The following is a 111,131-nucleotide window of genomic DNA, read 5'->3' on the forward strand; positions in this document are numbered from 1 at the left end:
TTGCCCGGGTAGCTACGGCCTGACCCAGGCCCTGCTGCAACTGCCGCTGGGCATGCTGTCCGACAAGGTTGGCCGAAAAAAAGTGATCTACGCCGGTTTGGTGCTGTTTGCCATCGGTAGTTTCGTCGCCGGTGCCGCCCACGACATCACCATTCTGACCATTGGCCGCACCATTCAGGGCGCTGGCGCCATCTCCGCCGCCATTACCGCCCTGCTGGCCGACCTCACCCGTGAAGAAAACCGCACCAAAGCCATGGCCATGATCGGCATGAGCATCGGTACCACCTTTGCCGTCAGCCTGGTGCTCGGCCCGCTGCTGGCGCAATACATCGGCGTCAACGGCATCTTTGATCTCACCGGCGTGCTGTCGCTGATGGCGCTGGTTGGCGTCTGGCTGCTGATTCCCAATCCAGCCGTCTCGCGTTTTCACTCCGACACGGAAGCCAACACCGCGCGCCTGCTTACCGTGCTGAAAAACCGCGAACTTTCACGGCTCAACTACGGCATCTTTGCCCTGCACGCCTCGCAAATGGCCATGTTCGTCACCATCCCGTTTGCCCTGATCAAAACCGCCGGGCTCGACAAATCCCATCACTGGGAAGTGTATCTGCCCGTCGTCACCATCGGCTTCCTGCTGATGGTGCCCGCCATTATCTATGGCGAGAAAAAGGCCAAACTCAAGCAGGTATTCGTCGGCGCCGTCGCCCTCATGGCCGCCGCCCAGCTAGGCATGGCACTGGCGCTCGACAGCTTCTGGCTCATCGTAATCTGGCTGGCGCTGTACTTCATCGCCTTCAATATTCTGGAAGCCACGCTCCCTTCGCTGATTTCCAAGATCGCCCCGCCAGATGCCAAAGGCACCGCCATTGGCGTGTATAATACCGCGCAATCATTTGGCCTCTTCCTCGGCGCCGCCGCCGGAGGCTGGTTATATACCCACTACGGCCCCACTGGCGTGTTCGGATTTACCAGTCTGCTGATGCTATCCTGGCTGCTGATGTCCCTGACCATGGCACCGCCGAGCGCCGTGCGTTCCGTCATGTACCAGATCGGCGAAAGCTGGCAAGGTAATGCCCAAACCCTGTCACAGGATTTGACTACCATCCGTGGCGTCACCGAAGCCATCGTGGTACTGGAAGACCGGGTGGCATATCTCAAGGTAGCCCAGCGAGGCTGGGACGAAGAGGCCGTAAAACAACTTATCCAGGAGACCTTCTGAATGGCATCCGTCAACAAAGTGATTCTTGTCGGCAATCTGGGCCGTGACCCGGAAGTGCGTTACATGCCGTCCGGCGACGCCATTGCCACCCTGTCCGTGGCCACCACCGACACGTACAACAACAAGCAAACCGGCCAGCGTGAAGAGCTGACCGAATGGCACCGTGTCGTGTTCTTTGGCAAAACAGCCGAAGTTGCAGCCCAATACCTGAAAAAAGGCTCGCAAGTGTACGTGGAAGGTTCGATCCGTACGCGCAAATGGCAGGACAAAGAAACCGGCCGAGGACCGTTACAGCACGGAGATTCGTGGAGATCGCATGCAAATGCTGGGTGGTCGTAACAGCGGCGGCAGCTCCGCTCCGATGGAAGGTGGCGACGACTACGGCTATAGCGCCCCGGCACCACGCCAGTCGGCACCAAGCAATCCGCCCGCCGCCCCGCGCCGCCAAGAGCCGAAACAGGCGCCGAAGCTGGACGACATGGATGATGACATCCCGTTTTAATTTACACCTGCGATCTAAACTGTAAAGTTTCACCCTAGAGCCCTGCAGCAGCAGGGCTCTTTTCATTTTTACACTGTTCAGAAGAATTTGATTGCCACGAACAAGTGGGGACTGAAAAAGTTATCAACGCACGTCATCTAAGCTCACATCATCCACTCAATAACGCGGACCCACTGCGAATATCCGCTGCTACCAAGTATCTGGGCTCGTGTTACCGCCCAGACAGCCGAATTGAGTCAGATCAACAATGCGGAGGAGAAACAATAGCGGTGATTCACCTTTTCTGCCGGATGATGCTATCTTCCCACTCATGAAAGCCTTGTATCGCATCCTGTTCATGATCCTTCTTGCTCTCCCGGCACTGAATGTGCTGGCGGCAAGTATTGACCTGAACATGATGGACACAATGACCATGCCTGCGACTTGTATGGCGCATGAAAGCCATGTTTCTTGCCATCCGATACTGGCAAGCAAAAGTGTGGCACACCCTGCCAACGTAAAATCACAGCATGAAACGCTGTGTTGTCATGGCAGCTGCCAGTTTTGCATTCCTTCGCTTCCCGCCGCCGCAGGCTTGGATTGTCACCCCCGTTGTGCCAGTTGGCATTTTTGTCCCCACGCTACCCGGCAAGCTTGCCGGTATCACAATTTCTCCGCCCCATCGTCCTCCTTCATTGGCCTGATAGGCCGTTCCAACACACCGGTGTAGCGCCGGTTATTCGAATTAATGTCATCCATCGAAGGAGAGCCGTTATGGCTACTATCCGTACGCATATTCTCGCCACAATGCTGGCCGCCGTCAGCACATCCGTCTTCGCTTCCGTACCTGCCACGGTATACAAGAGCCCGACTTGCGGCTGCTGTGAAGCTTATATCCGTTATCTCAAGCAGAATGGTTTCGATGTCACCGCCATCAATCGCGACGATATGCAGCCGATCAAACAGCAAATGAATGTCACACCGGGTTTGGGCAGTTGCCACACCGCGAAGATCGGGCGTTACACCATAGAGGGCCATGTTCCCGTTGCCGCGATCAAGAAACTTATTGCCAGCAAAGCTGATGTGGTAGGGCTGGCTGCGCCCGGAATGCCGTTGAATAGCCCCGGCATGGGAGAAGAGAAACCCGGTACGCTGGCCATCTATACCATGACCAAAGACCATCGTACCGGCGTGCTGTTTGGTCGCTTCTAAACGATAGACTCAGCCGGGGTGCCGCTGCAACAGCGGCATCCCGGACGTAACAGGGAGTTATCCGTGATAGCTATCCCAAAAAACATAGCTTCCCAGCAGAACCAGAAACAGACCAAACATGCTTTTCAGGGTTTTTGAATCCAGCTGGCTGACCCAACGCGCACCAAACCAGCTGCCAATCAGCAACGACACGGCAATCAGCAAGGCCGCCTTGAAATTGACTTCGCCCTGCCGGTAATACTCGAGTACCGCCAGAATGCCAACCGGCGGCAACAGAATCGCCAAACTGGTTCCTGTTGCCATTTTCTGGGTGAAACCGGCACCATAAATCAGGGCCGGAACAATCAGAACGCCACCGCCGATACCAAATAGACCAGACAAGATCCCGGCACTCAGACCAATCAATACAAACACCATACTATCCATAAAAGCGACTCCGCACGTTTATCGGCTGCATGAGTCGGAACGCATCGCTTCGGCCAACGTTGACAGAGTTGGCCGAAGCGCAAGCGGAGCAAATCGGGAATAGCTCCGGATTGGCGAATAACGGTTGGTGATCTTCCGGTTTTTCCTCAAAATGGGCTTGTCCTGCTGGCGTTGCGACACCGTTGTGGCGCTAGCCCGGTACCTCCAATTTTTCAGGACCCACCATGCTCTATCTTTACACTGCCCAAGATACCGAACAGTTAGCGTCACTCTTGCGTGATGCCCTACCCGGAGTTGATGTGGCCGTGTGGCCGACACAAGTGGATCGCGCCAAGGTTCGCTATGTTGCAGTCTGGAACCCGCCCGACGATTTTTTTGCCGGGTTTCCGCAGCTTGAAGCGGTCTTTGCCTTGGGAGCCGGTGTTGATCGTCTGGTTAGCCGCACGGATCTTCCGCCACATGTTCCGATCATCCGCCTTGTTGACGGCCGGCATGGCGCAGCAAATGTCAGAATACGTGTTGTACGGGGTGTTGCGCCACCAGCGCCATTTTGATCTTTACCAACAGCAACAGGAGCACGGTAACTGGCAGCCACTACCGCCAAAGTCAGCGCATGAAGTGCGCGTAAGCGTGCTGGGGCTAGGGGCGCTGGGGGCTGAGGTAGCCAAAACGCTAGCCGGGTTCGGCTATGCCGTGTCCGGCTGGAGCCGCCGACCCAAGAACTTACCGGGGATTGATTGCTACCATGGTCCGGAAGGATTGGCCTTGCTGCTGACCAGAACCGACGTATTGGTAGGTATGTTGCCCTCAACCCCGGCAACACGTGGGCTGCTCGACCAGCAGCGATTATCGCAACTGCCGCGCGGGGCGACGTTGATCAATGTGGGACGGGGCGACCAGCTGGACGAACAGGCATTGCTCCAGCTACTGGAAAGCGGACATTTGCGTTTTGCCCAACTCGATGTCTTTGCCAACGAACCTCTGCCAGCGGAAAGTCGTTTGTGGCGCCGCAATGACGTTGCCATTACCCCTCACATCGCAGCCGCCACGCTGTATCAACCGGCGGTGACGCAAATTGCCAACAACCTGCAGGCGCTGTCGCGCGGTGAAGTACCGGCAGGACTGGTTGATCGCACACTCGCCTACTAACCCCACGATAACAAGCTGACAACAGGCAGCACTGTTGTTATTTGATGCCGGTAAGGCGCGGCCAGACTGGCTGCCGTGTGCACTTACCACCGATCAGTTCTTACGGAAGGCTGGCAGGGTGTTGAATACCATGCTGCTAGCAACAGGCCAGCTGCGCCCGGTGCCGGGCGGCGATATCGACAAACGCCTGCGCAGCCGGTGATAGCCGGTCAAACTTCAAGGCGGCCAAGGCAATCTCCCTCGGTCTGGGCGGTTGCAGACGGCGGTAGACAACTCCCGCCGGAGGCTCAGGCAAGGCCATGCGGGCGGCAATCGTCACGGCCTCGCCTTGTGCCACAAAGCCCATCATCGAGGTCAATTGCTCAAAGCGGAACAGTGTTTTGGGAACAGCACCCTGAGCGGACAGGAACTGGTCGATATGTGGACCGGAACCAGCAGAGGTACGGATAAATGGCAGGCCATGAAAATCCCCAGCTGAAATGGCCGAGCGGGAAGCCAGCGGGTGGACCGCAGGCAACACCGCAACCAGCTCATCCGTTACCAATGGCAAGGTGTCAAAGCGCTCATCGGGCAACACCACGAAGCCAAGCTCAACGCGTCGTTCCAGTAACCATTGCACCACCACGTCATCCACCACCTCATCAATCTGCACTTCCACTAAAGGATGAGCTTGCTGAAAGTGGGCCAGTAGCACAGGCAATAACCGCAGTGAGGACGTCGCCCCAAACGAGGCAATGCGCAGCGTACCGCGGGCAATGCCTCGCTCCAGATGAGCTTCCTGCTGCAGGGCCTCTTTTTGTTGCAAGATGTCATTGGCACGAATCACGGTAAGCTTCCCTCATCGGTCAATGCCACCACGCCGCCATCGCGACTCAGCAGGCTGACGCCCAGTTCGGTTTCCAGTTGCTTGATGGCATGGCTGACCGCGCTTTGTGTGATGCCCAAAGCAATCGCCGTGCGGGAGAAGCTCCCCACTTTGGCCAGAGCCGAGAAGATTTCCAGTTGCGTGAAAGTCATGAGCTTTTACTCATTCGACGATTAATCAGAACAAGCGGATAGTACCGCGCTTATGAACGCTTCTCGCTATTCCACACATTTGGCGCTGGTAGGTATGGCCGCCTTGTGGGGCGCCTCCGGCCCTGGGGCGTATCGTTGCACAGGCCATGCCGCCGCTAGCCGCTGCCTGCCTGCGTTTTCTGCTCGCGAGCATCGTCCTTGTTCTGTGGCTGCAGCGGAGTGGACGCATGGGAACACTGCGTGCGCTCAACGCCCGCCAGTGGGCCGGATTGGGGTGTGCATCCGCCGTGGGGGTGCTGGGTTATTCCATCTTTTTTTTACTGGCACTGAAAAGCGTCCCAGCTAATACAAGGCAGCCATGGTGGTTGCCCTTAATCCTGTACTGACCTTGCTCTTTGCCGTACTGCTGTTCCATGAGGCCGTGAATGGGGTGATGTGCCCGGGTGTGGTACTGGCGGTGACAGGAGCGCTGTATGCCCTCAGTGGTGGCTCGATGACAGCCTTGCAGCCGAGGCCAATCAGGGACCGGGGAAATGTTGCTGCTGGGATGTGCGGCATGTTGGGTGGGCTACACCCTGATTGGCTGCATGGTACTGATCACGGTTGATGCGCTCACCACCACCGCCGTCACGGCCACCATCGGTGCCGGGCTATTGTTCATCGCCAGCATGGTACTGGAAGGTCCGGCCAAATGGCTGGCATTAGCGGCGGCGCTTACTACGGCCTGGTACAGCATCTTTGCACTGGCCTTTGGCGCAACGGCGTTGGCCTACGCGTGGTATTTGCAGGGGGTAAAGGTATTAGGCGCTGGCGCTGCCGCCGCCTATATGTCACTGGTACCGTTGTTTGGCCTGCTGTTTTCCGGGTTCTGGCTGGGTGAACCGTTTACCGCCTCATTATTACGCGGCGGTGCATTAGCCATCGTTGGCATGTTGTTGATGAATCTTGGCCGTGCAGGGCTGACGAAACGTCCTACCAGAACGAGTCACTGAGCACGGCAACCGCGATTCGGCCCGGGACTGCGCAAGCGAATACCACCACCAGAGAAGCCAAGTGATTCTTATGACCGGCTTTTTTCTTGCTCATCTACCGCTCCCCGCACTGCAAACGCTCAACCAGCAGCTGTCAGCTGACAGGCAAATGGCTCTGCTTTGCTGATGCCCCCCCTCCTCCATGCATGCGGCAAAAGATGTATTGGACCGTACAATTAACGAGCCAATGACATTCTTACCGAGGATTAGTAATTAATTCATTTAAATGACATCTTTAGCTTGCCATCTGCATCATACTGACAATAGAATTTTCTCAATATTCATTCATCAACTAATGCCAAATGAATTATTCGTGTGACTTTAAATTGATAACACAATCCATTTAAAGACATAAACCCATATGGAGAATAAACACCGTAGCAGGAGTTTTTAATACTCCCAATTCAAAAATTTAATATATCCGTGTAGACAGCCTGTAGATATTCTTTTCCTTGCGCCCAATTCTTTAGAAGGCTCAACTTATGAGCACACCGCTTCCGTATCGCAATGGCAATGAAGTAAAACTGCTCCCTGACGAATTAATCGTCACCAAGACCGATCCAACCGGACATATTAGCTATGCAAACAGGGTTTTTATGCGCATTGCGGAATATCCGGAGGATGCATTACTTGGCAAACCTCACAATATTATTCGTCACCCGGATATGCCACGCGGTGTTTATCGGCTGATGTGGAAAACATTACAGGCTGAACAAGAATTCTTTGGTATAGTCAAAAACTACACGGCCACAGGTAACTATTATTGGGTATTGGCAAATGTCACGCCCGATTATGGACAGAATCATAAATTGGAAGGTTATTACTCGGTCAGACGCCCACCTTCCCGTAGCGCCATCGATGCCATCATCCCGATTTATGAGCAAATGCGACAAATCGAGGCGAAAGAAAGCAAAGCCAGTGCCCCGGATGTTTCCATGCAGTGGCTGCTGGATGAGATGAAAAGGCGCGAGATCAGCTACGAGCAATTCGTGCTGCAACTGAATGGACTGACCCCGGCGTCCCAAGGGAGGACAAAATGAGCGGCTCCCGTAAATATCCTCCGTTCCTGCGAACGCAAATACTCTACTGGCTGGTGGCGTTTAACGCGCTCATGGTGATTTCTACGCTGACAGACTGGTTGTTGCCTGATAGCTGGCATGTGCCACTCGGACTGGTTTTGACCGGGCTGGGAATCGGCATTTCCAGTTATCTGTGGATCAACATGCGCCGGATTTTCAAACTGCTGATTTCGCTGAACGAGCAATTGAGCATTGCTTGTACCGGTGAGTTTCATCACCGTGCGGTCAACACCCGCGCCATGGGTGAAGTGGGGATGGTGGCCCGGCAACTGAATGATTTTCTTGATCTTGTTGAAACCTATTTCAAGGAAATCAATACCTGCTTTAATCGTGTCAGCCATGGCGATTATAGCTTAGCGCCCGCTGAATCAGGGCTTGCCGGGGCGGATGTCCGAATCGCTGGGGCATATGGGACAGGCCATTCAATCGATGGAAGACAACAACGCATTTGTCCGCCGCAACAGCCTGTCTTCCCGTTTGACTGCACTCAACAACCCGCACTTGCGCAGCAACCTGTCGGGCAGCCGGGCCGATTTGTCGGAAATCAGCCGGGCCATGGACAAGGTGGCGGAGATTACTCAAGCCACGGCCAGTGGTGCGCGTGAAAGCCCTGGACAGTGCCGTACAACTTTCCGGCCAGCTGGATACGATCGTGCATAGCGTGAGCAGCATGAATGAGGCCAGCGAGGCTCTGGCCAGCGAATGGCAAGGGATTGAAAGTTCGCTGGCTGATATTTCGTCCATTGCCGATCAAACCAATCTGCTGGCGCTGAATGCGGCGATTGAAGCGGCACGCGCAGGGGAAAGCGGGCGTGGCTTTGCCGTGGTGGCGGATGAAGTGCGCAAGTTGGCCGAACGCAGCAAAGACACCGCCAATCGCGTGCAAAACGTGTTGGGCACGTTGTCGAGCCGTATCGACGCGATGCAGCAAAAGGCGGGTGATGCTTAGGCGGCGTGGCACATAGCGTGAAAGATTCGGTGGAATCGTTCCGTCATCGCTTCGAAAGCCCTGGCGACTCATTCGGATCAGGTACTCAGCCGGGTCGTGCGTGTGCGCGATAAATCGCAGACCTCATTGCAGAAAATCGGCCATGTCATGCGCAAGCAGCTGACCTACAACGCGCTGGAAGAGGGCAAGCTGCTGCCGATGAGCCATGATCTGGCCACTTGGCGGCAAGGCGAAGGCGCGGCCGATTTTGGCATGACCCGCACCTTTGCCGAATTGGTCAAACCGGAAGAGCAGATCAAGCGTCATGTGGACGTGGCGCTGACGGCCGCCACGCAAGACGAGCTGAACGAGGAGCTGATCCTCGCCGAAATGACCGCGCTGGAAGAACAGAGCGATAAACTGCTGGCGCTGTTTGACCAGATCGTCGAGGAAAAGCACGCGCGCTGATCATGCCGCGCACCGGCTTCTAGCACGCACCGCCAGCACCATTCACACCAATGGGGTGCTGGCGCGCCCTAGCCGGTCACGTACATGCCGCCGAGGCCGCTTCGTCTGGCGGCATTTCAATTACGATCCAGTCGCTACCGCTCAATTCAGCCTGATGCAGCGTGGCGTAAATCTGGCTGGCATAGCCGTTGGGATCCGCTTAAGCACTCGTTGCCAGAACGTGGTGCATGGCGGTGGCTGCAAACCGATATAGGCACATCGCCCAGCAGGCGCCTGCGTGATCCAGTGCTGGCGTTCGGCCAACTCAAAGCGATAACACGGTAGACGCGGAGCATAGTGTGAACTGAGCGCCCCCGGCACTCTGGGGGTCGCCGCCACCGCGGACGGAGCCTCAACCAGTGGCAGAAAATCTGCCAGTTGCCGGGCGGTAATGCAGCCGGGGCGCAGGATACGGGCCTCGGGTCCGGACAAATCCAGAATGGTGGATTCCACCCCAAAACGGCACTCGCCGCCATCCAGCACCGCATCAATCCGCCCTTCCATGTGACGTTGCACGTGCTCGGCGCAGGTGGGGCTGATATGGCCAAAAGGGTTGGCCGAAGGCGCAACCACCGCGCACCCCAGCCTATCCAGCACGGCCTGAAACTGCGGATGCACGGACCAGCGGATGGCAATGGTGTCCTGACCACCGGTAATCAGGCGCGAGACATCAGGCGCGGCGGGCAATACCAGCGTCAGCGGGCCGGGCCAGAACGCTTCGGCCAACTGGTAAGCCACTGCTGGAATCCGGCACGCCCAACGCGTCAGATGCGCCAGTGCCGGGATATGCACGATCAGAGGGTGATCCGCCGGGCGCCCCTTGGCAGTGAAAACACTGGCGATGGCACGAGGGTTTTCTGCACAGGCAGCCAGCCCGTACACGGTTTCGGTAGGTAACGCGACCAGCCCGCCCTGTTGCAGTAACTGCGCGGCGCGATCGATACCTTGCTGATTGGAGATCAGGTAGTCCATCAGAATTTTTCAAGAAAGGCAGACAGCCACATGGCAAGACGCCATCGACTGTCTGCACAGGTCATCAGACAAGCCGTTGCCGACAAAACGGCGGAACAGGCAAAACCGGGCGACCGGGCTTACAACGCGGCAACATGCCATTCCCCGTCATGCCACTGCTCTACCCCACCTTCGGCGATGCGGTACAGGTGTAACCAGCCGTTGCCGATCAGGCGGGCCACTTCCGGCTGCTGCGAAAGCGCCAAGGCAATCAGCGCGGCGGGCGCATCCAGACACACCGCCAGACGCAATGGTTGATGCCGCCAGTGCTGGCCGTCATGCACGGACTGCCGGGAAAGGCCAATGCGCAGGTCGCCGCTATTGCCCTCGAACACTCCGATACGTCCGCCCACCACGTTATGCAGCAATTTGTTGCCGCTGCCAAAACGCTTGGTATCCACCACCGAGCCGAAGTACTGCATGTTGATCCAGTGCGCCACCATCAGCGGCCCGGCCAGAATGCCGGTCAGCCGCCGGGCATCCGGGTCTTGCCGCCAGACGTATTCGTGCAGGAAGGCACGGCCGTGTAAATCCAGCGCGGCGGTACGCGCGCGCGGGGCGGCGATAAAGAACGCATTATTGGCCAGCCCCCATTCCGGCCGGGTTTCCGCCCAGTGGTGGCCTTTTTGCCGCAACCGGGCCAGCAGTTCGGCATCGTTCATGCCTGCCGGTACGCCATCTTTCCCGGCCCGGCGCGCCCGCGCCGCCGCTTCCACCTGATCCAGTAACGGTCTCAGTTCTTGTGCCCGTTGACGTTGCGGTGCAGTCAGCACCGGGCTTTGCAAAACGTGCAGTTCATCGCTATGTGTCAAATGCAGGCTAGGCAAGAACACCGTGTCGGGCGGAATGGGTAAACCCGCTGCCGCCAGCCCGCTGCGGACATTTGCCTGTTGCAGCCACTCGCTGAGCAACAACACATGCAAGTGGCCGCCATGACCGCCACAGGCACCACATTGCAATGCCGAAGCCTGCGGATTATTGCTGCTGTGACTGGCGTGGCCGACCAGCAACACGGTGCGGGGAAACGTTTTCCCCAACCCCATCGCAGGCAAAATCGTACTCAGCGCGGCAACGATGGCCGGGGTATCCAGTTGTCGTCCGGCAGAAATCACCGCATGGTCGTTATCGTTCAGCCACGGATCGACTTCGGCCAACGAGGCGCGCGCCTTGCTGGGGAAAACCTTACGCAACAGTTTGCCCGCCTTGACCAGACCGGTACTTTCCACCAGCGTAAAGGACGAGAGCGGCGCCCGCTGGAACTGTCCCCATTCGGCCAACCCCTTGCCTTCCGATGGCACCACGGCTTCCCAGCGTGGCGCCAGCAGCCCCGGCAGCCGCGCTTGCGCCCGGCTTCACCGGCAAAGCGGATGGCGACGGGTAAACCAAAGAAACCGGCAAATCCCGCCGTACTGCTGTCCGGCACTACCTGCTCCAGCGCGCGCCGCATCGGCTCGGAACGCACATCAATACAAAACACCGCATGCAGCGCATGGCCCACTGTGCCCGGCTCGGCGGACTGACGCGGCAGCTGTGCCAGCACTGGCGCATGGGTGGCCAACTCGGCCGCGCGTTGCCAGATCAGGCCGCGGCGGCACGAAATGGCCGCCTGCGGTGTGGCAGACCAGCCAGTCTGCCAGCGCTGCCAGAGGCTGCCAACACCACGCTCGCCATCATCCAGCAGATATTCCCGTGCCAGCTGTATGGCCAGCAGTTCTGGCAATACCGGGCTGGATTTGTCGTTTAGTTCGGCCTGCCATTGCAGGTAACGACACCACGCTGCCCAGCCGCTGTTACGCAGCAACAAACTGTAGAACCAGTCGATCAGCCATGGCCCGGCGGGTTGCAAGCAGTCAATCGCCAGCGGGAACAGCGCCTCATGGCTTTGCGGCAAGCTTAAGCAATCTTCTGCTGCAACTGGCGCTGCAGCCCGACATCCTGACTGGGTACCGGTTGCACCGACATTTCGGCCAACCATGCCTGATACATGCTGCGATCACGCTCCGGTTGCCAGTCAGCCTGATCTCGGTCAAACCAGGCCGCACAAAACTGGCTGATTTGCTGCTGCACCACCTGACGCCAGTTCTGCATCCCGGCGTGCCCGGCCGGATCGGTACGGTAATCGCTCATCAATAACGGCGACTCGCCCGTTGCCCCATCGGGGGTCTGTGCCAGCCATTGCTCCACGGCAATGGATTGGTAAACCTCCCGCAACGCCGAGCTCACATGGTGATCAGTGATTCCGCCTGTTGCGTATTGACGGCGATATTCCGCCTCATCCAGATGCAGATGGCTATGGGCCAGATGGCTCAGGCAGGCTTCAGCCTGTGGGAACGTCATGTCCCGCAGCCCCCAGTACGGTGAACTGGCCAGCAGGCTGTCCAATGGCCAACTCGGTGCAATCCGGCCAGCCGCTGTCGTCACCGCCCCTTTCCAGTTCAGATCAGGCTTTCTCATGGGCCACTCCCTTCATCATGCCGGGCACGCCAAAGCGGGGATTTTGCGGAACACGGCCAGAGGTGGTAAGACGCACCCACCATTCATCCAGATACAAACCGCCAAACGCCATGGCATACAGGCGCTGGCTGAGCGGGCTGTCAGGATGGCGCACCAACCATGCCTGCATCAGGTACAGCGCGGCAAAAAACACCACCACCAGCAGCTGACACGACAACGGCACGCTGAAGCGCCATCCAGCTGGATGGCTGCAAACAGGGTATGCAGTAGCAGATAGGCCTGACACAGCAGCAAAGCCAGCACACCGCCGCGCCAGTGCAAACACAATGGCGCCAAGCCCAGCCCGATCACCACCACCAGCAGCATGGGCGGACGCACCGGATGCGCCAAACCCCAAGACCACAGTTGCAGACTGCCTACCAGCAGCGCCGAGGCCAATGACACCGCTGGCAAGATAACGCCAGCCATCATGCGGTAACGCCGCAACCGGCTGCCGGATCGTGACGCGCACCTGGCTGCCGGACGTCAAAAAGGCATGCGCCTTGTAAAGGGAGTGAGCAATCAGGTGCAACAGTGCCAGCGAATATTGGCCCGTGCCGCATTCCATCAACATGAAGCCCATCTGCGCGCAGGTGGACCATGCCGAGCGCAACTTGATACTGATCCGCGTCAGCATCACCCAGCAGGACAACGCCGCCGTCACCCCGCCCCAGATCGTCAGTAACCACGAGGCAGCCGGAGCAGCCGTCCACAGTTCGGCCAACTTGATCAACACCATCCCGCCCAGATTCACCACCCCGGCGTGCAGCAGTGCCGACACCGGCGTGGGCGCCTCCATCACCTGCGTCACCCAGCCATGGAACGGCAACTGGGCGGTTTTGATCAACACGCTCACCACCACCAGCACGGCGCCAACGACACGGCCCGCCTGTTGCACCGGCTCCGCCAGCGCCACGCCCGCCTCGGCAAAACGCAGCGATCCTACCGACCAGATAATCGCCAACGCCCCCAGCAGCAAACACAGTTCGGCCAACCTGCTGGCCACCGCCTCACGCCGGGCGGCAATACACGCCTGCGGGCGAGCAGGATAAAAGGTCAACAAGCTATGCAAGGCACGGCTGGTCACAGCCCAGCCCAACAGCAAAGTTGCCCAATCGCCACTGGCCACCACCAGAGTTGAACCAAACAGCAACCAGCCCACCGCCTTGAGAAAACGCGCCTGCCCGCCCTCGCCATTCAGGTAACGCACGGAAAAACGCAGGATGACCCACACCAATAACTGGATCAGTAATTGAAACAGCAAGGCAGGCTGGATACCTTCAACAGCCATCAGCCCAAGTGCCACAACCGCACCGGCTGCCGCACTGGCCATGGCCATCCACCAGTGACGTGCCAACGACGGCGTGCCTAGCGCAGGCAACAGCCACAGCAACGCAATCAGTGCATGTGCAGGGAGAAAAAACATAAGACACCATGCCAAAGTGGAAACACTGGCACTATGCCCCGCCAATCATGTTCGGTAAAATACATTAATAGTGACAAATCGATCTATTTTATAGAATGATCAACCGCCTCAACTATCATCACCTGTATTACTTCTGGCGCGTAGCGGCAGAAGGCCACCTCACCCGGACGGCCGAACGCCTGCATATTTCGCAATCCGCCCTGTCAGCGCAAATCCGCCAGCTGGAAGAACAACTGGGCACGCCGTTGTTCTTGCGCGAAGGGAAAAAACTTCTGCTGACCGAAACCGGAGCCTCCGTGCTGCGCTACGCCGAAGCCATTTTTGCGCTGGGTAATGAACTGCTATCCGCCACCACCGGGCGTGATGCCGCACACGGCGGCCAGTTGCGCATCGGCAGCGTTTCCACGCTATCGCGCAACTTTCTGGAGAACTTTGTTCATCCGGTACTCAGCAAGCCGGAAGTCAAACTGATCCCCGGAGGCCGGTGGGCTGGAGGAACTGCTCAACAGGCTCAGCGGCTACGAACTGGATGTGGTACTGAGTAACCGCCCGGTCATTGCCGATGACAAGCACCCGTGGCGCTGCCGCACGCTGGCAAAACAAGAGGTCTGCCTGATCGGGCCACCCGGACTGATCGAAGGCCACTTCGATCTGGACACGGCCCTCACCCGTTATCCGCTGGTGGTGCCCAGCGCCAAGAGCGAAATCCGCGTGCGTTTTGACTTGCTGTGTGAACAGCACGGCATCGAACCGCAAATCCGTGCAGAAGTAGACGACATGGCCACCTTGCGACTGTTGGCCCGCGACTCCAACGCCATGGCGCTGATTCCGGCCATCGTCGTCAAAGATGAGCTAAGCAAGGGCCTACTGGAAAAATACGGCTCGGTAAAAGGCGTGGAAGAAACCTTCTATGCCATCACGGTAAAACGCCGGTTTGAAAGCCCGCATCTGCAAGGGCTGTTCCAGCTGTTTTCCATGCCGGGTTAAGCAGCCCCGTGCAATTCCGGCGACTGAACTGGTCATGGCGCGGGAGGATGATGCGGAGGCAAACCGCTCACAATAAAAAGCCCACCCTGAGAAATCAGGGTGGGCTTAATGCTTTAGCTAAAACTCAAAGGGTTAGAACGAGACGCGCAAGCTGGTCGCACCATACTCATTCTTGCCTTTGGCCAGTTCACTGCTCACGCCGCCATAAATGTAAGCTTGCTTACCTACTTTGGCTGTGGCACTCAACTTGGTCTGAACAAAGTTTCGGCCAACATGCGGAGCTACCGTTGTGAAATCAAGGCCCGTCATCGAGTTCTGGATTTCCGGTCGCGTCAGGCTACCGCTATCGTTACCCACCGCTACCGAATATTGGTAGGTAAAGGCAGCTTTCAACGGATCTTGCTGCAGCGACTTACCTGCCAGACCCACCATGCTGCGCACGCCAGTGGCGTTGTAGCTGTCCAGCGAAAGTGCCGATGGCGACGAGGAACCTTCATTCACAGAATCACGCTTGCTGTTCTGCCAGATGATTTTCGCAAACGGCTGGATCACACCACTACCGATCGCCAAAGGCAGATGCACGCCCAGACTAGCCAGACTGTTCGATCCATTGGTACTGGTCGACAAACCGCCGGTCAGACGCAATGGGTCGGAGCGCCGAGGTCGTCCAGTCTGCCGCACCGTAAGACAGCATGCCGTCCAAATAGACACGACCAAGAGAGTGAGTGCCGTAGAAGAACAACATGTTCTCCTTCAGCTTGCCAGAACCCACCTCTTGCGCCACATCCGTTTCGGCATGTGACATACCAAAACCAAAGCGGCTTTGACTGGTCGTGTAGGCATCCACACCAACCGTAAACTGAGAGCGGTTGGCCTTATAGCCAGAGGAGTAACTATCGGCATCAACTTGCTGGTGATCCACGTTGGTATCAAACCAGATGTTGCGAGCAGGAGCGACATCCGTTCCCAAGGCACCAGCTTGATCCTGCAGCAGATGGCTGTTTACGGCATCTTGCACCGCACGCGATGCAGCCGGAGCCGTAGCGGCCATGGCGGCATGCACCTCACCAGCCATACCGCGACCAGCGGCCTTGAGTTGCTCAGCATTCAACCCCGCCAACACATACAGCGCATCACTTTGCTGCTGCGTGTCCGTGCCATTGATTTGCCCGGCGAGAATGCTATCCAGCGCACCACCAAACTGACTGGCATTCTGGTTGGTACCACCAAAATAACGGGCATAAGACGTCGGTGTCAGGCGCAGATCAATGCTGTTGCTGCCAAACTCATTGTAGAAGGCAACCAATTGCGTGTTAGCCGACAAGCCGGACGATGGCTGCACCAAGCTGGAGAAGCGACCAACAATGCCACCTTGGGCCGATACGATACGGAACGAATTCCCCAGCACCGGCGTAAAGTCGTTATTGGCACTACTACCCGGAATCAACGGATCAAACGTAATGCCCCGCAGAATCGGCATCAGGGTACCGTTTGCAATAAACTGGCTGGAAGCACCGGAGATCAGCAAGCGAGAATAATTACCTGCCCCCGTGCCAGTACCGGTCCCATCAATATCTTCCTGATAGGTACTACCACTGGTCATCGTGACCGTCCCGGTGGAATACAACGTACCCGGCGAGTTACCCGGAGCCAACGTACCACTCACCGTCGTGCCACCGTTGATCAAACCAGTACCACGCAGCATCGCGCCAGCATCAACCGTTACCGTACTGGTCAAATCACCGTTTGCCCGCAAGGTACCTTCCAGAACGCAAGTACCGTTGGCCGTGGTTGCAGAACCGGTCATGTTCAACGTACCGTCACCCGTCTTGTTGAAGCAACCGTTACTACCGCCCACATTGGCGATGGTGCCGCCAAGCGTTGCGGTTGTACCCGCATCAACGTTGACGGTGGAATTACCCATCACCGCCACTTGCTGATTGGTATTCAGAGTAGACAACGTCTCCAGCGTGCCACCATTCAGCACAATCAGACCCGTACCCAGCGATGCGCCATTGTCAATCTGTACAGTACCGTCATTAATAGTGGTGAGGCCATCAAAGGTATTGTGCGCACCACTCACTTCCAACGTACCGCCACCCGACTTGATCAACGCCCCCGAACCGGAAATTTCGCCACCAACCGTGAGGTTCTTGGCCGAGTCGACAATGATCTGGCTGGTCGAACCGGTCAGGAAGGTAATAGACTTATCAGTTGTGAAGCTATCGGTAGTATGCAAAGTCCCGCCATTCAGCGTAACGCCACTGCCAGTCCCCCCAGGTTCTGATCCGGGCCACTTCCAGTGTCCCGCCATTGATGGTAGTGCCACCGGTATAAGTATTTGCCCCGGTCAGCACCGCAGTCCCAGCGTTGACAACCAAGCCACCATCACCAGAAATGGTCCCGGCAAATGTTCCGGCTGCATTGTTCAAGGCCAGAGAATGACCATCCAGCACCAGTGAGCCGGAGCCAGTCAGCCCAGCAACAGAAGAGTTCGACTGAACAGTCAACGTCCCGTTATCCACCACGGCAGAGTTGGCCAAACTACCATTACCAGTCAGGTTCAGCGTTGCACCGGTATTCACGTTGGTTGCGCCGGTGTAGGTGTTGGTGCCCGACAGGGTTTCCGTGCCGCCCGTCAGGGTCAAGCCACCGGTGCCGCTCACGGTCTTAAGCAAAGTTGCCGCCGTTACCAATGGTCAGGATGCGGTTGTTCAGCGCCACGCTACCGGTGTTGGCACCGTTGAATTGGCTGACCGCATCATCGGCCCCCAGCGTCAGCGTGCCGTCAACCGTCAGGTTGGTCGCACTGCTCAGACCACCGTCTGTGTCGTTCAGGGTCGCGCCGCTGGCGATGGTGACGATCTGGCTGGCCAAACTATCACTACCACCGTTCAAATTCAGCGTTGCACCGGTATTCACGTTGGTTGCGCCGGTGTAGGTGTTGGTGCCCGACAGGGTTTCCGTGCCGCCCGTCAGGGTCAGGCCACCGGTGCCGCTCACGGTGCTTAAGCAAAGTTGCCGCCGTTACCAATGGTCAGGATGCGGTTGTTCAGCGCCACGCTACCGGTGTTGGCACCGTTGAATTGGCTGACCGCATCATCGGCCCCCAGCGTCAGCGTGCCGTCAACCGTCAGGTTGGTCGCACTGCTCAGACCACCGTCTGTGTCGTTCAGGGTCGCGCCGCTGGCGATGGTGACGATCTGGCTGGCCAAACTATCACTACCACCGTTCAAATTCAGCGTTGCACCGGTATTCACGTTGGTTGCGCCGGTGTAGGTGTTGGTGCCCGACAGGGTTTCCGTGCCGCCCGTCAGGGTCAGGCCACCGGTGCCGCTTACGGTACCGGCAAAGCTGCCGCCGTTACCAATCGTCAGGGTGTGGTTGTTCAGCGCCACGCTACCGGTGTTGGCACCGTTGAATTGGCTGACCGCGTCATCCGCGCCCAGCGTCAGCGTGCCGTTCGCCGTCAGGTTGGTCGCACTGCTCAGACCACCGTTAGTGTCGTTCAGGGTCGCGCCGCTGGCGACGGTGACGGTCTGGCTGGACAAGGAACCGTCCAGGTTCAGGGTGCCGCCGGTGACGTTGGTTGCGCCAGTGTAGGTGTTGGTGCCCGACAGGGTTTCCGTGCCGCCCGTCAGGGTCAGGCCACCGGTGCCGCTCACGGTGCCAAAGTTGCCGCCGTTACCAATGGTCAGGATGCGGTTGTTCAGCGCCACGCTACCGGTGTTGGCACCGTTGAATTGGCTGACCGCATCATCGGCCCCCAGCGTCAGCGTGCCGTCAACCGTCAGGTTGGTCGCACTGCTCAGACCACCGTCTGTGTCGTTCAGGGTCGCGCCGCTGGCGATGGTGACGATCTGGCTGGCCAAACTATCACTACCACCGTTCAAATTCAGCGTTGCACCGGTATTCACGTTGGTTGCGCCGGTGTAGGTGTTGGTGCCCGACAGGGTTTCCGTGCCGCCCGTCAGGGTCAGGCCACCGGTGCCGCTTACGGTACCGGCAAAGCTGCCGCCGTTACCAATCGTCAGGGTGTGGTTGTTCAGCGCCACGCTACCGGTGTTGGCACCGTTGAATTGGCTGACCGCGTCGTCCGCGCCCAGCGTCAGCGTGCCGTTCGCCGTCAGGTTGGTCGCACTGCTCAGACCACCGTTAGTGTCGTTCAGGGTCGCGCCGCTGGCGACGGTGACGGTCTGGCTGGACAAGGAACCGTCCAGGTTCAGGGTGCCGCCGGTGACGTTGGTTGCGCCAGTGTAGGTGTTGGCACCCGACAGGGTTTCCGTGCCGCCCGTCAGGGTCAGGCCACCGGTGCCGCTAAGAACGCCAGAGAAGGTATCTGCCGCATTGGTAAGCGTTAAGGTGTTACTACCCAGAACAACGCCGCCACTACCGGCAAGAGACTGGATACTGCTACCACCGTTGTTGGCTCCTGAAATATCCAAGACACCATTTGCGGTCACTTTGCTGGAATCAGCGATTGAGCCCGCACCAGCAAGCTTCAACGTTGCATCACTATCAATCGTTGTTGAACCGGTATAGGTATTATCACCAGTGAATGTAACGGAGCCACCAGCGCCACTATTCGAAATGGTGATAGAACCGGTCTGCCCAGATGCATCGGACAACACACCAGAGAAAACCGATGATTGGCCATTCTGATCAATAGTGCTGGACGCCCCATGGGCTGCATCGTTGATCGTGAAATCTTGTGCCACGGTAGGGCTGTTTACAGCCAACGTACCGCCTTCAAATACCGGGTTAACGGTGGAGCCTAGATCGGCTGAGGAGAAACTGGATTGGCTGGTATCAATATTACTGGTAGTCGGCGCTTGCGTAGATGAGCCTGCATTGGCAGGAACCGAATTCAAGGCAACCGTGCCACTATACATGGTACCACCAGCCCACAATACATCACCTTGGGCAGTACCATAAATGCGGACTGTATCAAAGAAATTGGTGTCATTGATTGCACCAATAAAAGTATAAGTGCCACTACCATTTTGTTCAGGCACATCCGATTTTTGTGTCGCAGTGCCGATGAGCTGGGCCGTATCCCATGTGGTCGTTCCGCCAGCAGTAGTACCAAACTGGATATACAACGACGAGTTGTAGCAACACGTTCCCCAATCGCCTAGCTGCAAACCGAACGAGTTAAGCTGGGTTCCGCCAAACGAGAAGGTCAAACCAGTACCGACAGAATCGGTACTGGAGGCTGTCATGTTGATACTCTCCCCTGTAGTACCGCCTGCAGCGATTAGGCTAGGGTCATTCGACAGATAAGTTGTATCAATGCTACGAGAGACCCCGTTGGTTGCCGTAATCGTTACATTACCAACAGTCCGAGGATGTGCCAGCGCTGAGGCCGGAGAGTGCGATGTTAGTAAAGTCAGAGGTCCCACCATTGGCATAACTATTAACAGTATTTTGGAGATACTGCTCTCCCAGCGTGAAACTTTGGAAATACACCACCGGTGTAGCATAAGAAAATGCCGATAAACCCCAGAAACAGCCTGTAGAAATTAATGCTGCAGCAATCTTACTTGCCGCCAATTTTAAACTTTTCGCACCACCAATGGCACCACTCTTTAAAGAGACGGCATCATTCATGGTTTCGCCAGAGCCGGATTTCCCTGCGCTATTAGTGGTTTCCGCAACGGCAACAAGCTTTTCGTGTCGCTTACTCCAGACCAATCGGTAGATATGGTTCATATTTCTATTTCCCCCTTTTAGCGTATCTCTAGCCAGCCAATTTGATAGCAAACACTAAAAAATTTTATGTATAATCAATAATTCAATATCTTCACGTCAATCCAACATTTCTTACAAAATCTAACATTTAACAAAAACTTATCTATAAATGCTTTAATTTAAATAAATATTTATTTATGGTAAACACCAAACATCCCAAAGACATCACATCTATTAAAAATAAATGACAATTTATAAACTTACTAATCCATTAAATTTCAACATAAAAAAAATAATATTTTTTTCAGAAGAAAAATATGCAACTATAAAACAACTAATATTCATCGCATTATCAATTATTCTTTTAAATCAATACTCAATAGCACAAACAATAATAACGAGCAAAGGGAAAATAAACTTAGGTAACAGCTGGGAAATGCTATATGACCCACAAGGATTGATGACATTAGAAGAAATTGAAAAACCAGAAATAAAAAATAAATTTATCGCACAAAAAAGCGCCCCTTCACTTGGCTATCGTACTGGAGCGACATGGCTACGGTTCAATGTCCTCCGTCCCAAGAATACTTCTGCAGAATGGTGGCTAGAATTACAATCTCCAATGCTGGATGAAGCCACACTCTACTTTCCAGAAAACAACGGAACATACATAAAAAAAACCATAGGCGACCAAGCAACTTGGAAGCAAAGAGACTTAGATTATAGAAATCCAGTATTTCGCCTAGTCTTACCTGAAAACACGCCGACAAAATTTTATGTTCGTGTAAGAGGAAAAAACAACCTAGCAATAGGACTTACCCTATGGAGCCCTATTTCATTTGTCTCAGCATTAACAAAGGAACAATTAGGGTTTGGTACTTTTTTTGCAATCAATCTTGTGTTGATTCTCATTAACATATGGTTTTTTCAGGCCACAAAGGATAGGTCTTATGCGCTACTATCCTTATTCACCATTACAAATCTAATAACAACACTTGGATCAGAAGGATATCTCTACCAATATATACTGCGCGACCAGCCGGATAAAAATGAATTTATAATGATGCTTGCGATGTTATTGGGGCCACCAACAGGTGCCATGTTCCAATTTAGCTACATGCGGCTCTCTCAACGCCCCGAAAAAAAATGGACAAAAACGATTATCGGGATGACATGGGCTGTTGCACTACTCTCCTTATTCCTTCTATTTGGAATGGACCAACAATGGGTGCGCCCCTTCTATCAAGGATGGACCTTTCTATGCTTGGTAGGTCTACTGCTATTTGTGTTGAAATTAGCCTACAAAGGAAGTCCTGAAGCGAGAATAATGCTGTATGCAATGCTTACGTTCTGGATTGGAGTAAGTTTACGTATCGGCCGAAACTTGGGAATACTGCCTCCCGGCTACATCACAGACAACGCCTATTACATAGGCATGGCTGTTTATCTTCTGGTTTTGAACTATGCAGTAACACGCCAGATTCAGCGAATACAGAAAGAAAAACAGCTGGCAAAAATTGAGGCACTTGAAAGTGCCAAACGTGTTGAACGAGAATTGGAAGACAGGGTCGTGCAACGCACGAGAGAACTACAGAATGCAATGGAACAAGTTGAAGCGTCATTAAAACTAGAACGCCGGGCAAAAATTGAACAACAAGATTTTTTTGCCACCGTTTCTCATGAGCTAAGAACCCCTCTGGCAGTTATTGACATAACCGCTCAGAACCTTGAATTTGATGCAAATAATGTTGATGAAGAGACTCGAGGACGTTTCAGAAAAATACTAAAATCTACAGAGCGTCTATCTCTGTTACTTGACGACTATCTGAATGAGCACAGATTTGCTTTATTAAGACATGGCACTAATCTGGCGCCTTGCAATTTACGCCATCTATTAAAAGATGCAGCCAGTTCTGCAGAAATATTGACCGATGGCCATGTTTTCGAGATTGAAGCAGAAGATTTACCTGAAAACTTTATTTGTGATCAAGATTTAACAAAATTAGTTCTGCGTAGCTTGGCTGATAATGCAGTCAAATACACACCGCCCGGCAGCACCATTCGATTCAATGGGCAACAAGTAAAAAATGGCATTAAACTTAATGTAATCGATTCAGGGCAAGGTATTGAGAAAGAATTATTAGAAAAAATTTTTGAACCTTACTTCCGTGCATCTAATGACCAGCGACAACCGGGAACAGGTTTAGGACTGGCGTTAGCCAGAAGAATGATTGAAGTGCAAAGAGGTACGCTAACCGTAACCAGCACACCGGGAGAGGGCTGCTGTTTTAGTATCTTTTTACCGAGTATTTCAGAATAAATAAGGGACTCACAATGGTGCAATGGCGGCACCGAAGCTGTAACCATTGCCATACTCGGTTTTTAGTGGAAGATCTTCACCCGAAATATCACGCCAGCGCCGACGTAGTCGGCTGATAAGGGTATCCTTAAGCGCTCATCAAAGTCCAGCCAGTTATGGCCAAGAGCCTCGACTAAAGTACGGCGTGTGATGAGTGCACCTTGGTTTTTACAAAATAGTTCAAATAACACCATTTCTTGAACTGAAAGGCCACAGTTATAACCTTCAGGACTAACGAGCCGACGTTGCCGTGTATCCAGTTGCCACCCCAAGCCAATGCGCCGAGAAAGTGCATCGACAATGGCCGCAACCTCCAATAGACGGAACGGTTTCACTAGATAATGATCAGCGCCGCCATACAGCCCATCTAATTTATCCTGAGTGGCGTTACGTGCTGTCAACATGATGATTCCGGCACGAGCAGAGTACTGCCGCATCTGTTTTGCGGCATCAAATCCGCTGCCATCTGGCAACATGACATCAAGAATAGCGATATTCGCTTGGGGAATAAGAGGCAGAAACTCAGCCAAAGTGCCCGCTTGTAGCACATGGTGACCAAGCTTGCACAGGAACTTTGCCAGTTCTTCTCTTAATGCTGCCTCATCTTCAAGCAATACAATTTGAGTCACGGCCGTATATTAAATTAATAATTATAGATTATAGACAATACCTTTTAATATAAAACAAATATTCATTTTAAAACTAACATTTTCTTACATTAAACAGATCAGAATCTTTTACTAGACGCGCTAACTAAGAGCAGAACAAAGTATCAAACATCTCAAGATCAGGTCAGCCTAGTCAGGCCAATCACAGGGCAGGATTGCCTACAGGGGACGGGACAGTCCATGTCGATGCGACGAGAGCTTGGCTGTTCTCACCTCCGGTCAGGATAAAGCAGGCGTCGTAATCCGTTATGCATTGCTTATCCGATAGCATATATTCATAGTATTCGGTGCTTCGTGTTGATCCGGGATACAACAATGAAAAAGCCAGTTCGAGGCAGTTCTTTGCAACTGTTCCTGACGGGATTGATTACCCTCTTGGTGCTTCTGACGGCTTTTTCGCTAGGGTATTTCTATGATCGCGCCATGCAACGGCAATTGATCAGCGCACAACACCAACTGTTCAATTACGCCAGTAATCAGGTTGCGGCCAATATCCGTGAAAATGGCGCACGGGCTGAAGTCATCACCGACCTGATAGCACACTCCGGGCTGGCATCCGCCCATAGCGATGTACAACGCGCCATCTTCATCCCGCAACTGGTGGCAACACTGCAAGCCAACCCCGCATTGCAAGCCGTGTATATGGGCTATGACAATGGTGATTTCTTTCTTGTACGTCGTTTGGACGCTGCAGCCAAACAAGCCCTGTCCGACGCCCCCCCGCTGTCAATCTGGGTGGTGCAGTACGCACATCAGCAACCAAATGGTCAGACGCTGCAACGTTTCGAGTTCCTGAGTTCTACGCTGGAAAATGTCGGACAGTGGCACACCGATGTGCACTATGACCCGCGGCAGCGGCCCCGGTATCAGGCGGCCAACCACGCTAACGCACCGATTCAGACACCGCCCTATACCTTTGCCACCACGCGGCAGCCGGGCGTCACCTATGCCCGCAAGGGCAAGAGTAACGGAGGCATTGCTGGCGCCGACGTGCTACTGATTACCGCCAGCCGGTACTGACCAGCAACCGCCCCAGCCAACACGCGCAACTAGCGTTGGTGGACGCTACGCATAACACACTCCTGAGCACCATCAGCCAGATTGCTTAAGCAAATCGCCAGCACCACTATCCCGTTTGGACTCGCCACCATTAGCCGCGCTGGGGCAGGCCCGGTTGCCGGGCAGTCAGCCACCCGCCACGGTTACGGTAGCCGGTGAACAGTGGCACGTATCCGCCTCACAACTACGCAAAGCCAGCGATGGCCGGGGACTTTATCTGGCGATGGTGATGCCGGATGCCGAGTTGTTGGCCGAAAGCCGGGCTATCGCCCGACAGGCGGCGTGGGGGTTTAGCCATCATCCTGCTGCTGATGCTGCCATTGGGTTGGCTGCTGGCCCGGTTCCTGATCAAGCCGATCCAGCAACTGGTACTGGCATCCGAACGCATCCGGTCGATGGACTTTACCCACGCCCCCTTGCCACACACGCAGGTGCGAGAGTTGAACGACCTGATCGATGCCTCCGAAAGCATGAAAGTCACCATCCGTGACTTCATCGGGCTGGTAAGCTTAAGATCATTTCGGAAAACGCTCTGGAACCACTCCTCAAGATGGTGCTTGAAACAACGATGCGCGCACTGTCCGCCGAACGTGGCGGCTTATGGCTCCACGATGGCAAACAACTGTCGCCATCAGCCAGCCATGATCAAGATGGTAAAGCCCTGACCTTGGGTCCGCTGGCACTGGATAACAGCCCTGGTTCGAGACTCTCTCGCCAGCGTTGGTGCCCCGCTGCAGTTGACGCTATCTGCCGATCAAACGCCTCCTGCCATCCACGCGTTATTGATACATGAGCACACCGTACTCACCCTGTTGCCACTACAGTTAGAATCCAAAGAACTGCTGGGGCTACTGGTGCTTTCCTCCGAATCGACGAGTGAAACCGCCGCCCAAATCCACCGCCTCAGCTATATGAAGGCTTTGGCAAGTTTTGCGGCAATTGCCATTGATAACCGGCGACTGGTTGCCGCCCAGCAAGCGTTGATGAATGCGTTGGTGGAACTGATCGCAGGTGCCATTGATGCCAAGTCCCCCTACACCGGCGGGCATTGCCAGCGCGTACCGGAAATCGCCCAGGCACTGGCAGAAGCCGCCCACCAGGCGACTGAAGGACCATTCGCAAATTTCACCCTCAGCCCGAGTGACCGCGAAGCGCTCTACATCGCCAGTTGGTTGCATGACTGCGGCAAGGTCACCACGCCGGAGTACGTGGTCGACAAACCAACCAAGCTGCAAACGCTCTACGACCGTCTGCACGAAATCCGCATGCGTTTTGAAGTGCTCAAGCGCGATGCCGACATTGTCTACTGGCGAGGGATGGCGGCAGGTGGCGATGCCAGCGTACTGGCCGTGGAACGCGATGCACTGAAGGCCCAACTGGATGATGATTTCCGCTTTGTTGCCCGCTGTAATCAAGGCGGGGAGTTCATGCGTGATGAGGATCTGGAGCGGCTGCGCCAGATTGCGGAACGGCAATGGACACGTACACTGAATGACCGTATCGGACTTGGGCCAATGGAGCGCATACGCCTGAGTAAGCTACCGGCCCCCACGTTGCCGGTACAGGAACCCCTGCTGGCCGACAAGCCAGAACATTGCATTGCCCGCAGACCCGGCGATCATATCCCCGCCAATAACCGCTGGGGCTTCAACATGAAAGAACCGGAATTACTGCAAAACCTTGGCGAACTATATAACCTGTCGATCCGGCGCGGTACTTTGACCGACGAGGAACGTTACATCATTAACGAACACATTACCGAAACTATCAAGATGCTCACGGCGCTGCCGTTCCCACAACACCGGCACAGGTACCGGAGATTGCCGGTGGTCACCACGAGCGCATGGATGGCAAGGGTTACCCGCGTGGGCTGAAAGGCAGTGACATGAGTATCATGGCTCGCATCATGGCCATCGCCGATGTGTTCGAAGCTCTCACCGCCTCCGATCGCCCTTATAAACCGGCCAAGACCTTGTCGGAGGCACTAGCCATCATGCAATACATGGTGGCTGATCAGCATCTGGATGGTGAACTGTTCCAGCTGTTTCTGCAGTCCGGCTTATGGCATAGCTATAGCGCCTTACACCTGAGTCCGGAACAGCGGGACGTTGACGATATTGCAGGGTTTCTCGACACAAAGCCCGGGCCGACCAAACATTGAGCGCTGAACCAATAGCAACCAACACGAGAAGGATGGATGAGTAGTCATCCCGATACGCGCCAAAACTTTCTGGCAAGCACACACACCCTGCGCAATATCCGCCGCGACTTCTGCGAATGGCATTTGGGACGACCACGTTTTGCCATCTGGGCCATTGACGTCGATGTCCCGGCTGTACGCCAACACGTCGCCGCAGCCGAACAGCATCTTGCTGGCTTGTTGCTGGATGGCTATCGGCGTCAGCCCCATATCACCTTGGGTATTTGTGGCTTTCTCAGTCATCAGCCACGCCGGGAAGACGATTTTGTCCCCGCCACGTTCGGGCAACATATTGAGGCCTTGCAACGCGCCCGGCTGCCGCCTTTCGAAATTGAAATCGGGCAGTTGTGCAGCTTTTCATCGGCTCCGTTTTTTCACATTAGTGACCCAAACGGGCACATCACCACGCTGCACAACTGCCCGGCACCCCACTCAGCGCAGAACCCTCCTTACATCCCGCATGTCACGGTTGGTTTGTATGCGGAGCGTTGGCCTAGCCTCGCCGTGAGCAAAAAACTGGATAGTTTTACTTGCCCTGAGGTTTCCCGCTGCGTGGTCCAGCGCGTCAGCCTGATGTCTTACCAGTCGGCCGACATCGGTGGGCCGTTAACTACCCTTGCCGATTACCATCTGGGCCAGGCTAGCCTCGACTGGCATGAAGCGCCCCTCTTTTGAATCAGACGGCCAGCCAGCTTGGCGCTAAGGGATATGGCACGTCACGGCGGGAAGTAATCGTCGCGATCAGGCTGTAAATTCGTCCGCCAGCATCCACACGGCAGTCAATGCCAGCAAACAGGCCATCACTACGTTAAACGCACGCAACGCCCAAGCTTGCTGTAGCCAATGGCGCAGTCGATCACCACCAAATGCCCAGACCAGAATACACGGGAAATTTACCACCGCAGACATCAAGGCCAGCATGAACACCGAGGTTGTAGAAGGTTGGCCGGGCATGAACAGGATGGCACTGTTGATGACCATCACCCAGACTTTAGGATTGACCCACTGGAACAACGCAGCGGCCAGAAATCCCATCGGCTTGGCTACCTCACGCGACTCCGGCGCCGAGGCTTTCAGCAGCTTCCATGACAACCAGAACAGGTAGCAACAGCCGATCACCGCCAGCCAGACCCGTATTCCCTCCAGCGAAGACACCACCAGCGACATCAGCAAAGCGGAAATAAACAACTGCAACGCACAGCCACTGCTGATCCCCAGCAAGTGCGGCAGTGTGCGGCGCAAACCAAAGTTAACCCCGGAGGTCGCCAGCATGATGTTGTTGGGGCCGGGAGTGATCGACATCACGGCAAAATACGTGGCAAAGGTGACAGGTTCCAACATGGCAGCATTCCGTTTCAAAAGGACAGGCTTCATGCTATCGTGCTGACCATAACGGTTACAGAACCAGAAAACTGTTATTGTCATGGTTGCAATTTAGTTTTTTGGCAAACTGTCACCATTTTTTCTCCCGGAACTGTACCCTCAGGAACGCTAGCCGATGAGCCTGCTTACCCGCTACCAGCTACTGGCCAATGATCTGGCCGAGGCCATTGCCCACGGCAGCCTTGGCGGCAGCCGGTTGCCGTCCATTCGCGCGGCAGCCATGCAACATCAGGTCAGCCTCAATACCGTCACGGCGGCTTATCGCTTGCTGGAAGATCGCGGGCTGGTCGAAGCGCGGCCGCAATCCGGCTATTACGTCAAAAGTGCGCTGCCAACACCGCAAACGCCGCTGCGCGATGCCCCCGGCACGCTTAAGCTACCGCCAGCCGCACCATCCGTGATCTGGTCGCCATCGTTCTCGAAGCTCAGCAACGCAATGACCATATAGATTTGGCACTGGCTATCCCGCATGGGCAGATGTTCTACCACGGCGAAAAACTGGGAAGGCTGACGGCCTCACTACTGCGGCGTACGCCCGACATGCTGTCGCACTATGCACTGCCCCCTGGTTCACTCCTATTGCGCGAGCAGATTGCGCGGCGTGCCTTGCAACTGGGCATGAAACTGGCGCCCGACGACATTCTGCTGACACATGGCGCCATGGAAGCGCTGCAATTGGCGCTACGGGCGGTGACCAAGGCGGGAGATACCGTAGGCGTGGAATCGCCGTCATATTTCAACCTCTATCCGCTGCTGGCAAGCCTGGGGCTGAACGTGCTGGAAATTCCAACCCATCCACAGCATGGGCTGTCGCTGGATGCGCTGGAGTTACTGCTGCAAGAACAGCGACTGGCCGCGGTGATCGCCATGCCGACAGTGCATAACCCACTGGGTTGCACCATGCCGCTGGAAGCCAAAAAACGTCTGGCCAAACTGGTTAATCACTACCGGGTGCCACTGATTGAGGACGCCCTGTATGCCGAGCTACAGTTCACCGATGCGCCCTCCTCTAACCGTCAGGTCGTTCGACACCGACGGCTGGGTCATGGTGTGCGCCAGCTACACCAAAACCTTGGCGCCCGACTACCGCATCGGCTGGCTGGAAGCCGGACGCTTTGGCGAAACGGTACGCCAGTTGAAATTTGCCTCCAGCATTGCCGAGTCGACGCTGCTTTCCGAAGCGGTGGGGCAATTTCTGGCCAATGGCGGTTACGACCACCATCTGCGCACGCTACGCCGCCGCTATGCCCAACAGGTGGACACCGTGCGTGGCCTGATCGCCCGCCACTTTCCTGCCGGAACACGCGCCACGCAGCCGACGGGCGGCTTTCTGTTGTGGCTGGAGTTGCCGCAGGGCGTGGATACACTGGCGCTGTTTCATGCTGCTTTGGCGGAACGCATTGTGATCATGCCGGGTTCGCTGTATTCCAGCAGTGCGCGCTACGCACATTGCCTGCGGATTTCGTGCTGTCACGAGATGAATGCGCGCTTTAGCAACGCGCTGATCCGACTGGGTGAGTTGGCCAAGATTCAGGCTGGAAAGGCGCAGGAGTTATTGCCCACGGCGTGAAGAGCGCCGATGCACCGGCACCCTCGGCATGCCGCCAGCGAGTGAGAGACAGGTTGGCCGAAACCTCTGTCGGCAAGAATACACACCACACTGGCTGACATATCCATACCAGCAATACGTGGCGGCATCAGGCGAGATGGTAGTTGAGCCAGTAGGCTTCGCGGCAGGCATTATCGAAGCTCTTGTGCGCTTGTATCGCAAGCGCAGGCGGCTGCTCCATCACTTCGTAGCTGATCCAGCATTCGGCACAGGCCAGCTCGCTCGGAAACTGGTCCCGCTCGATCTGGCGCCGGATGACCACGCCGTTGCTGAAACGGTAGACAGTATCTTCCTGCACCACCTCGAATCCCTGATCGAGCCAACGCTCGGTCGCCACCGCCTGTTCGGTGATGGTAACGGCAACCGGCCGACCGTGAACGGCCCCGACATAGGTAGCAAGTTTATTCATTTTGCAGTGGTCTTCGGCATCGCAACGCCATCCTCCGGTGGACACGATTCCAAGTCCGGTCAATGACGGGTGACATGCTGGTAAGGGTATGCCTAGAAAAAAACCGGCCGGATGTTCCGGGCCGGTTCACTTGGTTGTCAAACAGCTGGCGGCGAATGTTTAACCACACGCACCTACGTGACCACACGCGGTACAAAATTCGCAACCATCCTTTTTGATCAGGGCATGGTTACCGCATTCCGGGCAGGGTTTGCTTAGCGACCGGCTTCATCGTTACGCTGGTTTCGGCCTCAAACAGATCGGCCTGTTCCGGCACCATCACCCCCATATCCTCCAGCGGCACCCCTTCTTCGGTCAGCACGCCGAGCATGGCATAACGGTGGATCAGCAAACGCGCCATATAGGCCACGGTGGATGGCCAGCTTTGTGATTTGTCGCTGCCCGGCGTACGGGCAAAGAAATCACCTTGCGGTTCGGCATAGGTCAGCAGTTTGCGTAATTTCATGCCGATCCAGGCCGGGTCGATCACGCGCATGTCGAGCGACAGCATTTTGCACAGGCCGTCCAGCTCGCGTGGATAGGCGCTTACCAGCCACAGCGAGTAAGGCCGCCGCTTGCCGTTGGGCAACACCAGCTCTTTGACGAACAGCACGAAATCATCACCGGTTTGCGGATTGAGCACATCCACCGACCAGCTCATGGTGCCATCGGTACCGGACTTGGGTTCCTTGCGGGAAAACAGGGCATCCATCACCGGCGTGGGGGCGCCGGGCAAGCCTTCCAGTGCGCCCAGTTGCTCGACACGATGGTGCACCACCTGCCCCAGCGCGGCGGAAGCCGAGGTGGCATATACCGTTTTTTCGCCCAGTTCAAAACGATAGCGTTTATCACCGTTGGTGTGCGCCAGTGCGTCCAGTTTGGCGGCCAGCCGGGCATGATCGCGGCAACGCATGTCCATGGACAGAGTTTTGGCAATGGCACCCAACCCACGCTGTTCTTCCGTGGCGTTGACCCAGCATTCGAACGGCGTTTTGCGGCCGTTTTCCACGTGCCCGACCACCACGGCAAAGTCGCCGGCATCGCCTTCCACCATGTAAGTCCGGGAAGGATTGCCTTCTTTCAGCTTGGGCCGGTTTGGCCATTTCAGGCTGGCCAGCGCCGGGCTGGGCGCGGTATTGAGGGTAATGCGGCGATCCGGGTCGCCGTCCTGACTGGCAGACAGGTCTTGCGGGGCTTCTTTCGCCGGTTCCACCGACAGCACCGAGCCGATCACATTATTGGGGCGATAGGTGGTGATGCCCTTCAGCCCGTTACGCCAGGCTTCCAGATACAACGATTCAAAATCGGCAAACGGGTAATCGGTGCTAGACGTTGACGGTTTTGGAAATGGCGGTGTCGATAAACGGTGCCACGGCCGCCACCATGCGCATGTGATCGAGCGCACTCATTTCCAGCGCACTGACAAAATACTCTGGCAGGTTAGCGGTATCGCCGCCTTGCAGGCGGTAGAGCCGGTAGGCGTGGTCTTCCACCAGATAGTCTTGCGTGCTGCCATCGGCCATGCGTTTCTTGCGGGTATAGAACCAGCTGAACGGCGGTTCGATGCCATTGGAGGCATTATCGGCAAAGGCCAGCGAGATGGTGCCGGTCGGCGCGATAGACAGCAGGTGCGAGTTGCGGATGCCGTGCTTGCGGATGCGCGCCTTGATGGCTTCCGGCAAGCGGCTGGCACAGTGCGGCTCGGCCAGATACGCCTCGGCATCAAATAACGGGAACGGGCCCTTTTCGATCGCCAGATCCACCGAGGCATCATAGGCGGCGTTGCGCATGGTTTCGGCCAACCTGGCGGCGAAACGACGGCCTTCTTCGCTGTCGTAGCGGATTTTCAGCATGATCAGTGCATCGCCAAGGCCGGTGAAACCCAACCCGACGCGGCGCTTGTTCTGCGCTTCCTGCTCTTGCTCCTTGAGCGGCCACACCGTCAGGTCCAGCACGTTATCCAGCATGCGGATGGAGGTACGCACCACCTGCTCAAACGACTTGAAATCAAAGCTCGGCTTATCGCCAAACGGTTGTTGCACGAAGCGGGCCAGGTTCACCGAGCCCAGATCGCAGCAGCCATAGTCCGGCAGCGGCTGCTCGCCACACGGGTTGGTGGATTCGATCACTTCGCAATACGACAGGTTGTTATCGCGGTTGATCTTGGACATGAACAGCACGCCCGGTTCGGCATGGTCATAGGTGGACTCCATGATCTGCCGCCACAACGCGCGGGCTTAAACCTTGCGATACACCCACAGGCCATCGTCGCGCTGGTAACTTTCCGGAAAGGCGTCGCTGGCGGGGGCAACTTCGTGGGTCAGCTCCCAATCGGCCTCGGCTTCCACCGCCTGCATGAAGGCATCGGACACGCCAACCGAAATGTTGAAGTTGCGTAAATCGCCCTGGTCTTTGGCGTGGATGAACGCCTCGATATCCGGATGGCTGACATCCAGCACGCCCATCTGAGCGCCACGACGGGCGCCGGATTCCACGGTTTCGCAACTGCGATCGAACACGCGCATGTAGGACACCGGGCCAGAGGCGCGGCTATCCGTCCCTTTCACCCGCGCGCCGCGCGGACGAATCCGGCTGAAGTTGTAGCCCACACCACCGCCACGGCGCATGGTTTCAGCTGCTTGCAACAACGCCTGATAGATACCAACCTTGCCGTTCTCGCTCTCGGAAACCGAATCCGCCACCGGCTGGACAAAGCAGTTGATCAACGTCGCCCGCAAGTCAGTCCCGGCGGCGGAATTGATGCGTCCACCGGGAATGAAACCGTGATCCAGTGCGTGGAAAAACTGCTGCTCGAAGCGGGCGGGATCGTTTTCGCGGGCGGCCAGCGCGCGGGCCACCCGCTGACGGACCTGGGTAACAGTCTGCTCGTCTCCTTTGGCGTATTTTTCCAGCAGTACCTCCCGCGAAATGTCCTGCTCGGCCATGGCGGCGACGTTTTCCTGTTTCATCCTGTTACCTTTCCTCCCGGATCACGGCTTGGGCGCTCGGCAACGGGCGGCACGGCCATGACACAATATATAGAAAATCAAGATACCAATAAAACACCATGTAGTGCATTCTGCGCCCAAGCGGCTGCGAGCGGCAAGCACCGGTGGCGGCTTAACGGGTGGCCAGTTTGACCTCCAGAGGCACGCCATCCTGTCCTGCCTTGGCCTTTACCGGCGGCAACACGCTGATGCGTTCGGCCAACGTGTTGTCGGCACGCAACAGTACGCGTTTGGCATTTTCGGCGCGGGCATGGGCCAACGCTTGCAAGGCCGTGTTGTCCACGCCTTCTTTTGCCAGCATCTCGTCATGCAAGGCACGGGCCGTGGCGGCACCCGACGGCGCACGCGGGTTCAGCGTCCAGGTCATCAAGCGCATACGCCCGACACGTTGGCCGAACACGGTTTTCACCGCGGCCTGGATGGCTGGGTCGGCCAGATCAGGTACTGGCAACGGCTCATCGGCAGCGACGCCACGGCTTACCACCTGCAAGATGGCCCGGTCGATACGTGCCCGCGCCAGTTCCTTGCTGTCCACCACCGGGTCAAAACCACCGGCCAATTGCAGCAGCATCTTGGGACGCTTGGCCATGACTCCGGCGACCTTGTCGAGTTTTTCCCGCTCCGGTGGCGATACGGCCGCTTCACCGGCAATGAAGCGGATGTCATCAAAGCCTTCGCCACCAAACAACGCGCCCAGCGCACGGAACGGCGCGGTCACGACCTTGGTGATGATATTGGTGAAAGCGTGCCAGATCACCTTGCCATAGCTGAAGTGCGGATCATCCAGATTGCCGCTCACCGGCAGTTCCAGATCGATACGGCCATCGCTGTCTTCCAGCAGTGCCACCGCCAGCCGTAGCGGCAAGTGCGGCCCTTTGTAATCGGGAATTTCATCGCCCAGCTGGATGGTATCGATGACGACGCGGTTCTGCCCCTTGAGTTGGCGCTGTTGCAACAGATAGCGCAAATCCACGGTCAGACGGCCGTCGTTGATCTTCCAGCCTAAAAAAGTCATCGAGTACGGATTGAGGCTGTTGAGCGGGATATTGCGGAACGCCAGCGTGATGTCGGTGTCGTCGGTGACCGCAAGCGGAGCCAGCGAACCGCGCACGCGGACATCGCCATAGCGGTCGACATCGCCATCCAGCGTGACGGTGCCACGCCTACCGGGCAACGAGGACAGCCCCTGAATCGAGCCGCGCAGCCGATGCATGTGCGTGGCGAAATTGGGGTTCATGCCCAGATCGGCAAATTCCACATTCCCGCCTTGCACGCGCACCGTCCGCACGTTGACCGGCACGGTATGGCCCGGCGTGCTCTGGCGGACTGGCGCCACGGCAGCGGGCGGTGCAGTCACCGGCGTCGTAGCCGTTTTGACGACAGCGGCCGCAGGCTTACTGCTGGCTGCGGACTTACCGGAAAACAGCTTGACCACGTTAAGTTGGCGCTGCGCGTCGAGGATCAGGCGTGCGGACGGGTCGATCAGGCGCACTTCGCGTACCGCCACGTTGAGCGGTTGTCCCTGCACCGCCAGCCCGTTTACTGCCAGTTGGCGCCAGCCCAGCAGCGGCTTGCGCTGGCCGGGTTCCTGCAATTTGAAACGGTTGATACCGGCCTGCCCGTTCACCTGCCAGTTACGGGCCGAAGCAGCCACCGCAAGGTTGGCCGAAAGTGTGCCATCGCTCAATTTGAGCGGCGTTGTGGCCAAGGCATACGGCGCCACCGGTGACAATGGCACCCCGGCGGCCGTCACCCGGCCTTGCACGGCCGCCTTGGCCAGATCGAGCGCCAGTTGGGCCGACAACGTGCCGCTCCCCAGCTTACTGCTCACCGCCAATTGCGCTTACTGATGCTCGGGTACTTCCAGCGTGGCAGACACCGCTTCCAGCGCCAGTTTTACCGGCTGGGCCGGGCTGGCGTCGTTCCATTGCAGGCGACTGTCGGTCAATTCCAGCGGCGGATAATGTAGTTTCCACGCCGGTGCAGCCTTGGCGTTACCCACTGCTTTGGCGACGGCAGGCCGTACCGCACCAGCCGGTTGCAACAACTGTTGCAGATTGATGCGTCCCTGACGGTTGCGTTCGGCCAACACCTCCAGCCCGCTCAGGCTCAGTTTGCCCGGTTGCAACGTGTGCTGTTGCAGGCTGAACTGGCTGGCCGCAAGATGCGCCTGCTGCAAGGTCACCACCGGTTTGGCATGCTGCGCGCCCAGTTGCCAATCGGCCAGCGCCACCGTTACGTCTTTCAGCTGCAAACCGGTTTTCGGCGTCAGGGCCATCTGTGCGGTCAGCAACGGCAAGCGGCCATTGACCTGCAACGGTTGGGCAAAGCCATGGTCGGTATAGTCCAGCGCCCAGTTCTCCAGCCGCAGGCTGGGCAGCTGTACCGACCAGGGCGCGGCCGGGGTTGCCGCAGGACTGGGGGCTGTCGGCTTGCTTGGCGGCAAGGCGGCCTGCCAGTCAATCAGGCCGTTGGACTGCCGTTGCAGCGCAATCTGCGCACCGCTTAACGTTACCTGCCCCAGATTGACTGCATGGCGTTGCAGATCGAAATGGCCATTGTTGAGCGCCAACTGAGGCAGGCGAATCACACTGCCGCTGCTCGGCGCCGTCAGTTGCAAGTGATTGAGCTTGGCGGCAAACGGTGCCACCGTCAGCTGCGCCTGCTTGCCGCTCAGGTCAAACTGGTAGCGCGCCTGTAAGGCCAGCTCGCCCTTGGGCGGTGCCACGGCAAATTGCGGTTTGACATAATCCCAGATGCTGGCCAGCCGAAAACCACGTACCCGCGCTTCGCCACTCGATTGCAGCGGTTGCAGGCGCAGCGAGCCTTTCCAGTCGAACTGTGCGCCATCGGCCAGAACGGCATGCAGCGTGTAGGCACCGTTTTCCGGCAGGGTGGACAGGTCGGTCAGCCGGAAATTGACCGGCGACAGGTTGAAACGCTCATGCGCGCCACCCAATTGGTCCGACAGCTGCACCTGCCCTTGCTGGATGGCAAATTCCTGAACCAGCAGTTTGGGCAGCTCGCTTTTCTTGCTTAAGCTTCCGGCTTGGCCGGGCCACTGGCATCGGCGACAAAACGCGCCCAGTTCCACTGGCCCTGACGGTTGCGCTCCACCCACAGTTGCGGGGCCTCCAGACGGAACTCGGACAACTGCCAGCGCCCCAGCAACAAGGCGGAAGGATCGGCATTGACCAGCACCCGCCGCGCCGCAAACAGCGGCTGGCCATTGCCTTCGCTCAGACGGAGATTGTTGATCTCCAGCTCCATGCTCCATGGTCGGAGATGGATATCGCCCACCACCAGCTGGCGGCCAATGCCCTGCGCCCATTGGCTGGCGGCATTCTTGGCCAGCCCCGGCGCCACACCGGCCAGCAAGCCCCAGCTGATACCCACCAGCAAGGCGCTGCCGCCCAGCCAATAAGGCCAGCGGGCAGCGCGCGACGGCGGAACGGTAGACGGCGGCGGAACGACAGGTTCGGTCATGGCGGGCATCTTTATTATTGGTTAGCTGGCTATTCTAAACCCAAAGCCGGGCGCGTTTATGCTCGTTGTTGCGGCTTTCTCCGCCGAGGTTTCACGCGGGCGTCAAGCTAATAATGGTATGCTGGCCGCGCCTCGTACAACCTCCGTTTCAACATGCATACACCACCACGCTGGCACTGGGATCTGTTCTGTACCGTCATCGACAATTACGGCGATATCGGCGTCGCCCGGCGGCTGGCACGCTTAGCTGACACAGGGGTTCGGCCAACATGTGCGCCTGTGGGTGGATGATCTGGCCAGCTTCGGCCAACTATTGCCACAGCTGGACCCGGCGGCCGAGCAACAACAGCAGGATGACATCACCATCTGCCACTGGCGGCGCGATGCGTTTCCGGCCGACGTGGTGCCGGGCGACGTGGTGATCGAAGCCTTTGGCTGCGAGTTGCCGGACAGTTTCCAAGAAGCCATGGCCACGCAGCCACGCCCGCCGGTGTGGATCAATCTGGAATATCTGTCGGCGGAAGAATGGGTGGAAGGCTGCCACGGCTTGCCCTCGCCGCACCCTCGCCTGCCATTGACCAAATACTTCTTTTTCCCCGGTCTGGGCGCACAAACCGGCGGCCTGCTGTGCGAAGCCGGGCTACCGGCGCAACGCCAGCAGTGGCAACGCGACGCCCTTGCCCAGCGCGCGTACTGGCAAACCTTCAACCTGCCACCGGCGCAACCCGGCGAATGGCGTGTCAGCCTGTTTGCCTATGAAAACCCGGCCGCCACCGAGCTGCTGGCGCTGTGGGCGCTGGGCGATCGGCCGATAACCTGTCTGGTACCGGTGGGCAAGGTGCTGCCGGATGTGGCCAAGGTATTCGGCCAACCTTTGCAGGTCGGCCAGCGGCTGACGCAAGGCAACCTGACCGTGCAGGTACTGCCGATGACCGATCAGGCCAGCTATGACTTGCTGCTGTGGTCCTGTGATATCAATTTCGTGCGGGGCGAGGACAGCTTCGTGCGGGCGCAATGGGCGGCCCGGCCGTTTGTCTGGCATATCTATCCGCAACAGGAAGATGCCCATCTACTCAAGCTTGATGCGTTTCTGTCACACTACACCGCGCCGCTCAGCCCGGACGCCAGCCGAGGCCATCCACGCACTGAGCCATGCCCGGAACCGCGGACAGGGCATGGCCGCCGCCCGGCAAGCCGCGCAGCCACATTTGCCGGAATGGCTGACACACAGCCAACTTTGGATGGATAAACAACTGGCGTCGGGGGACTTGGGGACACGGCTGGTGCAATTCATACAAAACCGGCTACAATAGCCCGTTTTTCGGATACCGTTTTCCGATCTAATTCAAGTGTTTGGGATTTTTACGCAATGAAAACCGCACAGGAACTCCGCGCAGGTAACGTATTCATGGTTGGCAACGACCCGATGGTCGTGCAAAAAGCCGAATTCAGCAAATCCGGCCGTAATGCCTCCGTCGTCAAGATGAAGATGAAAAACCTGTTGACCGGCGCAGCATCGGAAGCCGTGTATCGCGCCGATGACAAATTCGACGTCGTGGTACTGGAAAAGAAAGAGTGCACCTACTCTTACTTTGCCGACCCGATGTACGTCTTCATGGACGAAGAATTCAACCAGTACGAAGTTGAAGCCGAAAACATGGGCGATGCGCTGAACTTCATCGTCGATGGCATGGAAGAAAAATGCGAAGTGACCTTCTATAACGGCAAGGCCATTTCCGTTGAACTGCCGACCACCGTGGTCCGTGAAGTGGAATACACCGAACCGGCCGTCCGTGGCGACACCTCCGGCAAGGTACTGAAACCGGCTCGCCCGGTTGGCACCACGTTCGAAGTACCGGTTCCGGCCTTCGTCGAAATCGGCGAAAAGATCGAAATCGATACCCGTACCGGCGAATTCAAGAAGCGCGTGTAATTCCGCTGCTTGCCGAAAGCCAAAAGCGCCCAACCGGGCGCTTTTTTCATGGTGGCTAGTGCTGGCCAAACCTGACACGCGTGGCGCCGGGGTTCGGCCAACCTGACAATCACCGGCTCAGCTCACCACGCCTTCTGGCGGCTGATCCAGCGTCATGCCTTCGGACTGGTGCGGCAGTTCCAGATAGCTGCGCGACTGCATCTCGGTCAGGCGGCTGGCGGTACGGAAGAACTCGCTGGCTTGCACCCCTTCGGTATACAGCTCCTCGGGCTGAGTCGCCGCCGAGGCCACCAGCTTGACGCGATTGTCGTAGAACACATCCACCAGCCGGGTAAACCGGCGCGCTTCCGCTGCATCCTTGGCCGTCAGTTTGGGAATATCCGACAGAAACACCGTATGGTATTCCTGTGCGATTTCCAGATAATCGGTCTGGGCGCGCGGGCCGCCGCAAATGCCCTTGAAATCGAACCAGATCACTCCCGGCGCCAGCTTTTTCACCGGAATCTGCCGCCCCAGCACTTCCACGTGCGACTCCGGCAGCGTCGTGCCGGAACTGAGCCGGTCAAACATCACCTGCATGCGCGCTTCGCTATCGGCATTGGCTAATACACCATGAACAGCGGTTCACGCGTCAGCTCACGCAGGCGGTAGTCATTGCCACTGTCGACATTCAGCACCTTCAGCTCGCGCTTGAGCAACTCGATGGTCGGCAGAAAATTCTGACGTTGCAAGCCATTGGGATAGAGACCATCGGGCGGATAATTGGAGGTGGTCACCAGCACCACGCCCCGCTCGAATAGCGCCGCCATCAGACGGCCCAGTATCATCGCGTCGGCAATATCGCTGACATGGAACTCGTCAAAACAGAGCAGACGGGTGTTGCGCGCAATCTTGTCCGCCAGTGCCAACATCGGGTCTTTTTCGCGCGCCAGCAGTTTCAGCTCGCGATGCACTTCCGCCATGAAATTATGGAAGTGGATACGCCGTTTGCGCCGATACGGCACGCAGGCATAGAAGGCATCCATCAGGAAACTCTTGCCACGCCCCACGCCACCCCAGAAATACAAGCCGCTGGGTACATCCGGGCTGCGCAGGCTACGCCCCAAGAAACGATTGCGCTTGGCCTTGAAATCCACCAATTGATGCCAGAGTTTATCCAGCTCATCAATCGCGGCGGCTTGGGCCGCATCATGAATGAAACCGGGTTGCTCACTGGCGACCTGATACCAGGCCTTGGGGCTCATGCTGCCATCGGACGGCGGAGAAAAAGTATGTTGGGACATGCGAAATCTTTGTCGGTCTCAAGTCGTGAATTCGGCCAACCTTACACGGCAAACAGGCCACTGGAAAGATAACGGTCGCCGCGGTCGCAGACAATGGAAACAATCACGGCGTTTTCCACTTCCTGCGACAGGCGCAGCGCGGCAGCCGTGGCACCGCCAGATGACGGGCCAGCCAGAATGCCTTCGGTACGGGCCAGCTGGCGCGTGGTATCTTCGGCTTCCTGCTGCGACACGTAGATCATGCGGTCAATGCGGCTGAAATCACAAATTTTGGGCAGGTATTCATCTTCCCACTTGCGAATCCCCGGAATCTGGCTACCCGGCTGCGGCTGCACACCGATGATCTGGATCTCCGGGTTCTGTTCCTTCAGATAGCGGCTGTTGCCCATGATGGTACCGGTGGTGCCCATGCTGGAAACAAAGTGGGTAATGCTGCCACGGGTATCCGCCCAGATTTCCGGGCCGGTGGTTTCGTAATGCGCCAGTGGATTATCCGGATTGGCAAACTGGTCGAGAATCACGCCGACACCCGCGGCCTGCAGCCGACGCGCTTCGTCGATCGAGCCGGGCATGGAGTGTTCTTTCGGCGTCAGTACCACCTGGGCGCCATACGCCTGCATGGTTTGCACCCGCTCGGCGGTGGAGTTTTCCGGCATTACCAGAATCAGCTTGTAGCCCATCATGGCGGCCGCCATGGCCGGGCCAATCCCGGTATTGCCGCTCGTCGGTTCGATCAGGGTGTCACCCGGCTTGATCTGACCACGTGCTTCGGCATGACGAATCATGGAGAGCGCGGGGCGATCCTTGACGGAACCGGCCGGATTATTGCCTTCCAGCTTGAGCAAAATGGTATTGCTAGTCGCCCCGGGCAGGCGTTTGAGTTTGACCAGCGGGGTGTGGCCAACAAAATCTTCCAGCGTGTGAAACGATGGTAAAGTCATGCGTGGCATCTCCTAAGAAGCGGCCATTATACTACCGCCAGACAAGACAACCCGCTTTACCCTTATGCTGGTTTTGCATAATAAAAGGCCCGCGGCGATGCACGCGGGCCCGGTGGCTTAAACCTGAATTCGCTCAGCGCGTCATCAGCCAATCCACATAGCGGTCCACCCCCTGCTCCACCGTCAGCATCGGCTCTTCATAACCATAGGCGCGCAGTTTGCTGATATCGGCCTGGGTGAAACTCTGGTACTTGCCCTTGAGCGCTTCCGGAAACTCGATATATTCCAGAATGCCTTGCTCCACCAGTTCGGCCAACGTCAGCGCCGGTTTGCCTTCGTGCTTAAGCGGCAGGCGTTGACGGTCGCCACCGCAACGTCGTTAAACGGCTGGGCACGACCCGAGCCCAGATTGAAGATGCCGCACTTCTCCGGATGATCGAGGAAATACAGATTGACCTTGACCACATCTTCCACCGAGACAAAGTCACGGCTCTGCATGCCATCGCCGTAACCATCGTTACCGGCAAACAGCTTCACCTTACCGGTCTCGCGGTACTGGTTGAAATTGTGGAACGCCACCGAGGCCATGCGCCCCTTATGCTGCTCTTGCGGTCCATACACGTTGAAATAGCGGAAGCAACCTGCGCGGTCAGGCCGTCCTGCATGCGCCGACGCAGCACCTGGTCGAACAAGAACTTGGAATAACCGTAGACGTTGAGCGGGCCTTCGTACTGCCGCTCCTCCTTGAACACCGTGCCCTTGCCATAGGTGGCCGCACTGGAGGCGTACAGGAACTGGATTTCCTCGTCCTGACAGTATTCAAATAACGACAGCGTGTACTGATAGTTGTTTTCCATCATGTACTTGCCATCATGATTCATGGTGTCGGAGCAGGCACCCTCATGAAAAATGGCCCGAATCTCGCCATCCAGATGGCCTTGCAACAGGCTCGGCAGGAAATCCTGCTTGTCGACATAATCGGCAATCTCACAGCCCACCAGATTGAGGAACTTGTCGCCCTTGGTGAGATTATCCACCGCGATGATGTCGGTCTCGCCACGCGCATTGAGCGCCTTGACGATGTTCGAGCCAATGAAACCGGCCGCGCCGGTAACAACTATGGTCATGTTCTATCCTTTGTGCGAGCGATGCGCCACAGGCCGCCTAACCGGCAGGCACGCCAGCGCTGGCCGCGTTACAACGCAAACAATTCCTGCTGGCTGCACACGGCAGTCCCCAGTTTCGCCACCACGATACCCGCCGCCGCATTGGCCAGCGACATGGCATCCGGCAGAGGCAGGCCAGCGGCCAGCATCAACCCCAGCGTACCGATCACGGTATCACCTGCGCCGGACACATCGTACACTTCACGCGCCAGCGTAGGCTGGTGCAACGCTCCCTGCTCGCGGAACAGGGTCATACCTTCCTCGCTGCGGGTTACCAGCAACGCATCCAGTTGAAGCGAGTGCCGCAGTGCCTGAGCCTTGCTCACCAGTTCATCTTCCGTACGCCAGCTACCGGCCACTTCTTTAAATTCGCTCAAGTTTGGCGTAAGCAAGGTGGCCCCGGCGTATTTGCTGTAATCGTCGCCCTTGGGATCAATCAGCACCGGTTTACCCGCTGCGCGCGCCAGGTGGATCATCTGCGCCACATGCGTCAGGCCACCCTTGCCATAGTCGGACAAAATCACAGCATCGTACTGCGCCACGATCTGGGTAAACTCGCCCAGAATATCCGACAGGATTTCATGGCTGGGCGCATCTTCAAAATCCAGACGAATCAGTTGCTGCTGGCGCGCCACCACGCGCAGCTTGATGGTGGTGGCAATGTGCGCATCGCGTTTGAACGAGGTGACGATGCCATCGGCCTGCATCAAGCGCTCCAGCGCCGTTGCGGCCTCGTCGTCGCCCACCACGGACAAAATGGTCGCCTGACCACCCAGGCTGGCAATGTTGCGGGCCACGTTGGCCGCCCCACCGGCACGCTCTTCCAGCCGGTTGATGCGCGCCACCGGCACCGGTGCCTCCGGAGAGATGCGATTAACATCGCCAAACCAGTAACGGTCCAGCATCACATCGCCCACCACCAGTACCCGTGCCCCGGCCAGTTTTTCGGCCAACCCTGCGGGCGTCAGTCCAATCGTTTGCAACAAGCTCATGCGGCTCCTCAACGGCCAATGGCCTGATAGTCAAAGCCTTGTGCACGCACCCAGGCCGGGTCATACATATTGCGACCGTCGATGATCAGCGGTGACTTCAGCGCCTGCTTGATGGCATCAAAGTCCGGCGCACGGAACATCTTCCATTCGGTCACGATCAGCAGCGCATCGGCGCCTTGCAGCGGGCTCATCATGTCGTCGGCAAACACCAGCTGGTCATTGGCACCCATCACTCGGCGTGCTTCGTCCGTTGCCACCGGGTCGAAGGCCACCACTTGTGCGCCACGCCGGGTCAACTCAGCCACGATCACCCGGCTCGGTGCTTCACGCATGTCATCGGTATTGGGCTTGAACGCCAACCCCCACAAGGCAAAACGGCGGCCGTGCAGATCGTCGCCAAAGCGAGCCACCACCTTGTCGACCAGACGATGCTTCTGCACCTCGTTGGCCTCTTCCACGGCCGTCAGCACTCGCAGGGTATGACCGTTTTCCTTGCCCGCCTGCACCAAGGCCTTCACGTCCTTGGGGAAACAGGAGCCACCGTAACCCGCGCCCGGATACAGGAAGTGATAACCGATGCGCGGATCAGAACCGATGCCGCGGCGCACCAGTTCAATATCCGCCCCCAATGTTTCCGCCAGATTGGCCAGCTCGTTCATGAACGAGATACGCGTCGCCAACATGGCATTGGCCGCATATTTGGTCAGTTCGGCACTGCGGACATCCATGAACAGGATGCGGTCATGGCTACGCTGGAACGGCGCGTACAGACGGCGCATGGTGTCGATGGCTTGCTCGTCTTCCGCCCCCACCACAATGCGGTCCGGCTTCATGAAGTCTTCAATCGCCGCACCTTCCTTGAGGAATTCAGGGTTGGACACCACGCTGAACGGCAGCTCGACGCCACGTTCGGCCAACGTTTGTGCCAGCACAGCGCGTACCTTGTCGGCCGTGCCGACCGGTACCGTGGATTTGTCCACCACCACCTTGTAGCCGGTCATGTGCTGACCAATATTGCGGGCGGCGGCCAGCACATATTGCAGATCGGCCGAGCCATCCTCATCCGGCGGCGTGCCAACGGCAATGAACTGCACCTCACCAAAGGCCACGGATTCAGCCACATCAGTGGTAAAGCTCAAGCGGTTAAGCGGCAACATTGCGCCGCACCATGTCGTCCAGCCCGGGCTCGAAAATCGGAATGCCGCCCTGTTGCAGGGTGGCAATCTTGGCGGGGTCCACATCCAGACACAGCACATGGTTGCCCACTTCAGCCAGACAGGTGCCGGTGACCGAGGCCGACATAGCCCGATCCGATAACGGTAATTTTCATGCGCGTGCTTGCTTGTAGAGTTGAATTTCGTGGTTGATGCGACGCAACACCTCCAGCGGCTGCGCCGCGCGGGTAATCGGTCGGCCAATCACCAGATAATCCGCACCTGCGTCAAGGGCGGCGGTCGGCGTCATGACACGGCGCTGGTCATCGGCGGCGCTGTCAGCAAGGCGAATACCCGGCGTCACCAGTTCAAAACCAGCGGACAACTCCGTCTTGAGCATGCTGGCTTCCTGCGCCGAACACACCACCCCGTCCAGCCCACAATCCTGTGCCAGACGGGCCGGGCGCAACACCTGCTGTTGCGGTGGCACGCTGATGCCGATCTCGGCCGGTCGGCGGCTTCCATGCTGGTCAATACCGTCACGGCAATCAGCTTGGGACGCTGGCTGTATCCTGCCAGCGCCTCGCGCGCCGCTTCCATCATGCGACGGCCGCCACAGGCATGCACATCCACCATCCATACCCCGGCCTCAGCCGCTACTTTGCAGGCATGGGCAACGGTATTGGGAATATCGTGAAACTTCAAATCCAGAAAGACCTGAAAACCGCGCTGGGCCAGGCTTTCCACCAATGACCGTCCGGAGGCGGTAAACAGTTCCTTGCCCACCTTGACACGACATTCCGCCGGATCAAGCTGGCTGACAAACTCCAGCGCACCACTGGCATTGGCAAAATCCAGCGCGACGATGACAGGAGAAGTGAGGGTTCCAGCCTGATCGGCCGCCACCAAAGGATTCATAAGACTTCCTGATTATGCTTAATGAGTTTCAGAACGGTTGGGCGTAAAGCTTTCCCACTCGCCACAGGCCGGGCAATGCCAGAAGAAAGCGCGCGACCGGAAATTGCAGCATTTGCAGCGGTGCACCGTCAGGCGCAGCGCATGTTTCTGGATCAGGGCACGCGTCATTTCGGTATCGAGCCGACCTTCCGGCGACAGATCTTCCATCTGCGCTTCCAGCAAACGATACACCCCCATCAGGCTTGGCCGGGCATGTACCGTTTCGCGAACCGCCAGCAGGGCTTCATGCTCGCCTTCATAGGTGGCGAGCTTTTGATACAGCAGGTCGGTCAGTTCCAGCTGCGGGAAGGTTTTTTGATAACCGCGCAGCAGCGCAATCCCTTCCAGCGGTTTTTCCAGTTTTTCGTAGGCATCAAACAAGCGTTCAGCTGCCATGGAAAGATAATTGAAGTTCTGTTTCTCGATGTTTTGCCAGGCGGCGATTGCCGCCTCGAAGTGCCCTTCGGCGAATTCGATATCGCCCAGAATCAGACTGGCGCGCACGCACTTGCGGTTGGCCGAAAAGGCTGCCGCCACATGTTCACGCGCCAACGGCAGATTGGAGCGATACACCTCGCCTTGCGCCAGCTCGCAATAGAATTGCGCTACCTCATGCTGAAACGAATGGGCATCACTGCGCAGCTCCTTGGCCGTTTCAATGGCCTTGGTCCAGTCACGATCCTGCTGATAAATGTCCAGCAACTGCTGGCGTGCCGCCAGCCCCATGTTGCCGTCCAGCAATTGCAGCAGGATTTCCTCGGCACGATCGACCAAACCCGCCTTGCGGAAATCCTGCGCCAATTCAAAACGCACCCGCTCGCGGTTTTCAGTGGGCAAATCGGACGATTCCAGCATGCGCTGATGCAAGCGGATCGCACGATCATTTTCGCCACGTTTGCGATACAGCTTGCCCAGCGTCAGCTGTAGTTCCGGGGCCGAGCCTTGCTGGCGCGAGACTTCGGCCAACGCCTGCGCGGCAATATCCGTCTTGTCTTCCACCAGTGCATCCACACCGCGGAAAAACGCCGTCGGTACGGACTTTGCCTGTTTCAAAACGGTACGCATGTCCACGCGCGCCGCCAACCATCCCAGCCCGAAAAAAGCCGGGAACAGCAACAGCCACCACAGATCAAGTTCCAACCACTATCCTTTCCCGCTAAAACAGACATGGCTGCCCAACCGGGCAGCTTCTTGGCACGCAGACGTGTTAAGTGTTAATCCGCCAGCGCGTCACTGGGATCAACCGTCACGCTACTGGCCGGGCGCGTACGCAGCTCTTTCTTGAGCTGGGATAGTTCCTTGCGCATGCGCAGGTAATAGGAAAACGTCGCCAACAGGCCAACCGCCGCCCCGGCCACAAAAAACAGCAGCAGAAACACAATGAATGGTGCTTCCCAGACTTGTCCGAAGAACAGCTTGAATTTGACCAGATCACTGTTTTGTACGGTGACCGCAATCAGTACGATCAACAGGGCCAGTTCGATAATACGCAGCAGGTAGCGCATGGGAGTTCTCGGGGAAAATAACTGGAGTGCAAGTTTAAACGATTGGACACGGCAACCCAAGTTGCACGCGGTGTTAATTCGGCTAAAAGCGGACAAATCAGCCAGTCGGCCAACAGGGATTTAGCTGAGTTGACTCACCACGACCGGGCTCTCATTGCCCGGCCAAGGGGGGGCACGTCAGGCATGAAAAAGCGCCACTCGAGGGTGGCGCTTCAGTTTTGGCTTGCGAGGCAGTCAAATTGTGCGATCAGGCTTGCGCCTGTTCCAGTTGGACCTGCTCCAGCAGGGCCAGATCCACCCGTTCCCGCAACTCCTTGCCTGCCTTGAAGTGAGGCACATATTTCTCAGGAACCGAGACACTGCTACCTGATTTCGGGTTACGGCCAACCCGTGGCGGGCGGTAGTTCAGATCAAAACTACCAAAGCCACGAATCTCAATCCGTTTACCCTGTGCCGGGCTGCTGGCCATCGCATCCAGTATGGTTTTGACGGCCAGCTCAGCATCTTTGTAGACCAACTGAGAATCGCGCTCGGCAAGACGCTCTGCCAGCCTCGCAATCAGCTCAGATTTGGTCATGATGCTATTACTCGTTGGAACCAGACAACTTGGCCTTCAACAGAGCACCCAGGTTGGTGGTACCGGCCGAAGCGCTATCCACTGCCGGGTTCTTCAGTGCAGCGTTATCTTCTTGAGCATCTTTAGCCTTGATGGACAAGCTGATATTGCGGGACTTGCGATCCACGGCGATGATCACGGCTTCAACTTCGTCACCTTCCTTCAGGACGGTACGAGCATCTTCCACGCGGTCACGGGACAGTTCGGAAGCACGCAGGTAACCTTCAACATCGGAATCCAGAGCGACAACAGCGCCCTTGGCATCAACCGACTTGATGGTGCCCTTAACCAGAGCGCCCTTGTCGTTCATGGCCACGAAGTTGTTGAACGGATCGCCTTCCAGCTGCTTGATGCCCGTGGAGATACGTTCTTTTTCAACGTCGATGGACAGCACAACGGCTTCCACTTCGTCACCCTTCTTGAACTTGCGAACGGCTTCTTCGCCGCTGTCAGCCCAAGACAGGTCGGACAGGTGAACCAGGCCATCGATGCCGCCCGGCAGACCAACAAACACGCCGAAGTCGGTGATCGACTTGATGGCGCCAGTGATCTTGTCACCCTTGTGGAAGTTGTCAGCAAATTCGTTCCACGGGTTAGCCAGACATTGCTTCATGCCCGGTGGAGATACGACGACGGTCTTCGTCAATTTCCGGGATCATGACTTCAACTTCATCGCCAACTTGAACAACCTTGGACGGATGTACGTTCTTGTTGGTCCAGTCCATTTCGGACACGTGAACCAAGCCCTCGATACCTTGTTCGATTTCCACGAACGCACCGTAGTCGGTCAGGTTGGTCACCTTGCCGAACAGGCGGGTACCGGACGGGTAACGACGGGACAGACCCACCCACGGATCTTCGCCCAGTTGCTTGAGGCCCAGCGATACACGGTTCTTCTCTTGGTCGAACTTGAGTACCTTGGCTTCCACTTCGTCGCCCACGGCCAGAACTTCGGACGGGTGCTTAACGCGGCGCCATGCCAGATCGGTGATGTGCAGCAGGCCATCGATACCGCCGAGGTCAACAAACGCACCGTAATCGGTGATGTTCTTGACGATACCCTTGATAACGGCGCCCTCTTTCAGGGTTTCCAGCAGAGCCTTGCGCTCTTCGCCCGTGGTTTCTTCCAGAACGGCGCGACGCGATACCACTACGTTGTTGCGCTTGCGATCCAGCTTGATAACCTTGAATTCGATGTTCTTGCCTTCGTACGGGGTGGTGTCTTTCACCGGACGTACGTCAACCGAGGGAACCCGGCAGGAAGGCGCGGATGCCGTTGACCATAACGGTCAGGCCACCCTTGACCTTGCCACTGATCAGGCCGGACAGGATTTCGCCGTTTTCCAGCGCTTCTTCCAGTTCCACCCGGGCAGCCGGGCGCTTGGCCTTGTCGCGGGACAGCTTGGTTTCACCAAAGCCGTTTTCCAGCGCGTCGATGGCAACAGTTACGAAATCGCCGATGGCGACTTCAACTTCACCTTGGTCATTCTTGAATTCTTCGACCGGAATCAGGGACTCGGATTTGAGGCCAGCGTTTACGGTAACGAAGTTGGAATCAACTGCAACGACTTCGGCAGTGATCACCTCGCCCACGCGCATGTCGTGAAGGGTCAGGCTTTCTTCGAACAGCTGGGCAAAGTTTTCCATGGAGAGGGTAGTCATCAAGCTTACTCTCGGTGCACGCCTTGCGACGTGCGGGGTTAGGGTTAAAAACAAAGCGAGGTGTTACACGGCCCGAGCCATGGCAACAAAGCGCCTTTACAAAAAATCATGAACCGGAGACCTGTTTCTCCCCGAACCATGCCAACACCTGATCGACCGACTGGTCTATGGTTAGCGCTGTGGTATCGAGTAGCAAGGCGTCCGGCTCTTGTCGCAGTGGCGCTACTGCACGGGCGGCATCACGCGCATCCCGATCAATAATGTCCTGCTTAATCTGTGGGAGATTAGCAGATTCCCCCTTGCCTATCAACTGCTTATAGCGGCGTTGCGCCCTCTCATCGGCACTGGCGGTGAGAAATATCTTGAGGGTGGCGTCGGGAAAGACGACCGATCCCATGTCGCGGCCATCGGTCAGCAAGCCGGGGAGCTGGCGAAAATCGCGCTGGCGTTGCAGCAGCGCGGCGCGCACGGCAGGCAGCGCCCCCACCCGCGAGGCGCCAATACCGATTGCCTCTGCACGGATGTCGGCACTGACATCGTGGCCAGCCAACCACACCTCACCCGCACGAAACTCCGCTTACAGGTGCTTGGCCAGTTCGGCCAACCTGTCTTCATCATCCCAGCCAATTTGCTGTTGCGTGGCATAGAGCGCCAACAGCCGATACAACGAACCGGAATCGAGATAATGAAACCCGAGGCGGTTGGCGACAATGGCCGCTACCGTGCCCTTGCCCGAGGCGGAGGGTCCGTCGATGGTGATGACTGGTGCAATCATGACTGCTGCTTTCCAAGAAAGACCGGCCTGCCTGCGGGCTAACCATGGCAAAAACAGACAGTTTAGCGCACTCAATCTGCTGCCGCCCAGCGATGCCATGACGATAATCGGGTTTGCACGCCCCTGCGACGCCGGTTACAGTTAAACTCTAAGGCAGCGGCTATCTGGCCGGGTGTCACCCGCACCGACTCCTGCAACACGACAAACCGAGACACACCTTTACACTCATGGAACAGTTGCGACTAACGCCGACGGCACAGCTGTCCGGCACGATAAAATTGCCGGGCTCCAAAAGCATTTCCAACCGTACCCTGCTGCTGGCCGCACTGGCCAGCGGCAGTACGCTGGTACGCGACCTGCTGGATTCCGATGACATCCGTCACATGCTCAACGCCCTGCGCCTGCTGGGCGTTGAGGTTGAACAAGTCGGCGACAGCCGCGACTTCCGCGTGCAAGGCGTGCACGGCGAATTCCCGGTCAAGAGTGCCGACCTGTTTCTGGGCAACGGCATACGGCCTTCCGGCCGCTGACCGCGGCGCTGGCCTTGATGCAAGGGCATTATCATTTGAGCGGCGTGCCCCGCATGCACGAACGGCCAATTGGCGACCTGGTCGATGCCCTGCGCGCGGCCGGTGCTGACATTCGCTATCAGGAGCATGCCGGTTACCCGCCGCTGACCATCGCACCGGCGACACTGCGCGCTGGTGAAGTGATTCCGGTCAAGGGCAATGTCTCCAGCCAGTTTCTGACCGCGCTGTTGATGGCGCTGCCGCTGACAGGCGAAACCGTGACGATCGAAGTGATTGGCGAGCTGATTTCCAAGCCGTATATCGAGATCACCCTCAACCTGATGGCGCGCTTTGGCGTGCATGTGGAACGCCGGTGGTTGGCAGCGCTTCACCATTGCTTAAGCGGGCAGCAGTACATTTCGCCGGGCGAAGTGCACGTCGAAGGCGACGCCTCCAGTGCCTCGTACTTTCTGGCAGCCGGTGCCCGGCTGGTGGCCCGGTACGGGTTGAAGGGGTTGGCCGAAACAGCATTCAGGGCGATGTGAAGTTTGCCGACACGCTGCGCCAGATGGGCGTGGAGATCAGCATGGGCGACAACTGGGTGGAAGCGCGCGCCAATGGCCAGCTCAAGGCGATTGATGCCGATCTGAACCATATTCCCGATGCGGCCATGACCATCGCCGTAGCAGCTCTGGCCGCCGATGGCACCACCACCTTGCGCAACATCGAAAGCTGGCGCGTCAAGGAAACCGACCGGCTGACGGCCATGGCGACCGAGCTGCGCAAGCTGGGCGCAACGGTGGAAGAAGGGCAAGACTACTTGCGTATCACCCCTCCCGACACGCTGATTGCCGAGGCAGAAATCGACACCTATGACGATCACCGCATGGCCATGTGCTTTTCACTGGTGTCGCTGATGGGCGTGCCGGTGGTCATCAACGACCCGAAATGCGTGGCCAAGACCTTCCCGGATTATTTCCGTGTACTGTCGTCACTGCGTCCGATCGAGCCGCCGCCGCCCGTCAAGTCGTTTTGATACCCGCTGGCCAATGCCTGTACATCAAGCGCCTTCGGGCGCTTTTTGTTTTAACCGCCGGTTAGTCTCCGGCGTTCTTATACCAACTGGATCATGAAAAATTTCTTCTCCTTGCGCCGCGAATTCATGCAGCGGTTTGACATCGCCATTCCGGCCCAACCCTGCTGCGAGCCAGACACCCTTGCCATGTGGGAAACCATGCTGGAGGAAGAACTGCTGGAATTCCGCGAGGCATTGCACGCCTTCAAGAATATGCCGTCAGACCAGCCAGATGAGCGACACCGCCGCATGGCCGAACTCACCGCCGAGGGCGTGGACGTATTGAACGTACTGACCGGACTGTTGTTGTCACAAGGCATGCCGGTGGAGGCCATGGCGGAGGAAATCCATGCCGCCAACCTGCGCAAATGCGTCAACGGTCAGATCGTGCGCCGGGCCGACGGCAAGGTACTGAAACCAGAAGGCTGGCAACCAGCCAATAAACAGCGGATCATCCAAGAGGCGCAACAGGCAGGTGATGAAATGGTTTCGGCCAACTCCGTGCATGACTGACCAGCACAAACCGCCCCTTGCGCCTGTCGGGTTAAGATGGCGTTAATGAAACAACGGTATTATTTCGGGCAAATACAACAATTCTGGGGAGGATTCCCATGCTGAAAAATTCGCAACACAGTTACGGTCAACTGACGCGCGCCCTGCACTGGCTCTCGGCGCTGGCGGTGATTGCCGCGCTGGCCTTTATTGAGGTCAAAGACTTTTTCCCCAAGGGGACGGCATTACGCGACGCGATGAAATTCGGCCACTTTCAGGCCGGTCTGATCGTGCTGCTGGTCGTGTTGCCGCGTCTGTTGTGGCGCGTGAACAACCGGGTACCTGACATTACCCCGACGCCGAACAAACCTAGCCTGCTGCTGGCACACGTCACCCACTGGGCCTTGTATGCGCTGATGCTGGCGTTGCCGCTGCTGGGGATTGCGATTGTTCAGGGCAGTGGTCACACCCGGCTTTCTTTGGCATGCCGCTGCCGGTGCTGTTTTCGATCAGCCGGGCAACCGCGCACGACCTGAAGGAAGTGCACGAGGCACTGGGCAATGTGCTGTTGTGGCTGGTGATCTTGCATGTCGCCGCCGCGATCTGGCATCACCGCTTCGTCAAGGATGACACCCTGACCCGTCTGACCGGCCCGCTGCGTTAAGCCGTTGCCTCTGCCCACAAAAAAGGTTGGCTTGTGCCAACCTTTTTTATGCAACCACCCACCACATCAACTTTGCCGCATAAATTTCTGGTTCCGGGCCACCCGGGCGGTGCGGGCGCGCGCAAACATTTCGGCCAACCCTGCCGCATCGGAATTTTCCAGACGCTGGGCCAGATCGGCCAAAGCCTGCTGATAGCGCGTCAATTCCGTCAACAGCGCCTCGCGGTTAGCCAGACTGATGTCTTTCCACATTTCGGGATGGCTGCCAGCAATACGCGTGAAATCGCGAAACCCGGTGGCGGCAAAATCAAAACAGCGCGCCCCGTCGTCCTTGCTGGCCACCATGTCGACATAGGCAAACGCCAGCAGATGCGGCAGATGGCTGACTGTGGCAAACACCGCGTCGTGTTCGTCGGCTGTCATGGTATGCAGCCGGGCACCACAGGCCTGCCACAAGTCGGATACGGTAGCGGTGGCATCCTCCAGCGTTTCCGGCAGCGGCGTCAGCACGACCTTGCGGTTTTCATACAGGCCATACTGGGCAGCGGCCGCGCCAGACAGGTCAGACCCGGCAATCGGATGCGCCGGAACGCAATGCGCCAGATGCTGCGGCAAATACTCACGGAACAACGCGACGACATCGCCCTTGGTACTGCTTTGGCATCGGTCACGATGGCATGTGCAGGCAATACCGGCGCCAAGGCCGCCATCAACGCGCCCATCTGCCCCACCGGTGCCGACAGCAAGACCAGATCGGCCTGTGGTGCCACCGTGGCCAGATCCTGGCTGATTTCATCCACCACGCCCAGTTCCAGCGCGCGCTGCAGGTTGTCCAGCGTTCGGCCAACACCGATCACCCGTTTCACCTTGCCTGCACGCTTGAGCGACAAGGCAAACGATCCGCCGATCAAGCCGACGCCTACTACGACCAAGGTCCCAATGCCCTGCACCACCGCCCCCTTGTTCATCACCGGGTCAACACCCCGGTTATTGGCAAAGCGTCTATGATAAGCGATTTTCCCCTCGGCCAGAGGGCGATTTCCCATAGAGCGGAGATGGACATGAGCATGTCGCTGTATGTGTATTTCAACGCCAGCCGGGCGCCTGACGACCTGTTATTGCGTCTGCAGGCGATGCAGCTGGAACTGACCGGCTACGGGGTCCGCGCCAGCCTGTTACAGCGTCGCGACCAACCGGACACCTGGATGGAGGTGTATGAAGGGATCAACAATGCGGCCGACTTTAGCGCGCGTCTCGCCCACGCCGTGGCCCGCCATGACGTGGCCAGCGGCTGCGGTGAGCGCCACGAAGAATGGTTTCAGCCGCTCGGCTACACGCCACAAAGCTGAACGGTGGCATCCGGCAGCAAGCGTTCTGCTTAAGCCGGGCCAGATGGTAGCCTTGGACAAAGTCACAGCCCGCCTCGCGCGCAATGGTCAGTTGCCACTCGCATTCCACGCCTTCGGCCAACACCTTGGCGCCATGCAGATGCAGAATCTCCACCAGCTGCGCCAGCTTGTCGCGCACCGCCGGGCGCATCAGCGCATGGCGCAGCAAGACCTTGTCCAGTTTCACCAGATCGGGCTCCAGCAACCAGACGCGCTCCAGATTGGAGGCGCCCTGACCAAAGTCGTCCAGAGCAATCTGGAACCCCAGTTCGCGGTAGCGTTGCACGGCGGACAACAGGCGCACCGGATCACTGACGGCATCTTCCACCACTTCCAGACAGATCTGAGACGGTGCGACCTGTAATTGCGCCACGATCTCGGCAAAAAACAGCCCCAGCCCTTCTGCCACATTGACCAGATGCTGGGCATTGACGTTCAGTGCCAGCCGCAAGCCAGGCTGGGGCCGTTGCAGCAAAAAATTCAGCAAATGCAGACAGCGCAATTGCCGGTCCAGAAACACCGTGCGGCGCGGCGAGGTTTCGGCAGCAAAGAGTACCGTCGGCGCGATCTGGCCGCCAAAGCCATCCGCAACCCGCGCCAGTGCTTCCACGCCCCAACCCTCAATACCGTCCGGCAGTACGCGGTAAATGGGCTGGTAAACACTACGCAGCCGCCATTCTTCATGGCGCCCACGCACCCAGTCGCCCTGCCAGCGCAGCGGGCTGGCTTCAAAGCCGTGGACATCCAGCCGCTGATTGATAAAGTCCAGATCAGCCTCATCGGGCAACCGCCGTAGCGGGCCAACCGGCGCCGCACGGCATGATATTGAGCCTTGCGCACTCATTTTCTTACTCCCAGAGCCACACCGCTAGGCTCCGCAAGCCGGATCGGGGAGCCCTTCGCCATCCTCGCTCCACTTGCCATACGGTCTTGCCACTGGCTGTCCGGCAGGCAAAAAAATGGCCGAACGGAGTGTTCGGCCCAGACTCAGAGGCAAGAGGAGAAACCACCAGTGATTCAGTCCCGACACACCGGCTTAACGGCCCGGTTGTGCCGTCAGCCGCAGATAAGGACGAATGGCGCGATACCCTTGCGGGAACCTGGCGCGGATCACGTCTTCATCCTGCAACGATGGCACGATGACCACGTCCGGCCCTGTTCCCAGTTGGCGGGCGTCGCCACACTATGCTGGTCGGTCAGTTGCAGCGAATCGATCACGCGCAGGATTTCGTTGAAGTTGCGCCCGGTACTGGCCGGATAGGTAATGATCAGGCGGACTTTCTTGGCCGGATCAATGATGAACAGTGACCGCACGGTATGCGTGCTGCTGGCATTGGGGTGAATCAGGTCATACAGCTGCGACACCTTCTTGTCGGCATCGGCGATGATAGGGAAATTCACCGTGGTGGACTGGGTATCGTTGATGTCGCGAATCCAGCCGTGATGCGCCTCCACCGGGTCCACCGACAGTGCAATCACCTTGACATGGCGCTTGGCAAACTCTTCGGCCAACCTGGCGGTAGCGCCCAGTTCGGTAGTGCACACCGGGGTGTAGTCGGCGGGATGGGAAAACAGAATGCCCCAGCTGTCACCCAGCCATTGATGGAAATGCAGCGGGCCTTCGGTCGAATCCTGGGTAAAGTCGGGGGCGGTATCGCCAAGTCGCAAGCTCATCGTTCTGTCTCCGTTCAAGGATGGATGGGCCGACTATACACAGGCGGTTTTATTTGGATAAACAATAAAAATGACGAAGTTTATCCATAAAAAGAATAAAAAATGGCGGCGATGGTCAGGCCGTTTCGGCCAACCAGTGTTGCCGCAGACGCTGTGCCACGGTGAAATCCCGCCAGACCCGTGCGTCCAGCTGCGCCACCGGCCAGATGCCCATCAAACTGTTGGAGAGCAGCAGCGCATCGGCGACCAGCACATCGCCCGCGCGCAACTCGGCCTCCTCCAGCACCAGCCCCAGCGCGCACAGTCAAACAACCAGTCGCGCACCGCGCCGCGCACGCCGCACTGGTGTAATGGCGGCGTTAGCAATACGCCATCCTTGAGCACATACACATTGCTCATGGTGGCTTCGGTCACTCGCCCATCTTGATCGCACAACAGCCCTTCGCGTATCGCCGGATCTTGCCATTCCGAGCGGGCCAGCACGTTCTCCAGCCGGTTCAGATGCTTGATTGCTTACCAACAGCGGCTGGCTGGCCAGACGCAGCTGGCACCAGCGCACCGTGACGCCATGTTCGGCCAACGTTGCCGGATAACCGTCCCAAGGGTTGGCCGAAATCATCCGGGTGGGCTGGCACGGCTCCGGTATGGCGTAACCGCGTTGCCCGACGCCGCGCGTCAGCACAATCTTGATGACGGCACGCTCCAGCCCCGGTGTCAGCTGACACATTTCCTCCAGCAACAACGCCTCAGCCGGAACCGGTAAACACAAACGTGCAGCGTCTTCGGCCAACCTTGCATATTGCCAGCGCCACAGCCGGGGCTGGCCGTTGCGCCATTCCAGCGTCCGGTACACGCCGTCGCCATAAGCCAAACCGCGATCGAGTGCACTGATGCTAGCGCCCGGCTGGCCATTGATCAGCATGGCCATCAGGCTTGCTCCACACCCAGCGCCCGCAACAGGCCGCGCGCCTTGTGGCGCGTTTCCATCAGCTCGCGTTCCGGGTCGGAATCTGCAACGATGCCGCCACCAGCGCGGAAGCGCAATTGCTGCCCTTCCTGCATGAAGGTACGGATCAGGATGTTGAGGTCCATCGTGCCATCACGGTTGAGGTAACCGAGGCTACCGGTGTAGGCACGCCGCGGGCTGTTCTCCAGTTCGCGGATGATCTGCATGGTGCGCACCTTGGGGCAGCCGGTAATGGTGCCGCCGGGAAACACGGCCCGCAGCACGTCCAGCGGGGTGATTTCCGGTCGCACGCGGCCGCGCACATTGGATTCGATATGGTGCACGTAGGCGTAGCTGGCCACCGCCATCAGCTCATTCACCTCCACCGTACCCGGCTGGCAAATGCGCCCCAGATCGTTCCGTTCCAGATCAATCAGCATTACATGCTCGGCCCGCTCCTTGACGCTGGAAATCAACCGTTGCCTGAGCGCCGCATCTTCCGCCGCCTCCGGCGAGCGCGGATGAGTACCGGCAATCGGCCGGGTTTCAACCCAGCCATCACGCACACGCACCAGCCGTTCGGGCGATGAGCTGACGATCTGCGCACTGCCAAAATCCGCCAAAGCGGAAAACGGCGCCGGGTTCGCACGACGCAGCGCGGCAAACAGCTCGGCCGCCGACAGGTTTTCGGCCAACTTCGCACGCCAGCCACGCGAGATATTCACCTGAAAGACATCGCCATCGACGATGTAACGTTTGATGCGGCGCACCGCCTCGGTGTACCACTCCGGCGGGTCTTCTTCCAGCGCGGCCAGAGACACGACGCGTGGTGACAAGGCCGGGGCGGCTGAGACGTGTTCGGCCAACTGTTCCAGCTGCTCGGCCTGCTCTGCCACCAGCCAGGCCTGCCCGCTGACGCGGTTGACCAGCACCGCCGCTGGTACCCGTGCCAATGCCGCCAGCGGAAAGCTGTCCGGCAAGGCAGGGGGCACACACGGTTCAAATTCCGACAGCACATCGTAACCAAGATAAACAAACCAGCCGCCAATAAACGGCAGCGCGGACGGGTTATCCACCACCTCAGGCCGGAACGCCCGCAGGGCATCCAGCAGCAATGGCCCCTGCCCGCTCTGGTACAGCTGTACCGAAGAAGCCATGAACAACATGTCCCAACCGGTATCGCCGGAGGACATCAACAAGTAGGGAAAAGTCTGGCGATCCGCAGCATGCAGAGCCAGCAGATCGGGGACGCTATCCAGTGCGCGGGTAAACATGAGCCATCCTGATGCGCGAAGTCATCCTGCACATCGCAAAAGAAAACCGCTGCGAGTGTATCGCAGCGGTTTTGCCTGTCAATCACATCCCCGGGATCGGGGCTGTCATCATGCCTTGCGGAAGACCAAGGTACCGTTGGTGCCGCCAAAACCAAACGAGTTGGAAATGGCCACATTGATCTTCATGTCACGAGCGGTATTAGGCACGTAATCCAGATCGCAACCGTGTTCCAGATCCTGCTCGAACAGGTTGATGGTCGGGGGCGATACCTGATTGTGCAGCGCCAGAATCGAATACACGGCTTCCACCCCGCCTAAGCACCACCCAGCAAGTGACCGGTCATCGACTTGGTGGAGTTCACCACCAGCTTCTTGGCATGCTCGCCAAACGCCAGTTTCAGCGCATTGGTTTCATTGGCATCACCCAGCGGCGTGGAAGTACCGTGAGCATTCACGTAATCCACTTCATCCGGGTTGATACCGGCATCACGCAAGGCGTTAGTCACGCCGCGCGCCGGACCTTCGGCGTTGGGAGCGGTAATGTGATGCGCATCGGAACTCATGCCGAAACCAATCAGCTCAGCATAAATGGTGGCACCACGCTTCACCGCATGTTCGTATTCTTCCAGCACCAGCACACCGGCACCTTCGCCCATGACAAAGCCGTCACGGCCGGTATCCCGGTGGACGGGAGGCGGTTGCCGGATCATCATTACGGGTCGACAGCGCCTTCATGGCGGCAAAGCCACCCACGCCCAAGCGGCTGATAGCACCTTCAGCGCCACCGGCAACCATCACGTCGGCATCACCATATTTGATGACGCGTGCCGCATCACCAATACAGTGTGCGCCGGTCGTGCAGGCGGAAACGATACCGTAAGACGGACCCTGATAACCCTTGATGATCGAGACATGGCCTGCGATCAGGTTAATCAGCGAACCCGGAATAAAGAACGGACCAATCTTGCGCGGGCCACCGGCCTGTAGCGCCACACCGGTTTCTTCGATCAGCGGCAAACCACCGATACCAGAACCGATATTCACGCCCACGCGAGTTTTGTCCAGATTGGCTACGTCATCCAGCCCGGCATCGCCAATGGCCTGCAAGGCGGCGGCAATACCGTAGTGGATGAACAAATCCATCCGCCGTGCATCCTTGGGGGAAATGTACTGGCTGATGTCGAAATCTTTTACTTCGCCAGCAATCTGGCAAGCCAAGTCGCTGGCATCAAAACGGGTAATGGTACCGATACCACTCTTGCTTACGAGCAGATTGGCCCATCCGGTCGCAACATCGTTACCGATAGGGGATACGTGACCCAGACCGGTTACAACAACTCTGCGTTTGGACAAGGGGAATCTCCGTGAGTAAAGGGAGGCCGTCTCCCGATGATCCAGCAACATGCGTCACGGCGATTAGCTGTCAAACGCACGTTTGGACCCCACTTTAGCAAAAGACCCCTGCAGGCGAGCCAAGGCCACACCGGGCAGAGGTCCTGGTAATTCTCGTTACAAGAATTACTTGTTCAGATGACCGTTAACGTAGTCGATCGCTTGCTGAACGCTGGTGATCTTTTCTGCATCTTCGTCCGGAATCTCGCACTCGAACTCTTCTTCCAGAGCCATAACCAGCTCGACGGTATCGAGGGAGTCAGCGCCCAGATCGTCGACGAAGGAAGATTCGTTCTTCACTTCGGCTTCGTTCACGCCCAGTTGTTCGGCAACGATCTTTTTAACGCGCGCTTCAATGTTTTCCATTTGTTTAAACCCTTTACCTTTCTGATTCGGGACAACAAAACCCGACTATTCTACAAAAAAAAATTAGAGTAGCCTACCCAATGCGTGTTTTATTGTATCAAACGCATCTCAAGGCATCAGCATGCCACCGTTGACATGCAGTGTCTGACCGGTAATGTAGGCTGCACGATCCGACGCCAGAAAGGCCACGGCATCGGCAATATCCTTGGCATCGCCAAGGCGACCCAAGGCAATCTGTTGTACCAGCGCCTCACGCTGTGCTTCCGGCAGAGCTCGCGTCATGTCGGTATCGATAAAACCCGGCGCCACGCAGTTGACAGTGATGTTACGGCTGCCCACTTCGCGTGCCATCGATTTGGTAAAACCCATGATACCGGCTTTGGCGGCGGCGTAGTTGGCCTGACCGGCATTGCCCATGGCACCCACGACCGAGGCGATGTTGATGATACGGCCCCAGCGGGCCTTCATCATACTGCGCATCACGGCCTTGGAAGCCTTGAAGACCGACTTCAGATTGGTATCCATGATGGCATCCCAGTCTTCGTCTTTCATGCGCATCAACAAGCCATCGCGGGTGATCCCCGGCATTATTGACCAAAATGGTCACGGCGCCGAATTCTTTTTCAACACTATCAACCAACGCCTCAATCGCGCCGTCTGCGGTCACGTTGAGCACCCGGCCCGCGCCGCCCTTGGCAGACAAACGCTCCTGAATGGCGGCTGCGCCACTTTCCGAGGTAGCGGTACCAATCACGGTGGCCCCTTCTTCGGCCAACAGGTCAGCAATGGCCGCGCCAATACCGCGTGATGCGCCCGTTACCAGCGCGATCTTGCCTTGCAGAGTCATCGTGTCATTCCTTGTTACCAAGGTTGGCCAAAAACCGGCTGGCCAACCTTTTTTTATGGATAAGCCGCTGTTCCTGCAGGATTACAGCAACTCGGCCTTGGCCGCTTCCAGCGCGGCGCCATCGGTCAACGCCGGGCACTTGACGTTGCTATCGATGCGTTTGGCCAAACCGGCCAATACCTTACCCGGACCGCACTCTGCCATCAGGGTAATGCCGTCGCCAGCCAGTTTCTGGATGGTTTCAGTCCAGCGCACCGGGCTGTACAACTGGCGCACCAATGCATCGCGAATCTGATCCGCTTCGCTGTAGCTGGCTACGTCGGCATTGTGCAACACCGGGATGGCCGGAGTATTGATATGAACGTTCTGCAGCGCAGCGGCCAGTTGCTCGGCCGCTGAGCTTCATCAACGCGCAGTGCGATGGTACGGATACCGGCAACGGCAGCGCACGCTTGGCGCCACGAGCCTTGCAGGCTTCCATGGCGCGCTCGACGGCCGCCTTGGAACCGGCAATGACCACCTGCCCCGGCGAGTTGAAGTTGACCGCTTCCACCACCGCACCTTGGGCGGCTTCCAGACAGGCCGCGCGTACATCATCGTCGGACAGGTTGAGTATGGCCGCCATGGCGCCCTCGCCCGCCGGTACGGCGTTCTGCATGGCTTCGGCACGCAGACGCACCAGCTTGACGGCTTCGGCAAATGGCAAGGCACCGGCAGCCACCAGCGCGGTGTATTCACCAGTGCTATGGCCAGCCACAACCGCTTACTGGCTACCGTTCAGCTCCTGCCAAGCCAGATAGGTGGCCACGCCAGCCGCCAGCATGATCGGCTGGGTATTGACGGTGGCATTGATGGCTTCCGGCGTTTCGGCCTGAAGCATGCCCCACAGGTCAACGCCCAACGCATCGGACGCCTCTTGAAAGGTATGTTGCACCACGGGCAGATCGCCAAAGCCGTTCATCATCTTGAGGCTTTGCGAGCCTTGGCCCGGGAAAAGGAAGGCAAACGCCATAGTCTGTCTCCAGCTAATTGGAACGGAAACCCGATACAAGGCGCCATTGCTGGCAATTGGCCACGCTAATGCAGCAGCCTTGCATCACCGACATCAAAACTTAAGCAGTACCGCACCCCGTGCAAAACCACCGCCAATGCCTTCCAGCAGGATGGTCTGGCCACGCGTAATCTGACCGGCGCGCACTGCATGGTCAAGCGCCAGCGGAATCGATGCCGCCGAGGTATTACCCTGCTCCGGCAGGGTCACCACCACCTTGTCCATCGACAAGCCAAGATGCTTGGCCGTGGATTCGATGATGCGCAGGTTGGCTTGGTGCGGCACCAGCCAGTCGACTTCGGACTTGTCCACGCAGGCTTCGGCCAACGTAGAGGCAGCGATGTCGGCCAAGGCCTTGACGGCAAACTTGAAGACCGCCGGGCCGTCCATGGTGAGATACGGCTTGCCTACAATCTGGCCGGAAGCAATCTGCCCCGGCGTGCTGAGAATGCGGTGATAACGGCCATCCGATGCCAGTTTGGCATGGAGAATACCCGGTTCATCCGCCTCACCCAGCACCACGGCACCGGCGCCATCGCCAAACAGCACACAGGTGCGGCGATCTTCCCAGTCGAGAATGCGGGAGAAAATCTCCGCGCCCACTACCAGCGCCTTCTTGGCCATGCCGCTCTTGATGTAATTGTGAGCGGTCACCAGTGCATACATGAAACCGGCGCACACCGCCTGTACGTCAAACGCGGCGCAACCATGAACCCCCAGCTTTTCCTGCAGCAGGCAGGCCGTGCTCGGGAAAATCATGTCCGGCGTGGATGTGGCGACGATGATGAGGTCGATCTCTTCGCGCGCGATACCGGCATTGGCAATAGCGGCTTCAGCGGCCCGCAAAGCCGGTCGCTGGTTTTATCTTCATCGTTGGCGATGTGGCGAGAGTGGATACCGGTACGGGAGACGATCCATTCGTCATCGGTATCCACTCGTTCGGCCAACATCGCATTGGTAAGCACGTTCGGTGGCAGATAGCTACCGGTGCCAAGAATACGGGAATGGGCCATGTAGTGTCAGTTCGCTGCTGCCTCGGGTGTCTTGAGGTTTTCTAGTTGATGGGCAACCCGGTTGGCGATGTGACCAATCACGTCAGAACCGGCTTCCTCGCAAGCCTGTTCCAGCGCGTAACGGAATCCTTCTGCGTCGGTTCCCCCGTGGCTCTTGACCACAATGCCGCGCAAACCCAACAAGCTGGCGCCGTTATAGCGGCGCGGGTCCACACGAGCCTTGAAGTGCTTGAGTACCGGCATGGCTGCCAGCGCACACAAGCGCGTCCACCGGTACGGGTAAACTCTTCACGCAAAAAGTTAAGCAATCATCTGCGCCAGCCCCTCGGCCGATTTCAGCGCCACGTTACCGGTAAAGCCGTCGCAGACTACCACATCTACCGTGCCTTTGTAGACGTCGTTACCTTCGACGTTGCCATAAAAATTCAGCTCGGAATGGCGCAGGTATTCGCCAGCCTTTTTCACGCTGTCGTTACCCTTGATCTCTTCCGAACCGATATTCAACAGCCCGACGGTGGGGTTGGCCTTACCTGCGGTACTGGAAACCAGCACCGACCCCATGATGCCAAACTGTAATAATTGTTCAGGCGTGCAATCGACATTGGCCCCCAAATCCAGCATGCAGGTGTGCCCTTTGAGGGACGGCAGCATTTTGGCAATGGCAGGACGGTCGATACCCGGAATGGTTTTCAGGACAAAACGCGCCGTTGCCATCAGTGCGCCGGTATTACCCGCCGACACGGCTGCCTGCGCCTGTCCTTGCTTGACCAGATTGATCGCCACCCGCATAGACGAGTCTTTCTTGTTCTTCAGCGCCAACTGGGGCGTTTCATCCATATCCACCACCTGAGTGGCATGCTGGAGTTGGAGACGCTCGCGCGGCACGTCGGCGTGACGGGACAACTCGGCAGTGAGGGCCGCTTCGTCACCTACAAGAATCAGACGTGTGTCGGGGTGGTCTTGGAGAAATTTGATTGATGCAGGGACGGTGACCTTGAGGCCAACGTCACCGCCCATGGCATCAACTGCAACGGTGATAGTCATCAACGTAATCGGTAGTGGACCTACCTGTTGTTATGAAGGAGGGATACAACGCAGCGATTACTCGCCTTTAGCCTTCACAACCTTGCGGCCACGATACACGCCGTTCGGGCTGATGTGGTGACGCAGATGGGTTTCGCCAGTGGTCGGCTCTTTAGCCAGCGACGGGGCGGTCAGAAAATCGTGGGCGCGGTGCATGCCACGTTTGGACGGGGACTTTTTGTTCTGTTGAACAGCCATGGTCGACTCCTAAGAAATTCAAGTAGATTCTTTAACGAACCCGGTTTCACTCGGACTTGGACGTCTTGAGCGCTGCCAGCACCGCAAACGGATTGGGCTTGTCAGCCTTGGCGCGCAAGAGAGTGTCCGAACCACAATCGTCGTGTTTGGGCGACAGCGGCAAGTCCATGATGATTTCGTCTTCGATCAACGCTTTCACGTCCAGTTCAGGCTCGGCGAGAATGGCATCCAGCGATTCGTCCTGCTCGCACGCCAGCTCAAGCTTTTCCGGATCGGTAAACAGTGTAATGACTGAATCAGTCTCCACACGGTATTCCATCCCGGTCATGCAACGCTGGCAAGCCAGCTGGAGCCGGGCTTTCAGCACCAGACGAAGCGACAAACGCCCCAACCGGTCGCGAAAGCCCTCCGTGGTGTAATCCACTTCACCACTGGTGTCGGACAGGTCGCTGTGAACACGCTCATCCAGTGCGTTAACCGGCAATTTGCCAGCCAACGTACGACCCTCACGGGCGAACTTGAGCGAATCGATCAAAATCGGGTTAGACATAAACCCAGCATGATATAATTGCCGCCCCTGATTTGTCAAAAGAATCAAGGGAACAACGGCCTACGCTCATCCTCCGGCGCTGCTTCCCTTGCACCACACCATCATGCAGATTGTACTGGCTTCTACCTCGCGCTACCGCCGCGAAATCATCAGCCGTCTGGGTTTGCCGTTTGAAGCAACGCCCCCCATTTGTGACGAAACGCCGCTTGCTTGCGAAACCGCCCTCGACACAGCCGTACGACTGGCACGCACCAAGGCCATGTCGCTGGCGGCACGTTACCCGGAAGCCCTGATCATCGGCTCGGACCAGGTGGCGCTGCTGGATGGCCAGCAAATCGGCAAGCCGGGCACATTTGAAAAAGGCGTGGAGATGCTGCGCTGGATGAGTGGCCGCACGGTGGTATTTCATTCTGCGCTGGCGCTCTACAACAGCAAAACCGGCCATCTGCAGGAAACCGTGGGACTCACCCACGTCACCCTGCGCCAGCTTACCGATCAGCAGATTCGGGCTTACCTCACGCGCGAGCCGGATGCGCTGCACTGTGCCGGTAGTGCCAAAAGCGAGGGACTGGGCGGTGCCCTACTGGAAAAAGTGGAGTCGGACGACCCCAACTCCCTGATCGGCGTACCGCTGTTCCAGCTGGTCAGCATGTTGGCTAATGAAGACGTGGAGGTATTGTAATGGCAGGCACATTGTTTTTGATCCCCACCCCGCTGGGCGATGAAGCGGTGGCGTGGTTGCCGGAAGACGAACGCGCCAAGGTGCTGCATATCACCCATTTCGTGGTCGAAGCGGAAAAAACCGCGCGTCGGCACCTCAAGGCATTGGGTGTGACCACGCCTATCCGCGAGTTGTCGATGCAGACCCTGAACGAACACACCAAGCCCGGCGACGTGGCGGCACTGCTCGCCCCGCTGGCCGCCGGACACGATGTCGGGCTGGTTTCCGAAGCCGGATGCCCGGCAGTGGCCGACCCCGGCGCACAGCTGGTGGCGCTGGCGCATGAGCGCGGTTACCGGGTGGAGCCGCTGATTGGCCCGTCGTCGATCCTGCTGGCGATGATGGCATCTGGCGCCAACGGCCAGTGCTTTGCCTTCCATGGTTATCTGCCGGTGGACCATGGCGAAAAAGACAAGGCCATCCGCGAACTGGAGCAGCGTTCGCGTCAGCGCAACGAAACACAGGTCTTCATCGAAACGCCATACCGCAACAATGCCTTGCTGCAACAGTTGCGCGAAACCCTGGCGCCGTCCACTCGCCTGTGCGTGGCCGCGGATCTGACCCTGCCGACACAAACCATTGTCAGCTTAAGTGAAGGACTGGCCAACGCTTCCCCCGGATTTTCACAAACGCCCGGCCATTTTCGTGCTGTACGCCGGTTAATCGTTAGCGCGGCCCGACTTGCCTGCAACGGCCTGCCGGGCGCATTCTCCCACGGTTTGTCCTTTCGCCGCCTGCCACCATGCCGATGACGCCCCTGATTACTTCCCTGCTGGATACCGACCTGTACAAATTCACCATGTTGCAGGCGGTACTGCACCAGTTCCCGGCCTCGTATGGCGAATACGAGTTCAAATGCCGCAATACACCGCAACAGCCGCTGGCGTTATTGCAGCACCAGCTGGAAGCCCAGCTTGACCACCTGTGCCAGTTACGCTTCACGCAGGATGAACTGGATTACCTGCGCAGCCTGCGTTTCATCAAGAGTGATTTTGTCGATTATCTGGAGCTGTTCCACTTCCAGCGCCGCTTCATCACCGTGACCACCGCTGGCGACAATCTGGTCGTGCGGCTGCAAGGCCCGCTGATTCAGGTGATGTTCTTCGAGATTTTCGTGCTGGCCATCATCAACGAGTTGCACTGCACGCGGCTGGATACACCGGAAGTGCGCGCCGAAGGCCAGCGCTTACTGGATGAAAAAATCGCCACGTTACAGGCGTTTCAGCGTACAGAAGCCGCCCAGCAGCGTTTTCCTTTGCTGATTTCCGACTTTGGCACCCGTCGGCGCTTCAGCCGGGACTGGCACTATGAGGTGATTCGCCAGCTGCACACCGCTGTGCCGGAAATTTTCCGTGGCACCAGCAATGTTTATCTGGCGCGGCAACTGGGCATTACCCCCATTGGCACCATGGCGCATGAGTTTTTCCAGGCCTTTCAGGCGCTGGGGGTGCGGCTGCGCGATTTTCAGAAGGCCGCGCTGGAGTCATGGGTGCAGGAGTACCGTGGCGATCTGGGTATTGCCTTGACCGATGTGGTGGGCATGGACGCCTTCCTGATGGACTTTGACCTGTACTTTGCCAAGCTGTTTGACGGGCTGCGCCACGATAGCGGCGACCCGTACGTATGGGGCGAAAAGGCACTGGCGCATTACCACAAGCTGCGCATCAACCCGGCGACCAAAATGCTGACATTCAGCGATGCACTGAGTATCGACCGGGCCTTGGCGCTACATCGCCATTTCAGTCAGGACATTCAGGTCAGCTTTGGCATCGGCACGCATTTCACCAACGACATGGGGCTGGAACCGTTACAGATCGTGCTCAAGCTGGTCAGCTGCAATGGCCAGCCGGTGGCCAAGCTGTCGGACAGCCCGGGCAAGACACTGTGTCGGGATGCCACGTTCCTGGCCTACCTGCGTCAGGTTTTCAACGTAGCGGTGCCAGCGTCGGCGGACTGAGCCGCACCGTCCAGCAACTGCAGCAACGCCGCACGAGCCGGATTGGCGAGCTTGTCGCCCGCCAGCACGATGGTCTGCCGGGCCAGCGCGCGATAGCTTTCGGCCAACCCCGGGTCGTGAATCACCGCCAGATGGCGCGCTACCGTGGGCACATCGCCACGCACGATCGGCCCGGTCAGGGCGGCGGCTTAAACCCCAGCGCCAGAGCATTTTCCAGCGTCTGGCGCATCAGGTTTCCCAGCAGCGGCCGCAACAAATCATCCGGCACCCCGGCTTGTTCGGCCAACCCTTGCGCCATGTCGGTGAGCGTGACCAGATAATTGGACGCGACCGACAATGCCGCGTGATAAGCCGCCTTGCCGCCTTGGGCCAGCCGGAACGGCCTCCCGCCCAGCGCTTCGGCCAACGCCTGTAGCGCAGGCAGTGCCGCATCGTCGCCTTCGATGGCACACAAGGTTCCGGCAAACGTGGTCGCCGCCCGCGCCGGATCGGCAAAGGAAAAAGCGGGGTGCAGGCTGCCGAGCCGGCCCCGGCCGCACGTAGCGGATGTAGCACGCTGGATTCCGCCGCACCGCTGGCATGAAACACCACCGCACCGTCCAGCCGGATACCGCTATCGGCCAGCTGCTGCGCCGTGGTGCCGATAGCCGCATCCGGCACCGACAACAAGACAAGGTTGGCCGAACGCATCTGCCGCAGGTCCGCAACCGGCTGGCCCGCACCGATGAAATCAGCGGCCTCGCTGGCGGATGCCAGCGTACGACCGACGACATCCTGAATCTGATAACGTCCGCTGGCCACCGCCAAGCGCCCCAGCGTGCGCCCCAGACGTCCGGCGCCGATAATGGTCAAAGAAGAAAGTGTCACGAGAGATCATCCGTTTGTTGGCAACGGGCCATTCCCCGTACCGGCAAAAACGATAACAATAGGACACGCCGTCGGTCTGGACCGACACCGTCTGCATCACGCCGTTACAGAGAGGATAAAATGTTGCATCTTGCCATGTTCTTTGGCGTTGTCGCGCTGCTATTGGCGTACCTGACCATACTCTACAACGGCCTGGTTGGCCTGAAACACAGCGTGGCCAAATGCTGGGCCAATATCGATGTGCTGCTCAAACAACGCCACGACGAGCTGCCCAAGCTGGTGGAAGTGTGCAAACACTATGCACAGTTTGAACAGGCCACGCTGATCGGCATCATGGACGCGCGCAATGCCATCGCCAGCCATGCTAGCCAGCATCGGGTGGAACAGCTGGGCGCCGCCGAAACCACCCTGCGCGGTTTGCTCGGACAGGTGTTTGCCGTCGCCGAGGCCTACCCGGAGCTGAAAGCCGATCAGCAGTTCAGCCACCTGAGCCAGCGCATCAGCCAGCTGGAAGAAAGCATTGCCGACCGGCGTGAACTCTACAACGATGCGGTCAACCTCAACAACGTGCGCATCGACCAGTTTCCGGATGTGCTGGTTGCCCGGCTATTCGGTTTTGAAGCGGCACGGCCACTGCGCTTTAGCGCCGAGGAAAAACGTGACGTGGACGTCGGGGCCTTGTTCAATGCGCGTTAAGCCATGACCGCCCTCACCGCCCCACTCACCCGCCCCGGCCTGATGGCGTTTGGCATCTACCCGCTGTTGACCTGGTCCGGGCTGCAACTGGGGTCGCACACCTTTCGCCACTACCTGTTACCCGCCATCATGCTGCTGGGGCTGCTCGGCTGGTGGCTCAATTACCGCCGCTACCGGCTGATTGCCGACACGCCGACCTCACGTGCCGCCTCGGCGGCGCTGGGTGAAAAGGTGGAACTGTATGGCACTGCCGCGTGCCATCCGCACGCCGTCAACTACAGCCCGCTCTCCGGACGCCGTTGCGTATGGTATCGCTGCTGGCGCCTGCCGGAAGACAACAACAACCAGCTGGACGACATGCTGCCACTGCTCAGTGGCAATGCTCCGCTCCTGCCAAGCCACTGCACCAGCGAGGAATCCTTTCTGCTGCGTGATGGCAAGCAGGAGGTGATCGTTCACCCGGAAGGCGCGGAGGTACAGGCACCGCACCGTGAACAGTGGCGTGAAGGCAACGAACGGCTGATCGAAGAATGGATAGGCGAAGGCGACCCGCTGTATGTCGTCGGCCATCTCACCTCACGCGGAGGCGAGCCGTACAACAACAACGATTTCCACCGCGATGTCGGCGCCAAGTTGGCCGAATGGAAGCAAGACCCGGTCAGCCTGAAACAACGCTTCGATCTGGATGGCAATGGCCAGATCGATGACAAGGAATGGCTGGCCGTGCGGGCCGCAGCCGCCCGCGAGGTACGCCAGACGCAACAGCAACTGGCGGCAATGCCGGTAACGCTGCACATGCAGCAGCCACAGGATGGCAGTCCTTACCTGATCAACACCCACTCGCCACAAAAAGGCGCGCAGTCATACCGCTGGCGCGCCTGGCTCCATGCCCTTGTTGCGTTGGGCAGTGTGCTGCTCTGGCTGAGTAGCCGTCGCTGAGGTGTCGTGCTTTCCCGTTCGCAAAGCAAAACCGCTATAGTGAACGCATGGCATCCACGCCATGATGGAGAGGGATCATGATCCGCCTGACCTTTACCTGCTCGACTGACACGCTCTCCGCCCCGAGGCAACGCCAATCGGTGCTCGATATCATCAGGCGCCGCCTTCACTCCATGACCATCTCCGGCTACATCATCTTGTTACAGCATGATGTGCTGACCATTCTGGAAGGGCCGGAAGCCGTCGTCGAACAGGAATACGACAGCCTGGCCACCACACCAGAAATCAAGCAATTGCTCCTCTTGGCGCGCGAAACCATCGAACAGCCCTGCAGTGCGCCGGGGTTGTGTTTTGTCGACGCCGATGCCCAACGCCGCCCGGATGGTACGCTGCCTGCGCCGGAACAATTGCTGGGAGCCGCCCACCTCACCTGTAGCGAGCGCACCCGCCGTTTCGTACAGGAATTCATTGACGGGCAATGGCACCACCACCATGCCGACTGGCAATCACCGCAAGTGGTACACCGCCATTCCTGATGCAGTCAGCACACAAAAAAGGGCTGCCCATGGCAGCCCTTGCAGCGTGACCTTGCAATCGGCAAATTAACCGGCCGCGTTCAGCGCCTGTTCAATGTCCGCCAGAATGTCGTCGATATGCTCGATACCAATGGACAGACGGATCATCTCCGGTCGAACGCCAGCCTTGGCCTGTTCCTCTGCCGACAATTGACGGTGAGTGGTCGAGGCCGGATGGCAAGCCAGCGACTTGGCATCGCCAATATTGACCAGACGCGTAATCAACTGCAGCGCATCAATAAAGCGGCCACCGGCTTCCACGCCACCCTTGATGCCAAACGACAGCACGCCCGATGCTCGACCGCCCATATACTTCTGCACCAGCGCGTGATCCGGATGATCCGGTAAACCGGAATATTCCACCCAAGCCACCGACGGATGCGATTTCAGGGCTTGCGCCACTTTCAGCGCGTTGTCGCAGATACGGTCCATGCGCAGCGCCGAGGTTTCGATGCCCTGCAGAATCTGCAGCGCATTGAACGGCGACAGCGCCGCTCCCATGGCACGCAACGGCACAACCCGGGCGCGGGCAATGTACGCTGCCTCGCCCATCGCTTCGACGTAATTGACGCCGTGGTAGCTGACATCCGGTTCGTTCAGGCGACGGAAGCGCTCTTTATGCTGGCCCCACGGGAATTTGCCGGAATCGACAATCGCGCTAAGCGATGGTGGTGCCATGGCCGCCCATATACTTGGTCAGGCTGTGCACGACGATATCGGCACCGTGTTCAAACGGGCGGCACAGATACGGCGACGGCACGGTATTGTCGACAATCAACGGCACGCCATGGGCGTGTGCGACATCGGCCAGTGCCGAGAAATCCACCACGTTACCCAACGGGTTACCGATGGATTCGCAATACACCGCCTTGGTCTTGTCATCGATCAGCTTGGCGATGGCAGACGGATCGCGGTAATCGAAGAAACGCACCTGAATCCCCAACTGCGGCAAGGTGTGGGCAAACAGGTTATAGCTGCCGCCGTACAGTGTACTGGTAGCAATGATGTTGTCGCTTAAGCTTCGGCAATGGTCTGGATGGCGTAAGTGATGGCCGCCATACCGGATGCCACGGCTAGTGCGGCCACCCCGCCTTCGAGCGCAGCGACACGTTTTTCCAGCACATCATTGGTCGGGTTCATGATGCGCGAGTAGATATTACCCGGGACTTTGAGGTCGAACAGGTCTGCCCCGTGCTGGGTGCTATCGAAGGCAAAACTGGTGGTCTGATACAGCGGCACGGCCACTGCCTTGGTGGTCGGGTCCGGGCTATAGCCTGCGTGTACCGCGAGCGTTTCGAGTTTCATTGTATTGGTTCTCCTGCGGTGCCAATGTCATGGTGTCCGCTACCTTACCCGTGCGCCCCATCCTTGCCAAGCCTGGCACCATCCTCTCTCTATATTATTTATGGATAACCATTTTCTTTGGATGGATAACAGCAAGGCGGCCCTAAGGCCGCCTTGCTTGCTCAGTACGATAATACCAAGAGGTGGTTTACAGCTTGAACTGCCCGACCATGGCACGCAGATCATCGCCGCGCCGCGCCAGATCCTGAATGGTAGCCAGCATCTGTTGCAGGCTTTGATCGGTCTGGATCGATTTGCTGTTGATACGTTCAGCACTTTGCGCCATCTCGGTGGTGGCAATGCTTTGCTCGCTGGTCGAGCCCGTGATTTCCGCCATGCGGGCTAATCTCCTCCGTACTGGACTTGATCTGCCCGACTTTGGCAGCGGCTTCGCGTGACAGCGACACCCCGGAGCTGACACGCCGGTTGGTATCGGCCGTGTGACCAATGGCCTGTTCGGTTTGCTGCACCACGCTGTCGATCATTTGGGCGATCTCGGTGGTGGAGTTGGCGGTACGTTCGGCCAACTTGCGCACCTCATCGGCCACCACGGCAAAGCCACGACCCTGTTCCCCGGCACGAGCCGCTTCAATGGCCGCGTTCAACGCCAGCAGGTTGGTCTGGTCGGCAATATCGCGAATCACAGCCACGATGCCGCGAATCTCTTCCGAGTGTGACGCCAGGCCAGACATGGAGGTTTGCAGCGCATCCACCGTCTGCACGATGGACTGCACTTCGTGGGCAACCTTGTCCATGGCCAGATACGAGTCATTGGCATGCTGGCGCGTCTCGGCCACCAGCGACTCGGTGGTGCTTCGGCATTATCCGCAATGTGATTGATGCTGACAGTGATTTCCTCAATGGTGGCCGCCGTTGCCGACAGCTCATTGGACTGCGCGCGCGAATCGGCCGCAATGGTATCCGCCGCCTGATGCAGCATGGTGGTATCACGCGCCAGCGCCTCGGCGTCGTGCCGCACCGAAACAAACATGCCGTGCAGTTTCTTCACAAAAGCGTTAAAGGCTTCGGCAATTTCCCCCACTTCATCATGTGTGTGCACCGGCAACTGCATGGTCAGATCGCCCTCACCGCTGGCAACGTTATGCATGGCATTGCGCAGGTCGGTCAGGCCGGACAGCATGCGAACCACCCCGGCGTAAGCCAGCACCGCAGACAGAATCAGCCCCAACAGCGACAAGCCGCCCATCAGCCACATCAGGTGACCCACGGCGCTGGTCGCGGCGGCAACCGGCACCACGACGCCAAAAATCCAGCCAGTGTTTCCCACCGGATAAAGCGCGGTCATGCTGGTTTCACCATTCAATGCCACGCTCTGCAGCTTGCCATCCTGGCTCAGACCAGACAGATCAAACCCCGGCATGACATCGCCGATCTTTTTCATGCCGGATTCTTTGGCCGGATGGGCAATGATCGAGCCGTCTTTTGTGATCAGGAAAGCGTAGCCATTGCCCGGCAGGCGCGAGGCCACCACTTCGTCGGTTACGCGCTGCAGCGACACGTCACCGCTTACCACGGCCACCAGTTGACCACCGTCACGGCGGGCGCGGGCAAAGGTAATGATCGGTTTTTTGGTTGCCGCATCAATGTACGGAGCGGTGGCGATGGCTTCTTCGCTCTGGCTGGCGGCCAGATACCATGGCCGTCCGGTCGGGTCATAACCCGGCGGTACGGGAGTGGATTTGGAAAACTGGGTCATGCGCTTGCTGGGTTCGCCAATATACATATCGTCCAGATGGCCCGCTTGCTGGGCCTGATCCAGAATCGGCTTGAGTTCGCCCTGACCAAAGCGCGGCAGCACCGAGGAGACAATCTGCTGGCGCGTAGCGACCCACTCGGTGATGAAGCTCACCTTGTCGTGAGCCGTCAGGGCCACCTGCTGTTGAATGGAGCTCAACAGCACATCCTTCATTTTCCAGTACGCCACACCACAGAACGTCAGCGACAGGCCGGTCAGTATCAACAACACAAAGGCCAGCATTCTGGTTCGTAGAGACATCATGGGAAAATCCTGCTCTTTCTTCATGCAACGATAGCGGGGTGTCGTCTGTGACCTGATCCGGTGACCCGCTACCCCTCACCCGTCAGTCTGGTTTTAGCCGCGGCGGTTTGGCTGTGCCAAGGATAGCTCTCCAGTTTGAGCCGTCTTGCGCCTTAATTTGATATGTATCAAGCGCCGCCGCCTTTAGACTCAAAATTAAACTGAGTGTTTAAAAAAACACAGCAAACAATTGGATACAAGCTAATTAATGCAATTTTTTGTCACAAAAAAACAACACATTTTGTGCAAACACCGGGATGGTGCTTATAAATAAGCCCATGCACCCGATGAGTGCAGTTTATTCACGATAAAAATTCTTCACAGTTGATGAATTAATTAAACGCATATTCCACCCGACCATAAAAAACCCCACCGGCTCTTCCCGTGAGAAAGAGCCGGTGGGGTGGCATGCCACACGCCTGATCCGCTTAGGCGCGAAGGCTGTCTGCGTTACAGATAGTTTTCCATCGGCGGGCAGCTGCACACCAGATTACGGTCACCGTATACGTCATCAATGCGGCTCACGCTTGGCCAGAACTTGTTATCAAACACGTAAGGCAGCGGGAACAGCGCTTGTTCGCGGCTGTACGGATGATCCCAGTCACCGGCGATGTCGGACTTGCTGTGCGGTGCGTTGTGCAGCGGGTTGTTATCCGCTTACCATACGCCATTTTGCACATTGTCGATTTCCTGACGGATAGCCGTCATGGCGGCGACAAAGCGATCCAGTTCGCCTTTCGGCTCGGACTCGGTCGGTTCGATCATCAGCGTGCTTAAGCCACCGGGAAGCTCATGGTCGGTGCGTGGAAGCCATAGTCCATCAGGCGCTTGGCCACATCCACTTCGGTCACGCCACTGGCCGCCTTGAGCGGACGCAGATCAATGATGCACTCATGCGCCACACGACCATTGGCACCGGTATACAGCACCGGGTAATGTTCGGCCAACTTGGTGGCGATGTAGTTGGCGTTGAGCAAGGCGTTCTGCGTAGCCTGCTTCATGCCCGCCGCGCCCATCATGCGGATATACATGTAGGAGATCGGCAGGATGGAAGCCGAACCGAACGGCGCGGCGCACACGGCGCTCTGCCCCGGTTGTGCACCCGGTACTTCGGCAACCACATGGTTGGCCATGAACGGTGCCAGGTGAGCCTTGAGGCCGATCGGGCCCATGCCCGGGCCACCACCGCCATGCGGAATGCAGAAGGTCTTGTGCAGGTTCATGTGCGACACGTCGGCGCCGATGTCGGCCGGACGGGTCAGCCCCACCGGGCGTTGAGGTTGGCGCCATCCATGTAGACCTGACCGCCGTGGCTGTGCACGATATCGCAGATTTCGCGGATACCGGCTTCAAACACGCCATGCGTGGACGGATAGGTGATCATCAGGGCGCCAAGGTTGGCCGAATGTTGCTCGGCCTTGGCCTTGAGGTCGGCGATATCGACGTTGCTTAAGCATCGTCGCACTTCACCACCACAACTTGCATGTTCATCATCTGCGCCGAGGCCGGGTTGGTCCCGTGCGCCGACTGCGGAATCAGGCAGACATTGCGGTGCGCTTCGCCACGTGCTTCGTGGTAACGACGAATCGCCAGCAGGCCGGTGTACTCGCCCTGAGCGCCGGAGTTGGGCTGCATCGAGATGGCATCGAAACCGGTGATGGCTTTCAGCTGCTCTTGCAGGCCGTCGATCAATTCCAGATAACCCGTCACCTGATCGCGCGGTGCGAACGGGTGAACGTTGGCAAATTCCGGCCAGGTGATGGGGATCATCTCGCTGGTGGCGTTGAGCTTCATGGTGCAGGAGCCCAGCGAAATCATCGAGTGGTTCATCGCCAGATCGCGGTTTTCCAGACGCTTGAGGTAACGCAGCATCTCGTGTTCGCTGTGATGGCTGTTGAACACCGGGTGCGTCAGGAACGCGGACGTGCGTTGCAGGCTGGCCGGAATGGCATCGGCGGCCACGGCATCCAGCGCGGCGATGTCGGCATCCTTGCCGGTAAAGGCGCGGATCAGCACAGCCAGGTCTTGTTCGGTGGCGGCTTCATGGAAAGCGACATCCAGCGTGGTGGCGGACGAGTGGCGCACGTTGTAGTCAGCATCCAGACATTCGCCATAGATGGCATCGGTCGCGTCAGCGGTAATCACACGCACGCTATCGAAGAAGGCGTCATGCGCCAGCTTGAGGCTTCTGCCACGGCATGGGCAAACACGGCAGCCAGACGATGGATGCGCTGGGCAATGCGCTTGATACCTTGCGGGCCGTGATAGACGGCGTACATGCTTACCATATTGGCCAGCAGCACTTGGCTGGTACAGATATTGGAGTTGGCTTTTTCGCGGCGGATATGCTGTTCGCGCGTTTGCAGGGCCATGCGCAGGGCAACCTTGCCCTTGGCGTCCTTGGAAACCCCGATGATGCGGCCCGGCGCGGAACGCTTCATGTCATCGCGGAAGGCAAAGTAGGCGGCGTGCGGGCCACCAAAGCCCATCGGCACACCAAAGCGCTGGGTGTTGCCGACAGCGATATCGGCGCCCAGTTCGGCTAAGCGACTTGAGCGCCACCAGCGCCATGATGTCAGCGGCAACGATGGTGATGGCACCCTTGGCCTTGGCCGCCGCGATGGGGGCGGTCAGGTCAAGCAGATCACCGGCTTCGCCCGGATACTGGAACAGCGCGCCAAAGCAGTCGGCCTCGGCCACGTCTTCAGGTTGGCCGAACGTCAGCTCGAAGCCGAAGTATTTGGCACGGGTGCGCAGCACGTCGATGGTTTGCGGCAGCACGCGATTGTCGACAAAGAAGGCATTGGACTTGGCTTTGGACACGCGGCGCGCCATGGCCATGGCTTCGGCGGCAGCGGTGGCTTCGTCCAGCAACGAGGCATTGGCCATGTCGAGGCCGGTCAGGTCCACCACCATTTGCTGGTAGTTGAGCAGAGCTTCCAGACGGCCTTGTGCCACTTCTGCCTGATACGGGGTGTAGGCGGTGTACCAGCCCGGGTTTTCCAGCACGTTGCGCAGGATCACCGTCGGGGTGATGACCGGGTGATAACCCAGACCGATAAACGACTTGTTGATGACGTTTTTGGCAGCGATGGTTTTCAGGCCAGCCAGCGCTTCGGCTTCAGGCACAGCGTCAGGCAGATTGAGTGCCTGATTGAAACGGATGTCGGCCGGGACGGTCTGGTCAACCAGATCGTCCAGCGATTGCGCGCCGATGGTGGCAAGCATGTCGGCACGATCAGCCTCGGAAGGGCCAATGTGGCGCGCCACGAATTCGGCACGATTAAACAGTGCGGAGAGCGTCATGATACGAATGTCCGGTGGGGAGAGCTACATCATGGCTGACCGGAATGGCCAGCCAACCAGCAGGCTTAACACCGGGGCACCGGCACGGCCTGCTTGCGGCATCAGGCGCCGATTTCCGGCCGTAGGCAGCGGCGTCCAGCAGGCCGTCCAGATCAGCGGCATTGGCTAAGCTTGATCTTGAAGAACCAGCCAGCGGCGTACGGATCGGTATTGGCCAGTTCCGGCGCAGCTTCCAGCTCAGCGTTGACGGCAACCACTTCACCGGCGATCGGGCAGTACACATCGGAAGCGGCTTTGACCGATTCCACCACACCAGCCTGATCTTCGGCGGCCAAATTGGCGCCCACAGTAAGCAGTTCGACAAACACGATATCGCCCAGCAGGTCTTGGGCGTGTTCGGTAATACCAACAGTCACGGTGCCATCGGCTTCCAGACGCAGCCATTCGTGGCTGGCAACGTATTTCAGATCAGCAGGAATGTTGCTCATGAAGTTTCTCCAGTATCCAGATAGTAAAAGGTTGGCCGAAAGCAGCCGGGCGGGCGTGGCGCCCGCCTCTACCTCGGGTATTAGCAAAGAGTGGTAACGAATCGGGGCAAATCAGTTGAAGACTTTTTTGCCATGACGGACAAACGGCATCTGCACCACGCGGACCGGGGTAAGCGTACCACGCAGGTCAACCATGGCGCTGTCGCCGGTGGCCGCAGGCACGCGGGCAATGGCAATGGAATGCTTCAGCGTGGGCGAGAACGAACCGCTGGTAATGACACCTTCACCGATGCCATCGACCAGCACCTTCTGGCCATCGCGCAGCACGCCACGGCCTTCCAGCACCAGACCAACCTGCTTCATCGGCACACCGGCAGCCTGCTGGGCGTCCAGCGCCGCACGGCCGTTGAAGCGGCGGTCTTCCGGTTTCCGGGCAATGGTCCAGCCCATGCCGGCTTCCAGCGGCGACACGGTTTCGTCCATGTCGTGGCCGTACAGGTTCATGCTTAGGCTTCCAGTCGCAGCGTGTCACGCGCGCCCAGACCGCACGGCGCTACCCCACCGGCTTTCAGCTGATTGAAGAAGGTAATGGCTTCGGTTGCTTAAGCAGCATGATTTCCAGACCGTCTTCGCCGGTATAGCCGGTGCGGGCAAAGAACCACTCCCCGGCGGGCATGCCCTGAAATACCTTGAGCGACTGGATGGTTTCGGCCAACTCCGGCTTGATGGCACAGACCTTGGCAATGGCATTGGGGCCTTGCACCGCAATCATGGCCAGATCGGTACGTACCTTGAGGGACACGTCGAAACCGGCTTTGTGCTGTTCCATCCAGGCCAGATCCTTGTCGGTGGTGCTTAAGCATTGATCACCATGCGATAGCCGTCACGGGCGAGGTAGACGATCAGGTCATCCACCACGCCGCCCTGATCATTGAGCATGCCGGAATACAGCGCCTTGCCTTCAAAACCAAGCTTGGCGACGTCGTTGGCGATCAGCTGTTGCAACCAGGCTTTGGCCCGGCTGCCGCTGATGTCCACCACGGTCATGTGGGACACGTCGAACATGCCGAGCGTCAGTACGCACCAGCTCATGCTCTTTCAACTGGGAACCATAGTGAATGGGCATTTCCCAGCTTAAGCAAAATCGACCATTTTGCCGCCACTGGCGACGTGGGCTTCGAATAGGGGGGTACGTTTCGGGGCGGTCATGGATGCTCGTCCTGGTCAAGGGTGTTGTTGTTGAATAGCAAACACCCCTCTGTCCCGGCACCTGAGATTTTCCGGCGGTAACGCCGTTAGCCCCTTCGGTGGACGCGTTTGCGCCGCTCTCCAGAGTTGGCGGGTTCAAGCCCTAAAGCTTGCCCGATGATGCAGTCCTTTTGCCTGAGCGATTGCGGGTGCACTTGCGCCTTCGGCGGCGGCTCGGGGCCGCTCTCTCCTGCATGATGCGCGAATTATCCGGGCAGCCGCGGTTAAAGGCAAGCCAAGTTTAGTTCCACATCAAGCTATCTCGCGAATACCGGTACGGCATGCACCAATGTCGTCATTTCGCACCATTTTGGCCGGTATACCCGGCATAACACGGCAAACCGCCGACAACGGCGCACTACACCGCCACTGGCCCGACCGGGACGCGTGCCAGTTGCCAGTGCGACTTGGCCCAGTCCCAGAGTTCGGCCAACGTAGCGCACTCGGCGGGCGGCTGGTGGTTCAACCGCGTCAGGGCCTGACGCAACTGCTCAACCGCCAGTGCTTAGCTCGATGGCTGGCGCCAGCGTCTGTTTCGACAGTTTCTCGCCCGCCGCATTGACCATCACCGGCAAGTGGCAATAACCGGGAGTCGGCACCGCCAGACAGCGCTGCACATGAATCTGCCGGGGCGTCGACACCAACAAGTCAGCACCGCGCACAATATCGGTCATGCCCTGCTCGGCATCGTCCACCACCACGGCCAGCTGGTAGGCCCAGAAACCGTCGGCCCGCAACAACACAAAATCACCACTGGCCGTGGCGAGATTCTGCCGGTAACGCCCCTGCAGACGATCATCAAAAACAATGTCCTCATCTGCCACACGCAGGCGCCAGGGCGCGGCCGACACGCCCCGGCGGGCAACCGTGCCGACAGGTACCGGGATAGACATAACCGTCCACACCACGCACACCGTGCGCGGCAATTTCCTTGCGTGTACAGGCGCAGGCATAGGCCTGACCACTCTCGATCAGCTGATCAAGAGCTGCACGGTACAGATGATAGCGACGGCTCTGGTATACCACTTCGCCATCCCACTCAAAGCCAAAGGCTTCCAGCGTGCGCAGGATGGCATCGGCGGCGCCGGGCATTTCGCGCGGCGGGTCCAGATCTTCCATGCGCACCCACCACTGGCCGCCCCGCGAACGGGCCTCCAGATAGCTACCAACCGCAGTGGTCAGTGAGCCAGCATGCAACAGGCCAGTGGGACTCGGCGCGAAACGGCCGCGATAACAGCGCTCAACAGTCATGCGAATACAAACGGGATTGGGCTGGGGGCAGATTGCATCGGCCAGCGGAACGAGGACTATAATTCCGACTGAATCCGTCAACCATTATGCCGGGGAAGAAAAACATGGCCTACGTTGTAACCGAAGCCTGCATCAAATGCAAATACACCGATTGCGTGGAAGTCTGCCCGGTCGACTGCTTTCACGAAGGACCCAATTTTCTGGTGATCGACCCGAACGAATGTATCGATTGCACGTTATGCGTGGCAGAGTGCCCGGCCGAGGCGATCTTTGCCGAGGACGACGTGGCCGCCGACCAGCAGGAGTTCATTGCCCTGAATGCCGAACTGGCGCAACGCTGGCCGGTGATTGTGGAAAAGAAACCGCCGCTGCCCGAGCATGAAACCTGGCTCAAGGAGCGGGACAAACGGCGTTATCTGGAAAAATGACCACTCACGCCGTGATGGCTCAGATAAACAGGTCGATATCGCCGCCCGGCTGTTCCTCGGGCTGATGCAGCCGCTGCCGATAGGCGCGCTCTTCTTGCTCCAGCGTAGCGCTGTGTTTGAGCTTTTTCACCATCACCTTGCCGCTATCGGTAAAGAAATACACCTTGCGGGCGTAGTTACCCAGCAAGTCTTCGGCCAACACCGGAATCTGCTCGGTGGCCAGATAGCTGCGGATAAAATCGGTATTGCGTTCACCGATATTCACTACCGACATGCCCTCCAGCATATTGCCCGCACCAAACACCTTGGCTTGCAGCCGGTGACGTTGCGCACCCAGCTTTTGCATGTCGGTGATCAGCAGTTCCATCGCATGAACACCGAAGCGGGCTTACCAGCGCTGCCGCTCCAGTCGGAACTGCCTTCGGGCAACAGGAAATGGTTCATGCCGCTTACCCGCGCCTGACGATCCATCAGACAGACCGCCACGCACGATCCCAGCAAGGTGACCAATAGCCCGGAACCGGCCAGCGCCCGGTATTCCCCCGGCAACAGTTTGATGGCTTCCTGCCCAAACTGCTTGTCGAAATATCGGCCCGATGCCGTGGCAATCAGGCTCATGTTGTTTCTCCCATGCTAAGACTCAGGTAGTCGCGCACGCGGCTTACCAGTTGCGCCAACGGCAAGGTTTCCACCACGCCGCTTAGGCACTGACCGCCGCCCGTGGCATGCCATACACCACGCAGCTGGCTTCATCCTGCGCCAGCGTCAAGGCGCGGCACGCATCCGGCACAAGCCATCCGCGCCATCACGCCCCATCCCGGTCAGAATCACTCCCACCGCCTGACGCCCAGCGTGACGCGCAGCGGAAGCAAACAGCACATCCACCGCCGGGCGGTGCCGGTTGACCGGCTCCGCCTGATCCAGATGCAGGCAAAACCCGCTGGAGGTTGGCCGAAGCTGCATGTGCCAGTTACCGGGAGCGAGGTAAGCAGTGCCCTTGCGCACCGTTTCGCCCTGCTCCGCTTCCTTTACCCGCATGGCGCAACAGCTATCCAGCCGCTGGGCAAACGAGCGGGTAAAACCTTCCGGCATGTGCTGCACCAACAGCACCGGTGGCCCATCCACCGGCAAGCCGGACAAAAACGCCAAAATGGCCTCGGTACCACCGGTCGAGGCGCCGACACACACCAGCGCCTGCTCCCGCCACACCGACGGCAATGCGGGTGGCACGGCGACAGGATGAAAGCGTTGTGGCCACTGTACGCGCGCCGCCGCCACGGCACGCAGCTTGTCGCAAATCTGCTCGGCATACTGTTGCATGTGGCGCGCCACATCCAGATCGGGTTTGGGCCAGAAATCCACGGCTCCCAGCGCCAGCGCTTGCAAGGTCACTTCCGCGCCACTTTGGGTAAGCGCGGAAATCATCAATACCGGCGTGGGCCGCAAACGCATCAGCCGCCGCAAAAACTCCAGACCATTCATCTGCGGCATGTCCACATCCAGCGTCACCACATCGGGCGACAATTGGCGGATACGTTCGCGCGCGATGAGCGGATCGGACGCCGCCGCCACCACTTCCATATCGGGCGCCTGATTGATGATGGTGGTCAACAACTGACGCATCAGCGCCGAATCATCCACCACCACGACACGCAGTTTTCTTGGCAACACAGACAGGAGATCCATCAAGATGATCGCGGTGCCAGACGATATGCTGTCCGGCCACAGGGGACAAAAGCATCGGTCAGGTGCAGGATGTTTTCCGAATGGCCAAGCAACAACAGGCCATCGTCCTGAAGATGGTCGGCCAGATGCGTCAGAATGGCCGCCTGCGTGGGCTTGTCAAAATAAATCAGCACATTACGACAGAAGATCACGTCAAATGTCCCCAAGCCGGGCCAGTCTGGCGCCACCAGATTGAGATGATAAAACGCCACGCGCTCACGCAAGGCTGGTTTGATACGCACCTTGCCTCGCTGCTTGCCGATGCCTTTGTCAAAGTGGCGTTTGAGGGTAGCGGCTTAAGCAGTTTTTCGGTGCGCTCCAGCGGATAAATGGCATTGGTTGCCTGCTGTAACACCCGGGTATCGATATCCGACGCCCAGACTTCAAAACGCTGGCCCGCTTCACCGCCCAGCACCTCTTGCAGCGTCATGGCAATCGAGTAGGCCTCCTCGCCACTGGCAGTGGCCGCACTCCAGACGCGGTAAGTGCGGGGCGGGCGATGGCGTCCGGCATGCTCGCGCAGCAGGTCAAAATGATGCGGCTCGCGGAAAAACGACGTCAGATTCGTGGTGAGCGCATTGATGAAATGCTGCCATTCGTCACCGTCAGGCTGTTGCACCAGCCGGTCCAGATACTCGGCAAACCGCCGCAGACCAAGCGCGCGCACCCGTTTGCCCAAGCGGGCATAGGCCATGTGCGCCTTGGTATCATTCAGGGCAATGCCGGTTTGCTGCTGCACCAGTTCGCGGATACGGCGAAAGTCGGACAGAGTGAAGCGCAACTCGCGCCCCTCTCCCGTCATGGACGATACGGCTGAGACGCTATCGCTCAGAACTCCTCCCATTCATCGTCATGCAAGGCGGGCGAAGTTGGCCGAACCCGTTCGGTGGTCAGCAAACGCCCCACCGGCTTGATGGCCGGTCCGGGCGACACGGCCTCGGCAGGCGTGTTCACCGCAGGACTTGCTGCACGCACAGGCTGCGCACCGTTACGCGGCCAGGTCAGCGGTGCGACGGCCACCGGCCGGTAATCCAGTGCGGAACATGGCAACGGCATCCACCAGATAACGCGATTGCTCTTCCAGCGACTCGGCCGCCGCGGCCGCCTCTTCCACCAGCGCCGCATTTTTCTGGGTATTTTCATCCATCTGCGTCACCGCCAGATTCACCTGTTCAATACCCGAACTTTGCTCCATCGAGGCGGCGGAGATGTCGCCCATGATGTCGGCTACGCGGCGGATGGACCCCACGATTTCTTCCATGGTGTGGCCCGCTTCGTTGACCAGTGGGCTGCCGGATTCAACCTTGTCGACCGAATCGCCAATCAGCGTCTTGATTTCCTTGGCGGCAGCCGCCGAACGCTGCGCCAGATTACGCACTTCACTGGCCACCACGGCAAAACCCCGGCCCTGCTCGCCAGCGCGAGCGGCTTCCACCGCGGCATTCAGCGCCGGGATATTGGTCTGGAAGGCAATGCCATCGATGACACTGATGATGTCGACAATCTTGCGGGCGCTGTCGTTGATCTCCTGCATGGTCGCCACAACATCGCCCACCACCACGCCGCCACGGGTGGCGATATCCGAAGCACCGGTGGCCGGGCGTTGGCTTTTCTGGCGTTTTCTGCATTCTGGCGTACGGTGCTGGTGATTTCTTCCATGCTGGACGCGGTTTCTTCCAGACTGGCGGCCTGTTGTTCGGTACGGCTGGACAGGTTGGCGTTACCGGCGGCGATTTCACGCGCGGCGGTATTGATCGCCTCCGTGGATTCCTTGATGTGGCCGACAATCGCCTTGAGGCGTTCCACCGTGGTATTGGTGTCATCCTTGAGCTTAAGCCAAACAGCCCCTGATACTCGCTGTCGATCGAGCGCGTCAGGTCACCTTCGGCCAACCCGCCAAGCACATCGGCAATATCGCCCAGCCCACGCGTGGTGACATCCAGCAATTGGTTAACGCCCTCGCCCAGCTGGCGATAAAAGCCGCGCTTGTTGTCCAGCGCAATACGCGTGGTCAGATCACCATTGGCAGCGGCCTGCACGATATCAGCCACCTCACGTTCCACTTCCAGCTCGGCGGTGCGGTCTTTCCATTCCACCACCGCACCCAGCGATTTGCCGGTCTTGCTGAAAATCGGCGTCATGGTCTGGGAGAAGGTATGGCCGCCGATACGGATGGTGGCCTGATGCACGCTACGGAGCGATTGCATCAGCTGGCGCGGGTGCGCCGGGTTCTTGTGAAACACATCAATACTGCTGCCCAGCAACTCCCGCGCCGAGAAATTGGGCAATTCCTGGCGGATGTCCTGCTCGGCACGCTGGAACATCGCGGTCACCGCCTGATTGGCATACACAACGCGGAAGTTGGCATCGGCAATCATCATGTTGGTGGCCGATGCATCCAGCGCATTGCGCACGCGCAGGTTTTCCACCGCGTTGTGAGCGGTGGTCTTGATATGGGCAAACAGGCTGGAGGTATCGCCGTCCTTGAGCTTGAACTCGGACACCACCTCGCCTTCGGCCAACTCTTCCATCAGGCGTACGGCATCGGCCGGTTCACCGCCCAGCTGCCGCCACAACGAGCGGCTGATCAGCCAGCTGGCCAATAGCGCCACCAGCACCGCGCCCACCAGCAACGAGGTCAACAGCAGGTTGGCCGAAGTCGCGCTGGCCAGCGTATGTTTGGCCAGCTTTTGCGATGAGTTCTGTTCAAACGCAACGTAGTCGTCCACCGCCTTGAGATAGCGCAACTGGGTATCGCGCAGGGTTTTCAGCAGGTAATCGCGCGCTTCGGCTTTCTGGCCATGGGAAAAATAATTGCGGAATGTCGCCAGCTGGCTGCGATGCGTCGCTTCTTCGCTGCGCAGGTGCTCAAAAAACACCTTGCTAAGCCTCCGGCACTCCCGGACTCAGCCGTGCCATTTCCTCGCTGATGCTGGCCAGCGTGTCGTCCAGCTGCTTTTGCTGACCGGCAATCTGCTGTGCATCGGTCATCAGCAGCATGTTGCGCACGGAGCGGGTGGCAATGTTGATGTTGTTGGCCACCGTCGCGGCCATGTTGGCACGCGGGATGTTCTGATTGGCAATTTCATCGATATTGCCCTGCAACTCGCGGATTTGCACAATCGCCACCGACATGGCGATGATGATGATGGCCAATAAGCCACCAAACCCCAGCGCCAGCCGGTGTTTGACTTTCATGTTGTTCATACTGCGTTTCCCCTTGCCTCTGCCCCATTGCCCAGCGTGCGGGCCACATCCATCAATGCCATGTCTTCACTACTCATCAAGCGCTCAATGTCCAGCACGATGATCATGCGCTCATCCAGCGCGCCCAGCCCTTCGATATAAGTCGTGTCCACCAGCGCCCCCAGCTCTGGGGCCGCGCGCCGAGCCTGCGGTTGCAGCGAGATCACATCGGACACCGCATCCACCACCACGCCCACCGTACGCTGACAAACGTTAAGAATGATCACCACGGTAAACGCGTTGTAGACCGGTTCACCCAGGTCGAATTTCACCCGCAAATCAACGATCGGCACGATACCGCCACGCAGATTGATCACTCCCTTGATGAACGCCGGTGCCCGGGCCAGACGGGTGACACTGTCGTAGCCACGAATTTCCTGCACCTTGAGGATGTCGATGCCGTACTCTTCGCCCCCCGGTGGTAAACACCAGCAATTCCCGCGCCGTTTTGATCTCGCCCGGATTTGGCTTATTGTCCGCCATAACCTTGTAACCCTAGCTAAAGGACAAGGGCGCATCCCCTTGCCACACACCTGAATTTCGCTGCTGCAACGCGCGCTGGTTGTGCCGCGCAATCGCGGCCACGTCCAGAATCAGCGCCACCTGACCATCGCTCAGGATGGTGGCACCCGCCACCCCATCAATCTGCCGATAGTTGCTTTCCAGATTCTTCACCACACACTGCTGCTGCCCGATCAGCTCGTCCACCAGCAGCGCCAGCCGGGTTTCTGCCGACTGCACAATCACCACAATACCCTGCTGTTAGCCGTATCGGCCTCCGGCATTTCCAGATAATCGGCCAGCGATACCACCGGCAGGTAATCGCCACGCAGGTTCACCACGCGACCGCGCCCGGCGATGGTCTTGATCTCGCCCGGCGCTAGCTGCAGCGATTCCAGAATAAACGACAACGGCAGCACATAACGCTCGCTCCCCACCCGCACCGACATGCCATCCATGATGGCCAGCGTCAGCGGCAAGCGAATGCTGATGGTGGTCCCGGCATCGCGCAGCGTATCGATATCAATGCGCCCGCCCATGCTCTGGATGTTGCGTTTGACCACATCCATGCCCACGCCGCGCCCGGATACCTCGCTAACCTCGTCCGCCGTGGTGAACCCTGCCTCAAAAATCAGCGCCCACACTTCAGCATCGGTCATGCTGTCATGGCAGGCCATGCCCCGCTCACGCGCCTTGGCCAGAATCCGGCGGCGATCCAGCCCGGCGCCATCATCCGTCACCTCAATCACGATGCTGCCGCCCTGATGGAACGCCAGCAAGGTCAAGCGCCCTTGCGCTTGTTTTTGGCCAACCGCACCTCTGGCGCTTCAATGCCATGATCCAGGCTGTTACGCACCAGATGCGTCAGCGGGTCGACCAGTTTTTCGATAAATCCTTTATCCAGCTCGGTCGCTTCCCCCACCATGCGCAGCTCCACCTGCTTGCCCATGCGGCTGGCCAAATCGCGCACCACGCGCGGGAAACGGTCAAACACGAAGGACACCGGCGTCATGCGGATCGACATCACCGCTTCCTGCAACTCACGGGCATGGCGTTGCAAGGCGTTGATTCCGTCCAGTAACTGCGGATGCTCCACCGGATCAAGCGCTTGCCCGGACTGCAACAGCATCGACTGGGTAATCACCAGTTCACCCACCAGATTCAACAGCAGATCGACCTTCTCGATATTGACGCGGATGGAACGTGTGGCAGCAGGCTCTGACGAGGCGGGATCGGCAAGCGGCACGGTAGGGTTGGCCGAAACCGGCGCCACCGGCTCGGGCGTGGGCAATGGTGCAAACAGACCAAAACCGTCTTCTTCGTAAGCCACCAACGGGGCCACCGGCACAGCCGTATCAGGCGGATCGAGAAACAGCCCAAAATCAGCATCTTCCTCCACGCCGCCATCTGGCCGCACGCTGAAACGCTCCGGCGGCAGTACAAAAGCCAGCGTATCCGCCACTTCCGAGGCCGTCAGCTCAGAACAGAAACTCGCCACCCACGGTTGCTGGCTATCCACGTTGCCCTGCTGCACCACGGCCAATTCGCCACAGCGGCCGAGCGACTCCAGCGCTGCGGCGATATCCACATCCTCACCCGGCCATAGCTCCAGCAGCACGCGACAACGGAGTGATGTCGGCGTGGCATGTTCCACCAGCGGTACAGGCACCACCTCCGCCAGCTGCGCCAGCCGCTGGGTCACGGCCGATACTTCATCGCCACCAACCGTCGGGCCGCCGCGATGCGCCGTCAACATACCCTGCAGCACATCCTTGGCACGCAAGAACACCTCGACCATGGCATCAGTCAACACCAGCGCCTGCTTACGTAACCGGTCGAGCAGGTTTTCCAGTGCATGGGCCAATTCAGCCAGATCGGCAAAACCAAATGTCGCGGCACCACCCTTGATCGAATGGACGGCACGAAACACGGCATTGAGTTTCTCCGCCTCGGGATGCGCCACATCCATGGCGAGCAACAGGTATTCCATGTTGGCCAGATGCTCGGCTGTTTCATCAAAAAATACCTGATGAAACTGAGTCATATCAATCGGCACGACATCCCCCCGTAGCCAGATACCACCTCACCCGACCAGCCGCTTCACGACATCCAGCAATTTTTGCGGATGAAACGGCTTGACCAGCCAACCGGTTGCCCCGGCGGCGCGCCCCCGGTGGTTTTCATCTGCTCGCCCGACTCGGTGGTCAGCATCAGAATTGGCGTGCGCTCATACTCAGGCAACTTGCGCAGCAACCGGATCAGCGACAGCCCATCCATCCCCGGCATGTTCTGGTCGGTGAGTACCAGATCAAACGCCGTCTCCTGTGCACAAGCCAGCGCAGCAGAACCATCAACGGCTTCCACCACCTCATAACCCGCGCTTTTCAGGGTAAACGTCACCATCTGACGGATGGACGCAGAATCGTCTACGGTAAGAATTTTCTTTGACATCACAAATCCTACAGTCGCTTTATTTTCCGAAACTACCAAGAGCCCGGATCAGGCCCGGCCGTACCGGCGAGACAGGCACTAATACTTTTCAACGTTACGCGGTACGCACCCGTTACAACGGCTCATGCCTCCCGGCCTCGCTGGGCCGGTAATGAGAACGTGACACAAGACATATCATCACCAACCGGGCTGGTATAAGACAAGGCAATATCCGACGGGCACACGCAGCAGCTACAGGCCACCGGGTCTGTTTCACAGCGGCCAATCGCCGCCGACAACAACTGTTGCGCCGCTTAACTTCGGTCATGCCATCGCTATGTATCAGCAATTGCAAACAACGATCCATCGCCACACGATGAATCGTTGTGGCGGGCAAGTTGGAGCACACACCAAACGGATAGGAAGAAGACGGATAACTCTGTGGCGGCTGCCCCGGGTTGAACAACAAGACCGCGGGCAAGCCAGCGTTTAACCAGCGTAGCTCGCCAGAAGCCCAGTTGATCTCTGCCACCACCGCCGCCACAAACCGGTGGAGTTCGATGCGGGCAAACAGGAAGGTATTCAGCTGTTCCATGTTCTGCGCCGTCAGGCTGCCACCACGACAGCAAGCCACCACTGCCAGCGCCAGTAACGCAGCTTCCAGCGCGGCCACTTCACCATGCCCCGCCGCATCGCCCAACACCAGCCGGTATGCGCGGGAGTATCCACCCGCACGAGGACATCCCCGCCGACACGCCCCACCGGGACGAGCGCATGTTCCCACGCCAGAGCCGCTTGCCGCCGGAGGTTAACGACAGCGAACCGTCCACCACCTCAACCGCCAATGGCAACGCCCCCCAACAAGGGCAGCAGACACCTTGCAGCCATAACCAGGCCAATAGACGATCACGCAGCACATCAAGACAGAATTCACCCGGCAAGGCGACCCAGCGCTGCGGATTGCTATCCGGACCATCCGGCCGACCGCCCCACGCCCACACCGTTGACAAGGTTGGCCGAACGCGCCGCTCCGAGTCCATGCTGGCCCGTTGCAAGATCACCAGTGACGCAGTTTCCTGCAAAGCGTGATCAATATCCGTGCAGAACACCCACTCCAGGCCGGACAGCCACGGATCAGCCAGGATGGCAGCACGCACCGGGCCACTAAGCACGGCTCGAATGGTAAGAGAAGAAAACGCCAAGCGCTTACTTGATGGTGAACATTTTGTTGAAACAGGCAATCTCCAGCACCTGCAACACCGTGTCACGACAATGAATCAGCGTCATCGATTTTTTTAGCGCCGTGGCACGCTCTTTTAACAGCAACAACATGCCCAGCGCCGAACTATCCAAAAAGGGGACTTGATCAAAATCCACCTGAATCTCCTGCACTGCCGGATCGTCCAGCAACGTTTGGCTGGCCTGTCGGAATTCCCGGTGCAGGTTGAAATCGAACGGCCCCACCAACTGCAACGTGCCCACACTGCCATCCACCTTGATCACCGGCTTCATCGTAAATTCCCCGACATCCTGCCCCTGAATCGTCTCAGAGACGCTGATTTTCCTGACAAGGGAGCGTCAGTTCAAAACAACTCCCCTTCGTTTCCCTGTTATGGCAACGAACGCTGCCGCCCAGCTCGTCTGCCACTTTCTTGACAATGGCCAGCCCCAGCCCGGTACCGCCCGAGCGGGTGGTAAAAAATGGCTCAAACAACTGGTCCACCACATCAGAGGGCAAGCCGCTGCCCTCGTCTTCCACCCGAAAGAGCAGATGATCGGCCACCATACTGACGCCAAAGCAGACATGCCCGCCCTGGCGGCGAAAAATGAATGGCATTTTCCAGCAGATTGATCAGTGCGCCCTGCACCGCCTTACGATCGCCCATCACACTCACGGACGCTAAGCAGCTGCACCGCGCAGTCAAACACCAGACCTTTTTCATGGCACTGCGGCGCCATGACGGCACAAATATCCTCAACCATGGCCGTCACATCCAGCACCTCGCGGGAAGACACCTGCCCACGCACAAAACCCAGCATATTCTGGATCAAGCCTTCCAGCGCCTTCATCCCGGCCAGACTTTTATCAATAAAGCGCAACCGGTCCTCGGGTTTCAGCCCTTCCTGCCGCAAGTTGGCAGTATAAAGCATGGCTGTTGCCAAAGGCGTGCGCAGCTGATGTGCCAACGAAGCCGCCATACTGCCCATGGCTGCGAGTTTTTGCTGTTGTCCCAGCTCACGCGTCAGCTGATGCAGCCGGGTCACATCATGAATCAACACCATGTGTCCGCCTGCCGCTTAAGCAATGCCTGAGACTGTAACGACAACCGCCGCGTGCCCTCTGGCAGGTTCAACAGATAAGTTCCCTCCGGCTCGCACGCTTCCGGGCTATCCGTCACTTCCTGCCACGCCTTACCGCGACACGACCCGCCCAACATGGCAATTGCCGCCGGGTTTTCCGTTCTGACTTCACCCTGCGCCGACAACTCAACCACGCCCGCTTAAGCATCACTTCCAGCAACCGCTGCAACCGTTCGGCCAACGCCGCATTTTCATCACGCTGCTTGCGCAACTGGTTATTCGCCTCATCCAGTTGGGCATTCAGAACATTAACCTGAGCCTCCAGCTGGTTGTAGGCCTCGATCAGTTGTCCGGAGACGGCATTGAACTGTTCAAATGCCGCTTCCAGCGTTTTTTGGTCAAGCAAGTTTGAAACATCAGTCATCATGGGCTGGAGTTATTTGTAAAAACCCGTTAAACCGTATGATAATGTTGGAGCTTAGGCTGAGCCAACTTGTAACTGACATCAAGATGAAGGTGCACAAGCCTGGCCAAACCAACAACTGGCGTACGTAGCTAAGAAAACGTCATTCGCCATAACAAAATGCTGCGGAGGTTTCTGTGTCAGAGCTTCTTAAAAAAATTGATGCCAGAACCAAGCTGGCCGGTACCAACAAATTGGAGATCCTGCTGTTCTCCCCGGGGCATGACCAACGTACGGGCCGCAAAGAAGTATTCGGCATCAACGTATTCAAAGTCAGGGAAGTCATGCGGACGCCGGAAATCACCGCCGCACCAGAAATGCCTTCCTCGGTTGAAGGCATGGTCAGTCTGCGCGGCGCACTGGTACCGGTGATCGACTTGGCGAAATACGCCGGTATCGTTACCAGCAACAAACCAGAAATCATGATCGTGACCGAATACAACGGCCACACACAGGGTTTTCTGGTTGAAGCGGTCGACACCATTCTGCGCCCTGGACTGGTCCGCCATGCGCGTGCCACCGGAAATGATCACCAACCGCATGGCTGGCCGGTGACCGCCGTCACCGAACTGGACAACGGCACGCTGGTCATGATGATGGACGTGGAAAAGGTACTGGCAGAAACCTCGATCATTGACGACTCGCACCATTTCATTAATATCGAACCGGTCAAGGAAGACCGGATGATCTTCTTCACCGACGACTCGGCCGTCGCACGCAAGCAGATCGAGCGCACCACGGAAGCCATGCACGTCAACTACGCCTACGCCATCAATGGCCTGCGTGGTTGGGAAGAGTTGCAAAAAATGGCCATGCAGGCCGAATTGGCTGGCCATAAACTGAGCGATATGCTGCACTTGGTACTGACCGACGTGGAAATGCCGGAAATGGATGGCTACATGCTGACCAAACTGATCAAGAGCGACCCCCGCTTTGCCGGTATTCCGGTACTCATGCACTCATCGCTCTCTGGCACATCCAACCAGAAGCTGGGCGAATCGGTAGGCGTGGATGCCTATGTCTCCAAGTTCGAGCCACAAAAGCTGTCGATGAAATTACGCGAAATGCTCAAACTGGACAAAAGCTAAGTCCATAACGGAATTCAGGAGAGAGACATGAACATGTCAGCCGCCGAAGCGTCCTTGCTTGCCAGTGTTGATGCACGCACCAAACTCGCGGGCTCCAACAAAATGGAGATCCTGCTGTTTTCCCCGGGGACACGGGAAACCTTCGGTATCAACGTTTTCAAGGTACGCGAAGTCTCGCAAACCCCGCTCATCACCAAAGCCCCCAACATGCCGTTTGGGGTAGAAGGTGTCCTGTCGCTGCGAGGCAACATCATTCCCATCATCTCGCTGGCCAAATTCATCGGTTCCGAAGGCGATGGGCGCAAACTGGACACCATGATCGTCACCGAATTCAACAAGAGCACACAGGCTTTTCTGGTGGACTCGGTGGATCGCATCATCCGTGTAGACTGGGACAAGGTACGTGCGCCGGAAAACATGATGGCCACCAGCGGCACCAATCAGAATCTGATTACCGCCATTACCGAACTGGAAGACGGCAAGCTGGTTTCCATTCTGGACGTTGAACAGATTCTCGCCAGCGTGGTTGGCGAACCGCACCTGCCGGACGTACCAACGGCCCAACTGGAACAGGATCAGTATATTTTCTTCGTGGATGACTCCGTGGTCGCCCGCAAGGAAATCACCAGCGTACTGGAGAAAATGGGCGTCAAATTCCAGCAGGCGACCAATGGCCGCGAAGCATGGGACCGCTTGCAAGTGCTGGCCAGCCGCACCGGGGCGAAGACGAATCCCTGCACGACAATCTGAAAATGATTCTTGTCGACGCAGAAATGCCGGAAATGGATGGCTACGTACTGACTCGACTGATCAAATCGGATCAGCGTTTCAATGGCATCCCTGTGGTCATGCACTCCTCCTTGTCGTCTAACGCCAACCGTGCCATGGGCTCAAGCGTTGGTGTCGACGCCTATGTCGCCAAATTCGATCCGGTGGTGCTAGCAGAAACTTTGATTCCATTCCTGCAAAGGTAGCCGTTAGAATTGGCTCATCAGATGGATCACGGATAATTCAGGATAATTCTCGATGCCGGACAAGAATATGCGATTCCTGGTAGTGGATGACTTCTCAACCATGAGAAGAATCGTCCGCAACCTGCTAAAGGAACTGGGATTTACCAATGTCGACGAGGCTGAAGACGGTCAGGTGGCATTGCACAAACTCAAGACACAACATTTTGACTTTGTCGTGTCGGACTGGAACATGCCCAACATGACGGGCCTTGAACTGCTGAAGGCGCTGCGTGCCGATCAGCAGCTCAAGCATTTGCCCTTCATGATGATCACGGCGGAAGCAAAGCGCGAAAATATCATTGAAGCGGCAATGGCTGGCGCAAGTGGCTACATTGTCAAACCCTTTACCGCCGCCACACTGGAAGAGAAGCTCAACAAGGTCTTCCAGAACATGAGCAAATAAGCAGCCTGCTGCCACACAAGACTGCCTGAGTCAGTATTGAGGAGGATTTATCGTGCCGGATCACATATTGGAAAGCGGGGACTCCCCGGATCTTGAAGCGCTGTTTGACAGTATCGCCCAACAACAGCATCAAGACACCGAAGATCCAGCGCCCCGCTACCCCAACCGGCATAGTGTCAGAGGCCTCGGCTCCTGCCGCCACCAGCCCTGCCACCATGTACGAGCAGATTGGGCAGTTGACACGCAAACTGCACGATACCATGCGTAATCTGGGGTTCGATAAATCCACGGAACGCGTGGCTGACTCCATTCCGGATGCTAAGGATCGTCTGGCCTACATCGCTACGCTAACGGAAAGCGCAGCTGAGCGGGTCCTGAACGCCACCGATATCGCCAAGCCGATTCAGGACGATCTGGAAAACCAGGCCAAAGCCTTGGCCTTGCGCTGGCAGCAACTGTATGACAACCAACTGTCAGTCGACGACTTCAAACAGTTGGCCGAAGCCACTCGCAACTATCTGAATGTCGTGCCGGAACGCACGCAAGCCACCAGCACCCAATTGCTGGACATTGTCATGGCACAGGATTTTCAGGATTTGACCGGACAGGTCATCAAAAAAATCATGGAAATGGTGAAAACTCTGGAAACCGAACTGGTGTCCTTCCTGATCGAGTATTCACCCAATGACAAGAAAACCGAATTGAACCCCAGCCTGCTCAATGGCCCGGTAATCAAACCGGAGGAACGACCGGATGTGGTCGCCAATCAGCAGCAGGTCGATGATTTACTAGAAAGCCCGGGCTTCTAAGATAGAACCCGATCAAAGCCAAGCAGAAAAACCGAAAAGCGGGGTGGAAAAATGAGTGAATTTGGCGGCATGGAGGAGCTTCTGCAGGACTTCCTGATGGAGTCCAACGATCTCCTGTCGGACGTTGATAACAAGCTGGTCGAGCTGGAAAAACGCCCGGATGACAAAGCATTGCTCAATGACATTTTCCGTGGCTTCCACACTATCAAGGGTGGTGCAGGCTTCCTCACCGTGGCCCCCATGGTCACGCTATGTCATCGCACCGAAAATCTGTTCGACAAGCTGCGCAATGGTGAACTGCATCTGACGCCAGAAGTGATGGATGTCATCCTCGATGCGACCGGCATTGTACGCGACATGTTTGGCACGCTCGGCCAAGGTTTGATGCCTGGTGATGCCGACCCGGCAGTACTTGATGCACTCGATGCCGTGCTCTCAGGCCAGACGCCACCTAGTGCCGCCAAACAACCCGCTCCGGCTGCAGCCGTGGTTGCCCCTGCAGCGCCAGTAGCCGAAGTCAATGCACCGGCCGCCAACACACAACCGGCGGCGACAAATGGCGAGCCGAACTGGCAACAGCTGTATCAAGCGGTTGCGCCACAAGCCGCTACCCAGCCAGCACCGACAGCTACGGTTACCCCTGCCGCCCCGGTTGCTGCTGCAGCACCTGTCGTCGAACACACCGCTGCGCCCAGCCAAGTGCCAGCGGCTCCGGCCAAACCACAGGCCAAGCCGGTTGCTAGCGCCAAATCGTCCGGCGGTAATGCCAGCGGTCCGCAGGAAAACACCATTCGAATTGATACGCAGCGGCTGGACATGGTGCTGAACCTGTCCGGCGAGATCGGCCTGACCAAAAACCGCCTGACAACGTTGCGTACGGAAATTCTGCAAGGCAATCACGAAGCCAATACCCTGCGTTCGCTGGATGAGGCGATCAGCCAGCTCGATCTGCTGGTTGGCGATTTGCAAAATGCGGTGATGAAAACCCGCATGCAGCCGATTGGCCGCCTGTTCCAGAAATACCCACGCCGGCCCGAGATCTGGCACGCCAGCTGGGCAAGGAAGTGGAACTGGTTCTGTCCGGTGAAGAAACCGAGCTGGATAAAACCATGATTGAGGATCTGAATGATCCGCTGGTTCACTTGGTGCGCAACGCGGTCGATCACGGTGTTGAATCGCCGGAAGAACGTATTGCTGCCGGTAAAAAGCCACAATCACATGTTCAGCTGACCGCTGAACAAGTTGGTGATCACATCCAGATCGAGATCATTGATGACGGCAAGGGCATGAACGCCGATGCCCTGCGTCGCAAGGCCGTAGAAAAAGGCCTGATTGATCAGGAAACCGCCAATTCACTGGATGAAAAACAGTGTTTGCAGCTGATCTTCCTGCCGGGCTTTTCCACCAAGGATCAAATTTCCAGCGTCTCGGGACGCGGTGTCGGCATGGATGTGGTGCGTACCAACATCCAGAAGCTCAACGGCCGTATCGACATCAACTCCATCCCGAACGAAGGCACCCGGATCAGCATCTCCCTGCCGCTGACGCTGGCGATTTTGCCAGTGCTGGTGGTTCGTGCCTGCAATCAGCCGTTTGCCGTGCCACTTGCCATGGTGCGGGAAATCATCACCATCGACCCGCAGGCCATTCAGGAAGTCTCCGGCAAACCTACCATCGTCGTGCGCGATGAGATTTTGCCGCTGAAAACCTTGGCCGGGCTGCTGGGCTGGGAACCGACTCAGAAACCTTATTTTGGCGTCCTGATGCAATCGGCCGAAAAATCCTTCATTCTGGCCATCGACTCGTTTGTCGGCCGTGATGATGTGGTTATCAAACCGTTGCAAAACATTCGTCCGAAAGGTGTGGCGGGAGCAACATTGTCCGGCGATGGTTCGGTTGTTCTGGTGCTGGATATGGAAGACCTGCTAAGTGCCAGCGAAAGCGCCAACAGCTTTACGCGGACCTCGGAACTGCTATCGTCTTAAGATTTTCTGGCGGGCTAATGACACCAACTAACGCCTTCATTGGCAGACAACCTGTACTTAACCGAAATCAGCAGCTCATTGGCTATGAGCTGCTTTTTCGCTCCGGTGTCAACGCCCAAACAGTAAGCGATTATGCAGAGTTGCAAGCCGACACCCAAGTGCTGGTCAACACCCTCAACAACATGGGCACCAGTTGGCTGATTGGCAGCAAACTGGCGTTTATCAATGTTGGGGCCAGTATGCTGGCAAGTGATTTTCTGGAATTGCTCCCGTCACGCCGGGTTATTCTGGAAATCTCGCCGCATGTATCCCCCACACACGAACTACTGTCTCGCGTTCGTTATCTACGCTCGCTCGGATTCGGCATTGCCCTCGATCACTTCAATTTTGAAGAATCAGCACTCGCGTTTATGGAGTTTGCCAACTACGTGAAACTGGACGTGCAGCAGCATGATGCACAGCAGTTTCAACAGTTGGCCGCCCGACTGCGTAGTTATCCGGTGATCCGGATTGCCGAACGCGTAGAAACCCACGAGCACTTTCATCGCTGCAAAGAACTGGGGCTGGATGGATTTCAGGGCTTTCACTTTGCCAAGCCGGAAACTCTGACCACCAAGACGCTGCATCCTACGTTCAGCACGACGTTGGAGTTACTAAATTTGCTGCGCTTGGATGGTGAAATTCATGAAATTGAGCAAATTCTCAAACGCGATGTCGCTCTGTCCTTCAAGTTGCTGCGCTACGTTAACTCTGCCGCAGCCGGACTTAACACCACCATCACATCGTTTTCTCATGCCGTAGCGGTATTGGGTTATCAGAAGCTGTATCGCTGGTTGACCTTGTTATTAGTCACCGGTAGCGAAGAAGCCCATGTTCCTCCGGCACTACAAAAAACGGCTATCACGCGTGGCCGTTTCATGGAATCCATGGGGCTAGCTCTCGGCCTGCCAGCAGACACCTGCGATAATCTTTTTATCATCGGGCTGTTCAGTCTGCTGGATACGCTGTTTGACATGCCCATGCCGCAGATACTGGAGCACCTGCGCCTGTCTGAGTCGATACGCGATGCTCTATTGCAACAACAAGGCCAAGCCGGTTTGTTGCTGCAGTTGGCCCTAGCCTGCGAACAGGAAGCATTGCGCACGGTGCCAGAATTAAGCCAGCAAGCAGGTCTGGACAGCCAGCAACTCAACCAGGCTCATATTGCAGCGCTCGCTTGGGTAGAAGAACTGGGCTTATAATTCACGCCCTTACCGGTTGTTCTTGAGCCCCATGAAACTGCTTGCCATCGACACATCCAATACCTATTTATCACTTGCGCTGAGCGATGGTGAAAACACCCGTGTTTTTCACGAAGACGTCAATCAAAAACACGCGGAACGAACTTTGCCGGAACTGCATAAGTTGCTGGCAGAAAGCCAATTGGCACTCTCAGAACTGGATGCGATTGTCTTTGGTCAGGGTCCGGGTTCATTCACCGGTTTGCGCATTGCTTGCGGGCTGGCACAAGGCCCGGCTTTTGCAGCCAATCTGGACGTCATCGCCATTCCCACGCTAGACAGCATCGCTTACCAGTCCAGATCGGGTAACGTGATGGTGTGTATGGATGCCCGCATGCATCAAGTGTATTGCGCACAGTACCAGACCGGCGACACGTGGCAACGCATCGGCCCTATCCATCTGGCCACACCGGAAGAATGGCAAGCACCTGAGGGAGTAGAACATTTGGTAAGCGATGGCTTTGCCGCCTACCCGGAGCTGTTAACGCACGTCCCCGAGTTGGCCGAACAGGCACAAGCCAGCCTGCGCCCACATGCGTTGGCCTACACGGAACTGGCCCGCAGCGGTCGTTATCCCAAAGTCCACCCACGTGACGCCCAATTGCTTTACATCCGCAACAAGGTTGCACTGACCGCTGTTGAACAGCAAGCCAGCAAGCGATGACCATCCGCACAGCAAGCGCCCCCAATCCAGAGGAGCTGGTTCAACTGGAAACCAGCGCCACCGCATATGGCTGGACACGGCAGCATTATCAGGATTCGATCACGGCTGGACATCAGTTTTTCGTCGCCCAGCATCAGAATGAGCTGGTTGGATTTGCTGTCGTCATGACGGTACTTGATGAAGCGGAATTACTGAATATCGTTATCCACCAAGCACATCAGGGTCAAGGTTGGGGTAAACGCCTGCTATGCCACGCCATTGCCACGCTCCAGCACCAGAACATGCACAAACTGCTGCTGGAGGTACGCGAGAGCAACCAGTTTAAGCACGCATGCTGTACCAGCATAATGGCTTTGTTGAAACAGGTTTGCGCAAGAACTATTACCCCACCGCCGATCAGGGACGTGAGCACGCTGTATTGATGGAGAGAGTCCTATGAGCCGCCGGTCCGTTCTACTGGAAGAAATGGGACTGGGGCCGGATTGGCAGGCAAAAGCTACCTGGTTTGGTAGTCCGCAACCGACACAGGCAGAGCCATCTCATGCCCAAGCAAGGTTGGCCGAACTCGATACCGGCACTATCGATGTGCCAGCCACCCAGCCCCTCCCCTCTGTACGACCGACAGAGATCACAGCACCAGCAACAAGCGAATCACCGGATGCCGCACTACCGTCAGCGCCGCTCATAACGTGGGAAGTACTACAACAAAGCGTCGCCAACTGCACCCGTTGCCAGTTAAGTCAGACACGCACGCAAGCAGTGTTTGGCCGGGGGAATCCACACGCACGCTGGCTGCTGATTGGCGAAGCGCCGGGGGAGCAGGAAGACAAACAAGGGGGAGCCGTTTGTCGGTAAGGCAGGACAACTGCTGGACAACATCTTGCTGGCTTGCGGACTTGATAGGAATAACGACGTCTATATTGCCAATGTGCTGAAATGCTTAAGCCTCCGGGCAACCGCAACCCCAGCCGGGATGAAATTGCCTGCTGCCAAGATTATCTGGCACAGCAAATTCAGCATATCCAGCCGACCCTGATTGTTGCCTTGGGACGCTTTGCCGTACAAACCTTGCTCAACACTGACCAAAGTATCGGCAAACTACGTGGCACCCTGCATCAGTATCAAGGGATTCCGCTTATCGCCACCTTCCATCCGGCCTATTTGCTACGCAACCTGCCGGATAAATCCAAGGCGTGGCAGGACTTTGTCTTTGCCAAACGCACCTATCAGCAACTCAGCGCACCACATCACGACTAAAGTAGAGCATCAGATAACTCGCTGAACTGTGGCATACGCTGGAGCACTGCCTTCGCCCCTGATCACAGGCAATAAAAAACCCTTCTCCGTGCACCAGAGAAGGGTTCTTTGATTGTCTGCAAAGACAAGCTTATTTCAGCTTGGTTTCTTTGTAGATCACATGCTTACGGGCAACGGGATCAAATTTTTTGATCTCCATTTTTTCCGGCATCGTACGCTTGTTTTTAGTCGTAGTGTAGAAATGGCCGGTGCCAGCAGTGGATTCAAGCTTGATTTTATCGCGCATGGTATTACCTCAGTAGCTATCTGGTGAACCGCTGATTAGATCTCGCCGCGAGCGCGCAGATCAGCCAGTACTACTTCAATACCCACCTTATCGATGGTACGCAGAGCAGCATTGGACACACGCAGGCGAACCCAGCGGTTTTCGCTTTCCACCCAGAACTTGCGATACTGCAGGTTCGGCAGGAAACGACGTTTCGTCTTGTTATTGGCGTGGGAAACATTGTTCCCGGTCATCGGACGCTTGCCGGTGACTTTGCAAACACGCGCCATGGTTAAACTCCCAAAACCGGTAAAAGCTGGCTTTATACCATATATAAGGCCAGTTATTCAAGGCATGATGCATCCCCGATGTGGTATCCGGGTGATGATCTCGTCAGTAAAACAATTCGGACGCATTCTAACGGATAGCTTAAGCGCGCGGGCGAGAAAAACCTTACCTTGATCACCTCGACTGTTGCGGGAAGCACGCAACATCTTGGCGCACAGACGGTTCAACTCACAACGATTTCAGGTTAAAATCCCGGATTCCCATAGAGCCGTAATCCCATGACCAAGTACATCTTCGTTACCGGCGGTGTGGTGTCTTCCCTCGGGAAAGGCATTGCCGCTGCGTCCATTGCTGCCATCCTTGAGTCCCGCGGACTGAAAGTCACCATGCTGAAGCTGGATCCATATATCAATGTGGACCCGGGCACCATGAGCCCTTTCCAGCATGGTGAAGTTTTCGTGACCGAAGACGGCGCAGAAACCGACCTCGACCTTGGTCACTATGAACGCTTCATCCATGCCAAGATGAAGAAGAGCAACAACTTCACCACTGGCCGGGTTTACGAGTCCGTGATCACCAAGGAACGCCGTGGTGACTATCTGGGCGGTACCGTTCAGGTGATTCCGCACATCACGGACGAAATCAAGCATAAAGTTCATGAAGGTGCTGGCGATGCCGATGTCGCCATCGTCGAAATCGGTGGCACCGTCGGAGACATCGAATCGCTGCCGTTCCCCGGAAGCCATCCGTCAGATGCGTTCCAATCTGGGCCGCAAGAACACGCTGTACGTTCACCTGTCGTACGTGCCGTACATTGCCACGGCGGGTGAAATCAAAACCAAGCCGACCCAGCATTCGGTAAAAGAACTGCGCGAAATTGGCATTCAGCCGGATATCCTGCTGTGCCGCATGGACCGCGAACTGCCGGACGATGAAAAGCGCAAGATTGCCCTGTTCTGCAACGTAGAAGAAAACGCTGTAATCGGCTGTTATGACTCGGACTCGATCTACAAAGTCCCGGGCATGCTGCACGCCCAAGGCATTGACTCCATTATTGCCGAACAACTGCAACTGGAATTGCCGGAAGCCGACCTGTCCGAATGGAATCGCATTATCGATGCCATTGAGCACCCGACGCAGGAGGTGAATATTGCTATGGTCGGCAAGTATGTCGACCTGACCGAATCGTACAAATCGCTGTCCGAAGCCCTGCAGCATGCCGTAAGCATTCATACCCACAGCCACGTCAATATCATCTACATCGATTCGGAAGATATCGAGCGCGATGGTCCGGATGCACTGAAAGACATGGATGCCATTCTGGTACCGGGTGGCTTCGGCAAGCGTGGTGTGGAAGGCAAGATCAAGGCTGTGCGTTTCGCCCGCGAAAACAACATCCCTTACCTCGGTATCTGCCCGGGCATGCAGATCGCGCTGATCGAATATGCGCGCGATGTGGCTTGCAGGGCGCCAACTCCACCGAGTTTGATCTGGATACCGACTATCCGGTCGTTGCCCTGATCGACGAATGGGTCAACCACGATGGCAAGGTAGAAACCCGTGACGAGAACTCCAACCTCGGCGGCACCATGCGTCTGGGTGGGCAGGAGTGTGAACTGGTACCGGGCTCGCTCGCAGCACAGGTCTATGGCAAGGCCAGCATCACCGAGCGTCACCGCCATCGCTACGAAGTCAACAACTACTATGTTCCGCGCACGGAAGCAGCCGGACTGACCATTAGTGGTCGTTCCGCCGGTCATGAAAAGCTGGTGGAAACGGTAGAACTCAAGAACCATCGCTGGTTCTTTGCCTGCCAGTTCCATCCGGAATTCACCTCCACGCCGCGTAATGGTCACCCGCTGTTCAAGGCCTATGTGCAAGCAGCACTGGCCTATAAAGCCGACAAGCAAGGGAAGTAAGCATGAAACTGTGCGGATTTGAAGTTGGTCTGAACCAGCCCCTGTTTCTGATCGCCGGTCCTTGCGTGATCGAAAGCGAACAGATGGCACTGGATACTGCTGGCGCCCTCAAGGAAATCACCAGCGAACTGGGCATCCCTTTCATCTACAAGTCCAGCTACGACAAGGCAAACCGCTCGTCCGGCACCTCGTTCCGTGGCTTTGGGATTGATGAAGGCTTGCGCATCCTGGCCGAGGTCAAAAAGCAGATTGGTGTCCCGGTACTGACCGATGTCCACAGCGAAAGCGAAATTGCGCAGGTCGCCAGTGTGGTCGACGTGTTGCAGACCCCGGCTTTCCTGTGTCGGCAAACCGACTTCATCCGCGCCGTTGCCCAGTCGGGCAAGCTTACCAACATCAAAAAGGGCCAGTTTCTGGCTCCGGGCGACATGAAGCATGTCATTGACAAGGCTCGTGCGGCAGCGCGCGAGGCCTTGATGACGACTGTTTCATGGCGTGCGAACGTGGCGCCTCGTTTGGTTACAACAACTTGGTATCCGACATGCGCTCGCTGGCCATCATGCGCGAGACGGGTTGCCCGGTCGTGTACGACGCGACCCATTCAGTGCAGTTGCCGGGTGGGCAAGGCACGTCCTCCGGCGGTCAACGCGAGTTCGTACCGGTGTTGGCCCGTGCGGCCGTGGCCGCCGGTATTCGTTAAGCATCTTCATGGAAACGCATCCGGACCCGGCCCGTGCGCTGTCCGATGGCCCCAACGCTTGGCCGCTGGGACGCATGAAAGAACTACTGGCGACGCTCAAACAGCTTGATGCACTGGTCAAGCAGGGCAACTGGCCCGAGCAGTCGCTGTAATTGCTAAACAATCGATTTCGGCCAACCTTGCACAAGGTTGGCCGAAGTCCATCCGGTCAAACCAACCTAAAGCTATTTGAAGGGGAAATACATGAGTTCGATCATCGACGTGGTCGCTCGCGAAATCCCGGACTCGCGTGGTAATCCGACGGTAGAAGCCGATGTGCTGCTGGAATCTGGCGTGATGGGCCGTGCCGCCGTACCGAGCGGCGCCTCCACCGGCGAAAAGGAAGCACTGGAACTGCGTGACGGCGACAAGAGCCGCTATCTGGGCAAAGGCGTGCTCAAGGCCGTTGAGAACATCAACACCGAGATCTGCGAAGCGATCATCGGTCTGGATGCTTCTGACCAGGGCTTTCATCGACAAAACCTTGATTGAACTGGACGGCACCGAAACCAAATCCCGTCTTGGCGCCAACGCCATGCTGGCAGTCTCCATGGCCGTCGCCCGCGCCGCCGCCGAAGACTCCGGCCTGCCGCTGTACCGCTATCTGGGTGGCGCCTGATGGCACTGCCCGTACCGATGATGAACGTCATCAATGGCGGCGCTCACGCCAACAACACGCTGGATATTCAGGAATTCATGATCATGCCGGTAGGCGCGCAAAGCTTCCGCGAAGCCCTGCGTTGTGGTGCCGAAATTTTCCATGCCCTGAAAAAATCTGCGACCAGAAAGGCTACGCCACCACCGTGGGTGACGAAGGCGGCTCCTAACCTGTCCAGCCACGAAGACGCCATCAAGCTGATTCTGGAAGCCATCGACGCCGCCGGTTATGTTGCCGGTCAGGATGTCATGCTGGCGCTGGACTGTGCCTCTTCGGAATTCTACAAAGACGGCAAATATCATCTGACCGCAGAAGGACTGCAACTGACTTCCGAGCAGTTTGCCGACTATCTGGAAACGCTGGCCAACAACTACCCAATCATTTCCATCGAAGATGGCATGAGCGAGCATGACTGGGAAGGCTGGCAAATCCTGACCCAGCGCCCGGGCAAGCGTCTGCAACTGGTGGGCGACGATGTCTTCGTCACCAACCCGGCCATCCGGCCAAAGGCATCGAAAGCGGCGTCGCCAATGCGCTGCTGGTCAAAGTCAACCAGATCGGCACCCTGTCGGAAACGCTGAAAGCCGTTGATCTGGCCAAACGCTCCAGCTACACCAGCGTGATGAGCCACCGCTCGGGTGAAACCGAAGATAGCACCATCGCTGATCTGGCCGTTGCCACCAACTGCATGCAGATCAAGACCGGCTCGCTGTCGCGTTCTGATCGCATGGCCAAGTACAACCAGCTCTTGCGTATCGAAGAAGAACTGGGCGATGCTGCCTACTATCCGGGCCGTGCGGCCTTTTACCACCTGAAGTGATCTTATGCGCTGGCTGACCCTGACTCTGGCAACCCTGATTATTGCCCTGCAATGGCCGTTATGGTTTGGCAAGGGTAGTTGGCTCAGGGTCTGGCAGCTGGACAAGCAACTACAGGAACAGCGGGCAGTCACGCAAAAGCTGATTGCCCGCAACGCCGCCCTTGATGCAGAAGTCCGCGACCTGAAACAAGGTACCGACGCGATTGAGGAACGGGCACGTAATGAACTTGGCATGATCCATAATGGTGAGGTATTTTTCCAGTTACTGGATCCGGCCAACACGTCTCGCCGTTGACACTGTGGTCCCAAACCTCCACCCTAATAGACAATAACAAGCGATGGCTGGCTATAAAAGTTCCAGAGTGTGGGCAATGACGACGCAAAACCCGATTGAAGTGGCACGTGAGACCCTCAAGCAGCTCAGTTTGAGGAAATTACTTCCCACTCCAGAAAACTTTGAGCGGGTATATCACGAACTGGCCCAGATCCCCATTGAGAGGGACAGCAAACTCGCGGTGCAGCTGTTACGCGCACTGGAAACATTGCTTAAGCTACCAGCGTTGCCGCACGCACGGCATTAAGCCGTATCAAACAGGTCACGGAAGAATCACGCTGGGAGCAACTCCCGCAATTGGTGATCGATTTCCTGCGCCTTGCTTACACTGAAGACAATCTGGCCCAGACTTGGGGCAATCTGATCCAGTCGTTGATCAAAGCCCGGGATGTCCGGCAACCCGACCTGCCGCAGCACTACAAACAGGCAGCTCTGGAACGGGTACTGATCAATTACGGCAATCAGCCGGAGGAACTCAACCAGAAACTCGTCGCCCTGCTGCAGAACTGGAATGCTCCGGCTGCCGAACGGCAGCCAGACCCTGTTGAAACGGCCGATGAGAACACAGTCATCACGGCAAGCGAAGCGGTGAATGAAGCGCTCTCACCTTCCGCCCTGGCTATCCGCGGCAACGCATTCTGGGTTTCTCCCTCACCCACGGGCTGGAACCACGTCTGGTCGGTTTCCCCGATCTGCAAGACACACTGGAAACGCTGATCACTGAACTGATGGCGTTATCCAGCGAAGACGATCTGAACGCTTACATGCCCCGCTTGCGCGCGTTCATGATCAAGCTGGAGCTGCTGTCACAACAGGAAGGGCGCCTCGTTTCCGGGTTGGCCAATTTGCTGCGCCTGCTACTGGACAACGTGGCAGAGGTGAACCGTTCCGATAATTATCTGGTTGGACAGGTTAGCTCGCTGCAGGAAATGCTGTCGCATGAGCCGCTGTCGATGCAACAGGTGTATCAGCTGGAAACCAGCCTGAAGGATGTCATCCGCAAGCAGGGTCAGCTGAAAAGCTCGCTGGACGAAGCCGCCAGCTCGCTACGCACCTTGCTGGACCGTTTCATGTCTCGTCTGGCCGCCATGACCGACAGCACCGATGTGTTCCACACCAAAATTCAGCAACATAGCGAGAAGCTACGGCAAACCGAAAGTGTTGAAGAGTTGGGCGGCATCATCAGCGGGCTGATGGAAGATACCTCGCTGATGCAGCTTGACCTGACACGATCGCGTGATGAATTGATGGCCTCGCGCGAACAGGTAGAAGCGGCCGAAACACGTATCCACGAATTGGAAAATGCGCTGGAATCGGTCAGCGCCAAGGTCAAGGAAGACCAACTGACCGGCGCCTACAACCGCCGAGGGTTGGCCGAACATTTCCAGCGCGAGATCAGCCGCAGTGAACGCAGTGGCTCGCCACTGTGCGTGGCGCTGATTGATGTCGACAACTTCAAGCAACTGAATGACCACTATGGCCATCTGGCCGGTGACGACGCGTTGAAATATCTGGTCGAAATGACCAAGCGTCAGCTGCGTGCGGCCGATATCGTGGCCCGCTTTGGCGGCGAAGAATTTGTCATTCTGCTGCCGGATACCCCACTGGACGAGGCACTGGAAATTTTGCAGCGTTTGCAACGCGAACTGACCAAAACCTTCTTCCTCGCCAACAACGACCGGCTGGTCATTACCTTCAGCGTTAAGCGTAGCCAAGTGGCACCGGGGGAACAGGACACCGACGTGATCGAACGCGCCGATCAGGCCATGTATCAGGCCAAACTCAGTGGCAAGAATCGGGTCAACTCGGCCGAGGATACGATTTTCCCAGCGTAAGATCAGTCATATCACCCTATTCAATGCCATAAAAAAACCGGGAATCCTCCCGGTTTTTTTATGGCACGACGACCACTTTGTACTCACTTGGTTCCGCCCTTACGCATCGCCTTGCCCTGCTCGGCCCGCCGTCGTCTCACCTCTTTGGGGTCGGCAATCAGCGGCCGGTAAATTTCCACCCGGTCTTTGGCCCGCAATGGCTGCTCCGGCTTGATGGCCCTGCCGAAAATGCCCAATGACAGGGCATGACCGTCCAACTCCGGAAACATCTCGCAGATACCGCTACGTTGCACAGCAACAAGTGCCGGACACCCCGCTTCCACCTGCACGGACAGAATCACCTGACGCTGCGGCGAAGCATAGGCCACCTCCACCACGATTGATTCAGTCATCGCCATACACCTTATCCGCTTCCTTAATGAAGGCATCGACCAAGGTACCGGAAATATGCCCAAACACCGGGCCGATGATTTTTTCCAGAATTTTGCTGGAAAACTCGTAGGTCAGCCGAAACTCGACTTTACAGCCTATGCTGCCCAGCGGCGTAAACTGCCAACGCCCCTCCAGGTGCTCAAACGGCCCCTCCACCAGTTCCATCAGAATGCTCTGGCCATCCAGGTTGGTATTCCGGGTGGTGAAATGCTGACGGATTTTCAGGTAATCGATATGCAGGCTGGCCACCAGCTGATTACCAACGCGTTCGTGTACTTCAGCTTTGCCGCACCAGGGCAGAAAGCGCGGATAGTGTTCCACATCGTCCACCAGCGCAAACATCTGCGCCGGAGTGTGTGCCACCAGAACATTTTTTTCGACAACCTGCATGAGCATCCTGGCCAGCGGCCATATCCTGAAACCTTGCAACACCAAGCAACCCGACTTTGGCGCAGGCCACATTCAGACGGTAAGCCACGGTCAGGTCAGTATCGGCAAGACATGTAATGAAGCGCCAGAGTTTACCAAAAGCCATGCGGGCTGTCCTGATCCCGCCAAGCGGCTCACATGCAAGCCGCTGAATAGGCGAAACTTTAGATTCAACGCCATGATCTGTTAAAATGACAGATTAACTTCACCTCTCAGTCCTATGAGCATCATCCAGAACCGCAAGGCGTTCCACGATTATTTCATCGAGGAAAAACTCGAGGCCGGGCTTGTGCTGGAGGGATGGGAAGTCAAAGCCATCCGCGCGGGCCGGGTTCAGCTCAAAGAGAGCTATATTGACTGGAAAAAAGGCGCCTTCTGGCTGATTGGCTGCCACATTACTCCGCTGCAGTCAGCCTCTACCCACATCAAGCCCGACCCGGTGCGACCACGCAAACTGTTACTCTCCCAGCCGGAAATCAATCGTTTTATCGGCAAGGTGGAACGCGCGGGCTACACCCTGATGGCACTGGACCTGCATTACACCAAGGGGTTCATCAAGGCGGAAGTCGGCCTCGCCAAGGGCAAGAAGCTGCATGACAAGCGTGAAACGGAAAAAGAACGTGAATGGCAGCGGGAAAAACAGCGCATGCTGCGCGACAAGGGCTAACGCATGAAACACAGCGCCGCGCTCCCCATCGTACTGATCTGTCTGGGATCGGTATGGTTTCTGAAAAGCACCACGCTGCTACCCAATACCGCCACCTTGCTGGCGTTATTGCTGGCACTGGCCGGTATCGTGCTGATGGTGGTGGATGGTTTCAATAAATCCACACTGCTCACCAGCCCGATGCTGTGGTACGGAGCCGCCGCCGTGTACCTCTATGACGCCATTGGCTTGCAGCTGGGACACGTGCTGTCACTGGGCATGGTGCTACTGGGGGTGCTGATGTTGCTGGTACGTAGTGACAAGATTCCGGAACGCAGCAGACGCCAAGCGTTCCCATCCGAATGACAATCGCTGAACGACATTCGGCCAACCTTTTACATTGATCTGGCCGTAAGGCCGCTAGACTCTTCAGGGACAGGCATGGATAAAATCCTCATTCTTGATTTCGGCTCGCAAGTGACCCAACTGATTGCCCGCCGCGTACGCGAAGCCCACGTTTACTGTGAGCTGCACTCTTTCGACATGCCGATCGATGACATCCGCGCCTTCAACCCCAAGGCCATCATCCTGTCTGGCGGCCCCAACTCGGTGTATGAATCCGACTACCAGGCCGACCCGGCACTGTTTGAGCTGGGCGTACCGGTCTTGGGCATTTGCTACGGCATGCAGTTCATGGCACAAAGCCCGGGCGGCAAGGTTGAAGCGGGCGACAAGCGTGAATTCGGCTATGCCGAAATCCGCGCACGCCACCACTCCAAGCTGCTGGAAGGCCTGCAAGACCGCCTCAGCGACGCCGGCGAAGGCTTCCTCGACGTCTGGATGAGCCACGGCGACAAGGTGAGCAGCCTGCCCGCCGGTTTCCACGTGATTGCCGATACGCCGTCCTGCCCGGTAGCCGCCATGGCCGACGAAGAACGCGGCTTCTACGGCGTTCAGTTCCATCCCGAAGTCACCCACACCAAACGCGGCACCGAGATGCTGCACCGCTTCGTTCTGGCAGTAGCTTGACTGCAAACCCAGCTGGACCATGCCGAACTACATCGACGAAGCCGTGAAGAAAATTCGCGAACAAGTGGGCAACGACGAGGTAATCCTCGGCTTGTCCGGTGGTGTGGATAGCTCGGTTGCCGCCGCGCTGATCCACCGCGCGATTGGCGATCAGCTGACCTGCGTCTTTGTCGACCATGGCCTGCTGCGCCTGAATGAAGGCCAGATGGTGATGGACATGTTTGCCAAAAACCCGGGCGTAAAGGTCATCCATGTTGATGCCACTGCACAGTTCATGGGCAAGCTTGCTGTTCGAGACCGATCCGGAGAAAAAACGCAAGATCATCGGCGCCGAATTTGTCGAGGTATTCCGGGCGGAATCAGCCAAGCTGACCAACGCCAAATGGCTGGCTCAAGGCACCATCTACCCGGACGTGATCGAATCCGCTTGCGCCAAGACCAAGAAGGCTCACACCATCAAGAGCCACCACAATGTGGGTGGCTTGCCGGAAGACATGAACCTCAAGCTGCTGGAGCCGCTGCGCGAGCTGTTCAAGGATGAAGTGCGCCAACTGGGCGTGGCACTCGGCCTGCCGCATGACATGGTGTATCGCCACCCCTTCCCGGGCCCGGGCCCGGGCGTGCGGATTCTCGGCGAGGTCAAAGCCGAATACGCCAGCCTGCTGCAACGTGCTGACGCCATTTTTATCGAAGAATTGCGCAACACCATCGACGAGAAAACCGGTAAAAGCTGGTATGACCTCACCAGCCGGGCCTTTGCCGTGTTCCTGCCGGTAAAATCGGTTGGCGTGATGGGCGATGGCCGCACTTACGAATGGGTCGTAGCTCTGCGTGCCGTCGTCACCAGTGACTTCATGACTGCTCACTGGGCCGAACTGCCCTACTCCCTGTTGGGCCGCACTTCCAACCGTATCATCAACGAAGTGCGCGGCATCAACCGCGTGGTTTACGATGTGTCGGGCAAACCGCTTAAAGCAACGATTGAGTGGGAATAACGCTCCGTCACGTTCGGCCAACCCTCAAGCCCTGCTCATGCAGGGCTTTTTGCTGCCCCGTATCATGCGGATTAGACAGATGGGTTTGACGCGGCCGCATCAGTTTGTTAGGGTCAAGACAGGTAGAACACATCCCGCTGGTCTATAGGAACAAGGGATACAGTTCGCTTTGTCATTTACGTTTTCCAAGGAGGTTTGCCATGTCCGACGCTGCACTCAACCAAGAGAAAGAACAACTGCTGGAAGACGTTCGCCCGGTACTCACCAGCACGGAAACCCTGCTGGGCGCCTCCACGGATGAAGGTGGCGAAAAGGCCAAAGAATTGCGCAAGCGTGTGACTGAAAACCTGCAAGTGGCCAAGGCTCGCCTGGTTCAGGCAGAACAGGCGATTGTGGGCAAGGCCAAGGTTGCCGCCAAGGTTACCGATCAGTATGTGCATGAAAACCCGTGGAAATCGATTGGTATTGCTGCTTAAGCGTAGGCTTCCTGCTGGGTTTGCTGGTTTCCCGCCGCTAATTGTCTGCCGATCTGACTGATGACTGACTCTGTCACCCATACACCCCGTCCGGGAACCCTGCGTTCCTTCATTGGCGGGGTGTTTTCGCTATTACTGACCCGCGCGGAACTGCTGTCGCTGGAAGCCGAAGAACAGAAAGACCGTTTGCTGGCTACGCTGTTGCTGGGCGGCTTGGCGCTGGTGTGCTTGCTGCTGGGGTTGATGGCGATGTTGCTGGTGATTGTGCTGGTTACGGCTTACCAGCTCACGGCCTCTGGTACTTGGGCTGATGGCTACCGGCTTATTGGGCAGCGGGGCCTTAGCTTTGCTGTGGTTGCGCTGGCAGTTGCGACGACAAGCCTCGCCTTTTGCCTGCACCTTATCCGAGGTGCGCAAGGACTGGGATGCGCTGAATGGACGGCATTAAACCATGACACCACATGATCGGGCCGTCAAAAAACAGCTGTTACTGATGAAAGGCGAAGTTCTGCGCGTCAAGCTGCGCCCGGAGTTGGATGCGTTGCGCCGTCACCCGCTGGGTTTGGCTGGTGAAGGACTGAAAAGCCTGACGGCGGGCAGCAAACTCGGCAGCATGGTTGCTACGCTGGGGGGGGCTGTTTCCTGATAGCAAGCTGCGTCGCTGGCTACAATGGGGCACGCGTGCTTTTGTGCTATGGCAAGCGGGACGGCGCTTTTGGCCTCGTTCGTGACGCGCCGCCAACACTGAATCTCTCCGCGGCCATTTCGGCCGTTAATCATAAGTGGCTCCTCCTGCTGATGCGGGTCACTGTCTGATCTGCGGCTTAGCCCATCGCCAG

At 57.6% G+C, this 111,131-nt stretch carries 116 protein-coding genes, 32 pseudogenes and 2 riboswitches (1 of these 150 cut by a window edge); of the genes and pseudogenes, 64 read left to right on the forward strand and 84 right to left on the reverse strand.

Going from position 1 to position 111,131, the window contains the following annotated elements; translation table 11 throughout:
• The 3 genes and pseudogenes from GKE73_RS03770 to GKE73_RS03780 form a co-directional block, all read left to right on the forward strand.
• Positions 1-1,219: pseudogene (locus tag GKE73_RS03770) on the forward strand (MFS transporter) (it extends 143 nt beyond the left edge of the window).
• A pseudogene (ssb, locus tag GKE73_RS03775) lies at positions 1,220-1,721 on the forward strand (single-stranded DNA-binding protein). It abuts the pseudogene before it with no gap.
• 753 nt (positions 1,722-2,474) lie between these two features.
• Complete coding sequence (locus GKE73_RS03780; protein ID WP_230369159.1) at positions 2,475-2,912, forward strand: DUF411 domain-containing protein; 438 nt, start codon at positions 2,475-2,477, stop codon at positions 2,910-2,912.
• A 57-nt stretch (positions 2,913-2,969) separates the two neighbouring features.
• On the opposite strand, the gene GKE73_RS03785 is transcribed toward GKE73_RS03780, so the two are convergent.
• Positions 2,970-3,338 carry a sulfite exporter TauE/SafE family protein gene (locus GKE73_RS03785; protein WP_312854352.1) on the reverse strand — a complete coding sequence of 123 codons (369 nt, stop codon included), beginning with the start codon at positions 3,336-3,338 and terminating at the stop codon, positions 2,970-2,972.
• Between the two features lie 423 nt (positions 3,339-3,761).
• Between GKE73_RS03785 and GKE73_RS03790 the strand changes: the two genes are divergently transcribed.
• Entirely contained in the window at positions 3,762-4,487 is a 726-nt protein-coding gene (locus tag GKE73_RS03790; protein WP_230369161.1) for a 2-hydroxyacid dehydrogenase, read from the forward strand.
• Between the two features lie 136 nt (positions 4,488-4,623).
• Here the strand turns inward: GKE73_RS03790 and GKE73_RS03795 are convergent, their stop codons facing one another.
• Positions 4,624-5,313, reverse strand: coding sequence for a LysR family transcriptional regulator substrate-binding protein (locus tag GKE73_RS03795; protein ID WP_230369162.1), 690 nt, complete (start codon positions 5,311-5,313; stop codon positions 4,624-4,626).
• Positions 5,310-5,504 carry a LysR family transcriptional regulator gene (locus GKE73_RS03800; RefSeq protein WP_230369163.1) on the reverse strand — a complete coding sequence of 65 codons (195 nt, stop codon included), beginning with the start codon at positions 5,502-5,504 and terminating at the stop codon, positions 5,310-5,312. The genes GKE73_RS03795 and GKE73_RS03800 overlap by 4 nt, the downstream gene beginning before the upstream one ends.
• A 131-nt stretch (positions 5,505-5,635) precedes the next feature.
• On the opposite strand from GKE73_RS03800, the gene GKE73_RS03805 reads away from it, so the two are divergent.
• From GKE73_RS03805 to GKE73_RS03835, 7 genes and pseudogenes are all read left to right on the forward strand, one after another.
• Positions 5,636-5,890, forward strand: a complete 255-nt coding sequence (locus tag GKE73_RS03805) for an EamA family transporter (protein WP_446686348.1) — start codon at positions 5,636-5,638, stop codon at positions 5,888-5,890.
• Positions 5,863-6,111 (forward strand): hypothetical protein, encoded by a 249-nt coding sequence (locus GKE73_RS03810; protein ID WP_230369165.1) that lies wholly within the window; start codon positions 5,863-5,865, stop codon positions 6,109-6,111. Before GKE73_RS03805 ends, GKE73_RS03810 begins: the two co-directional genes overlap by 28 nt.
• Positions 6,038-6,496, forward strand: coding sequence for an EamA family transporter (locus GKE73_RS03815; RefSeq protein ID WP_230369166.1), 459 nt, complete (start codon positions 6,038-6,040; stop codon positions 6,494-6,496). Before GKE73_RS03810 ends, GKE73_RS03815 begins: the two co-directional genes overlap by 74 nt.
• Positions 6,497-7,017: 521 nt before the next feature.
• On the forward strand, positions 7,018-7,575 hold the full coding sequence (locus GKE73_RS03820; RefSeq protein WP_230369167.1) for a PAS domain-containing protein: 558 nt from the start codon (positions 7,018-7,020) through the stop codon (positions 7,573-7,575).
• Entirely contained in the window at positions 7,572-8,219 is a 648-nt protein-coding gene (locus GKE73_RS03825) for a hypothetical protein (protein WP_230369168.1), read from the forward strand. Before GKE73_RS03820 ends, GKE73_RS03825 begins: the two co-directional genes overlap by 4 nt.
• Positions 8,220-8,221: 2 nt before the next feature.
• A pseudogene (locus tag GKE73_RS03830) lies at positions 8,222-8,474 on the forward strand (methyl-accepting chemotaxis protein); the annotation flags it as partial.
• A 191-nt stretch (positions 8,475-8,665) separates the two neighbouring features.
• Complete coding sequence (locus GKE73_RS03835) at positions 8,666-9,010, forward strand: hypothetical protein (RefSeq protein WP_230369169.1); 345 nt, start codon at positions 8,666-8,668, stop codon at positions 9,008-9,010.
• 141 nt (positions 9,011-9,151) lie between these two features.
• Here the strand turns inward: GKE73_RS03835 and GKE73_RS03840 are convergent, their stop codons facing one another.
• From GKE73_RS03840 to GKE73_RS03850, 5 genes are all read right to left on the reverse strand, one after another.
• Positions 9,152-10,021 carry an L-threonylcarbamoyladenylate synthase gene (locus tag GKE73_RS03840; protein WP_230369170.1) on the reverse strand — a complete coding sequence of 290 codons (870 nt, stop codon included), beginning with the start codon at positions 10,019-10,021 and terminating at the stop codon, positions 9,152-9,154.
• 119 nt (positions 10,022-10,140) lie between these two features.
• Complete coding sequence (locus GKE73_RS22400) at positions 10,141-11,286, reverse strand: putative inorganic carbon transporter subunit DabA (RefSeq protein ID WP_312854539.1); 1,146 nt, start codon at positions 11,284-11,286, stop codon at positions 10,141-10,143.
• Positions 11,190-11,951 (reverse strand): putative inorganic carbon transporter subunit DabA, encoded by a 762-nt coding sequence (locus GKE73_RS22405; protein ID WP_280954740.1) that lies wholly within the window; start codon positions 11,949-11,951, stop codon positions 11,190-11,192. Before GKE73_RS22405 ends, GKE73_RS22400 begins: the two co-directional genes overlap by 97 nt.
• Positions 11,952-11,953: 2 nt before the next feature.
• Positions 11,954-12,514, reverse strand: coding sequence for a putative inorganic carbon transporter subunit DabA (locus tag GKE73_RS22410; protein WP_280954741.1), 561 nt, complete (start codon positions 12,512-12,514; stop codon positions 11,954-11,956).
• A complete protein-coding gene (locus tag GKE73_RS03850; RefSeq protein ID WP_280954742.1) occupies positions 12,501-13,979 on the reverse strand; it encodes an NADH-quinone oxidoreductase subunit L in 1,479 nt (492 codons plus the stop codon). The genes GKE73_RS22410 and GKE73_RS03850 overlap by 14 nt, the downstream gene beginning before the upstream one ends.
• A 95-nt stretch (positions 13,980-14,074) precedes the next feature.
• Here GKE73_RS03850 and GKE73_RS03855 point away from each other — a divergent pair, with 95 nt between their 5' ends.
• Positions 14,075-14,524 (forward strand): LysR family transcriptional regulator, encoded by a 450-nt coding sequence (locus tag GKE73_RS03855; protein WP_230369172.1) that lies wholly within the window; start codon positions 14,075-14,077, stop codon positions 14,522-14,524.
• Positions 14,511-14,966, forward strand: a complete 456-nt coding sequence (locus tag GKE73_RS03860; RefSeq protein WP_230369173.1) for a LysR family transcriptional regulator substrate-binding protein — start codon at positions 14,511-14,513, stop codon at positions 14,964-14,966. The genes GKE73_RS03855 and GKE73_RS03860 overlap by 14 nt, the downstream gene beginning before the upstream one ends.
• A gap of 132 nt (positions 14,967-15,098) precedes the next feature.
• Here the strand turns inward: GKE73_RS03860 and GKE73_RS22415 are convergent, their stop codons facing one another.
• The 6 genes from GKE73_RS22415 to GKE73_RS03885 all read right to left on the reverse strand — a co-directional run bounded on the left by GKE73_RS22415 (position 15,099) and on the right by GKE73_RS03885 (position 20,678).
• Positions 15,099-15,593 carry an autotransporter outer membrane beta-barrel domain-containing protein gene (locus GKE73_RS22415; RefSeq protein WP_280954743.1) on the reverse strand — a complete coding sequence of 165 codons (495 nt, stop codon included), beginning with the start codon at positions 15,591-15,593 and terminating at the stop codon, positions 15,099-15,101.
• A complete protein-coding gene (locus GKE73_RS03865; protein ID WP_280954744.1) occupies positions 15,556-17,205 on the reverse strand; it encodes an autotransporter domain-containing protein in 1,650 nt (549 codons plus the stop codon). The genes GKE73_RS22415 and GKE73_RS03865 overlap by 38 nt, the downstream gene beginning before the upstream one ends.
• A complete protein-coding gene (locus GKE73_RS03870; protein ID WP_230369174.1) occupies positions 17,189-17,644 on the reverse strand; it encodes an autotransporter-associated beta strand repeat-containing protein in 456 nt (151 codons plus the stop codon). Before GKE73_RS03870 ends, GKE73_RS03865 begins: the two co-directional genes overlap by 17 nt.
• Entirely contained in the window at positions 17,637-17,969 is a 333-nt protein-coding gene (locus GKE73_RS03875) for a hypothetical protein (RefSeq protein ID WP_230369175.1), read from the reverse strand. Before GKE73_RS03875 ends, GKE73_RS03870 begins: the two co-directional genes overlap by 8 nt.
• Positions 17,970-17,974: 5 nt before the next feature.
• Positions 17,975-20,188 carry a beta strand repeat-containing protein gene (locus GKE73_RS03880; protein ID WP_230369176.1) on the reverse strand — a complete coding sequence of 738 codons (2,214 nt, stop codon included), beginning with the start codon at positions 20,186-20,188 and terminating at the stop codon, positions 17,975-17,977.
• Positions 20,189-20,297: 109 nt separating this feature from the next.
• Positions 20,298-20,678 carry an ESPR domain-containing protein gene (locus GKE73_RS03885; protein ID WP_230369177.1) on the reverse strand — a complete coding sequence of 127 codons (381 nt, stop codon included), beginning with the start codon at positions 20,676-20,678 and terminating at the stop codon, positions 20,298-20,300.
• Positions 20,679-20,901: 223 nt separating this feature from the next.
• Between GKE73_RS03885 and GKE73_RS03890 the strand changes: the two genes are divergently transcribed.
• On the forward strand, positions 20,902-22,977 hold the full coding sequence (locus tag GKE73_RS03890) for a sensor histidine kinase (RefSeq protein WP_230369178.1): 2,076 nt from the start codon (positions 20,902-20,904) through the stop codon (positions 22,975-22,977).
• 62 nt (positions 22,978-23,039) lie between these two features.
• On the opposite strand, the gene GKE73_RS03895 is transcribed toward GKE73_RS03890, so the two are convergent.
• The gene (locus tag GKE73_RS03895) at positions 23,040-23,645 is read right to left on the reverse strand and encodes a response regulator transcription factor (RefSeq protein ID WP_230369179.1); all 606 of its coding nucleotides are present in this window, start codon (positions 23,643-23,645) and stop codon (positions 23,040-23,042) included.
• A gap of 354 nt (positions 23,646-23,999) precedes the next feature.
• Between GKE73_RS03895 and GKE73_RS03900 the strand changes: the two genes are divergently transcribed.
• From GKE73_RS03900 to GKE73_RS03920, 5 genes are all read left to right on the forward strand, one after another.
• A complete protein-coding gene (locus GKE73_RS03900) occupies positions 24,000-24,704 on the forward strand; it encodes a PDC sensor domain-containing protein (protein WP_230369180.1) in 705 nt (234 codons plus the stop codon).
• Positions 24,705-25,054: 350 nt separating this feature from the next.
• Positions 25,055-25,408 (forward strand): hypothetical protein, encoded by a 354-nt coding sequence (locus tag GKE73_RS03905; protein ID WP_230369181.1) that lies wholly within the window; start codon positions 25,055-25,057, stop codon positions 25,406-25,408.
• Positions 25,409-25,480: 72 nt separating this feature from the next.
• Positions 25,481-26,617 (forward strand): HD domain-containing phosphohydrolase, encoded by a 1,137-nt coding sequence (locus tag GKE73_RS22420; protein ID WP_280954745.1) that lies wholly within the window; start codon positions 25,481-25,483, stop codon positions 26,615-26,617.
• Entirely contained in the window at positions 26,587-26,904 is a 318-nt protein-coding gene (locus tag GKE73_RS03915) for an HD-GYP domain-containing protein (protein ID WP_280954746.1), read from the forward strand. Before GKE73_RS22420 ends, GKE73_RS03915 begins: the two co-directional genes overlap by 31 nt.
• A gap of 36 nt (positions 26,905-26,940) precedes the next feature.
• On the forward strand, positions 26,941-27,618 hold the full coding sequence (locus tag GKE73_RS03920) for a 2'-5' RNA ligase family protein (RefSeq protein ID WP_230369182.1): 678 nt from the start codon (positions 26,941-26,943) through the stop codon (positions 27,616-27,618).
• 66 nt (positions 27,619-27,684) lie between these two features.
• On the opposite strand, the gene GKE73_RS03925 is transcribed toward GKE73_RS03920, so the two are convergent.
• Positions 27,685-28,284 (reverse strand): LysE family translocator, encoded by a 600-nt coding sequence (locus GKE73_RS03925; RefSeq protein WP_230369183.1) that lies wholly within the window; start codon positions 28,282-28,284, stop codon positions 27,685-27,687.
• A 157-nt stretch (positions 28,285-28,441) separates the two neighbouring features.
• On the opposite strand from GKE73_RS03925, the gene GKE73_RS03930 reads away from it, so the two are divergent.
• From GKE73_RS03930 to GKE73_RS03940, 3 genes and pseudogenes are all read left to right on the forward strand, one after another.
• Positions 28,442-28,774, forward strand: coding sequence for a GntR family transcriptional regulator (locus GKE73_RS03930; protein WP_230369184.1), 333 nt, complete (start codon positions 28,442-28,444; stop codon positions 28,772-28,774).
• Positions 28,775-28,866: 92 nt separating this feature from the next.
• Positions 28,867-29,268 (forward strand): annotated as a pseudogene (locus GKE73_RS03935) (aminotransferase class I/II-fold pyridoxal phosphate-dependent enzyme); the annotation flags it as partial.
• A 55-nt stretch (positions 29,269-29,323) separates the two neighbouring features.
• Positions 29,324-29,896: an aminotransferase-like domain-containing protein gene (locus tag GKE73_RS03940; protein WP_230371547.1), complete on the forward strand. Its 573-nt coding sequence runs from the start codon at positions 29,324-29,326 to the stop codon at positions 29,894-29,896.
• A 127-nt stretch (positions 29,897-30,023) separates the two neighbouring features.
• Here the strand turns inward: GKE73_RS03940 and GKE73_RS03945 are convergent, their stop codons facing one another.
• From GKE73_RS03945 to GKE73_RS03970, 5 genes and pseudogenes are all read right to left on the reverse strand, one after another.
• Positions 30,024-30,344 carry a hypothetical protein gene (locus tag GKE73_RS03945; protein ID WP_230369185.1) on the reverse strand — a complete coding sequence of 107 codons (321 nt, stop codon included), beginning with the start codon at positions 30,342-30,344 and terminating at the stop codon, positions 30,024-30,026.
• A 229-nt stretch (positions 30,345-30,573) separates the two neighbouring features.
• Complete coding sequence (locus tag GKE73_RS03950; protein WP_230369186.1) at positions 30,574-31,677, reverse strand: hypothetical protein; 1,104 nt, start codon at positions 31,675-31,677, stop codon at positions 30,574-30,576.
• A gap of 31 nt (positions 31,678-31,708) precedes the next feature.
• A pseudogene (locus GKE73_RS03955) lies at positions 31,709-33,352 on the reverse strand (adenosylcobalamin-dependent ribonucleoside-diphosphate reductase).
• 151 nt (positions 33,353-33,503) lie between these two features.
• Positions 33,504-36,512 (reverse strand): annotated as a pseudogene (locus tag GKE73_RS26445) (DUF748 domain-containing protein).
• The gene (locus GKE73_RS03970) at positions 36,428-36,877 is read right to left on the reverse strand and encodes a DUF748 domain-containing protein (protein ID WP_230369188.1); all 450 of its coding nucleotides are present in this window, start codon (positions 36,875-36,877) and stop codon (positions 36,428-36,430) included. Before GKE73_RS03970 ends, GKE73_RS26445 begins: the two are co-directional and overlap by 85 nt.
• Before the next feature lie 153 nt (positions 36,878-37,030).
• Here GKE73_RS03970 and earP (GKE73_RS22425) point away from each other — a divergent pair, with 153 nt between their 5' ends.
• From earP (GKE73_RS22425) to efp, 3 genes are all read left to right on the forward strand, one after another.
• The gene (earP, locus tag GKE73_RS22425) at positions 37,031-37,168 is read left to right on the forward strand and encodes an elongation factor P maturation arginine rhamnosyltransferase EarP (RefSeq protein WP_280954747.1); all 138 of its coding nucleotides are present in this window, start codon (positions 37,031-37,033) and stop codon (positions 37,166-37,168) included.
• Complete coding sequence (gene earP, locus GKE73_RS03975) at positions 37,149-38,126, forward strand: elongation factor P maturation arginine rhamnosyltransferase EarP (protein ID WP_312854353.1); 978 nt, start codon at positions 37,149-37,151, stop codon at positions 38,124-38,126. Before earP (GKE73_RS22425) ends, earP (GKE73_RS03975) begins: the two co-directional genes overlap by 20 nt.
• A 120-nt stretch (positions 38,127-38,246) precedes the next feature.
• On the forward strand, positions 38,247-38,810 hold the full coding sequence (efp, locus tag GKE73_RS03980; RefSeq protein WP_230369189.1) for an elongation factor P: 564 nt from the start codon (positions 38,247-38,249) through the stop codon (positions 38,808-38,810).
• Positions 38,811-38,927: 117 nt separating this feature from the next.
• Here efp and zapE read toward each other — a convergent pair.
• The 12 genes and pseudogenes from zapE to cmk form a co-directional block, all read right to left on the reverse strand.
• Positions 38,928-40,093: pseudogene (gene zapE, locus GKE73_RS03985) on the reverse strand (cell division protein ZapE).
• Between the two features lie 41 nt (positions 40,094-40,134).
• Positions 40,135-41,034 (reverse strand): cysteine synthase CysM, encoded by a 900-nt coding sequence (gene cysM, locus GKE73_RS03990; protein ID WP_230371391.1) that lies wholly within the window; start codon positions 41,032-41,034, stop codon positions 40,135-40,137.
• Between the two features lie 133 nt (positions 41,035-41,167).
• A pseudogene (gene rfaD / locus GKE73_RS04000) lies at positions 41,168-42,161 on the reverse strand (ADP-glyceromanno-heptose 6-epimerase).
• A 68-nt stretch (positions 42,162-42,229) separates the two neighbouring features.
• Positions 42,230-43,192, reverse strand: coding sequence for a D-glycero-beta-D-manno-heptose-7-phosphate kinase (gene rfaE1, locus GKE73_RS04005; RefSeq protein WP_230369191.1), 963 nt, complete (start codon positions 43,190-43,192; stop codon positions 42,230-42,232).
• Between the two features lie 8 nt (positions 43,193-43,200).
• Complete coding sequence (locus tag GKE73_RS04010; RefSeq protein ID WP_230369192.1) at positions 43,201-44,349, reverse strand: UDP-glucose dehydrogenase family protein; 1,149 nt, start codon at positions 44,347-44,349, stop codon at positions 43,201-43,203.
• Positions 44,336-44,494, reverse strand: coding sequence for a hypothetical protein (locus tag GKE73_RS04015; protein ID WP_230369193.1), 159 nt, complete (start codon positions 44,492-44,494; stop codon positions 44,336-44,338). The genes GKE73_RS04010 and GKE73_RS04015 overlap by 14 nt, the downstream gene beginning before the upstream one ends.
• Positions 44,495-44,518: 24 nt before the next feature.
• A pseudogene (pyrF, locus tag GKE73_RS04020) lies at positions 44,519-45,264 on the reverse strand (orotidine-5'-phosphate decarboxylase).
• Positions 45,265-45,282: 18 nt separating this feature from the next.
• Entirely contained in the window at positions 45,283-46,443 is a 1,161-nt protein-coding gene (lapB, locus tag GKE73_RS04025; RefSeq protein WP_230369194.1) for a lipopolysaccharide assembly protein LapB, read from the reverse strand.
• A 74-nt stretch (positions 46,444-46,517) separates the two neighbouring features.
• A complete protein-coding gene (locus GKE73_RS04030) occupies positions 46,518-46,808 on the reverse strand; it encodes a LapA family protein (protein WP_230369195.1) in 291 nt (96 codons plus the stop codon).
• A gap of 247 nt (positions 46,809-47,055) precedes the next feature.
• Positions 47,056-47,385, reverse strand: coding sequence for an integration host factor subunit beta (locus GKE73_RS04035; protein ID WP_230369196.1), 330 nt, complete (start codon positions 47,383-47,385; stop codon positions 47,056-47,058).
• 7 nt (positions 47,386-47,392) lie between these two features.
• Positions 47,393-49,071 (reverse strand): annotated as a pseudogene (rpsA, locus tag GKE73_RS04040) (30S ribosomal protein S1).
• A gap of 121 nt (positions 49,072-49,192) precedes the next feature.
• Positions 49,193-49,861, reverse strand: a pseudogene (gene cmk / locus GKE73_RS04045) ((d)CMP kinase).
• Positions 49,862-50,088: 227 nt separating this feature from the next.
• Between cmk and aroA the strand changes: the two are divergent.
• The 4 genes and pseudogenes from aroA (at position 50,089) to GKE73_RS22430 (ending at position 52,601) form a co-directional block, all read left to right on the forward strand.
• Positions 50,089-51,406 (forward strand): annotated as a pseudogene (aroA, locus tag GKE73_RS04050) (3-phosphoshikimate 1-carboxyvinyltransferase).
• Positions 51,407-51,499: 93 nt separating this feature from the next.
• Entirely contained in the window at positions 51,500-51,958 is a 459-nt protein-coding gene (locus GKE73_RS04055) for a pyrophosphohydrolase domain-containing protein (RefSeq protein ID WP_230369197.1), read from the forward strand.
• Between the two features lie 98 nt (positions 51,959-52,056).
• The gene (locus GKE73_RS04060) at positions 52,057-52,473 is read left to right on the forward strand and encodes a cytochrome b (protein WP_280954748.1); all 417 of its coding nucleotides are present in this window, start codon (positions 52,057-52,059) and stop codon (positions 52,471-52,473) included.
• Positions 52,434-52,601, forward strand: coding sequence for a cytochrome b (locus GKE73_RS22430; protein ID WP_312854354.1), 168 nt, complete (start codon positions 52,434-52,436; stop codon positions 52,599-52,601). The genes GKE73_RS04060 and GKE73_RS22430 overlap by 40 nt, the downstream gene beginning before the upstream one ends.
• Before the next feature lie 66 nt (positions 52,602-52,667).
• On the opposite strand, the gene GKE73_RS24525 is transcribed toward GKE73_RS22430, so the two are convergent.
• Positions 52,668-53,216: a prephenate dehydrogenase gene (locus GKE73_RS24525; RefSeq protein WP_312854355.1), complete on the reverse strand. Its 549-nt coding sequence runs from the start codon at positions 53,214-53,216 to the stop codon at positions 52,668-52,670.
• The gene (locus tag GKE73_RS24530) at positions 53,105-53,647 is read right to left on the reverse strand and encodes a prephenate dehydrogenase/arogenate dehydrogenase family protein (protein WP_312854356.1); all 543 of its coding nucleotides are present in this window, start codon (positions 53,645-53,647) and stop codon (positions 53,105-53,107) included. The genes GKE73_RS24525 and GKE73_RS24530 overlap by 112 nt, the downstream gene beginning before the upstream one ends.
• Before the next feature lie 15 nt (positions 53,648-53,662).
• Here GKE73_RS24530 and GKE73_RS04070 point away from each other — a divergent pair, with 15 nt between their 5' ends.
• Positions 53,663-53,950, forward strand: coding sequence for a DUF4936 family protein (locus tag GKE73_RS04070; protein ID WP_230369198.1), 288 nt, complete (start codon positions 53,663-53,665; stop codon positions 53,948-53,950).
• On the opposite strand, the gene GKE73_RS04075 is transcribed toward GKE73_RS04070, so the two are convergent.
• The 4 genes from GKE73_RS04075 to GKE73_RS04090 form a co-directional block, all read right to left on the reverse strand.
• Positions 53,844-54,833 carry an EAL domain-containing protein gene (locus tag GKE73_RS04075; protein ID WP_230369199.1) on the reverse strand — a complete coding sequence of 330 codons (990 nt, stop codon included), beginning with the start codon at positions 54,831-54,833 and terminating at the stop codon, positions 53,844-53,846. The two genes, GKE73_RS04070 and GKE73_RS04075, sit on opposite strands and share 107 nt — an antisense overlap.
• 266 nt (positions 54,834-55,099) lie before the next feature.
• Entirely contained in the window at positions 55,100-55,663 is a 564-nt protein-coding gene (locus GKE73_RS04080) for a peroxiredoxin (protein WP_230369200.1), read from the reverse strand.
• 115 nt (positions 55,664-55,778) lie between these two features.
• Positions 55,779-55,949 carry a hypothetical protein gene (locus GKE73_RS04085; RefSeq protein ID WP_230371548.1) on the reverse strand — a complete coding sequence of 57 codons (171 nt, stop codon included), beginning with the start codon at positions 55,947-55,949 and terminating at the stop codon, positions 55,779-55,781.
• Positions 55,877-56,146, reverse strand: a complete 270-nt coding sequence (locus GKE73_RS04090; RefSeq protein WP_230369201.1) for an aminotransferase class IV — start codon at positions 56,144-56,146, stop codon at positions 55,877-55,879. The genes GKE73_RS04085 and GKE73_RS04090 overlap by 73 nt, the downstream gene beginning before the upstream one ends.
• A 22-nt stretch (positions 56,147-56,168) precedes the next feature.
• On the opposite strand from GKE73_RS04090, the gene GKE73_RS04095 reads away from it, so the two are divergent.
• Positions 56,169-56,426 (forward strand): hypothetical protein, encoded by a 258-nt coding sequence (locus GKE73_RS04095; RefSeq protein ID WP_230369202.1) that lies wholly within the window; start codon positions 56,169-56,171, stop codon positions 56,424-56,426.
• Between the two features lie 164 nt (positions 56,427-56,590).
• Here GKE73_RS04095 and GKE73_RS04100 read toward each other — a convergent pair whose 3' ends face one another.
• From GKE73_RS04100 to GKE73_RS04140, 9 genes and pseudogenes are all read right to left on the reverse strand, one after another.
• A complete protein-coding gene (locus tag GKE73_RS04100) occupies positions 56,591-57,883 on the reverse strand; it encodes an aminodeoxychorismate synthase component I (protein ID WP_230369203.1) in 1,293 nt (430 codons plus the stop codon).
• A gap of 108 nt (positions 57,884-57,991) precedes the next feature.
• Positions 57,992-59,236, reverse strand: a pseudogene (fabF, locus tag GKE73_RS04105) (beta-ketoacyl-ACP synthase II).
• Positions 59,237-59,401: 165 nt separating this feature from the next.
• Positions 59,402-59,641: an acyl carrier protein gene (acpP, locus tag GKE73_RS04110; RefSeq protein ID WP_230369204.1), complete on the reverse strand. Its 240-nt coding sequence runs from the start codon at positions 59,639-59,641 to the stop codon at positions 59,402-59,404.
• Positions 59,642-59,749: 108 nt separating this feature from the next.
• Positions 59,750-60,488, reverse strand: a pseudogene (fabG, locus tag GKE73_RS04115) (3-oxoacyl-ACP reductase FabG).
• An 81-nt stretch (positions 60,489-60,569) separates the two neighbouring features.
• Positions 60,570-61,500 (reverse strand): annotated as a pseudogene (gene fabD, locus GKE73_RS04120) (ACP S-malonyltransferase).
• A gap of 93 nt (positions 61,501-61,593) precedes the next feature.
• Positions 61,594-62,552: pseudogene (locus tag GKE73_RS04125) on the reverse strand (beta-ketoacyl-ACP synthase III).
• Positions 62,553-62,558: 6 nt separating this feature from the next.
• A pseudogene (gene plsX / locus GKE73_RS04130) lies at positions 62,559-63,596 on the reverse strand (phosphate acyltransferase PlsX).
• Between the two features lie 57 nt (positions 63,597-63,653).
• Positions 63,654-63,833, reverse strand: a complete 180-nt coding sequence (rpmF, locus tag GKE73_RS04135; RefSeq protein WP_230369205.1) for a 50S ribosomal protein L32 — start codon at positions 63,831-63,833, stop codon at positions 63,654-63,656.
• 46 nt (positions 63,834-63,879) lie between these two features.
• Positions 63,880-64,383 carry a YceD family protein gene (locus tag GKE73_RS04140; RefSeq protein WP_230369206.1) on the reverse strand — a complete coding sequence of 168 codons (504 nt, stop codon included), beginning with the start codon at positions 64,381-64,383 and terminating at the stop codon, positions 63,880-63,882.
• A gap of 103 nt (positions 64,384-64,486) precedes the next feature.
• Here GKE73_RS04140 and GKE73_RS04145 point away from each other — a divergent pair, with 103 nt between their 5' ends.
• From GKE73_RS04145 to pncB, 3 genes and pseudogenes are all read left to right on the forward strand, one after another.
• Positions 64,487-65,065 (forward strand): Maf family nucleotide pyrophosphatase, encoded by a 579-nt coding sequence (locus GKE73_RS04145; protein WP_230371392.1) that lies wholly within the window; start codon positions 64,487-64,489, stop codon positions 65,063-65,065.
• Positions 65,065-65,767 (forward strand): annotated as a pseudogene (locus GKE73_RS04150) (SAM-dependent methyltransferase). The gene GKE73_RS04145 and the pseudogene GKE73_RS04150 overlap by 1 nt, the downstream one beginning before the upstream one ends.
• Positions 65,768-65,852: 85 nt before the next feature.
• On the forward strand, positions 65,853-67,061 hold the full coding sequence (gene pncB / locus GKE73_RS04155) for a nicotinate phosphoribosyltransferase (protein WP_230371393.1): 1,209 nt from the start codon (positions 65,853-65,855) through the stop codon (positions 67,059-67,061).
• Here pncB and GKE73_RS22435 read toward each other — a convergent pair.
• The 3 genes and pseudogenes from GKE73_RS22435 to GKE73_RS04165 form a co-directional block, all read right to left on the reverse strand.
• Complete coding sequence (locus GKE73_RS22435) at positions 67,022-67,225, reverse strand: hypothetical protein (RefSeq protein ID WP_312854357.1); 204 nt, start codon at positions 67,223-67,225, stop codon at positions 67,022-67,024. The two genes, pncB and GKE73_RS22435, sit on opposite strands and share 40 nt — an antisense overlap.
• Positions 67,226-67,236: 11 nt before the next feature.
• Positions 67,237-67,515 (reverse strand): DUF2520 domain-containing protein, encoded by a 279-nt coding sequence (locus tag GKE73_RS22440; protein WP_280954749.1) that lies wholly within the window; start codon positions 67,513-67,515, stop codon positions 67,237-67,239.
• 131 nt (positions 67,516-67,646) lie between these two features.
• Positions 67,647-67,928, reverse strand: a pseudogene (locus GKE73_RS04165) (NAD(P)-binding domain-containing protein); the annotation flags it as partial.
• A gap of 135 nt (positions 67,929-68,063) precedes the next feature.
• On the opposite strand from GKE73_RS04165, the gene GKE73_RS04170 reads away from it, so the two are divergent.
• The 3 genes from GKE73_RS04170 (at position 68,064) to GKE73_RS04180 (ending at position 70,099) form a co-directional block, all read left to right on the forward strand.
• A complete protein-coding gene (locus GKE73_RS04170) occupies positions 68,064-68,624 on the forward strand; it encodes a LemA family protein (protein ID WP_230371394.1) in 561 nt (186 codons plus the stop codon).
• Between the two features lie 3 nt (positions 68,625-68,627).
• Entirely contained in the window at positions 68,628-69,563 is a 936-nt protein-coding gene (locus GKE73_RS04175) for a hypothetical protein (RefSeq protein WP_230369207.1), read from the forward strand.
• Positions 69,564-69,640: 77 nt separating this feature from the next.
• Positions 69,641-70,099, forward strand: a complete 459-nt coding sequence (locus tag GKE73_RS04180; protein ID WP_230369208.1) for a BLUF domain-containing protein — start codon at positions 69,641-69,643, stop codon at positions 70,097-70,099.
• Between the two features lie 66 nt (positions 70,100-70,165).
• Here the strand turns inward: GKE73_RS04180 and GKE73_RS04185 are convergent.
• From GKE73_RS04185 to gluQRS, 9 genes and pseudogenes are all read right to left on the reverse strand, one after another.
• Positions 70,166-71,443 (reverse strand): annotated as a pseudogene (locus GKE73_RS04185) (O-acetylhomoserine aminocarboxypropyltransferase/cysteine synthase family protein).
• 187 nt (positions 71,444-71,630) lie between these two features.
• Positions 71,631-71,768, reverse strand: a complete 138-nt coding sequence (locus GKE73_RS04190) for a hypothetical protein (protein WP_230369209.1) — start codon at positions 71,766-71,768, stop codon at positions 71,631-71,633.
• Positions 71,752-72,237: a methyl-accepting chemotaxis protein gene (locus tag GKE73_RS04195; RefSeq protein ID WP_312854358.1), complete on the reverse strand. Its 486-nt coding sequence runs from the start codon at positions 72,235-72,237 to the stop codon at positions 71,752-71,754. The genes GKE73_RS04190 and GKE73_RS04195 overlap by 17 nt, the downstream gene beginning before the upstream one ends.
• Complete coding sequence (locus GKE73_RS04200) at positions 72,123-73,502, reverse strand: methyl-accepting chemotaxis protein (protein WP_280954751.1); 1,380 nt, start codon at positions 73,500-73,502, stop codon at positions 72,123-72,125. The genes GKE73_RS04195 and GKE73_RS04200 overlap by 115 nt, the downstream gene beginning before the upstream one ends.
• A gap of 489 nt (positions 73,503-73,991) precedes the next feature.
• Positions 73,992-76,847 (reverse strand): annotated as a pseudogene (gene gcvP, locus GKE73_RS04205) (aminomethyl-transferring glycine dehydrogenase).
• A gap of 24 nt (positions 76,848-76,871) precedes the next feature.
• Positions 76,872-77,009 (reverse strand): hypothetical protein, encoded by a 138-nt coding sequence (locus tag GKE73_RS04210; protein WP_230371549.1) that lies wholly within the window; start codon positions 77,007-77,009, stop codon positions 76,872-76,874.
• Positions 76,969-77,335, reverse strand: a pseudogene (gene gcvH, locus GKE73_RS04215) (glycine cleavage system protein GcvH); the annotation flags it as partial. The pseudogene gcvH and the gene GKE73_RS04210, both read right to left, overlap by 41 nt.
• 111 nt (positions 77,336-77,446) lie before the next feature.
• Positions 77,447-78,544 (reverse strand): annotated as a pseudogene (gene gcvT, locus GKE73_RS04220) (glycine cleavage system aminomethyltransferase GcvT).
• 39 nt (positions 78,545-78,583) lie between these two features.
• A riboswitch (glycine riboswitch) is annotated at positions 78,584-78,678 on the reverse strand.
• 18 nt (positions 78,679-78,696) lie between these two features.
• Positions 78,697-78,786, reverse strand: a riboswitch (glycine riboswitch).
• A 155-nt stretch (positions 78,787-78,941) separates the two neighbouring features.
• Positions 78,942-79,834: pseudogene (gluQRS, locus tag GKE73_RS04225) on the reverse strand (tRNA glutamyl-Q(34) synthetase GluQRS).
• Between the two features lie 104 nt (positions 79,835-79,938).
• Between gluQRS and fdxA the strand changes: the two are divergent.
• Positions 79,939-80,262 (forward strand): ferredoxin FdxA, encoded by a 324-nt coding sequence (gene fdxA / locus GKE73_RS04230; RefSeq protein WP_230369210.1) that lies wholly within the window; start codon positions 79,939-79,941, stop codon positions 80,260-80,262.
• A gap of 19 nt (positions 80,263-80,281) precedes the next feature.
• Here the strand turns inward: fdxA and GKE73_RS04235 are convergent, their stop codons facing one another.
• From GKE73_RS04235 to GKE73_RS04315, 20 genes and pseudogenes are all read right to left on the reverse strand, one after another.
• Positions 80,282-80,629 carry a hypothetical protein gene (locus GKE73_RS04235; protein ID WP_230369211.1) on the reverse strand — a complete coding sequence of 116 codons (348 nt, stop codon included), beginning with the start codon at positions 80,627-80,629 and terminating at the stop codon, positions 80,282-80,284.
• Positions 80,617-80,880 (reverse strand): hypothetical protein, encoded by a 264-nt coding sequence (locus tag GKE73_RS04240; RefSeq protein ID WP_230369212.1) that lies wholly within the window; start codon positions 80,878-80,880, stop codon positions 80,617-80,619. Before GKE73_RS04240 ends, GKE73_RS04235 begins: the two co-directional genes overlap by 13 nt.
• A gap of 82 nt (positions 80,881-80,962) precedes the next feature.
• Positions 80,963-81,948, reverse strand: a pseudogene (locus GKE73_RS04245) (protein-glutamate methylesterase/protein-glutamine glutaminase).
• The gene (locus GKE73_RS22450) at positions 81,948-82,229 is read right to left on the reverse strand and encodes a CheR family methyltransferase (RefSeq protein WP_312854360.1); all 282 of its coding nucleotides are present in this window, start codon (positions 82,227-82,229) and stop codon (positions 81,948-81,950) included. The pseudogene GKE73_RS04245 and the gene GKE73_RS22450 overlap by 1 nt, the downstream one beginning before the upstream one ends.
• A complete protein-coding gene (locus GKE73_RS04250) occupies positions 82,136-82,789 on the reverse strand; it encodes a CheR family methyltransferase (protein ID WP_280954753.1) in 654 nt (217 codons plus the stop codon). The genes GKE73_RS22450 and GKE73_RS04250 overlap by 94 nt, the downstream gene beginning before the upstream one ends.
• A 26-nt stretch (positions 82,790-82,815) precedes the next feature.
• Positions 82,816-82,941 carry a hypothetical protein gene (locus tag GKE73_RS22455; RefSeq protein WP_280954754.1) on the reverse strand — a complete coding sequence of 42 codons (126 nt, stop codon included), beginning with the start codon at positions 82,939-82,941 and terminating at the stop codon, positions 82,816-82,818.
• 34 nt (positions 82,942-82,975) lie between these two features.
• Entirely contained in the window at positions 82,976-83,548 is a 573-nt protein-coding gene (locus GKE73_RS22460; protein WP_376767271.1) for a methyl-accepting chemotaxis protein, read from the reverse strand.
• 337 nt (positions 83,549-83,885) lie between these two features.
• Positions 83,886-84,518, reverse strand: a pseudogene (locus tag GKE73_RS22465) (PAS domain-containing protein); the annotation flags it as partial.
• A gap of 352 nt (positions 84,519-84,870) precedes the next feature.
• Positions 84,871-85,194, reverse strand: coding sequence for an MCP four helix bundle domain-containing protein (locus GKE73_RS04260; RefSeq protein WP_230369213.1), 324 nt, complete (start codon positions 85,192-85,194; stop codon positions 84,871-84,873).
• Entirely contained in the window at positions 85,191-85,616 is a 426-nt protein-coding gene (locus GKE73_RS04265) for a chemotaxis protein CheW (protein WP_230369214.1), read from the reverse strand. The genes GKE73_RS04260 and GKE73_RS04265 overlap by 4 nt, the downstream gene beginning before the upstream one ends.
• A 112-nt stretch (positions 85,617-85,728) precedes the next feature.
• The gene (locus GKE73_RS04270) at positions 85,729-85,983 is read right to left on the reverse strand and encodes a chemotaxis protein CheW (RefSeq protein ID WP_230369215.1); all 255 of its coding nucleotides are present in this window, start codon (positions 85,981-85,983) and stop codon (positions 85,729-85,731) included.
• On the reverse strand, positions 85,977-86,513 hold the full coding sequence (locus GKE73_RS04275) for a chemotaxis protein CheA (protein ID WP_230369216.1): 537 nt from the start codon (positions 86,511-86,513) through the stop codon (positions 85,977-85,979). The genes GKE73_RS04270 and GKE73_RS04275 overlap by 7 nt, the downstream gene beginning before the upstream one ends.
• 2 nt (positions 86,514-86,515) lie before the next feature.
• Entirely contained in the window at positions 86,516-87,790 is a 1,275-nt protein-coding gene (locus tag GKE73_RS04280; RefSeq protein WP_230369217.1) for an Hpt domain-containing protein, read from the reverse strand.
• A 44-nt stretch (positions 87,791-87,834) separates the two neighbouring features.
• Positions 87,835-88,185, reverse strand: a complete 351-nt coding sequence (locus GKE73_RS04285) for a response regulator (RefSeq protein ID WP_245393817.1) — start codon at positions 88,183-88,185, stop codon at positions 87,835-87,837.
• Between the two features lie 112 nt (positions 88,186-88,297).
• Complete coding sequence (locus GKE73_RS04290; protein ID WP_230369218.1) at positions 88,298-88,867, reverse strand: SpoIIE family protein phosphatase; 570 nt, start codon at positions 88,865-88,867, stop codon at positions 88,298-88,300.
• Entirely contained in the window at positions 88,839-89,366 is a 528-nt protein-coding gene (locus GKE73_RS04295; RefSeq protein WP_230369219.1) for a hypothetical protein, read from the reverse strand. The genes GKE73_RS04290 and GKE73_RS04295 overlap by 29 nt, the downstream gene beginning before the upstream one ends.
• A 4-nt stretch (positions 89,367-89,370) precedes the next feature.
• The gene (locus GKE73_RS04300; RefSeq protein WP_230369220.1) at positions 89,371-89,676 is read right to left on the reverse strand and encodes an STAS domain-containing protein; all 306 of its coding nucleotides are present in this window, start codon (positions 89,674-89,676) and stop codon (positions 89,371-89,373) included.
• A 34-nt stretch (positions 89,677-89,710) separates the two neighbouring features.
• Positions 89,711-90,001 carry an ATP-binding protein gene (locus tag GKE73_RS04305; RefSeq protein ID WP_280954755.1) on the reverse strand — a complete coding sequence of 97 codons (291 nt, stop codon included), beginning with the start codon at positions 89,999-90,001 and terminating at the stop codon, positions 89,711-89,713.
• A gap of 35 nt (positions 90,002-90,036) precedes the next feature.
• On the reverse strand, positions 90,037-90,447 hold the full coding sequence (locus GKE73_RS04310) for a histidine kinase dimerization/phospho-acceptor domain-containing protein (protein ID WP_230369221.1): 411 nt from the start codon (positions 90,445-90,447) through the stop codon (positions 90,037-90,039).
• Positions 90,448-90,559: 112 nt separating this feature from the next.
• Positions 90,560-90,871: a hypothetical protein gene (locus GKE73_RS04315; protein ID WP_230369222.1), complete on the reverse strand. Its 312-nt coding sequence runs from the start codon at positions 90,869-90,871 to the stop codon at positions 90,560-90,562.
• A gap of 194 nt (positions 90,872-91,065) precedes the next feature.
• On the opposite strand from GKE73_RS04315, the gene GKE73_RS04320 reads away from it, so the two are divergent.
• The 10 genes and pseudogenes from GKE73_RS04320 (at position 91,066) to GKE73_RS04365 (ending at position 99,427) form a co-directional block, all read left to right on the forward strand.
• Positions 91,066-92,016: a chemotaxis protein gene (locus tag GKE73_RS04320; protein ID WP_230369223.1), complete on the forward strand. Its 951-nt coding sequence runs from the start codon at positions 91,066-91,068 to the stop codon at positions 92,014-92,016.
• A 33-nt stretch (positions 92,017-92,049) separates the two neighbouring features.
• A pseudogene (locus GKE73_RS04325) lies at positions 92,050-92,990 on the forward strand (chemotaxis protein).
• A gap of 52 nt (positions 92,991-93,042) precedes the next feature.
• Complete coding sequence (gene cheY / locus GKE73_RS04330; RefSeq protein ID WP_230369224.1) at positions 93,043-93,432, forward strand: chemotaxis response regulator CheY; 390 nt, start codon at positions 93,043-93,045, stop codon at positions 93,430-93,432.
• Between the two features lie 104 nt (positions 93,433-93,536).
• Entirely contained in the window at positions 93,537-94,241 is a 705-nt protein-coding gene (gene cheZ / locus GKE73_RS04335; protein WP_230369225.1) for a protein phosphatase CheZ, read from the forward strand.
• A 51-nt stretch (positions 94,242-94,292) separates the two neighbouring features.
• A pseudogene (locus GKE73_RS04340) lies at positions 94,293-96,226 on the forward strand (chemotaxis protein CheA).
• Positions 96,227-96,243: 17 nt separating this feature from the next.
• A complete protein-coding gene (locus tag GKE73_RS04345) occupies positions 96,244-97,467 on the forward strand; it encodes an EAL and HDOD domain-containing protein (RefSeq protein WP_230369226.1) in 1,224 nt (407 codons plus the stop codon).
• 31 nt (positions 97,468-97,498) lie between these two features.
• The gene (gene tsaB / locus GKE73_RS04350; protein WP_230371396.1) at positions 97,499-98,170 is read left to right on the forward strand and encodes a tRNA (adenosine(37)-N6)-threonylcarbamoyltransferase complex dimerization subunit type 1 TsaB; all 672 of its coding nucleotides are present in this window, start codon (positions 97,499-97,501) and stop codon (positions 98,168-98,170) included.
• Positions 98,167-98,592 (forward strand): GNAT family N-acetyltransferase, encoded by a 426-nt coding sequence (locus tag GKE73_RS04355; protein ID WP_230369227.1) that lies wholly within the window; start codon positions 98,167-98,169, stop codon positions 98,590-98,592. The genes tsaB and GKE73_RS04355 overlap by 4 nt, the downstream gene beginning before the upstream one ends.
• 13 nt (positions 98,593-98,605) lie before the next feature.
• A complete protein-coding gene (locus tag GKE73_RS04360) occupies positions 98,606-99,025 on the forward strand; it encodes a uracil-DNA glycosylase family protein (RefSeq protein ID WP_230369228.1) in 420 nt (139 codons plus the stop codon).
• Positions 99,026-99,050: 25 nt separating this feature from the next.
• A pseudogene (locus GKE73_RS04365) lies at positions 99,051-99,427 on the forward strand (uracil-DNA glycosylase).
• 130 nt (positions 99,428-99,557) lie between these two features.
• Here the strand turns inward: GKE73_RS04365 and rpmG are convergent.
• Together rpmG and rpmB are read right to left on the reverse strand one after the other, a co-directional pair.
• Positions 99,558-99,713, reverse strand: a complete 156-nt coding sequence (rpmG, locus tag GKE73_RS04370) for a 50S ribosomal protein L33 (protein ID WP_028453358.1) — start codon at positions 99,711-99,713, stop codon at positions 99,558-99,560.
• Between the two features lie 35 nt (positions 99,714-99,748).
• Complete coding sequence (gene rpmB / locus GKE73_RS04375; RefSeq protein WP_230369229.1) at positions 99,749-99,982, reverse strand: 50S ribosomal protein L28; 234 nt, start codon at positions 99,980-99,982, stop codon at positions 99,749-99,751.
• Between the two features lie 276 nt (positions 99,983-100,258).
• Between rpmB and pyrG the strand changes: the two are divergent.
• The 10 genes and pseudogenes from pyrG to GKE73_RS04415 all read left to right on the forward strand — a co-directional run bounded on the left by pyrG (position 100,259) and on the right by GKE73_RS04415 (position 106,285).
• A pseudogene (gene pyrG, locus GKE73_RS04380) lies at positions 100,259-101,899 on the forward strand (CTP synthase).
• Positions 101,900-101,901: 2 nt separating this feature from the next.
• Positions 101,902-102,751 (forward strand): annotated as a pseudogene (gene kdsA / locus GKE73_RS04385) (3-deoxy-8-phosphooctulonate synthase).
• A 91-nt stretch (positions 102,752-102,842) separates the two neighbouring features.
• Positions 102,843-103,130 carry a phosphopyruvate hydratase family protein gene (locus GKE73_RS04390; protein ID WP_280954758.1) on the forward strand — a complete coding sequence of 96 codons (288 nt, stop codon included), beginning with the start codon at positions 102,843-102,845 and terminating at the stop codon, positions 103,128-103,130.
• Entirely contained in the window at positions 103,123-103,257 is a 135-nt protein-coding gene (locus GKE73_RS22475; RefSeq protein ID WP_280954759.1) for a hypothetical protein, read from the forward strand. The genes GKE73_RS04390 and GKE73_RS22475 overlap by 8 nt, the downstream gene beginning before the upstream one ends.
• Positions 103,257-103,877, forward strand: a complete 621-nt coding sequence (locus GKE73_RS04395) for a phosphopyruvate hydratase family protein (protein ID WP_280954760.1) — start codon at positions 103,257-103,259, stop codon at positions 103,875-103,877. Before GKE73_RS22475 ends, GKE73_RS04395 begins: the two co-directional genes overlap by 1 nt.
• Positions 103,853-104,116 carry a phosphopyruvate hydratase family protein gene (locus tag GKE73_RS22480; protein WP_312854540.1) on the forward strand — a complete coding sequence of 88 codons (264 nt, stop codon included), beginning with the start codon at positions 103,853-103,855 and terminating at the stop codon, positions 104,114-104,116. The genes GKE73_RS04395 and GKE73_RS22480 overlap by 25 nt, the downstream gene beginning before the upstream one ends.
• Positions 104,117-104,120: 4 nt before the next feature.
• Positions 104,121-104,411 (forward strand): cell division protein FtsB, encoded by a 291-nt coding sequence (gene ftsB / locus GKE73_RS04400; RefSeq protein WP_230369230.1) that lies wholly within the window; start codon positions 104,121-104,123, stop codon positions 104,409-104,411.
• A 76-nt stretch (positions 104,412-104,487) separates the two neighbouring features.
• The gene (locus GKE73_RS04405) at positions 104,488-104,697 is read left to right on the forward strand and encodes a hypothetical protein (RefSeq protein WP_230369231.1); all 210 of its coding nucleotides are present in this window, start codon (positions 104,488-104,490) and stop codon (positions 104,695-104,697) included.
• A gap of 50 nt (positions 104,698-104,747) precedes the next feature.
• Positions 104,748-105,167, forward strand: coding sequence for a hypothetical protein (locus GKE73_RS04410; protein WP_230369232.1), 420 nt, complete (start codon positions 104,748-104,750; stop codon positions 105,165-105,167).
• An 11-nt stretch (positions 105,168-105,178) separates the two neighbouring features.
• The gene (locus tag GKE73_RS04415; RefSeq protein WP_230369233.1) at positions 105,179-106,285 is read left to right on the forward strand and encodes a GGDEF domain-containing protein; all 1,107 of its coding nucleotides are present in this window, start codon (positions 105,179-105,181) and stop codon (positions 106,283-106,285) included.
• 83 nt (positions 106,286-106,368) lie between these two features.
• Here GKE73_RS04415 and GKE73_RS04420 read toward each other — a convergent pair whose 3' ends face one another.
• Both GKE73_RS04420 and GKE73_RS04425 read right to left on the reverse strand, forming a co-directional pair.
• Positions 106,369-106,677 (reverse strand): RnfH family protein, encoded by a 309-nt coding sequence (locus tag GKE73_RS04420; RefSeq protein WP_230369234.1) that lies wholly within the window; start codon positions 106,675-106,677, stop codon positions 106,369-106,371.
• On the reverse strand, positions 106,670-107,107 hold the full coding sequence (locus GKE73_RS04425; protein WP_230369235.1) for a type II toxin-antitoxin system RatA family toxin: 438 nt from the start codon (positions 107,105-107,107) through the stop codon (positions 106,670-106,672). Before GKE73_RS04425 ends, GKE73_RS04420 begins: the two co-directional genes overlap by 8 nt.
• 259 nt (positions 107,108-107,366) lie before the next feature.
• Between GKE73_RS04425 and smpB the strand changes: the two genes are divergently transcribed.
• The 6 genes and pseudogenes from smpB (at position 107,367) to GKE73_RS04455 (ending at position 110,938) form a co-directional block, all read left to right on the forward strand.
• Positions 107,367-107,813, forward strand: coding sequence for an SsrA-binding protein SmpB (smpB, locus tag GKE73_RS04430; RefSeq protein ID WP_230369236.1), 447 nt, complete (start codon positions 107,367-107,369; stop codon positions 107,811-107,813).
• A 3-nt stretch (positions 107,814-107,816) separates the two neighbouring features.
• Positions 107,817-108,158 carry a hypothetical protein gene (locus GKE73_RS04435; protein ID WP_230369237.1) on the forward strand — a complete coding sequence of 114 codons (342 nt, stop codon included), beginning with the start codon at positions 107,817-107,819 and terminating at the stop codon, positions 108,156-108,158.
• A 75-nt stretch (positions 108,159-108,233) separates the two neighbouring features.
• Positions 108,234-109,816 (forward strand): annotated as a pseudogene (gene guaA, locus GKE73_RS04440) (glutamine-hydrolyzing GMP synthase).
• Between the two features lie 200 nt (positions 109,817-110,016).
• On the forward strand, positions 110,017-110,292 hold the full coding sequence (locus GKE73_RS04445; RefSeq protein ID WP_230369238.1) for an ElaB/YgaM/YqjD family protein: 276 nt from the start codon (positions 110,017-110,019) through the stop codon (positions 110,290-110,292).
• Between the two features lie 60 nt (positions 110,293-110,352).
• Entirely contained in the window at positions 110,353-110,757 is a 405-nt protein-coding gene (locus GKE73_RS04450) for a hypothetical protein (RefSeq protein WP_230369239.1), read from the forward strand.
• Positions 110,744-110,938, forward strand: coding sequence for a hypothetical protein (locus GKE73_RS04455; protein ID WP_230369240.1), 195 nt, complete (start codon positions 110,744-110,746; stop codon positions 110,936-110,938). Before GKE73_RS04450 ends, GKE73_RS04455 begins: the two co-directional genes overlap by 14 nt.
• Positions 110,939-111,131: the final 193 nt, after the last annotated feature.

Source organism: Paludibacterium denitrificans (genome assembly GCF_009707705.1).
Lineage (GTDB): Bacteria > Pseudomonadota > Gammaproteobacteria > Burkholderiales > Chromobacteriaceae > Paludibacterium_A > Paludibacterium_A denitrificans.

What these genes read in the sequence shown, in the direction of transcription:
- GKE73_RS04175 (WP_230369207.1), top strand. Translation starts at nt 68,628, where the DNA reads ATGACCGCCCTCACCGCCCCACTCACCCGCCCCGGCCTGATGGCGTTT.
- GKE73_RS03915 (WP_280954746.1), top strand. Translation starts at nt 26,587, where the DNA reads ATGGATGGCAAGGGTTACCCGCGTGGGCTGAAAGGCAGTGACATGAGT.
- rpmF (WP_230369205.1), bottom strand. Translation starts at nt 63,833, where the DNA reads ATGGCTGTTCAACAGAACAAAAAGTCCCCGTCCAAACGTGGCATGCAC.
- GKE73_RS03880 (WP_230369176.1), bottom strand. Translation starts at nt 20,188, where the DNA reads ATGACAGCCTCCAGTACCGATTCTGTCGGTACTGGTTTGACCTTCTCG.
- GKE73_RS03825 (WP_230369168.1), top strand. Translation starts at nt 7,572, where the DNA reads ATGAGCGGCTCCCGTAAATATCCTCCGTTCCTGCGAACGCAAATACTC.
- GKE73_RS04070 (WP_230369198.1), top strand. Translation starts at nt 53,663, where the DNA reads ATGAGCATGTCGCTGTATGTGTATTTCAACGCCAGCCGGGCGCCTGAC.
- smpB (WP_230369236.1), top strand. Translation starts at nt 107,367, where the DNA reads ATGAGCATCATCCAGAACCGCAAGGCGTTCCACGATTATTTCATCGAG.
- GKE73_RS03780 (WP_230369159.1), top strand. Translation starts at nt 2,475, where the DNA reads ATGGCTACTATCCGTACGCATATTCTCGCCACAATGCTGGCCGCCGTC.
- GKE73_RS03855 (WP_230369172.1), top strand. Translation starts at nt 14,075, where the DNA reads ATGATCAACCGCCTCAACTATCATCACCTGTATTACTTCTGGCGCGTA.
- GKE73_RS03885 (WP_230369177.1), bottom strand. Translation starts at nt 20,678, where the DNA reads ATGAACCATATCTACCGATTGGTCTGGAGTAAGCGACACGAAAAGCTT.
- GKE73_RS04200 (WP_280954751.1), bottom strand. Translation starts at nt 73,502, where the DNA reads ATGATGTCTCTACGAACCAGAATGCTGGCCTTTGTGTTGTTGATACTG.
- fdxA (WP_230369210.1), top strand. Translation starts at nt 79,939, where the DNA reads ATGGCCTACGTTGTAACCGAAGCCTGCATCAAATGCAAATACACCGAT.
- GKE73_RS04395 (WP_280954760.1), top strand. Translation starts at nt 103,257, where the DNA reads ATGGCACTGCCCGTACCGATGATGAACGTCATCAATGGCGGCGCTCAC.
- GKE73_RS04235 (WP_230369211.1), bottom strand. Translation starts at nt 80,629, where the DNA reads ATGGAACTGCTGATCACCGACATGCAAAAGCTGGGTGCGCAACGTCAC.
- GKE73_RS04355 (WP_230369227.1), top strand. Translation starts at nt 98,167, where the DNA reads ATGACCATCCGCACAGCAAGCGCCCCCAATCCAGAGGAGCTGGTTCAA.
- GKE73_RS04060 (WP_280954748.1), top strand. Translation starts at nt 52,057, where the DNA reads ATGCTGAAAAATTCGCAACACAGTTACGGTCAACTGACGCGCGCCCTG.
- GKE73_RS04260 (WP_230369213.1), bottom strand. Translation starts at nt 85,194, where the DNA reads ATGAACAACATGAAAGTCAAACACCGGCTGGCGCTGGGGTTTGGTGGC.
- rpmG (WP_028453358.1), bottom strand. Translation starts at nt 99,713, where the DNA reads ATGCGCGATAAAATCAAGCTTGAATCCACTGCTGGCACCGGCCATTTC.
- tsaB (WP_230371396.1), top strand. Translation starts at nt 97,499, where the DNA reads ATGAAACTGCTTGCCATCGACACATCCAATACCTATTTATCACTTGCG.
- GKE73_RS04310 (WP_230369221.1), bottom strand. Translation starts at nt 90,447, where the DNA reads ATGGTGTTGATTCATGATGTGACCCGGCTGCATCAGCTGACGCGTGAG.
- GKE73_RS03815 (WP_230369166.1), top strand. Translation starts at nt 6,038, where the DNA reads ATGTTGCTGCTGGGATGTGCGGCATGTTGGGTGGGCTACACCCTGATT.
- GKE73_RS03925 (WP_230369183.1), bottom strand. Translation starts at nt 28,284, where the DNA reads ATGTTGGAACCTGTCACCTTTGCCACGTATTTTGCCGTGATGTCGATC.
- GKE73_RS04055 (WP_230369197.1), top strand. Translation starts at nt 51,500, where the DNA reads ATGAAAAATTTCTTCTCCTTGCGCCGCGAATTCATGCAGCGGTTTGAC.
- GKE73_RS03800 (WP_230369163.1), bottom strand. Translation starts at nt 5,504, where the DNA reads ATGACTTTCACGCAACTGGAAATCTTCTCGGCTCTGGCCAAAGTGGGG.
- GKE73_RS03920 (WP_230369182.1), top strand. Translation starts at nt 26,941, where the DNA reads ATGAGTAGTCATCCCGATACGCGCCAAAACTTTCTGGCAAGCACACAC.
- GKE73_RS03905 (WP_230369181.1), top strand. Translation starts at nt 25,055, where the DNA reads ATGCTGCCATTGGGTTGGCTGCTGGCCCGGTTCCTGATCAAGCCGATC.
- GKE73_RS04190 (WP_230369209.1), bottom strand. Translation starts at nt 71,768, where the DNA reads ATGGCGCAAAGTGCTGAACGTATCAACAGCAAATCGATCCAGACCGAT.
- GKE73_RS04030 (WP_230369195.1), bottom strand. Translation starts at nt 46,808, where the DNA reads ATGCGCTACCTGCTGCGTATTATCGAACTGGCCCTGTTGATCGTACTG.
- GKE73_RS04405 (WP_230369231.1), top strand. Translation starts at nt 104,488, where the DNA reads ATGACGACGCAAAACCCGATTGAAGTGGCACGTGAGACCCTCAAGCAG.
- GKE73_RS04360 (WP_230369228.1), top strand. Translation starts at nt 98,606, where the DNA reads ATGAGCCGCCGGTCCGTTCTACTGGAAGAAATGGGACTGGGGCCGGAT.
- GKE73_RS04455 (WP_230369240.1), top strand. Translation starts at nt 110,744, where the DNA reads ATGACACCACATGATCGGGCCGTCAAAAAACAGCTGTTACTGATGAAA.
- GKE73_RS04180 (WP_230369208.1), top strand. Translation starts at nt 69,641, where the DNA reads ATGATCCGCCTGACCTTTACCTGCTCGACTGACACGCTCTCCGCCCCG.
- GKE73_RS04305 (WP_280954755.1), bottom strand. Translation starts at nt 90,001, where the DNA reads ATGCCATTCATTTTTCGCCGCCAGGGCGGGCATGTCTGCTTTGGCGTC.
- rpmB (WP_230369229.1), bottom strand. Translation starts at nt 99,982, where the DNA reads ATGGCGCGTGTTTGCAAAGTCACCGGCAAGCGTCCGATGACCGGGAAC.
- GKE73_RS04170 (WP_230371394.1), top strand. Translation starts at nt 68,064, where the DNA reads ATGTTCTTTGGCGTTGTCGCGCTGCTATTGGCGTACCTGACCATACTC.
- earP (WP_280954747.1), top strand. Translation starts at nt 37,031, where the DNA reads ATGCATACACCACCACGCTGGCACTGGGATCTGTTCTGTACCGTCATC.
- GKE73_RS04390 (WP_280954758.1), top strand. Translation starts at nt 102,843, where the DNA reads ATGAGTTCGATCATCGACGTGGTCGCTCGCGAAATCCCGGACTCGCGT.
- GKE73_RS04195 (WP_312854358.1), bottom strand. Translation starts at nt 72,237, where the DNA reads ATGGACAAGGTTGCCCACGAAGTGCAGTCCATCGTGCAGACGGTGGAT.
- GKE73_RS04345 (WP_230369226.1), top strand. Translation starts at nt 96,244, where the DNA reads ATGACACCAACTAACGCCTTCATTGGCAGACAACCTGTACTTAACCGA.
- GKE73_RS04300 (WP_230369220.1), bottom strand. Translation starts at nt 89,676, where the DNA reads ATGAAGCCGGTGATCAAGGTGGATGGCAGTGTGGGCACGTTGCAGTTG.
- GKE73_RS03785 (WP_312854352.1), bottom strand. Translation starts at nt 3,338, where the DNA reads ATGGATAGTATGGTGTTTGTATTGATTGGTCTGAGTGCCGGGATCTTG.
- GKE73_RS04010 (WP_230369192.1), bottom strand. Translation starts at nt 44,349, where the DNA reads ATGTTGCCGCTTAACCGCTTGAGCTTTACCACTGATGTGGCTGAATCC.
- GKE73_RS03900 (WP_230369180.1), top strand. Translation starts at nt 24,000, where the DNA reads ATGAAAAAGCCAGTTCGAGGCAGTTCTTTGCAACTGTTCCTGACGGGA.
- GKE73_RS04415 (WP_230369233.1), top strand. Translation starts at nt 105,179, where the DNA reads ATGGCGTTATCCAGCGAAGACGATCTGAACGCTTACATGCCCCGCTTG.
- GKE73_RS04445 (WP_230369238.1), top strand. Translation starts at nt 110,017, where the DNA reads ATGTCCGACGCTGCACTCAACCAAGAGAAAGAACAACTGCTGGAAGAC.
- GKE73_RS03810 (WP_230369165.1), top strand. Translation starts at nt 5,863, where the DNA reads ATGGTGGTTGCCCTTAATCCTGTACTGACCTTGCTCTTTGCCGTACTG.
- GKE73_RS04145 (WP_230371392.1), top strand. Translation starts at nt 64,487, where the DNA reads ATGCAGATTGTACTGGCTTCTACCTCGCGCTACCGCCGCGAAATCATC.
- pncB (WP_230371393.1), top strand. Translation starts at nt 65,853, where the DNA reads ATGACGCCCCTGATTACTTCCCTGCTGGATACCGACCTGTACAAATTC.
- GKE73_RS04015 (WP_230369193.1), bottom strand. Translation starts at nt 44,494, where the DNA reads ATGTCGGCCTCGGTCACCGGCACCTGTCTGGCTGAAGTGGGCAACCAT.
- GKE73_RS22410 (WP_280954741.1), bottom strand. Translation starts at nt 12,514, where the DNA reads ATGAGAAAGCCTGATCTGAACTGGAAAGGGGCGGTGACGACAGCGGCT.
- GKE73_RS03820 (WP_230369167.1), top strand. Translation starts at nt 7,018, where the DNA reads ATGAGCACACCGCTTCCGTATCGCAATGGCAATGAAGTAAAACTGCTC.
- GKE73_RS03850 (WP_280954742.1), bottom strand. Translation starts at nt 13,979, where the DNA reads ATGTTTTTTCTCCCTGCACATGCACTGATTGCGTTGCTGTGGCTGTTG.
- GKE73_RS04100 (WP_230369203.1), bottom strand. Translation starts at nt 57,883, where the DNA reads ATGTTTACCCGCGCACTGGATAGCGTCCCCGATCTGCTGGCTCTGCAT.
- GKE73_RS04435 (WP_230369237.1), top strand. Translation starts at nt 107,817, where the DNA reads ATGAAACACAGCGCCGCGCTCCCCATCGTACTGATCTGTCTGGGATCG.
- GKE73_RS03945 (WP_230369185.1), bottom strand. Translation starts at nt 30,344, where the DNA reads ATGAATAAACTTGCTACCTATGTCGGGGCCGTTCACGGTCGGCCGGTT.
- GKE73_RS03970 (WP_230369188.1), bottom strand. Translation starts at nt 36,877, where the DNA reads ATGACCGAACCTGTCGTTCCGCCGCCGTCTACCGTTCCGCCGTCGCGC.
- acpP (WP_230369204.1), bottom strand. Translation starts at nt 59,641, where the DNA reads ATGGAAAACATTGAAGCGCGCGTTAAAAAGATCGTTGCCGAACAACTG.
- GKE73_RS04035 (WP_230369196.1), bottom strand. Translation starts at nt 47,385, where the DNA reads ATGACCAAATCTGAGCTGATTGCGAGGCTGGCAGAGCGTCTTGCCGAG.
- cysM (WP_230371391.1), bottom strand. Translation starts at nt 41,034, where the DNA reads ATGACTTTACCATCGTTTCACACGCTGGAAGATTTTGTTGGCCACACC.
- efp (WP_230369189.1), top strand. Translation starts at nt 38,247, where the DNA reads ATGAAAACCGCACAGGAACTCCGCGCAGGTAACGTATTCATGGTTGGC.
- cheY (WP_230369224.1), top strand. Translation starts at nt 93,043, where the DNA reads ATGCCGGACAAGAATATGCGATTCCTGGTAGTGGATGACTTCTCAACC.
- GKE73_RS04075 (WP_230369199.1), bottom strand. Translation starts at nt 54,833, where the DNA reads ATGAGTGCGCAAGGCTCAATATCATGCCGTGCGGCGCCGGTTGGCCCG.
- GKE73_RS04425 (WP_230369235.1), bottom strand. Translation starts at nt 107,107, where the DNA reads ATGCAGGTTGTCGAAAAAAATGTTCTGGTGGCACACACTCCGGCGCAG.
- GKE73_RS04140 (WP_230369206.1), bottom strand. Translation starts at nt 64,383, where the DNA reads ATGTCTAACCCGATTTTGATCGATTCGCTCAAGTTCGCCCGTGAGGGT.
- GKE73_RS03930 (WP_230369184.1), top strand. Translation starts at nt 28,442, where the DNA reads ATGAGCCTGCTTACCCGCTACCAGCTACTGGCCAATGATCTGGCCGAG.
- GKE73_RS04450 (WP_230369239.1), top strand. Translation starts at nt 110,353, where the DNA reads ATGACTGACTCTGTCACCCATACACCCCGTCCGGGAACCCTGCGTTCC.
- GKE73_RS03940 (WP_230371547.1), top strand. Translation starts at nt 29,324, where the DNA reads ATGCGCCCTCCTCTAACCGTCAGGTCGTTCGACACCGACGGCTGGGTC.
- GKE73_RS03890 (WP_230369178.1), top strand. Translation starts at nt 20,902, where the DNA reads ATGACAATTTATAAACTTACTAATCCATTAAATTTCAACATAAAAAAA.
- rfaE1 (WP_230369191.1), bottom strand. Translation starts at nt 43,192, where the DNA reads ATGAGCTTGTTGCAAACGATTGGACTGACGCCCGCAGGGTTGGCCGAA.
- GKE73_RS04080 (WP_230369200.1), bottom strand. Translation starts at nt 55,663, where the DNA reads ATGAGCTTGCGACTTGGCGATACCGCCCCCGACTTTACCCAGGATTCG.
- ftsB (WP_230369230.1), top strand. Translation starts at nt 104,121, where the DNA reads ATGCGCTGGCTGACCCTGACTCTGGCAACCCTGATTATTGCCCTGCAA.
- GKE73_RS04250 (WP_280954753.1), bottom strand. Translation starts at nt 82,789, where the DNA reads ATGACGGGAGAGGGGCGCGAGTTGCGCTTCACTCTGTCCGACTTTCGC.
- GKE73_RS04240 (WP_230369212.1), bottom strand. Translation starts at nt 80,880, where the DNA reads ATGAGCCTGATTGCCACGGCATCGGGCCGATATTTCGACAAGCAGTTT.
- GKE73_RS04285 (WP_245393817.1), bottom strand. Translation starts at nt 88,185, where the DNA reads ATGTCAAAGAAAATTCTTACCGTAGACGATTCTGCGTCCATCCGTCAG.
- GKE73_RS04210 (WP_230371549.1), bottom strand. Translation starts at nt 77,009, where the DNA reads ATGCCGCTGATCTGGACGGCCTGCTGGACGCCGCTGCCTACGGCCGGA.
- GKE73_RS03840 (WP_230369170.1), bottom strand. Translation starts at nt 10,021, where the DNA reads ATGGACTACCTGATCTCCAATCAGCAAGGTATCGATCGCGCCGCGCAG.
- GKE73_RS04420 (WP_230369234.1), bottom strand. Translation starts at nt 106,677, where the DNA reads ATGACTGAATCAATCGTGGTGGAGGTGGCCTATGCTTCGCCGCAGCGT.
- GKE73_RS24530 (WP_312854356.1), bottom strand. Translation starts at nt 53,647, where the DNA reads ATGGGAAATCGCCCTCTGGCCGAGGGGAAAATCGCTTATCATAGACGC.